This window comes from Streptomyces stoeckheimensis (assembly GCF_045822005.1).
GTDB classification, from domain to species: Bacteria; Actinomycetota; Actinomycetes; order Streptomycetales; family Streptomycetaceae; genus Streptomyces; species Streptomyces stoeckheimensis.
On the sequence record NZ_CP169550.1, the window covers coordinates 2092722 to 2208064 of the forward strand.

Here is a 115343-nt window from a genome sequence, read left to right on the forward strand (position 1 = left end):
CTCGCCGTGGGCGCCCGGGTGCTGATCAAGCACACCACCCGCACGGTGAAGGCGATCGTCAAGGAGATCCCCTCGCGGCTGACCCTGGACGACCTGTCCCAGCACCCGAACCCCGGGCAGCTGGTGGCCAACGACATCGGCCGCGTCGTCGTCCGTACCGCCGAGCCGCTCGCGCTCGACTCGTACGCCGACTCGCGCCGCACCGGGTCCTTCCTGCTGATCGACCCCGCGGACGGCACGACCCTGGCGGCCGGAATGGTCGGCGAATCCTTCGCCTCCACCGCCGAGACCACCGTGCAGGCGGACGAAGAAGGCTGGGACTTCTGATCATGCTTGCCGATATCTACTCCACCTTCGCGAAAGAGGGCGGCCGCGTTGGCAGCGGCTCCCTCGGCAGCGGCCAGGGAGGTGTGGGGCGATGTGCGTAATGACGTACGCGCACCGCATGCGCGCCCACACCCCCCGCGAGCCGTACCTGCCCTTGCTCAGCAAACGAAGACGTGCGTCGTGACACGACGCTACGAGAGGAAGTCCTCCCGTGCCTGCCATCGGTACCTCTGCTAAGACCCTGCACCGCGGCCTCGCCGCCGCTGCCGCCCTGCCGCTCCTGATCGGCGCCCTCGCCTCGTGCGGCTACGGTTCCGAGGCCGTGAAGGACGACGCTCCGAAGGCGAACGTCGCCGCCGACGGCTCCGCGAAGAAACTCTCGGCCTCCGAGGTCCGCATCGGCTACTTCCCGAACCTGACCCACGCCACCGCGCTGGTCGGCCTTCAGGAAGGCCTGATCGCCAAAGAACTCGGCGCCACCACCATCAAGCCGCAGTCCTTCAACGCCGGCCCCTCCGAGATCGAAGCCCTCAACGGCGGCTCTCTCGACATCGGCTTCATCGGCCCCTCGCCGTCGATCAACGCCTACGTGAAGTCCAAGGGCTCCAACCTGCGGATCATCTCCGGCTCCGCCTCCGGCGGCGTGAAGCTGGTCGTGAACCCGGCGAAGATCAAGACCCTCGACGACCTCAAGGGCAAGAACATCGCGACCCCGCAGAAGGGCAACACCCAGGACGTCGCGTTCCTCAACTGGATCGCCGAAAAGGGCTGGAAGGTCGACCCGGAGTCCGGCAAGGGTGACGTCTCCGTCGTCCGCACCGACAACAAGGTCACCCCGGACGCCTTCAAGTCGGGCTCGATCGACGGCGCCTGGGTCCCCGAGCCCACCGCCTCCAAGCTCGTTTCCGACGGCGGCGCCGTCCTCCTCGACGAGACCGCCCTGTGGCCCGACAAGAAGTTCGTCATCACGAACGTCATCGTCTCGCAGAAGTTCCTCAAGGAGCACGCGGACGTCGTCGAGGCCGTGCTCAAGGGCACCGTCAAGACCAACGAGTGGATCAACGCCAACCCCGACAAGGCCAAGGCCTCCGCCAACGCCAAGCTCGCAGCCGAAGGCGGCAAGCCCCTCGACGCCAAGGTCATCGACCCGGCGTGGCCCAGCATCCTCATCACCGACGACCCGCTCGCCGCAACGCTGAAGAAGCAGGCCGACCAGGCGGTCAAGGCCAAGCTCATCGAGCAGCCCGACCTCAACGGCATCTACGACCTGACGCTCCTGAACAAGGTCCTCAAGGCCGCGGGCAAGCCCGAAGTCTCCGACGCCGGCCTCGGCGCCACCAAGTAACCCCGTAGACCAGCAACCCCAGGAGGTGACGACCATGGCCACCATGCTTGCCAAGGCTGCCGAGGGCTCCGTAGCGGAGCTGACGCACGCTGCCCGCATCGAGCACGTCTCGAAGTCCTTCTCCGGCCCGGCCGGATCGCAGCTCGTCCTGGACGACATCAGCCTCGATGTCGCTCCCGGAGAGTTCGTCACCATCCTGGGCGCCTCGGGGTGTGGAAAGTCCACCCTGCTCAACCTGGTCGCCGGACTGGACAAGCCGTCCGCCGGGTCGATCGAGACCCCCGGCGGCCGTCCGGCCCTGATGTTCCAGGAGCACGCCCTCTTCCCGTGGCTCACCGCGGGCAAGAACATCGAACTCGCCCTGCGCCTGCGCGGGGTGGCCAAGGCCGACCGCAAGCCGGAGGCCGAGCGGCTGCTGGAGCTGGTCCGGCTCGGCGGCTCGTACGGCAAGCGGGTCCACGAGCTGTCCGGCGGCATGCGCCAGCGCGTGGCCCTGGCCCGGGCGCTCGCCCAGGACAGCCAGCTGCTGCTGATGGACGAGCCGTTCGCGGCGCTCGACGCCATCACCCGTGACGTGCTGCACGGCGAGCTCACCCGCATCTGGGAAGAGACGAACCTCTCCGTCCTGTTCGTCACGCACAACGTCCGCGAGGCCGTACGGCTCGCGCAGCGTGTGGTCCTGCTGTCCTCGCGCCCCGGCCGGGTCGCGAAGGAGTGGACCGTGGGCATCCCGCAGCCGCGCCGCATCGAGGACGCGGACGTCGCGGAGCTGTCCCTTGAGATCACTGAACACCTGCGTGGGGAGATCCGCCGCCATGGCCAGCACTGACACCACCCCCGAGGCCCCGTCCAAGGCCAAGGCCGAAGACCTCGCCGGACTGGAGGCGGGCCTCGACGCGCTCGACGCCGTCCAGACCCACCGCACCCCGATCCGCGAGGTGCTGGTCAAGAAGGTCCTGCCGCCGGTCATCGCCGTCGGCCTGGTCCTCCTCGTCTGGCAGATCCTCGTCGCGGCGAAGATCACCGACGAGACGAAGCTCCCCGCCCTGTCCTCCGTCTGGGACAGCCTGTCCGACATGTGGATGAAGGGCACCCTGCTCGAGGTCATCTGGACCAGCGTCTCGCGCGGTCTGCTCGGCTTCCTGCTGGCCCTGGCCATCGGCACCCCGCTCGGCCTGCTCGTCGCCCGGGTGAAGTTCGTCCGCGCCGCGATCGGCCCGATCCTGCAGGGCCTGCAGTCGCTGCCCTCGGTCGCCTGGGTGCCCCCGGCGGTGCTCTGGTTCGGACTCAACGACGCGATGATGTACACCGTCATCCTGCTCGGCGCCGTCCCGTCGATCGCCAACGGCCTCGTCTCCGGCATCGACCAGATCCCGCCGCTGTTCCTGCGGGCCGGTCGCACCCTCGGCGCCACCGGACTGCGCGGAGCCTGGCACGTGGTCATGCCGGCCGCGCTGCCCGGCTACCTGGCCGGTCTCAAGCAGGGCTGGGCCTTCTCCTGGCGCTCCCTGATGGCCGCCGAGATCATCGCCAGCTCCCCCGACCTGGGCCTGGGCCTGGGCCAGCTCCTCGAAAACGGCCGCAACAACATCGACCTGCCCGGCGTGTTCCTCGCGATCATCCTGATCCTGGTCGTCGGCATCGCGATCGACCTGCTCATCTTCAGCCCGGTCGAGCGGTGGGTGCTGCGCACCCGCGGCCTGCTGGTCAAGAGCTGATCACGTGTCCGCGCACGTCACGCACTCCACGCAGGCCCCCGCCCTGCTGATCATCGCCCACGGCAGCCGCGACCCGCGGCACGCGGCGACCGTGCACGCCCTCACCCGGCGGGTACGGGCGCTGCGGCCGGGGCTGCGCGTGGAAACCGCCTTCCTGGACTTCGACACCCCGACCGTCGACCAGGCGGTGGCCTCGCTCTACCTGTCGGGCGTACGCGACGTCGTGGCGCTCCCGCTCCTCCTGACGCGGGCGTTCCACGCGAAGTCCGACATCCCGGCGGTGCTCGCCGGAGCCACGTCCCACCTGCCGGACCTCTCGGTCCGGATCGCCGATGTGCTCGGACCGTCGCCGCTGCTGCTGGCGACCCTGGAGCGCCGGCTGTGGGAAGCCGGCCTCACCCCGGCGGACCGTGCCACCACCGGTGTGGTGCTCGCGTCCGCCGGCTCCTCCGACCCGGAGGCGATCGCAGTGATCGCTGAAATCGCGCGGGAGTGGCGGCACACCGGTTGGTGCGCCGTGCGGCCTGCGTTCGCCTCCGCTGTTCTCCCCCGGACCGAGGACGCCGTACGGGCGCTGCGCGCGGAGGGCGTCCGCCGGATCGCGGTGGCCCCCTACGTCATCGCCCCCGGCCGGCTCCCCGACCGCATCACGGCGGGCGCCGAAGCCGCGGGGGCCGACGTGATCGCGGCCGTCCTGGGCCCCTCCCCGGAACTGGCCCGACTGCTGCTGCGCCGCTACGACGCGGCCGCCCCGACCCAGGCCCGCATCCCGGCCCTGGCGGCCTGACCCGCCTGCGGCGGGTGCCGGGCACATTTCAGCCTCGCCGGCGTTTGAGGCGCGGGGTCTGGGGCGGAGCCCCAGGGAACGGGCGAAGGGCGGGTAGGGGACTTCCCCCGCAGGGCCCGCCCACCCACCCACACCCGGCGTGTGCCTACGCCCGCGCCGCGGCCTCGTCGGCCAGGGCCGTCAGGTCCTCGATGGACATCGCGCCCGGCGGCAGCCCCTCCCGGGCAAAGATGTTCGCCGCGACGCGCAGCGTGTCGTTGACCGGCGTGGCCACCCCGTGCAGCCGCCCCAGCAGCACGATCTCCCCGTTGAGATAGTCCGCCTCCACGGACCCCGTCCCCCGCGCCAGGCTCTGCCAGGACGACCCGCCCCGCACCACTCCGGCCGGCGCCTCCACCTTGCCGTCGCGGGCCTCCGCCTGCTCGGCGTCCGAGGCGCAGGCGATGCCCGCGGCGGCGAAGGCCGCCTTCGCCTCACGCACGGCCCGCAGCAGCAGCGCCGCCTTCGCGGGCTCCGGCTCGGGGCCGGTCGTCGCCTGGACCGCGTTGCCCAGGTTGCCCAGCAGCTTCGCGTACTTCCACCGCATCACGTCCTCGACGACCGGCGCCCCGAACCCCGCCTTCTCCAGGTCCGCCGCGATCCGCCGGGCCGTGCCGTCGGCGCCCCCGGCGGCCTTGCCGAGGTGCAGGATCCCGGTCAGCGGAGCGCACAGAGCGGAGACCACGCCCGGCTCCAGGAAGGTCGCCGGCAGCCACACGCAGACCCCGTACACGCGCGCGAAGCGCCGTAGGGCGAGGCGTTCGCTCTCCACGCCGTTCTGCGCGCACAGCACCGGCAGCCGCTGGGCCGCCGTACCGCCGCCGGCGACCTCCGCGTCACCCCACGCGTCGAGCGCGGCCAGCGCGTCCTGCGTCTTCACGGTCAGCAACAGCACGTCTCCGGGGCGCAGTTCACCCAGCTCTGCCGGTCCCGTGACGACGGGCAGCCGGTGCACCCGCTCCCCGTCCGCCGTGGTGAGCCGCAGCCCGTTCGTCCGCAGGGCATCCGCGTGGGGGCCGCGCGCGACGAGGACGACCTCGCTGCCGGACTCCGCCAGCCGTCCGCCGATGGTCGCGCCGATCGCTCCGGCGCCGATGATGATGTAACGCATGCCCTCGAGCCTGGCACATCCGCGGGCCTGAGCTACGGTCGGGCCATGTCTGTTGACGTGGATGAGACGTTCGCCCTCGGCGGGGACCTGCCCGTACGCCGCCTCGGGCTCGGCACCGGCGGCCTGGTCGGCGCCGGCTACTGGGGCCCGCGCGCGGAACGCCCCGCATCGGTCGCACTGCTGCGCACCGCCGTCGCCCGCGGAGTCACCCTGATCGACACCGCCGACAACTACGGCCCCCACCTGGCCGAGGAACTGGTCGCCGAAGCCCTCCACCCGTACGGGGAGGACCTGGTGGTCTCCACCAAGGGCGGGGTGGTGCGCACGGGCCCCGACGAGTGGCACGCGGCGGGCCGCCCGGAGGAGCTCCGGGCCATGTGCGAGGCGAGCCTGCGCAGGCTCCGCCTGGACCGGATCGACCTGTACCAGCTGCACCGCTTCGACCCGGCCGTCCCGCCGGCGGAGCAGCTGGGCACGCTGGCCGAGCTCCGGGCGGAGGGCAAGATCCGCCACATCGGGCTGAACACGGTGACGGCGGACCAGCTCCGGGAGGCCCTGTCCGTGGTTCCGGTGGCCTCGGTCCAGAACCCGTACAACCTCCTGGACCGCTCCTCGGCGGAGCTCCTCGCCCTGTGCGAGGAACGCGGCATCGCCTTCCTCCCGTACTACCCGCTGGGCAGCGGAGCCCTGACCCGGGAGAGCGCCGCCGCACTGACGGCGGTCGCCGCCGAACACGGCGCGTCCACCGGCCAGATCGCCTTGGCCTGGCTCCTCCGGCACTCTCCGGTCCTCTGCCCCACCCCGGGCACGGGTTCCCCGGACCACCTGGCGGAGAACCTGGACGCGGCAACGGTCCAGCTGACCCCGCAGGAGGTCTCCCTGCTGAACGGGCTGGCGGAGTAGGGCCTGTTGCGCAGGGTGCGACGGGCCGGACGAGGTGTCTCCGTCGTGAGGTGGTGGCAAAGGTCAGTACGCGGGCTCGACGGCCGTGTGGTCAGTCCTGCGTGAGTTCGACCAGTTTCACGACCGTGTTCCAGTTGCGGGTGGTCACGTCGAGGCCCTTGACCACGGCCGGCTTCGCGAGGGCCTCGGCGAGTGTGGAGCGGCCCAGGCCGTTCGGGGCGTAGAGGTAGATGACGCGGTCGCCCACGCGGTACTCCTCCGGGAGGTGCGCGGGGACGTCGATCGAGGCGAAGCGGGACTCGGCGGGCTGCTCGGAGCAGAAGGTGGCGTGGAGCTGTTTGCCTTCGAGGTCGGCGGCCGGGAAGGGACAGGCGTCGGCCACGGCGCGCAGGTAGGCACCGTCGACGACCAGGCAGGGGACGCGGAAGCCGAAGTGGGCTTCGATGGCGGCCTCCAGCTCGCGGGCGAGGGCATCCGGGGCCTTCCCGCTCGCGGTGGCGAAGACGGCGTTGCCGCTCTGGAGGTACGTCTGCACGTTCTCGTGGCCCAGCCCGCCCAGAACCTGGCGCAGCTCGGCCATCGGGACCTTCTTGTTCCCGCCGACGTTGATGCCCCGGAGCAGTGCCGCGTAGGTGGTCCTGGCGGCCTTGGTCGTCTTGGTCGTCTTGGTCATGTCTGCACGATAGGCCTCACCCCTGACAGTGCATGCGACATCGGCGGGGGCGGTGGGAAGGGCCCCGCCAGAGGTCAGACGGCTGCGCGGCGCAGGTGCAGATGGCCGTCGAGCGGGTAGGAGGGCGGCGCCGACGGCAGGATCCTGCCCAGCGTGTAGCCACTCTTCTCGGCGACCCGGCAGGATGCCGCGTTGTCCACCTGATGGAGGAGTTCGAGGCATTCCAGACCATCGGCCCGGAAGGAACGGAAGGCCCAGGCGGTGAGGGTTTCCAGGGCCCGTGGGGCCACGCCCCGCCCACGGGCCCGCGCTGCCGTCCAGTAGCCGACCTCGGCGGACGCCTTGCCCGGACCCGGTCCGACTCCCTTCAGCACCACGTGGCCCACCAGCCGCGCCGGCGCCGCATCGAGAGCCTCGGGGGCCTCCTCCAGGACGGCGAAACCGAACCGGGTGCCCGATGCCCAGTCCCGCTCTCGCTCCCGCACCCACCGCAGCCCTTCGTCCTCGCTCTCCACGGGTGGGCTCGCCCAGCGCCGCAGTTCGGGGTCCCGGTACGCCTCGACCAGTGCGGCAACGTCTTGTGCCCGCCAGGGGCGGAGGGTGAGAGCGGGAGCGGTCGGCGTCGCGGCTGCGCGGAGGGTGACGGGGGCGTTCATGACCGGATCGTACGCAGCGGCGGCTCGGGCCCGGAGGGGTGCGGGCCGGTTCGTGCGCGGAGGGCGTGGACGGACCAGTCGAGGACCGGCTGGAGGGTCTCCGGGCGGGGCCAGTCGTTGATCACCGCGAGCAGGGAGGAGTACCGCTCTCTGCGGGGGTCGTTGATGCGTTCCAGCCGGGCCAGGAGCTGTTCCGGGGATGCGGCGGGGTCCCGGCCGTCGAGGAGATGCGCGGAGCGGGTCATCAGGGCCGAAACGATCGGATCGGCCTGGGGTGAGGCCGGGTCGATGCCGGCCGCCACGGCCGGGGCGACCTGGTCGCGGACGATCGCGGCCAGGTCGTCGCGCGAGCGGGGTGGAGCGTCCGGGAGGCGCCCGGCGGCCTGGTCCTCGACCAGCTGTCGCAGATGGGCGCGGAATTCCGGGTCCTCGGCCAGTGCGGCCAGTTCCACCCATGCGTGGATCTGTTCCGCGGTGGGGTCGTCCGGCAGGTGCGGAGTCATGGAGTGCCTGACCCCCGCGAACGCGGAGTCGGCTCCCACGCCGCCGAAGGCGGTGTCGAGGAAGTCCCCGACCAGCCGTTGGCGTTCCGCTTCGGAAAGCTTCGCGAGCTTGTGCATCAGGTGCGTCTCCTCCGGGTCGGCTCCACGGGTCGCCACAGCGGTCAGCACCGCGCGCCGCAGCCGCAGGATCCGTATCTGCACGTCCAGCGCCTCCGCCTGGGCCGCGGCGACTTCCGGCAGCGTGCGTTCCCGGTCCATGACCTTCCGGATGTCGGCGAGGTCCAGTCCCAGGTCGCGCAGGGTCCGGACGAGGTCCATGCGTGCGACGGCGCCGTCGTCGTAGAGGCGGTAGCCGGCCGGGCTCCGACGGGTGGGCGGTACGAGCCCGCAGTCGGAGTAGAACCGGACGGTCTTGACCGTGGTACCGGTTCGCCGGGCCAGCTCGCCGATCGAGTAGAGCGTGTGGCCGTTCATGTCCCCCACCTTCGGGTCTCCCCCCGCTGGAGACTCAAGCCCCGGCGAAGCCCCGTCACCGCTGGTCGGGCAGTTCGGCCTCGATCAGGTCCGCCGCCTGTCGGGTGCCGCCCTCCGTCGCCATCTCCCGGCGGATCCGGTCCGCGCGGGCGGCCACCTCCGGGTCGGCGACCAGGGCGAGGACGGCCTCGCGCAGGGTCGCGGCGTCGGCCTCGGCCATCGGGACGTGCCGGGCGACACCCAGGCCGGCCAGCATGTCGGCGTTGCCGAACTGGTCGACGGCTTGCGGGACCGCGACCATCGGGGTGCCGGTGGCCAGGCCCTCCTGGCAGCCGCCCGTGCCCGCGTGGGTGATGAAGGCGTCGGCCCGGCGCAGGATGTCCAGTTGGGGAACCCAGCGGTGGACTTCGACGTTGGCGGGGATCTCGCCGATCTCGGCCTCGTCGGTGAACTTGCCGATCTGGAGCACCACGTGCCAGTCGGGCAGGTCCCCGAAGGCCTCCACGCAGGCCCGGTAGAAGGCCGGCTGCTTGGTGAAGGTGGACCCGAAGGAGACCAGGAGGACCTTCTTCCCCTCGGCGCCCGCGGGGCGCGTCCAGGTGCCCTGGGTGGCGCTGCGGTCGCCCTGGCAGGCGCCGACGAAGGTGTACACGGCCTCGTCGACCCGGTCGGCGTGGGGCTGGAGGGCGCGCGGCATGAGGACGACGCTGCGGCGGGGGCGGCCGACGAACCGGTCGCTGTCCTCGTCGATGCCGTTCTCGTCGAGCCAGGCCCGGAACCGGGCGTAGTACGCCTTCCCGCGCTCGGAGGCGCGCAGTTCGGCGAACATCGGCTCGGCCACCTCCTCCTCGTAGCCGGTCCAGGCGACCAGGGTCGGGGAGAGGGAGACCGCGGGGACGCCCCAGCGGTGGGCGAGGACGCTCGCGGGGTAGGCGGTGATGTCGTGGAGGACGAGGTCCGGCTCGTCGCCTTCGAAGGCGGCCGCGAGCTGCGGGAGGGCCTGGACGGCGTCGGCGAGGAAGGGCTCGATGTTGTCGATGAGCTCGGTGCCCCACGCGTCGGGGTCCTCGTCGGTGGGGAGGGTGGAGTTCCAGATCACCGGGGTGGCACCGGTCTCGGCGATCTTGTCGGCGTACGCGGCGGGGATGGCGTAGCTGACGCGGTGGCCTCGGGCGACCAGTTCGCGGATCACTTCGATGCTCGGGTTCACGTGGCCGGCGGCGGCGATGGAGAACATGGCGATGTGGGCGGGCTTCGCGGTCGTGGTCATGAGGAGAAGATAACGAGACGAGACGTCTCGTGCAACCTCTGGGTGACATTCGGAAAGCCGGGCCGGATGCGAAACTTGTCCGGTCATGAGCACCCGGGTACGCCCGGTGCGCCATCCCGGGCACCCGGGAAACGGACGGACTGCGGAGACGACTGCATGGACGAGGCACGCGCCCGGGAAGCCCTGACGGCGGCGGGCCTGGCACGGGCGGGTTCGCCCGCTCCCCGGCTGCTGGCCCTCGGCGAGAACGCCGTCTTCGCGCTCGACGGCAGCGGCCTGGTCGCCAAGGTCGGCCGGGAGGCGGCGCTGCTGCCGCGCGCCGAGCTGGAGCTCAAGGTGGCGGGCTGGCTCGCGGAGTCCGGGGTCCCCGCGGTCCGCGCGGCCGAACCGGAGCCCCGGCTGGTGGACGGGCACCCGGTGACCCTGTGGCACCGGCTCCCCGACGCGGTCCGCCCGGCCGGCCCGGAGGACCTCGCGGCACTGCTGCGGCAGATCCACGCCCTGCCGGCGCCCCCCTTCGCTCTGCCCCCGCGCGACCTGCTGGGCGGGGTGGAGCGCTGGCTCCGGCTGGCGGGCGGGGCGATCGACCCGGCGGACGCGGCGTACCTGCGGGCCCGCCGCGACGGGTACGCCGCCCAGGTCGCCGCCCTCACCCCGCACCTCGCGCCGGGCCCGATCCACGGCGACGCACTGCCCCGCAACGTCCACGTGGGCCCGGCCGGGCCGGTCCTCGTCGACCTGGAGACGGTCTCCGCCGACCTGCGCGAACACGACCTGGTGGTGATGGCCCTCTCCCGCGACCGCTACGGCCTGCCCGGCGCGGCGTACGAGGAGTTCACGGCGGCGTACGGCTGGGACGTGCGCGACTGGGAGGGCTGCGCGGTCCTGCGCGGCGCCCGCGAAACGGCCAGCTGCGCCTGGGTCTCCCAGCACGCCCCGGCCAACCCCAAGGCCCTGGCGGAGTTCCGCCGCCGGGTGGCTTCCCTGCGCGAGGGCGACCAGGAAATCCGCTGGCACCCCTTCTAGGTCCTGTCGTCAAACTCCCGTCTGCCGCGCGACGCCTGGCACGCGCTCTCGCCGCACCGGACGGAAGCCAAGTACGTCCAGTACGCGGGCTTCCGCCCGGCCCGCCCGCCCGCGCGCGCGGCGCTGTGGGCCGGTTACTGGTACATGGACGTCCAGGTCGACCAGCGGGCCGCGCAGCTCGTCGCCGGGCTCTGGTCGCTCGCCGCCACCTCACCCCGCTCACTGGTCCACGTACCGCTGCGGCGTACCGACCCCGACATCGGGGAGGCGGGACTGGACCTGGTCCGCGTGAGCGTCAGGCCGCCGCGCCGGAGTCCGTACGGGCCTCCCATGCGCGGCCGATGCCGCGCAGCATCGCCGGGTACACCCCGAGGTGCCGGAAGGGCTTGATGCCCACCATGTAGACGGCGCCGAGGAGCCCGTTCGGCTTGACCAGAATGGCCATCCGGCCGTGGTGGCCGCCCGATCCGTCCTCGTCCGGGACCCAGCCGATGTGCAGGATGCCGTGCACGGTCCGGTTGGCGGTCTCCAGGACCCATTCGTCGCGCGTCTGGTAGACGGTGCTGAACGAGGACGCGCCTGATGCCGGCCCCCGGGCGCTGCCCCGGAGGTCCTCGGGCAGCCGGTCCCGCAGGCTCGGCACCCGGCCGCCGAGGCCGTCGGCGGGCTTGTCCCAGCCGAGCAGCGCCCCCAGCTTCCAGCGGACCGCGAAGAGCGCGCGCACCACCGGGGAAGCGCCCTGCTGCCCCCAGCCCTTCTCGAACTGCTCCACGAGCAGTGCGAGGTCGTCCGGTCCGCCCGGCGTCGGAAGGTCCCACACGTCCTCGACCCGGAAGTCGCCGGCGATCGCGTGGATCCGCCAGGGACGGTCGGTGTGCGCGGTTCTGGGGAGTCTCATGAGCCAAGCCCCTATCTATACGATGCCGTATAGAAGAAGGCTACACCGATCTATACGGCACCGTATAGATCGAGTCCGGGTGATCCGGGTGAGGGGAGACACGGCATGGGCGCGACCCGCACGCCACGCGGCAGTTGGATCGAGGAGGGGCTGCGCGCCCTCGCCACCGGAGGCCCGGACGCCGTCCGGATCGAGTCCCTCGCGCAGACGCTCGGTGTCAGCAAGGGCGGGTTCTACGGGTACTTCGGCAACCGGGACGCGCTGCTCGGCGAGATGCTCGACACCTGGGAACGCGAGGGCGCCGAGGCGGTCATCGAGCAGGTCGAGAGCACCGGCGGGGACCCCAGGACCAAGCTGAGGCGGCTGTTCGCGATCGCCGCGGCCGCCGACGGCCCGGCGAAGGGCGTGACGGCCGAACTCGCGATCCGCGACTGGGCCCGGCGCGACGCATCCGTCGCGGAGCGGCTGCGGCGCGTCGACAACCGCCGCATGGACTACCTGCGTTCGCTGTTCGGCGCGTTCTGCACCGACGAGGACGACGTCGAGGTGCGCTGCACGGTGTTCTACTCCATGCGGATCGGCAACTACTTCCTCGCGGCCGACCACGGCCCCCGCAGCCGGGCCGAGGTCATGGAACTGACCCGGGACTGGCTGCTGCGGTGAGCGACGCCGGGCCTCACACCCGGTACGGCACGACGGGCCAGGCCCGCTCGACTATCGCCTCGGGGTCCGAGGTCCGCCGCAGGTAGCTCTGCAGCGAGGCCGCCTGCTCGGCCGCCGCGCGGATCTGGAGCTCGTGCAGGTCCGCCAGGGCGACCGTCCCTATCGCCGCGTGCACGGCCCCCATCCGCCGCGCGGCGCGGGCCGCCGCCAGCGCGTCCGCGCCCGCGTCGTGCGCCGCTTCCAGGCTCACCCCGTAGTGCTCGCAGAGGGCCTGGAGGGTCCGCCTGCCCTTGCGGTACCGGTCCGCGTGCTTGTCGAGGACCAGGGGGTCGATGACGGGCGGCGCGGTCGTCCCGGGCCAGCGCTCGCCCAGCGGACGGATCCCGTGGCGGCGACACTCGCGGTCCAGCAGGGTCAGGTCGTACCGCGCGTTCATCACCACCAGCGGGGTCCCCGAACTCAGGGCCTCCACCAGCGTCCGGGTGATCTCCTCGATCGCCGGGGCCGCGGCCATCCCGCGCGAGCGGGCGTGGTCCGTGGAGATGCCGTGGATGGCCGAGGCCTGCTCCGGGATGGGCACGCCCGGGTCGACCAGCCACGTCCGCTCCCGCGCCACCTGCCCGTCCGGCCCGACCGTCACGACGGCCGCCGTCACGATCCGGTCGGACTCCGTGTCGGTGCCCGTGGTCTCCAGATCGAAGGCCACCATCGGCCCGCCGTGCCAGTCCCCCATCCAGTCCCCCGCCCGGTCCCCCATCACGTGCCCCCCGTACCCGTACCGCTACGTCAACGGCTTTCAGCCTGACACGGGCCACTGACAACCCCGGAGCCGGGGCCGCCGTCGCTCACGACACCGGCCGGGAGTCCTGCCAGATCGACTCGAATTCTTCCCGGTAGGTCGGGAACAGCCCGTGCTCCTGATCGGGCCGCACCTGCGAGGCCCGCCCGCCGCCGCGCAGGACCAGGACGGGTGCCTCCATGCCGCGGGCCCGGCGCAGGTACGACTGGACCACCGCGATGCCCGAGGACTCGCCCTCCACCAGGTACGCGGTGAAGCGCGGGGTCTCGTCGAAGACGTGGATCTCGAAGCGGGAGGGGTCGCGCAGGCCCGCCCTCACCCGCCGCACGTGCAGGATGTTCATCTCCACCGAGCGGCTCAGCTCGCCCTTGCGCAGGCCGAGCTCCCGCTCGCGCCGCTTGACCGCACTGCTCGCCGGGTTCAGGAACAGCAGCCGCACCCGGCAGCCGGCCTCCGCGAGGCGTACGAGTCTTCGACCCGAGAAGTTCTGAACCAGCAGGTTGAGCCCGATGCCGATGGCGTCGAGCCGCCGCGCACCGCCGAAGAGGTCCTCCGCCGGGAGCTGGCGCTGCAGCCGCACCCGGTCCGGGTGGACGGAGATGACGTCCGCGTACCGGTCGCCGACCAGGTCCTCGACGGCGTCGATGGGCAGCCGGTCCGCCGCTGGCGAGCCCGCGCCGCCGCCCAGTACCTCCAGCAGCCGCGCCGAGGCCCGCTCGGCCTGTTCCAGGACCGCCCGGGACAGGGCCCGGTTGCGCGAGACGACGTTGCGCGTGACCTCCAGCTCGTCCAGCGCCTGCTCGATCTCGCGCCGGTCGTCGAAGTAGGGCTCGAAGCAGGGCCAGTGCTGGACCATCAGTTCGCGCAGCTGCGGCAGGGTGAGGAAGCTCAGCACGTTGTCGTCGGCGGAGTCCAGCAGGTAGCCCTTGCGGCGGCTGACCTCGCGTACGGCGACCGCGCGCTGCACCCACTCCTGGCCGGCGGGACCCGCGGCCGCCACCACCCAGTCGTCCCCGCCGTGCACGGGCTCGTAGACGGGCCGGAGCACCGCTCCGACCACGGAGCGCAGCCGCTGTTCGATCAGGTTCAGCCAGATGTACGCACGGCCGGCGCGCTGGGCCCGGGTCCGGACCTCGCTCCAGGCGTCCGCGCCCCAGTCCAGCTCGGCACCGGCTCCCGCCTGCGCCTTCCCGGTCCCGCCGGCTTCCGGCGGGGCCAGCGACACGGCCCCGGCGGGGATCCCGCCGGCCGCACCGCCCGCGGCGTCCGCCGGGCCGCCCTCGTGACCACCGTCACCAGGGGGCAGCTCCAGACCTCCCGAGCTCACCCGTGCACCGCCTCCTGCGTCTGGACGCCCGTCTCCAGTGATCACGGAAGGGTACTCCGCGCGTGCGGCCCCCTGCAGCCCGATGCGTGCCCCTGCGGCCCGACGCGGGCTCACGGTCCGCACCCGGTCCGTCCGTTGGCCCATTATCCGCTCTGCCGACGATCAGATCTTCCCAAGGTCCGGCGAACCTCTTATCAGCTCTCCGGGTCACCCGGTAGGACCCTCCCAAGTCCCCGCGTGGAAGCCCTCTTTCGGGGAAGATCTGGCAGTGACGTGGTCCACGCCGGATCAGCCCGACACAGAGGGGAAGAGTCGTTTTCTATGCAGGTCTGGCCGGGACAGGCGTATCCGCTCGGTGCCACGTATGACGGCGCCGGCACCAATTTCGCGGTCTATTCGGAGGCCGCCCGACGCATCGAACTGTGCCTGCTGCACGACGACGGTTCGGAGACCGCGATCGAACTGCGCGAGACCGACGCGTTCGTCCGGCACGCCTACCTGCCGGGCATCATGCCCGGTCAGCGCTACGGCTTCCGGGTGCACGGGCCGTACGAGCCCGAGCGCGGCCGGCGCTGCAACGCGGCGAAGCTGCTCCTGGACCCGTACGCGCGGGCCGTCGCGGGGAGCGTCGACTGGGGCGAGGAGGTGTACGGCTACCACTTCGGCCGTCCCGACTCCCGCAACGATCTGGACTCCGCGCCCAAGAGCATGAGTTCGGTCGTGGTCAACCCGTACTTCGACTGGGCCAACGACCGGCCGCCGCGCCACGAGTACCACCACACCGTGCTCTACGAGGCCCACGTCAAGGGCCTGACCATGCGTCACCCCGACCTCCCCGAGGAGTTGCGCGGCACCTACGGCGCCCTCGCACACCCCGCCGTCATCGGGCACCTGACCAAGCTCGGGGTGACGGCACTGGAGTTGATGCCGGTCCATCAGTTCGTCAACGACCACCGCCTCGTCGACGACGGGCTCAGCAACTACTGGGGCTACAACACCATCGGCTTCTTCGCCCCGCACAACGGCTACGCCTCGGGCGACCGCGGCCAGCAGGTGCTGGAGTTCAAGTCGGCCGTGCGGGCCCTGCACGAGGCCGGCATCGAGGTGATCCTCGACGTGGTCTACAACCACACCGCCGAGGGCAACCACCTGGGCCCGACGCTGTCCTTCCGGGGGCTGGACAACGCCTCGTACTACCGCCTCGCGGACGATCCCCGGCACTACATGGACACCACGGGCACCGGGAACTCGCTGCTGATGCGCTCCCCGCACGTGCTCCAGCTGATCATGGACTCACTGCGCTACTGGGTCACCGAGATGCACGTGGACGGCTTCCGCTTCGACCTGGCGGCCACGCTGGCCCGCCAGTTCCACGAGGTGGACCGGCTGTCCTCGTTCTTCGACCTGGTCCAGCAGGATCCGGTGGTCAGCCAGGTCAAGCTGATCGCGGAGCCGTGGGACCTGGGCGAAGGCGGCTACCAGGTGGGCAACTTCCCGCCGCTGTGGACCGAGTGGAACGGCAAGTACCGGGACACCGTACGGGACCTGTGGCGCGGGCAGCCGCGTACGCTCGCGGAGTTCGCGGGCCGGCTGACGGGCTCCTCCGACCTCTACCAGGACGACGGCCGACGGCCGCTGGCCTCGATCAACTTCACCACCTGCCACGACGGTTTCACCCTGAACGACCTGGTCTCGTACAACGAGAAGCACAACGAGGCCAACCGCGAGGGCAATCGGGACGGTGAGACCCACAACCGCTCCTGAACTGCGGGGTGGAGGGGCCGACGGAGGATCCGGAGATCGGGGAGCTGCGCGAGCGCCAGATGCGCAACTTCATCGCCACGCTGATGCTGTCGCAGGGCGTGCCGATGATCAGTCACGGGGACGAGTTCGCCCGCACCCAGGGCGGCAACAACAACGCCTACTGCCAGGACAACGAGCTGGCGTGGGTGAACTGGCCGGAGCCCGGCAAACCGGCTCCCGCCCTGCTGGAGTTCACCCGGCGGATGGTGTGGCTGCGGCGGGAGCATCCGGTGTTCCGGCGGCGCCGCTTCTTCCACGGCCGGCCGGTGGAGGGGACGCACGACGAGCTCTCGGACATCGCCTGGTTCACCCCGCACGGCGAGGAGATGCGGGCCCGCGACTGGCAGGCGCAGCACGCGCGGGCGCTGGCGGTGTTCCTGAACGGGGAGGCCATCTCGGAGCCCGGCACCCGCGGGGAGCGGATCACCGACGACTCGTTCCTGCTGATGTTCAACGCGGGCGCCGAAGCACAGGACTTCACGGTCCCGGCCGGGCACGGGGCGCAGTGGCGCCTGGTCGTGGACACGGCGCGGCCGGAGGTGCTGGCACCCGGTACCGGGCCGCAGTACGCGGCCGGGGACCGGGTGACACTGACAGGACGGTGTCTGGTGGTGCTTCAGCGCCCGGCGTAGGCGCCGCCTCAGTGACCGGCGTAGGCGGCGCCTTCCAGGAGGGCGTCCGGGCGGGCGCCCCCGCCGGCCACCACCGGGGTGTGGGCCCGGGCCGACGGCACCCGGGTGACCAGGGCCAGGACCAGGCACAGGGCCGCCGCCCCGACGGCCACCGCGAAGGCGGCGGGGGGTCCGTACGCCTCGGCGAGCCGCCCGGAGACGGCGAGCGAGGCGGCCTGGCCGGCGACGAGGGAGCTGGCGGCGAAGGCCATCGACTCGGCGAGCCGGCACGGGCTCACCGCCCGCTCGGTGATGGCGAAGGCGGTGATCAGGTGCGGGGCGTAGGCGGCTCCGAGCACGGTGACGACCGCGTACAGCGGCCACAGGGTCTCCGTGAAGAGCAGCGGTACGGAGAGCACGAGTGCGGCGCCGGTGGCCCACCGCCAGCGCAGCCGCAGTCCGAAGCGGGCGGGCAGCGCGCCGAGCGAGAGCCCGACGGCGGCGCTGACGACGCCCATGGCCGCGTACACGATGCCGGCCTGGCCGGGGACGCCCAACTGTGCGGTGAGGGCGGCGATTCCGGCCTGGCAGGCGCCGAACATGGCGCCCTGGAGGGCGAGGGAGCCGCGCACAGCGAAGACCACGCGGGGCGGGCGGACCCGGGTGCGGTCCTTCTTCCGGCGTTCTCCCGCGGGCACTCCGGCCGTGACGGCGGCGGTCGGGTGCAGTGCGTAGAGGGTGCCGAAGACGGCGACGAGGGCGGCCGCGCCGCCGAGGGCCACGGCCGGGTGCAGGGCGAGGGTCGCCAGGCCGACGAGGGCGGGTCCGAAGACGAAGGAGACCTCGTCCAGGGTGCCTTCGAGGGAGTGGATGGCGCCCACGACGCTCTCGTCGGACTTGGCGCGGTGGGCCAGGGCCACGGAGCGGGTACGGGCGAGCGGCCCGATCAGCGGGACGGAGGCCCCTGTGACGAAGCCGATCGCGGCGAGCGGGACGGTGGCGAGGTCGGCGAGCGCCCCGGTCACCAGGGCGGCGGTCGCCACCGCGTTGACCGCGGCGGCGGCCAGGACGACGGAACGCTGCCCGTGACGGTCGGCGAGCCGGCCCAGGACCGGTCCGAAGACCACCTGGCCGGCGGAGAGGGTGCCGCCGACTATGCCCGCGGTGGCGAGGGATCCGCTGGTCTCGGCGACCAGCAGGACGCTGCCGAACTGCGACATCGCGACGGGCAGTCGGGCGAGGAAGGAAATGAGCGGGAGTAGGGGCCCGGTCAGGGCGATGACTCTTCGATAGGTGTTGACGGTTCCAAACACTTGAGCAACGTTAACCCGGTGCAGTCACCCGGATGCATTGGGTAATGGCACGGAATCCCGCATCCTGGGTACGTACGTTCTCATGAGCCTGCCCCCGCGCACCGGTCGCCCGAGTCCCGAGTTCAACCGGCCCGAACCCGATGGACCACCGGCCGTCACCCCGGCGTCGACCTACCGCCTCCAGCTGCGCCCCGAGTTCACCTTCGGGCACGCGCGGGCCGTCGTACCGTACCTCGCCTCGCTCGGGGTGTCGCACCTGCACCTGTCCCCCGTACTGGAGGCCGTGCCCGGTTCCTCGCACGGGTACGACGTCACCGACCACACCCGCGTCCGGGTGGAGCTGGGCGGGGAGGACGGACTGCGGGCCCTGGCCGCCGAGGCCCGCGCGCACGGGCTCGCACTGGTGCTCGACATCGTGCCGAACCACATGGCGCTGCCGGCGCCGCTCCGCCTCAACCGGCCCTTGTGGGAGGTGGCCAGGGAGGGTCCCGGCTCGCCGTACGCACGCTGGTTCGACATCGACTGGGAGGCGGGCGGGGGGCAGCTGCTGCTGCCGGTGCTCGCGGAGCCGCTGGATCCGGGCTCCATCGAGATCGGGGAGGTCGGGGCCGGCACCGGCCGCCGGGAGGGCCGGGCCGTACTGCGCGTCGGGGGGCTGGAGTTCCCGCTCCGCGAGGGCACCGCCGGGCTGGAGCCGGCGGAGCTGCTCGCCGCCCAGTGGTACCGGCCCGCGCACTGGCGGGAGGCCCGCACGGGGCTCAACTACCGGCGCTTCTTCACCATTTCGGAGCTGATCGGCGTGCGCGTCGAGGACCCGGAGGTCTTCGCCATCACGCACGCCAAGGTGCTGGAGCTGGTCCGCGACGGGGTCGCCGAGGGGCTGCGGATCGACCACGTGGACGGCCTGGCCGACCCCGAGGGATACCTGCGGCGACTGCGGGACGCCGTCGGCGGGCGCTGCTGGGTGGTGGTCGAGAAGATCCTGGCCCGCGAGGAACGGCTGGCTCCCGGCTGGCCGGTGGCCGGGACCACCGGGTACGACGCGCTGTACCGGGTGGACGGGGTGCTGACCGACCCGGCCGGGGCCGCGCGGCTCGACACCCGGTTCCGCGAGGCGACCGGGCAGCCCCGGTGGGAGCGGACCGCCGCGGCGGGCGCCCGGGAGGTCCTGACCGGGGACCTGGCCGCCGAGCTGGCCGCGCTGGAACGGCTGGCCGGCAAGGAACTGGCCTCGGCCGTACGCGAGTTGCTCATCGCCTACCCCGTCTACCGGCCCTACCCCTGCGATCCGGACCTCGCGCCCGAGGCCTTGGAGCGGGCCGCAGCCGAGGCAGGCGCGGCCCCGGTGGCGGGCGTACGCGAACTCCTGCTGCGGGACCCGGCCTTCGCGGCCCGCTTCGCCCAGACCTCGGCCGCGCTGCGCGCCAAGTCCCTCGAGGACAGGGCCTTCTACCGGCACGCCCCGCTGCTGTCGGCCACGGAGGTGGGTGGGGATCCCGGGGCTCCGGCGGTCACGGTGGCGGAGTTCCACGCGTACTGCGCCGAGCAGGCGAGGCTGTGGCCCCGCTCCGGGACCGTGCTGACCACGCACGACACGAAGCGCAGCGCGGACGTCCGGGCGCGGATCTCGGTGCTCTCGCAGGACCCGGAGTCCGTACCGGCGCCGACCGGGGCGGATCCCCAACTCGCCTGGGTGGCCTGGCAGACGGCGTTCGGACTCGGGAGCGACGGCTCCGCACCGGTGCGCCGCGACCGGCTCGCCGAGGCCCTGCTGAAGGCCGTCCGCGAAGCCGCGCTGCACACCACCTGGACCGAGCAGGACCCCGCGTACGAGGCCACGGTCCCGGGGTACCTCCCGGCGGCCGCACCGGAGCCCTCCGGCCCCCTGGCGGCGGCCGCCCGCGCCAACCTGCTCGGCGCGGCGCTGCTGCACCTGGCCATGCCCGGGGTCCCGGAGGTCTACCAGGGCGCGGAGACGGAGTACCGGGCCCTGGTCGACCCGGACAACCGGCGGCCCGCCGCCTTCCCCCGGGAGGCCCTGGCCCGCCTGGACGCGGGCGCCGCGCCGTCCGGCACGGCCGAGGAGAAGCTCGCCCTCACCGCCGCCCTGCTGCGGCTGCGGCGCAGCCGCCCCGGGCTCTTCACGGGCTACGCCCCGCTGCTCGCCCGAGGCCCGGCGGCGGAGCACTGCGTGGCCTTCGCCCGCTCGGCCGGGCTGGTGGCGGTGGCCACCCGGCTGTCGCACCGGCTGGCCGGGTCCGGCGGCTGGCGCGACACGGCCCTGCCCCTGCCGCCGGGGCGCTGGCGGCCCCTGCCCCTCCTCGGGGCCGGGGCCGCGGCCGAAGCCTCGTACGCGGGCGAACTGCCGCTCACGGAACTCCTCGGCGACGCCTCCCCGGTCGCCGTCCTGCTCCGGGAGGCCCCGGCCCGGGCGTGACTCCCCGAGTCGGACCGGCACCGCCCGGACTGCCACCCGGCGGGTGGCGGCCGGCCGGGCCGCTGTGCGGGGCCGTCCCCTACCCGCCCTTCCACCGTTCCCCGGGCTCCGCCCGGACCCGCGCCTCAAACGCCGGCGAGGCTGGATGTCGCGGGACGGGCTGGAGAATCCAGCCCGTCCGGCGTTTGAGGACGGGGGTCTGGGGCGGAGCCCCAGGAAACGGAGAAAGGGCGGGGCGGGGAGCAGCCCCGCGCAGCGGCACGGCAGGCGGCAGCCCGCCGGCACCGCGCGCGGGCCAGGCGAACACGGCTAGGGCAGGCTCCCGGCGGGAATGGGATCACCTGTGACCCTCATCCGTGACATGTGCTACCCCACCCCCCACGAACTGGCCCTGGCCGCCCGCGCCCTGGCCGATGAGCACCCCGCTCTGGTCCGGCTCCGCCAGATCGGCGCGTCCCGGGCCGGGGAACCCCTGTGGCTGCTCTCCGTCGGGGCCGACTCCCCCCACACCGTGCTCGTCGTCGCCGGCGCCCACGCCAACGAGCCCGTCGGCGGGGCCACCGCGCTCGCGCTCGCCCGGCACCTGATCCGCGTACCCGCCGCCGGAACCACCTGGCACTTCCTGCTCTGCGCCGATCCCGACGGCGCGGCCCTGCACCGCACGCCGCGCCCGTACTCCCTGCTCGACTACCACCGGAACTTCTTCCGGCCGCCCGGACCCGAACAACCGGAGTGGGCGCCGTCTTTACTGCCCCCGGACCGCCTGCCGCCCGAGACCCTCGCCCTGACCCGGCTCATCGACGAGCTCCGGCCCGCCCTCCAGGTCTCCTTGCACGGCACCGATCTCGGCGGCTCCTGGGTGCAGCTGACCCGGGACATACCCGGGCTCGCCGAACCCTTCGGCAAATCGGCCGCCGAGCTGCACATTCCCGTCGAGACCAGCGCGTCCGACGCCTCGGGCTGGCCCTCGCCGGGGGCGGGGATCTTCGTGATGCCCGAGCCCGGGACCACGGACGACGGGCCGTTCCACCCCGAGGACACCCGGCTCAGCACCTGGTACCACGCCCACCGCCACGCCGGCACCACCGCGATCGTCGAAGTCCCCATGTGGGCCTCGGACCTCGTGGACGACCCGGCCCCGCACCCCGACCCCCGAGCCGCCCTGCGCGTCCTGGCCGGCCGGCTCACCGCCGACGCCGCGCGGGTGGCGGCCCTGCGGGAGGGCGCGGGCGGCGGTACGGATCCGGGCGCCGCGGCCCTGCTGCGCGCGGTGGACTGGACGCTCGCGCTGATCCCCCGGATCACCGCCGAGTGGACGGGAGCCGGAGCTCCCGCCGAGGCGACCGCCGCGTACATCGGGAGCATCGACGCCTTCGGCCGACGGCTCTCGCTGCGCGCCGCGGCGATGCTGCTCCGGGTGCTGCGCGCCCAGGGCCAGCCGTCGGCCCCGGCCCTGGACCGGCTCGTCACGGGGTGGTGCGAGGAGTTCGCGGACCGCTTCCAGGCGCGCTGGGTCCCGGTGGCCACCCAGGTGGAGCACCAGTCCCGGGTCGTCCTGGCCGCCTACGACCGGCTCGTGGCGGCGGGCCGGTAGGCGAGGGGGAGACCCGGCCGCGGCCTACTCCACGGGCAGGGCGTACCGGACCTTCGGCTTGCCGGTGGCTCCGAGCCGGTCGTAGAAGCGGATCGCGCCCTCGTTCCAGTCGGGCGTCTGCCACTCGACGTGGCCGAGGCCCAGCGTGCGGGCCAGCGCGGCCACCCCGTCCATCAGGGCGGCCCCGAGGCCGTGCCCCCGGGCCTCCTCGGCCAGGTAGAGGCAGTCCATGTGGAGGTAGTGGCGGGCCTCCCAGAAGGAGAACTCGGCCGAGCAGGCGGCGTACCCGGCGACCTCGCCCCGCGGGGTCTCGGCCAGCAGCACCCACAGCCGGGCCCCGTCGGCGAACAGCTGCGCGCCGAGCCGGTCGGCGAGACCGGCCGGGCGGGGCGCGGACCTCTCGTACACCATGTGCTCGCGCATGAGCTCGACCAGCCGGGGCAGGTCCTCGGGGCGCGCGGGCCGTACGACGGGGGCGGCAGACGTGTGTTCCATGGGTGCCATCCTCCGCACGGACGCCGCCCGCCCCGCAACCGGGTCCCGGGACCCGCGACCCGGGGACTCAGCCGCCCGTGAGCCTGAAGGTCATCCGTCCGAAGCCGATCTGGTCCCCGTCCCGCACCACCGCCGAGCCCGTCACCCGGCGCCCGTTCACCGTGGTCCCGTTCGTCGATCCGAGGTCCCGCACCACCCAGACCCCGTCCCGGACGCTCAGTTCCGCGTGGGCCCGCGAGACCGTCTCGTGGCTCAGGCGCAGTCCGTTGCCCGGGTCGCGGCCGATGCGCAGCGGTCCGGCGCTCGGGTGCGGGAGGAGCAGCGCGGGCAGCTTCTCCGCGGCCCAGGCCCGCCGCACTCCCACGGACACGGCCGAGACCCGCCCCACCCAGCCGAACAGCCGACGGGTCCACGGGCTCTCCCCGGCCTCCCGGCCCTCCAGGTCCGCGGTGAGCACGGCGAGGTCCTCGGAACGGCGGGCGACGAGGGCGAGTTCCATGCGGCGCAGGAAGGTGTCGTGCGACAGCTTGCCGACGGCGGCGCCCTCCCTGAGCTGGCCCAGGGCGCGGTCGCGCTCGGCATCGGAAAGCCGCGGGGCGGGGAAGGCGGGGAACTCGAAACTCGACGTCACCAGGTGATTGTCGGCCTGTCGGGGGCAGAGTGTCCAGAACTCCCGCGACGAGCCGGGGATGATGGCCCGGACACGCAGGTTGGGGTACCGCCGCCAGACGAGGGGACCGTCCGTGCAGTTCGAGGTGTGGGCACCGCTGACAGACCGGGTCGCACTGCGGCTCGACGGGGCCGCGTACGCGATGGCACCCGATCCGGAGCGCGCCGGCTGGTGGGTCGTGGAGGCTCCGGCCGCCGACGGTTCCCGGTACGGGTTCCAGCTGGGCGGCGCCCCGGAGGCTCCCGCGCCTCCCGGGCCCGGGGACGATCCGGGTGACCGGGTCCACCCCGAGGACGATCCGCGCGACCCGGTCCACCCCGGGCACCTCGGGCAGCACGCGGACCTCCCGGAGCTCGCGGCCGCCGGCCGGTCGGCCGTCCCCGTACACCCCGTACGGCCGGATCCGCGCGGGCGGCGCCTGCCGGACGGCCCGGACGGGCTCTCGGCCGTGGTCGACTTCGCCTCCCTCGCTCCGGCCGAGCCGGCCCCCTCTCCCCGGGTGCCGCTCCAGGACGCCGTCCTGTACGAGCTGCACATCGGCACCTTCACCCCCGAGGGCACCTTCGACTCGGCGGCGGCCCGCCTCGGTCACCTCACCGCCCTCGGCATCACCCACGTCGAGCTGATGCCGGTCTGCCCGTTCCCCGGGCGGCACGGCTGGGGGTACGACGGCGTCGCGCCCTGGGCGGTGCACGAGCCGTACGGGGGCCCGGCCGGGCTGGTCCGGTTCGTGGAGGCCGCGCACGCCGCCGGGCTCGGCGTGGTGCTCGACGTGGTCCACAACCACCTGGGCCCCTCCGGCAACCACCTCCCCGTCTTCGGCCCGTACTTCACCGAGAGCCACCACACCCCCTGGGGCGCGGCGGTGAACCTGGACGCGCCCGGCTCCGACGAGGTGCGCGCGTACTTCCTGGGCAGCGCGCTGGCCTGGCTGCGCGACTACCGGATCGACGGGCTGCGGCTGGACGCGGTGCACGCGCTCGCCGACGGGCGGGCGCTGACCTTCCTGGAGGAGCTGTCCGCGGCGGTGGACGGGCTGGCCGCCGAGACCGGTCGGCCGCTGTTCCTGATCGCGGAATCCGACCGCTGCGATCCGCGCACCACGAATCCGCGCGCCGCCGGGGGCCTGGGCCTGCACGCGCAGTGGAACGACGATTTCCACCACGCCCTGCACTGCACGCTGACCGGTGAGTCCCAGGCCTACTACGCGGACTTCGCCGAGGCCCCGCTCGGGGCCCTCGCCAAGACCATGACCCGGGCCTTCTTCCACGACGGAACCTGGTCCTCCTTCCGGGGCCGCCACCACGGCCGCGCGGTGGACCGCGGCCGCACCCCGGCGCACCGCTTCCTCGGCTACGCCCAGACCCACGACCAGATCGGCAACCGCGCGCTGGGCGACCGGCTCGCGGCCTCCCTGTCCCCCGGGCTGCTGGCGTGCGCGGCGACGGTGGTGCTGACCGGGCCGTTCGTGCCGATGCTGTTCATGGGCGAGGAGTGGGGCGCCGGCACGCCCTGGCAGTACTTCACCGACCATCCCGACGAGGAGCTCGCCGAGGCCGTACGGGCGGGCCGACGGAAGGAGTTCGCGGAGCACGGCTGGAAGGCGGAGGAGATCCCCGACCCCCAGGATCCGGCGACCCGGGACCGCTCCCGCCTGGACTGGGCCGAGCCGGGCCGGGAGTCCCACGCCCGCCTGCTGGACTGGCACCGCTCCCTGATCAGGCTCCGCCGCACCCACTCCGACCTGCGCGATCCCGATCTGGCGGCGCTGCGGATCGCCCATGACGAGGAGCGCCGCTGGCTGACGTTCCGCCGGGGCGACGTCCGCGTGGTCGTGAACCTCTCCGGGGAGCCGGTCACCGTCGCGCTCGGCCGCAACGGGGTCCGGGTGCTGGCCGCCTGGCTGCCCGTCGAGCACCCCGACGCCGACGGGCGGGTCCACGTACCGGCCGAGTCGGCGGTGGTGCTGGGCCCGTAAACCCGGTGGCAGAGGTGCGGGGGCGTCTGGTGGGATCCGCTCCATGACGATCGAATCACCTGGCGACGACGCGACCTCGGCGAAGTACGACAGCATCGGGGCGGGCTACCGGCGGGCCCGCCGGCCCGATCCCCGGCTGGCCGCGGCGATCGGCCGCGCCCTCGGCGACGCCCGTACCGTGGTCAACGTCGGTGCGGGCGCCGGGTCGTACGAGCCCGACGACCGCGAGGTGACGGCGGTGGATCCCTCTCAGGTCATGCTCGACCAGCATCCGGGCACCCGGAAGATCAAGGGGGTTGCGGAGGAACTCCCCTTCGAGGACGGAGAGTTCGATGCGGCGATGGCCGTACTGACCGTCCACCACTGGCCGGACCCCGCCCGCGGGCTCGCGGAGCTGCGCCGGGTCTCGCGCCGCCAGGCCGTCTTCACCTGGGACCCGGACCACCGGCCGGAGCTGTGGCTCGTCGAGGAATACCTGCCGGAAGTACGGGAGTTCGACCTCACCCGATTCACCCCGCTGTCCGAGGTGACCGAAGCGCTGGACGCGCACACCGTGCTGCCCTTCCCCATCCCGCACGATTTCACCGACGGCTTCCGGGCCGCCTACTGGCGCCGGCCCGAGGCCTACCTCGATCCCGTCGTACGGGCCTCCATGTCCACCTTGGCGACCCTGCCGCCCTCACTCCTGGAGCCGGCGGTCGCCCGGCTCCGCGAAGACCTCCGCTCGGGGGCGTGGCAGCGCCGCCACGCCGACCTGCTGGAGCGGGAGAGCGTCGACTACGGCTACCGCCTGGTCCTCGCCGGGGACTGAGCCCCGGCGAGGCGGCGGCGGCCGCTGCGGCTACTCCACGAGGGCGAGCTCCCGCGAGGCGTTGTTGAAGCTGCGGCAGCCGTTCTCGGTGACCGTGATGATGTCCTCGATCCGGACCCCGAACCGCCCGGGGAGGTAGATCCCCGGCTCCACGGAGAAGCACATGCCGGGGACGAGGGGCTGCTCCTCCCCCTCCACCATGTACGGCGGCTCGTGCGTGGTGACTCCGATGCCGTGGCCCGTGCGGTGGATGAACTGCTCGCCGTAACCGAACTCGGTGATCACCGCGCGGGCCGCCCGGTCCACGTCCTGGCAGGCGGCCCCCGGCCGGGCCGCCGCCACGCCCGCCAACTGGGCCTCGCGGACGATGTCGTGGACGCGCTGCTCCTCCTCCGTGGGCTCTCCGACGTGGACGGTGCGGGAGATGTCGGAGCCGTAACCGTGCTTGAGGCCGCCGAAGTCGAGGACCACCATGTCCCCGTGCCGGATGACCCGGTCGCCTGCTTCGTGGTGCGGGTTGGCGCCGTTCGGGCCGGAGCCGACGACGGTGAAGTCCACCTGGGAATGGCCGTGCACGCGCAGCAGCGCGTCCAGGTCCGCGGCGACGTCGCTCTCCCGGCGCCCCGCGAAGGGGACGTGGAGGATCTGCTCGTACGCGGCGTCCGCCGCCTCGCCGGCCGCCGCGAGCCGGGCCAGCTCGCGCTCGTCCTTGACCGCGCGCAGCATCGGCAGCGCGTCGCTCAGAGAGGCGTACGAGGTGGCCGGCAACTCCCGCTGCAGACCCAGCAGGTGCAGCGCCCAGGCGTTGTCGCTGACCCCGAAGCGGCCGGTCACGTCCAGCAGCGGCGAGGTCACGGCGTAGGGGTTCTTCCCGTCGGCCCAGTCCCGCAGGGTCAGCGCTCCCGCCCCGGGGGACTTCGCCGCGTCGGGGGCTTCCAGGGCGGGGACGACGAGGACGGGGTCCTGCCCGGCGGCGAGGACGAGCAGGGTCATCCGCTCGGTGTCGACGGGCCGGTACCCGGTGAGGTGGGCCAGGTCGGGCCCGGGGGCGACCAGCAGGCCGGCCAGCCCCGCATCGGCGGCGGCCTGCGCGGCGGCGGCCATCCGGGCGGCGTAGTCGGCGGCCGTGAAGGGATCGAAGTCATGGTCCATGCCGCGATCCTCCCGCGCCCCGCCCCCGCCCGGCAGGGGGCCGCGCCGATCAGCCGGGGGCTACCCCCGACACGCCCCGCTGCGCGGGGCGGCCCCGCAGGGCAGCGCGCACGGCTGCGCGTCACGCCGGGGTCAGTGCCCGCAGCGCCCACTCCAGCGGCCCTCGCCGCAGCTCCGTACCGCGCAGGAAGTGGGCCCACGCCAGGCAGCCGGCCATCGCGACCGCCGAGAACCCGGCCAGCGCCTCCCACCCGCTCCAGCCCCGCAGGAACACCGCCAGCGCGAGCGCGTGCACCACGTACACCGTCAGGGCCATCGCCCCGACGGCGGCGAGCGGCCGGAGCACCCCCGCCGCCCGGCGGGCGCGCGCGGCCAGCGCGAGGAGGCCTATGAGGGCCGCCCCGACCCCGGAGTTGCCGAGGGTCTCCAGCGGGGTCTGGCTGTAGGGGCCGGCCACCAGCAGCCAGTCCCAGGAGGTGCTGGGGACGGCACCGAACTGCTCCCCCAGCACGGCCGCGACCGGATCGGGCTCCGCCGCCGCCCATGGGTGTTCCCGCGCGACCGCCTCCAGCAGCGGCCCGCGCCGGCCGCCGGGCCCCAGCGCGAGCCAGGAGGCGCCGTAGCCGGCCACGGCGACCGCCGCCCCGAAGCCGGTCAGCAGCCGCAGCGACCGCTCGCCGCGCAGGTCGGCGAGGCGGCCCAGGGCCATGCCGGCCAGGATGTACGGGAAGTAGGTGAGCAGCGGGTACGCACCCGAGAGCAGCAGCTCCCGCAGCATCCCCCCGGCCCCCGCCCAGCTCGTCAGGTCGGCGGGGACGGGTGTGGCGCCGCGCCCTCCGGTGCGCAGCCCGAGGGGCGGGCCCAGGAGGTACGAGAGGACCGGGCCCAGCACCACCGAGGCGCCCGCGACGGCCGCCAGGGTGCGGGTGCGCAGCCGGGTGAAGGGTTCGGCGGCCAGGAAGTAGACGGCGTAGAAGGCCAGGATGACGAGGATGCCGGGCGAGAGCGCGGCCAGGCACAGGCCGAGCGCGCCGAGGAGCGCGCAGCGGGTCAGGGTGGCCCGCAGGGGCGGCGGGCCGGCAGCGCGGGAACGGGCGAGCGCGAGGGAGAACCCGGCGATGAGTGTGAAGACGGCGGGCGCCCGGCCGTCGGCGGCGACGAGCAGCCAGCCGGTGCCCTCGGGCGCGGGCGGCGGGCCGACGTGTACGGCGAACATGCCGAGGACGGCGATGCCGCGGGCGGCGTCCAGGCCGGTCAGTCGGTTTGTTCCCATACGGGTAGGGATGGCGATCCGGGGCGCGGGGTTGCCTGCGGGACCGGCCGGCCGGGCCGCCGGAAAAGGCGTCGCGGGACCACCCCGCTGATCAGCTATGCTGTGCTTGCACATCGAACGGGTGGTCCGCCGCCCTTCGTGGTGGGTGTAGCTCAGTTGGTAGAGCACCTGGTTGTGGTCCAGGTGGCCGCGGGTTCAAGTCCCGTCACTCACCCTGTTGATCCCGTGGGGGTTACGAGTTTTCCTCGTAACCCCCACGGGTTTTTTCGTTCCTCCGAGGGGAGCGGCACGTCGCGGCCGGCCGGGCCCGCTTGCCGGAGTCCTGGCAGGATCACACGCATGAAAGGCGACATCGGGGGCCTCCCGGCGCTGCTCCTCGCCGCCCTCGTGGCGGCCGCGGTGTTCGGGGCCGCGGTGTGGCTGTGGCCCCGGCTCGCGGGGTCCGGGATCCGGCCGGTGCTGGGGCGGGTGGGGCTCCAGCTCGCGATCACCCTGACGACCGGGTCGGCGCTGCTGCTCGCGGTGAACTCCTCGTACGGCTTCTACGGCTCCTGGCGCGACCTGCTCTCCCTGCGCCGGGAGGACCCGGTGCCGGCGGGCGCGGACGCCTCGGCGCGGGCGGCGCTGCTGGTGCGGGGAACCCACTCCTGGCGGCACGCCGGCACCGACGACCCCGCGGTGATCGGCCGGATCGAGGCGGTGACCGTGCGCGGGGCCCGCAGCGGGCTGTCGGGGCAGGGGTACGTGTACCTGCCGCCGCAGTACGCGCACGCGTCCGCCGGGCGGCGGGCGGAGTTCCCGGTGGTGCTGGCGCTGACCGGGTTCCCGAGCACGCCGGGGGTGCTGGTCGACCGGCTGCGGTATCCGCAGCTCGCGCTGGAGGCGGTGCGGGCGGGGCGGATGCGGCCGGCGGTACTGGTCCTGATGACCCCGACCGTGGCGCCGCCCCGGGACACGCAGTGCGTGGACGTGCCGGGCGGCCCGCAGGCGGAGACCTTCTTCGCGCGGGACCTGAGGGCGGTGGTGTCCTCGCACTACGGCCTCACGCCCGACGCCCGGGGGTGGGGCGCGATGGGCAATTCGGTGGGCGGCTACTGCGCCCTGAAGCTGGCCCTGCGCACACCGGACGCCTACCGGGCGGCGGCCGCGCTGTCGGCCCCGTACGCGGCGGCGCGGGACGCGGACACCGGTGACCTCTTCGGCGGCGACCCGGGCCGCCGGCGGCAGGACGACCTGCTGTGGCGGCTGCGGAACCTGCCCCAGCCGCCGGTGTCCCTGCTGGTGGCGAGCAGCCGCAAGGGCGAGCACCAGTACCCGGCGACACTGGAATTCATCGACGCGGTACGGTCACCCGCACGGGTCTCCTCGATCGTGCTCGCGAGCGGCGGCCACAACTACGAGACCTGGGCGCGCGAGGTGCCGCCGGCCCTGGAGTGGCTGGTGGGACGGCTAAGCCCACCCTAAAGGCACACAAGGGATTCCGATCGGGCCCCGCCGAGGCCCCGGCCTGCGGACATGTAGCCTGAGACGGATTCCGATGAACGGGTTCAGGAATCGGGTGCCGGATGAGATCGTCCGGGTGGGGGAGACAGGCCCCGCCTGCCGGGTCATCGTCGGGGCACGGAGCCCCGGCACGTTCTGATGGGAAGTACACGAAAGCATGACGAGAATCTTCCTCGCGGGCGACTCCAGCGTGACGAGCCGGCAGGCCAGCATGGCCCCGATGGTGGGATGGGGCCAGACCCTGCAGCTGTTCGTGCAGGGCGCCGAGGTGATCAACTGCGCGCGCGCAGGAGCGAGCACCCGCAGTTTCCTGGAGCGCGGGCGGCTCGCCTGGATCCTGGAGAACGGCGTTCCCGGCGACCTCATGCTCATCTCCTTCGGCCTCATCGACATGAAGCCCGGTGACGGCCGCTTCACCGAGCCGTTCAAGGAGTACCAGGGCTTCCTGCGCCAGTACGTCAACGCGGCGCGGGACCGGGGCATGCACCCGGTCCTCATCACCAGCCACGAGCGCCGCGTCTTCGACAAGTACGGCAACATGCGCCGCCCCCTGGGGCAGTACCCGGCCGCCATGCGCGAGGTCGCGACGCAGCTCTCGGTGCCGCTCATCGACCTGAACGAGTGGAGCGTCGCCTGGTGGCGGCACGCCGGCCCCGACGGGACCAAGGCGCTGTTCCTCTACCTGGAGCCGGGCGAGCACCCCAACTACCCCAAGGGCGTGGCGGACAACACCCACCTGCGCGCCCACGGCGGCGTGGAGTGCTCCCGGTTCATCGCGGCGGAGATGCAGAACCGTGCGCTGCTGCCGCCCTCGCACTTCCGCAACCTCCAGGCCCAGTTCGATCCGGAGCAGGCCGTCGAGTTCCTCCCCGACGACGTCTTCGACCAGCAGACCAAGGAGCGGGTCGCGGAAGTGCGCCGCTGACCTGCCGGCCCTACCCGCGCAGGAAGGCCTCGACCTCGGTGGCCAGTGCCACCGGGGTCTCGTGCGGCGGGTAGTGGCCGGTGCCGGGCAGCGGCTGGATGCGGCAGTTCGGGTACCAGACCTGCCAGGTGGTCCGCATGAAGTCGGCGGTGAGCGCGAGGTCGTACTCGCCGACGAGGACCAGCACCGGGACGGTGCTGCCCTTCACGGCGGTGGACAGGTCGAGCGGCTGCCAGCTCGCGAGGTACCCGGCGAAGGCCTCCGGCCGGGACACGGCGAGCGAGTGCTCGACCATCCGCTCCAGCCAGTACGGGCTCGCGCGGCGGCCGGTGACGATGTCGAGGATGGCGCGGCGGTTCTCCGCGCTGCCGGCGGCCCCGTAGAAGAGGTCGTGGGTGGCGTCGTCCATCTCGTAGGGGGCGGCGGGGACCGGGTTGATCCCGATCAGCTTCTCGACGCGCTCGGGGGCGCGCACGAGGACCTGCTGCATGGCCTTGCCGCCCATGGAGTGGCCGAGGAGGGAGAAGGTGTCCCAGCCGAGCTCGTCGGCGAGCGCGAGGACGTCGTCGGCGATCTCCGGGAGCGCGTAGCGGCCGGGGACGTCCCGGCGGTCACCGTAGCCGCGGTAGTCGAGGAAGGCGTACGAGAACTCCCGCGGGTCCAGGTAGTCCAGTACGGAGCCCCAGTTGGCGGACGTGCCGAACCAGTCGTGCAGCACGATGACGCGGACGGGGCCGGTGCCGATCCTGCGGTGGGCGATGGCCATGCGTTCTCCCTCGGTGACGGGGCGGAAAGAATTGCCGCCGTACGTTCTGCCCACCGCGCCTACCATCACACCGTGACGACCCCACCTTCCGTCCCCGTCGAACGCATCCGGGTCCGCGACGGGAAGAGCGCGGACGGCCACCCGTACCACCCGGCTCGGTACGAGATCACCGACCCGGCCGAGGTCGCGGAGGTCCTTGCCGCGTGGCCCGCCGAACGGGAGCCCGAGCCGGGCCCCGCAGGGCACGGCGATCCTCCCTCCGGGGTCGAGTTCGTGTGCATGTGCTGGGACCACGACCGCGACCCGTTCGACGCCACGGACGACCCCGCGATCCGGCACGTACCGCCCGCCCGGCCGGGGCCGCTCGCCCGGCTGCTCGACCCCTGGGCCCCGGACGGCATCCCGGCCCGGCACCGGGCCCGGTGGGTGGCCGCCGCGCCCGCGGCGCTGCGCGGCTTCGCCGAGGCCATCGCCCGCGGCGAGGATCCGCCGCGCCCGGCGCGGATCGCGCTGGCGGCCGCCTTCTCCTGGCAGGGGGCCGTACGCGAGGACCCCACCGACGCGGCCTCGCTCCTGGCGGAGCTGGCCCCTGCGCGCCTGCTCGAGGGAGCCTCCACCGAGGACCTGGCCTGGGCCGTCCGGGAGACCGACCGCGGCGGGCTCGACGCGGCCGTGCGGTTCTTCGCGAGCGAGGAGTTCACCACCCGGCACCCCAAGCGGCGCCGGGTCCCGGACACCGCCCGGGACCTGCTGCTCCGGCACGCACGCAGCCACCGTCCCCGCGACCTCCCGGTGCTGGAACGGCGGCTGCTGCGCGTGCCGGAGGACCGCGTCAGACGGTCTTGATCGCCGGGTCCGAGACTCCGGGGGCGCCCGTTTCCACGTGGCCGGCGAAGCGGCGCAGGAAGGTGGCGTCCGCGTCGGAGACGACCGTGACGTCGTACCAGCGGGCCGTGCCGGACAGGGACACGGTGTGCGCGACGGTGCCGCCCGCCGCGACGCGCACGACCTGGGCCGTGCCGCCGTAGGCGTTGGTGACGGTCAGGTTGACGGCCGCCGTGCCCCCGTTGGTCAGGGACAGCACCAGGTTGCCGGTGGCCTTGTCGTCGCGGGCCGTGGCCTCGGGGCCGGCCTTCTTCGCCGGGCCCTTCCAGGTGCGCAGGAAGCCGTTGGGGCCCCAGACCGTGAGGTTGACCTGGTTGCCGGTGGAGCTGCTCGTGCTCCAGGTGTCCGACAGGGTCTTGCCCGCCTCGACCGTGTAGGGCCACGGGCCGTCCGTACGGTTGCCCGAGGTGCTGTGGAAGTGGGCGCCGAGGGTGGGACCCGAGGAGAAGGTCAGCGTGAACTTGCCCGTGGAGACCGTGGCCTTGCCGTCCACGTACGGGGCGTAGCCCAGTGCGCGCGTCGGCTTGGCGCCCGCTTCCTGCTTGGGCAGGGTGCCGGTCGCCGGCGGGGTCGGGTTGTAGGACGAGTGGCGGTTCTTGTCCGGCGGTACGTACGCGGCCGTGGACGGCAGCGCGGCGGGCGCGGCGTCCGCCCGGGTGAAGTCGAACGCCGAGGTCAGGTCGCCGCAGACCGCGCGGCGCCACGGGGAGATGTTGGGCTCCTGCACGCCGAAGCGCTTCTCCATGAAGCGGATCACCGAGGTGTGGTCGAAGGTCTCGGAGCAGACGTAGCCGCCCTTGCTCCACGGGGAGACCACGATCATCGGGACGCGGGGGCCGAGCCCGTACGGGCCGGCGGCGTAGCCGGAGACTCCCCCGGTGTACAGGTCGCCGGTGACGCTCGCCGTGGACAGGCCCCAGGCGGAGGAAGCGGGCGGGTACGGCGGGACGACGTGGTCGAAGAATCCGTCGTTCTCGTCGTAGGTGATGAAGAGGGCCGTCTTCGCCCACACGTCGGGGTTCGCGGTCAGCGAGTCCAGGACCTGCGAGATGTACCAGGCGCCGAAGTTCGTCGGCCAGTTGGCGTGCTCGCTGAACGCCTCGGGGGCGGCGATCCAGGAGACCTGCGGGAGGGTGCCGCCCACGACGTCCGCGCGCAGCTTGTCGAAGTAGGTGCCGCCCGCCTTGACGTCGGTGCCCGTACGGGCCTTCTCGTACAGGGCGCTGCCGGGCTGGGCGTTGCGGTAGCTGTTGAAGTACAGCAGCGAGTTGTCGCCGTAGTTGCCGCGGAACGCGTCGTTGATCCAGCCCCAGGATCCGGCGGCGTTCAGGCCGTCGCCGATGTCCTGGTAGACCTTCCAGGAGACTCCGGCCGTCTCCAGGCGCTCGGGGTAGGTCTTCCAGCCGTAGCCGGCTTCCTGGTTGCCGAGGACCGGGCCGCCGCCCACGCCGTCGTTGCCCGTGTAACCCGTCCACATGTAGTAGCGGTTGGGGTCCGTGGCGCCGATGAAGGAGCAGTGGTAGGCGTCGCACACCGTGAAGGCGTCGGCGAGCGCGTAGTGGAACGGGATGTCGTTCCGGGTCATGTACGCCATGGTCGTGGCCGTCTTGGCCGGGACCCACTTGTCGTACTTGCCGTTGTTGTAGGCCTGGTGGCCGCCCGCCCAGTCGTGGTTCAGCCCCGTCAGGAACTGCATGCCCAGGTCGTTGATCTGGGGGTTGAAGGGCAGGATGTCCTTCGTTCCGTTGGACTGGTGGAAGACGGACTTGCCGTTGTCCTGGAGGACCGGCCTCGGGTCTCCGAAGCCCCGGACCCCCTTCATCGCACCGAAGTAGTGGTCGAAGGAACGATTTTCCTGCATGAGGACGACGATGTGCTCGATGTCCTGGATCGTGCCGGTACTGCCTTGGGCCGAGATGGCGGCGGCCCTCGCGATGCTCTCGTTCAGCATCGTGACGGCGGCGGCGCCACCGGCGATCTGCAGGAACCTGCGCCGATTCAATTCAGTCATGGAGAACGACCTCTGCGGGTGAGACGGGTGCGGGGGGTGTCGAGGGGCGCCCCAAGAACAGCGGCCCCGGGGTACCGGTCGGCGTTGCTTGAATGACAGTGGGCCGTACACCTGGAGAACGGAATACCTCGTCAGGCGGTTCGTGCCCCACGCGCCACATCTCTTCGCGATCCCTTCGCGATCTCTTCGCAGCCGTCGGCCCCGGGCCGCGGACCGGTGGCCCGGGTACTCACCCGGCCGGCGGGCGGGATGAGCATCCGTACTCAGGACCGGGACCCGATGGCGCGTCATCGTGAGGGCATGCCGAATCAGCCATCCGTACCGCGCCAGCGGCTCCGCGCCGGGATCACCGCCGTCGCCGGTGTGCTGCCCGGGGACGTCCTCACCTCCGACCGGCTCCAGCGCGAGATCGCCGGCCGGGCCGGACTCACCCTGCCGCCCCGGCTGTTGACCCAGGCCACCGGGATCCGTGCCCGCCGGATCGCGGGTGACGGGGTGTACGCCTCCACGCTCGCGGTGGATGCGGCCCGCCGGGTACTGGACACCGCCGGGCTCGGGCCCGCCGACATCGACCTGCTGCTCTTCGCCTCCGCCTCCCGCGACGTCGCCGAACCCGCCACCGCGCACATCGTGCAGGCCGAACTCGGCACGAAGGCACACGCCTTGGACGTCACCAACGCGTGCAACAGCTTCGTCAACGGCATCGACCTCGCCCGCGCCATGATCCTCGCCGGCCGGGCCCGGCGGGCCCTGGTGGTCACCGGGGAGACCCCGAGCCGGGCCGTGCGGACGGCGCCCGCCGACTTCGCCGAGTTCCGCGCCGGTTTCGCCGGCTACACCTTCGGCGACGCGGGGGCCGCCGTGATCGTGGAGCCGGTGGAGCGCGGCGGGATCCTCGACGTGGACACCGAGACCCACTCCGAGCACTGGGAGGTCGGGGGCATCCCGGGCGGCGGCTCGCGCCACCCGCGCGGGGACGCGTACACGTACTTCCGCGGTGACGGGCACGAACTGCGCGGGGTCTTCGAGAAGGTGGGCACCGCCGTCATCGACCGGACCCTGCACCGCACGGGCATGGGCTGGGACGACTTCTCGAAGGTGCTGGTGCACCAGGTGACGGTGCCCTATCTGGAGCGGTTCGCCGAGCTGACCGGGGTGCCGGCCGGGAAGCTCGTGGTGACCGTGCCCGAGCTCGGCAACATCGCGAGCGCGACGATCGGGGTGCAACTGGACCGAATATTCGACCAACTGGCTTCAGGAGAACGGGTGTTGTTCGTCGGACTCGGCGGCGGGATCAGCATCATGACGATGGTCTGGGAGAAGTCGTGAGCGCGGGTGGACGACTGTGGGTGGTGGTACCCGCACACGAGGAGGAGGCCCGGATCGCCGGGACCCTCGCCGCGCTCGCCCGTCAACGGGACCGGGATTTCACCCTGTTGGTCGTGGACAACGCCTCTGCCGACCGGACGGGGGCCGTGGCGCGGGAGTTCGCGGCGGGCGCCCCCTTCGCCGTGGAGGTCATCGAGGAACCGGAGAAGGGCGTCGGCTCCGCCGTGGACACCGGCTTCCGGTACGCGATCGGGCGCGGCGCGACCCTGCTCGCCCGCACCGACGCCGACTGCCTGCCCCACCCGGGCTGGACGGGCGCGGCGCGGGCGGCCCTGATCCGCGACCCCGGGCTGGTGTGCGGGCGGATCGTGGCCCGGCGCGACGAGCACGGCCCGCTGGGGCGGGCCGGGTTCGGGGTCCTCGTACGGCTCGCCGGACTCTTCGGCCGGCTGCGGCCCGAGCACGCGCGGAGCCGCGGCTACCGCGCCCCGTACCGGATGCACGCCGGGAACAACATGGCCATCACCGCCGAGCTGTACCTGGCCGTCGGCGGGATGCCCCGGCGCCCCTCCCCCACCGACCGGCTCTTCCTCAACGCGGTGCGCCGCCACACCGACCGGATCACGCGCTGCCGGGCGATGGTCGTGGAGAACTCCACGCGACGGCTGCGGGCGTACGGGATCGCCGGCACGGCCCGCTGGTACCTCGGCCGCGGCAGCGGCCCGAACGGAACGGACGACCCCCGCTGATGCTGGACCGCCTCGATCACGCGCTGCGCACCCGCCCCGAGCGGCCCGCCGTCCTGACCGCCACCCGTGCGGGAGCCACCCGGACCGCCGCCACGCGCGGGGAACTCATCGAGCTGGCCGACGCGTTCGCCGCCGCGCTGTACGCGCGCGGACTGCGCGCCGGGGACACCGTCGGGGTCGCCGTACGCCCCGGGCCGCGTGCGCTCGCCGTCCTGCTCGCGCTGTGGCGGCTCGGTCTGCGCGGGGCCGTCCTCGACCCCGGGGCCGGGCCCGACGTGCTGCGCGCCCGGCTGGCTTCGGCGCGGCCCGCGCTGGTGCTGGCCGACGCAGCCGCGCAGGCGGTGGCCGGGTGGGCCCGGCCGCTGGCCCGGCGGGCGGCCGGGCTGGAACTGCCGGAGCTGGCCGGGCTGGGCGCGCCGGTGGCCACGGTCGGGCGGCGGCTGCCGGGGTGCGCGCCCGCTCTGGACCGGCATGCGGCGCGCAGCGGGGTGCCGCCGCGGTGCACCGGCGACGGGGACGCCGACGCGGTCATCGTGTTCACCTCCGGGACCACCGCGCGGCCCCGGGCGGTGGTGCACACGCGGGCGAGTCTGGCCGCCGGGATGGAGACGGTGTCGGCGCTGTTCTCCGGCGGTCCGGGGGATGCGGGGGCCGCGGGGGCTTCGGGGGCCGTCACCACCGGTCCCGTGCTCGGCGACACCTTCTTCGTGCTCGTCCCCTCCCTCGTGCGCGGCGCCCCGGTGGCCCTCCCGGCCCGTTCGCCCCGGATCCTGGCCCGCCAGCTGGCCCGGCTGGCGCCGCGGGACACCTACCTCACGCCGCCGCAGCTCCGGGACGCACTGCGGGAGGGGGCCCGCTTCCGGGGCCGGGTGTGGACCGGCTCGGCTCCGGCGAGCGCGGAACTGCTGTGCCGGGTAAGGGAGTCGGGGGCCGATGAGGCCTGGGGGGTGTACGCGCTCACCGAGCTGTTCCCGGCCGCCGCGGTGGAGTCCCGGGAGAAGGCCGCGTACGAGGGCCCCGGCGACCTGGTCGGCGCCCCGCTGCCCGGTGTGCGCGCCGCCTCCGACGCGGACGGGCAGCTGCTGCTGACCGGCCCCGGGGCCCGGCACCGCTACCTCGGCGAGGACCCCGACCCGTGGGTGCGCACGGGCGACCGGGCGCGCCTGGACGGCGCGGGCCGGATCGTGCTGGAGGGCAGGGCCAAGGACATGGTGCTGCGCCGGGCCGAGAACATCTACCCGGGCCTGTACGAACCGGCCCTGCACGTGCCGGGGGTGGAGCTGGCGCTGCTCGTCGGAGTCCCGGCGGACGCGGCCGACGGCCACGGCGACGGCGGCGGTGACGGTGACTGCTGCGACTACGGTGACGAGCGGCTCGTGGCCGTGGTCCAGCCCTGCCACGGGGCCTCCGAGCCCGCGCTGCGGTCCGCGCTGGCGGGCCCGCTGCGCCGCATGGGAACGGCCGCACCCGACGCCCTGCTGTTCGCGCGGATCCCGCTGTCGGGCCGCTCCCGCAAACCCGACCGCGCGGCAACGGCGGCCCTGGCGGCCCACCGGCTGAGCTCCGGCGACGGCTCCGGCTCCGCACGGAACGGCGCTTCGGCCAAGGCCTCCCGCGCGCGGCGGGGCGCCCCGTGACGGCTGCACCCGCGTGGCGGGCGCGCGCCCGCGCCGTCGGGCAGCGGGTCACTGCGGCCGCCCGGCTCCGCCCCGGGACCGGGCCGCACGTCCCCCTGCCCGCCACCTCCCCCTGGCGGGCCCGCACCTCGGCCCTCCGGGAGCGGGTCATGGCCTCCCACCGCCGCTACACCCGGGCGAACGGCGACGCGCTCGCGGGTTCGCTCACGTACGCCCTGCTCGTCGGAACGGCCCCGGCGGTGCTGCTGGCCGGTTCGCTCGCCGGCCGGGCCGGAGCGGGTGCGGACGGGGTCCGGCGGACCGTGGACGGGCTGGCCGCGGCCCTGCTGCCCGCCGCGGCGCCGGCGGCCGGGCGGCTGCCCACCGTGGCCCCGCACTGGCGTCCGCTGCTCGTCCTCGCCCTCGGCTGGTCGGTGGTGCGCACGACCCGGGCGCTGCGCACGGGCATCCGGGCCGTGTGCGGGCAGAACGCGGGCAGCGGGAACCCCGTGCGCGACGCGGCCCGGGACCTCGCGGGCGCGGCCGTGCTGTGCCTCGCGGGCGGCGCCGTCGCCGTCGTGGTGGCGGCGGGCGGTCCGGCCCTGACCGTCCCCGCGCTGTGGGCGCTGTTCTCGGCCGTCCTGTGGCTCGCCCCGCACCGGGCGCCGGGCAGGCCCCGGCCGGCGGCCATCGCGGGTCCGGCGCTGGCCGCCGCGCTGGCCTGCCGGCTGCTCGCCCTCGCCGCCGACCCCTATCTCGCCGCGACCGCCGAACTGCACGGCGACCTCTACCACCGGGCCGGGCCGCTGATCGGACTTCTCGTCTGGGGCAGCCTGTGCGCCCGGGCGCTGCTCCGCGCGGCCTCCTGGGCCGCCACCGCCAACACGCCCGAAGGAGCGAGGAGTTGACGAACCTGTGGGTGATCGTGCCCGCGTACAACGAGGCGGCGGCCATCGGGACGACCCTGGCCGCGCTCGCCGCCCAGCACGACACCGGATTCGCGCTCGTGGTCGTGGACAACGCCTCCACCGACCGGACGGCCGATGCCGTACGGGACTTCGCGCGCGCGGCGCCCTTTCGCGTCGAGCTGGCCCGGGAGGAGCTGCCCGGCGCCGGGACCGCCGCCGACACGGGCTTCCGGTACGCCATCGCCGCCGGCGCCACCCACCTGCTGCGCACCGACGCCGACTGCCTGCCCGAACCGGACTGGACGGCCGTCGCGAAGGCGGAGTTCGGGCGGGGCGCCGAGATGCTGTGCGGCCGCAGCGTGCCGCGCCGTGACGAGGGGCCCGGCCTCCTGGAAGCCCGGCTGCTGCCGGCGCTGATCCGGCTCACCTCCCTCTACGGGCGCTACCGCCCGTCCCACCGGCACCCGCGCTACCGCGCCCCGTACGTCCTGTGCCACGGCCACAACCTCGGCATCACCGCCGGCCTCTACCTGCGCTGCGGCGGCGCCCTGCGGGGGCCGCTGCACGAACGCTCCGAGGACGTGGACCTGCTGAACCGGGCCCGGGAGCACAGCGACCGGATCGTCCGCGCGGAGCAGCTGGTGGTGCAGAACAGCTTGCGCAGGCTGCGGAGTTGGGGCCCGCGCCGCACCCTGCTCTGGTACTGGGACCGGCGCTACCGGCCCGCCGACACCGCGGAGGCACACGTCCGATGACCACCGACCCGACGATCCGCACCCAGACCCGCACGAAGGCGGTCACGAACCCCGCCACGAAGGCCGCCACGAAGGCCGGTACGAAGGCACGCCGCCGGGACCGCCGGGTCTACCTGCGCTCCCACCCGCTCCTGTTCGCGCTGCTCGCCGCCACCCGCGGGCGGCCCGTGCGCCGGCTCGGGGGCGGCACCCTGCTCGTCCACGGCACGGCGGCCTACCGGGAGGCGCTGACCCGGCTGCCGCTGGACCGCACCGCGCCCGGCACCACCGGCGGTGCGGCCCGGGCCGCCCGGGTGGAGGGCGTGCTCTTCGACCAGGAGGGCTCCGGACACCGGGCCGGCCGGCGGGAGCTCGCCGAGCTGCTCGGTGCGTCCGGAACCCGGGAACTGCGTGCGGTGTGGCACCCGTTGCTCCTGCGGCGGCTCGCGCCGCTGCCGCTCGGGGGCACGGTGGACCTGGTCCCTCTGGCCCGGGAACTGGCCGGCTCGGTGGTGTACGCGCTCCTGCGCCCCGGCTCCGGGGCCGACGCCTGCGCCTCCCCGCTCGCCCTCGCCGAGGCCGCCGCCGAGGCCGCGGCCGCCTCCGTGCGCAGCCACCTCCCCGGCCCGCCCCGCCCCGGCGCCGGGGCGGCGGCGATCAGCACCGCCGAGCGGCTCCGCGCGCTCCTGGGGCCGGGGGCGGACGCCCGGGCCGCGATGCTGGCGGTGGCGGCCGTCAACACCACCGTCGCGGCGCTGCCCCGGGCCGTGGCCTGGTGCGCCGACGCGGGCCTGTGGGACCAGGCGGCGGACCCGGCGCTGCGGCCCGCGCTGGCCGATGAACTCCTGCGCGTCACGGCGGCCTCCCCCCTCCTCCCCCGGGTGGCCGCGGCCGAAGGCTCCGTAGGAGGCTGCCCGGTCCGGACCGGCGACCGGCTGCTCCTGGTGGCCCGGCACGCGGCCGGGGCCCACCTGCGGGACCCCGACGGGCGCCGCCCCGCCGAGCCGGGCGTCGCCCGCCTGGTCTTCGGCGCCGGGCCGCACGCCTGCCCGGGAGCCCGCCTGGCCCGGGAGCAACTGGTCGGCGTCCTGGCGGCGCTGGCTCCGCACCGGCCGGTCGTGACCCGGGCCCGGGTGGACCGCCGTGCCGCTCTGCCCGGGTGGCGTTCGCTGGTCGTACGGGCGGCGGCATGACGTCCCGCAGCGCGGCCGGGGTCCGGATCGCCGTCACGGGCGCGAGCGGCTTCTGCGGCGGGCACGTCGCCCGCGCCGCGGCGGCGGCCGGGGCACGGGTGGTGTGCCTGGGCCGCAGGCCCGGCCCGCTCGGGGAACACCGCTTCTGGGACGCGTCCCTCGGGGAGCCCGACCTCTCGGGCACGGACCTCGTCGTGCACTGCGCGGCGGCGGTCGGCGATCCGGCTCCGGGCTCCCCCGCCGAGACCGTCATGCACGCGGTCAACGTGACGGGCACCGAACGGCTGCTGCGCGCGGCGGGCGGCCGCCCGGTGGTCTGGGTCAGCAGCGCCAGCGTCTACGACCCCCGCCGCGACCGCACGCTCGTCCGCGAGGACCACCCGCGCACGGGACAGCTGAACGCCTACGGCCGCACGAAGGCCGAAGGCGAGGCCCTGGCGCTGGCCGCGGGCTCCGTGGTGCTGCGCCCGCGCGCCGTGTACGGCCCGGGCGACACCCAGCTCCTGCCCCGGCTGCTCTCCCGGGTCCGCGCCGGGACGCTGTTCCTGCCGGGCCCGGACGTCCCGCTCAGCCTGACGGCGGTGGAGAACCTGGCCGAGGCCTGTCTGGCGGCTCCCGGCTGGCCGCAGGGCGCGTACAACATCGCCGACGCCCTCCCCTACCGGCGCGACGCCGCGGTCCGCGAGGTCCTGCGCGCCCACGGGGTCCGCGCCCGCGTGCGCCACCTCCCGGCGGCCCTGGCCCGGGGCGCGGCGCGCATCTCGGAATCCCTGTCCTGCGCCGAACCGGCCCTCAGCCGCTACGCGGTGGACCAGCTCGCCCACCCGGTGGTCCTGGACCTGACCCGGGCCCGCGCCCAGGGCTGGACCCCGTCCCGGACCCTGTCGGACCACCTCGGCGACCTGCGGGGGTGAGGCACTAGGGGGTGTCCGCGTCAGGCGGTCGCCCGGGCTCCCGCGTTGGCGATGAGCTGGTCCAGGAGGGAGAGCAGGCAGGCGCGGACGTCCTGGCGGGAGCGGGCGTCGAGCATGAGCACGGGGGTGTTCGGATCGCGCAGGTGCAGGGCCGTCGCGATCTCCTCCGCGGTGTAGGGCTGCTCGCCGTGGAAGCAGTTCGCGCCGACCACGAACGGCAGTCCGCGGCTCTCGAAGAAGTCGACGGCCGGGAAGCTGCGGTCGAGGCGTCGCGTGTCGACCAGCACGATCGCCCCGAGTGCCCCGGCCAGCAGGTCGTCCCACATGAACCAGAAACGCTCCTGGCCCGGTGTGCCGAAGAGGTAGAGGACGACGCCGGCGTCGGTGAGGGTGATGCGGCCGAAGTCCATCGCGACGGTGGTGGCCGTCTTGGACTCGATGCCGTCGAGGTCGTCGACGCCGATACCGGCGGCCGTCAGCCGCTCCTCCGTGCGCAGCGGCTCGATCTCGGAGATCGTCTCCACCAGGGTGGTCTTGCCGACTCCGAACCCGCCGGCGATGAGGATCTTGACCGGGGCCGCTTCCTGTGGGGCAGGGGCCTGAGGGGCGGGCACGTCGTCATCGGGGAGGCTATATCCGGGCAAGGTTGTCCCTGATTCTCATGAGCAGGTCGACGTCGGTGGTCTCGGCGCCCCCCAGGGGCGGCCGGTGGTGGATCAGCCCGCGGTCGGCGAGTTCGCCGAGGAGCAGCGTCATCGGGGTGAGGCGGATGTGCATCCGCGCCGCTATCTCGGCGACCGCCCGGCCACCCGGCGCCGCGCACATGGCAAGGATCTCCTGCCATTCGGTGGGCAGACCGGCGCGGGCGTCCTCGGCCACCGCCGCCGCGATGGTGGTGTCCATGGTGAGGACGGTGTGCGGAACGGCTGTCCGTCCGTCGGTCAGGGCGTACAGCCGCGTCCGGCGGCGCCTCGCGGGCTGGGGCTCGTCCTGCGGCATTACGCGGTCGGCACCTGGGCGCGCTCGGGGGTGCCCAGCCACTCGCCGAGCGCCTGGGCGGTCCGTACGGCCTCGCCGCCCAGCTCCCCGAGCCGCGCCTTGCGGGAGGTCACCACGATGAGCGTGCTGCCCTCACCGCACCCGACGATGCAGAGGTACCGGTCGTCCATCTCGACCAACTGGCGGATGACGCGGCCGCCGTCGACCTCCCGGGATATCGCCTTCATCGTGGCCGCGATGCCGGAGGCGGCGGCCGCCATGCGCTCGGCCTGGGGCTGGTCCAGCAGGTAGGCGCTGAGCTTGATGCCGTCGTTGGACAGGAGCACCGCTCCCTGGATGCCGGCGATCCTGCTCAGGTTGTTGTCCAGGACGCTGTAGATCACGTCGTTGGATGTCGCAGTGTTGGATGCCGCGGTGTTGGATGCCGCGGTGTTCGGTGAAGTAGTCATGGCTGATCCCGTCGGAGCTCTTCTTCCACTGTCTGGGTCCCGTGTTCGTAGTCCGCCCAGGCGTCGGCCACCTCTTCGGGGGTCTCCGTGTCCGGCCGGGCGGCCGGTTCCGGTGCGCTGGGGGCGCGTAGCTGCTCGGCGATGTGGGTCTGGGGGACGCGCTCGGGGAGGGCAGGCCGGACCGGGGGTCCGGAGGCGGGCGCGGGCACCGTCGTACGGCGGCTCGGCAGCCCGGCGGCCGTGCGCGGGACCGGCTCGGGCGTCGGCGCCCCGGGAAGGCGCGGCGCCGGGGCGGCCGCGGAGGCCGCCGGGGACGCCTGCGCGAGTACGAGCTCGGGCTCGGGCTCGGGTACGGGCCGGTGCGGGGCCTCCGCCTCGGTCGCCGCCAGCAGTTCCCCGGGGAGGATCACCACGGCGGCGGTCCCTCCGTACACCGAACGGCGCAGGGTGACCGTCGCCCCGAGCTGGTCGGCGAGGTGACCGACCACGAAGAGCCCGAGCCGGTGCGCGTTCTGCGCCAGGACCGAGTACGGCGGGGCCTGGTGGAGGCGCCCGTTCATCTCCTCGTACCGCTCGGGGGTCACCCGCGGCCCACGGTCCTCGATCTCGACCGACAGCCCGCCCGCGACCGTTTCGGCGCGGATGACCACCTTCGACCGCGGCGGGGAGAACCGGGTGGCGTTGTCCAGCAGCTCCGCGAGCAGGTGGCTGATCTGGCTGATCACGCGCGGTTCCACGCTGATCTCGTCCAGGGCGTGCCGCTCGATGCGCCGGAACTCCTCGACCTCCGCGGCGGCTTCGCGCAGCAGGTCGGCGACGCGCATGGGCTCGGTGTGCGGGTCGGGGACCTCGCCGCCCGAAAGGATCAGGAGGTTCTCGATCTGCCGCCGCATGCCCACCGTCAGCTGGTCGGCCCGCATCAACTGGGCGAGCAGCGCTTCGTCGTGGCCGAAGGTGTCCTGGAGGTCCTCCGTGAGGCTCAGCTGGCGGCTGACCAGGTTTCCGGTGCGCGAGGCGATGCCCGAGGCGAACAGGCCGAACCCGTGGCGCTCTGCCGCGAGCTGCCGGTGCCCGTCGACGGACACGGCGACGGCCCGGGCGAACGCATCGTTGATGCGCCCGACTTCGTCCCGGTCGCCGCGCACCGCCGGCAGTGCGTCGACGTCGACGGACTGCCCGCGCTGGAGCCGGGCGACGACGTCGGGGAGGGTTTCCTCGGCGACGGTCACCGTGCGTTCGTGCAGGTCGTGCAGGCGGCGGAGCACCGATCGCGTGGTGAACACGACCACGGCCACGACGACCAGCAGCCCGCCACCGCTTCCCCCGATCAACCAGGCGACCTCGGTGTCCAGCTCCGCGGCCTTGGCCTCGCCGCGTGCGAGCATCTTCCGCGCCCGGTCGACGTTGAACGTGGCCAGCTGTACCGAGAAGTTCTCGTGCGCGGACCGCCAGCCCGCGACCTCGGCGGGCAGCTTGATGCCGGACGCGACGTCCGTGTGCTTCGAGAGGATCGCCTTCTCGATGCGGATCTTCGTCTGCCAGTCCGGGGAGGCGACGATCCTCTCGTAGAACCGCCGGTCCTCCGGGGGCAGATACGGCGCGACCCATGTGTCGTACAGGTACCGGTGGGCTCCCAGGGCGCCGACGAACTGGTCGAAGCCGGCGGAGTTCAGTTCCCTGGACGGCCCGGCCAGGGCCAGGAGCGTGTCCTCGCGCGCCACCATCTCGGTGGCGGAGAGCATGGACACCACGGTCCGGCTCTCCTTGGTGAGTTCGGCGTCGTCCGCGTGGCTGAAGTCCAGCTGGTACGCCTGGATGACCGCGTCGATCACCCCCGTGTAGTACGTCAGCGTGCCGTCGGCGCCGCCGCTGCGGGCATCCGCGCGCTGGCGGTACACGGCCAGGCTGTCGAGGCGCCGGTTCACATCCTCGAAGAACGCGTCCGATCCGGCCGCCAGGCGGCGGAACTCGGCCGCGGCCCGGTCCGTGGCCTCGCGCCGCATGCTCAGCGCCTCTTCGGTCCCGGCGGCCCCCGCCCACAGCGAGGCGGTCAGCGTCCGCTCGGCCTGCATGTCGATCATGAGCGTGTACAGCGGTGCGCCGACCTTCTCGGCGGCGGCGACGTCGGCCCGCAGGCGCTCCGACTGTGCCAGCAGCCGCTGGGCGGTCACCGCCACCTGGGTGCCCATCGCCAGGGTGGGGAGCACCGCCAGCCAGATGAGCAGGGTGCGCAGGCGCAGGGTCCGCCGCCGACGCGTCGTCGACTGCCCTCGTACGCCTTCGGGTTCTATGAGAGACATCGGTCCTCGGGGGCAGGGGGCTGCGGCAGGAGATAAGGGTGCCGATCATAACCAGCCACACCGAGGAATCGGATAGGTGTCTTCCGCTGTCAAAGCGTGCTATTTGCGGCGGATCCTCGCAGGCGAGACCTGATCGGAACCCAGCCGCGACACCCTCGACACCACGGAAGGGTGCGCCGGCTTCCGGACCTGCCCGGTCCGGAAGCCGGTCCTGTCAGCCCTCGGCGGGGGTGAGCCGCAGGGAGATGGAGTTGATGCAGTAGCGCTGGTCCGTGGGGGTCGGGTAGCCCTCGCCCTCGAAGACGTGGCCCAGGTGGGAGCCGCACTTCGCGCACAGGACCTCGGTGCGGACCATGCCGTGCGTGACGTCCGCCTTCAGTTCGACCGCGTCGGAGTCCTTCGGGTCGTAGAAGGACGGCCAGCCGCAGTGCGACTCGAACTTCTCCGTGGAGCGGAACAGTTCGGAGCCGCAGCCGCGACAGCTGTAGACGCCCTCCGTCTTGGTGTCCGTGTACTCACCGCGGAAGGCGGGCTCGGTCCCGGCGAGGCGCAGTACCTGGTACTCGGACGGGGTCAGCTCCGCCTGCCACTGCTCGTCCGTCTTCTCTACCTCGTACGACATGACTGATCTCCCGTTTTCCCGCTCTTCCCAGAGCCGTCAGTTCGACAGACGGGCCAGGATGGCCGGCCCCAGGTCCGTGACGTCGCCCGCACCCATGGTGAGAACGAGATCGCCGGGCTTGGCCATTCCCGCGATGACGTCGGCGACGGCTTCCTTGGAGTGCTCGGGGGTGACGTCGGCCCCGGCGGCGCGGGCGGCGTCGATGATGATCTCGCTGGTGATCCCGGGGACCGGGTCCTCGCGGGCCGGGTAGATGTCGAGGACGACCGAGGCGTCGGCGAGGGCGAGGGCCTGGCCCATCTCCTTGCCGAGTTCCTGGGTGCGGGAGAAGAGGTGCGGCTGGAAGACGACCAGGATGCGGGAGTCCCCGGCGGCTCCGCGGATGGCCTCCAGGTCGGCGGTCATCTCCGTCGGGTGGTGCGCGTAGGAGTCGATGACCTGGACCCCGGCGGCCTCGCCCTTGAGCTGGAGGCGGCGCTTGACCCCGGTGTACTTGCCGAGGGCGGAGGCCAGGTTGTGCGCCGGGATGCCGAGCGCGACGCCGGCGGCGAGGGCCGCGACGGCGTTGTGCGCGTAGTGGCGGCCGGGCACCGACACGGTGAAGGTGAGCATCCGGCCGTCGATGACGACCGTGACCTCGCTGGTCAGCCCGCGCGGGGTGATCTTGGTGATCCGGACGTCGGCGGTGGGCTCCTCGCCGTACGTGACGATCGTCAGGTCGGGGTTGCCGGAGACCCGTCCGGCGATCTCGGCCGCGCCCGCCTGGCCGTGGGCGATGACCAGGGTGCCGCCGGCCGGGATCTTGCCGACGAAGGTCTCGAAGGACTCGTAGATCTCGTCCATCGACGCGTAGTTCGCGTGGTGGTCGAGTTCGGCGTTGAGGATGATCGCGACCTGGGGCGTGTACTTGTGGAAGCTGCGGTCGCTCTCGTCCGCCTCGGCCACGAAGATGTCGCCCTCGCCGTGGTGGGCGTTGGAGCCGGGGGCGTCCAGGTCGCCGCCGATGGCGTACGAGGGGTCCAGGCCCAGCGCCGAGAGGGAGACGGCCAGCATCGAGGTGGTGGTGGTCTTGCCGTGGGTGCCGGCGACGGCGATCGGCCGCAGGCCGTCCATCAGCCCGGCCAGGGCGTCGGAGCGGTGCACGACGGGGATGCCGAGCTCGGCGGCGCGGGCCAGCTCCGGGTTGTCGGCGCGGATGGCGCTGGAGACGACCACGCAGGTGGCGTCGTCGGCGAGGTGACCGGCGGCGTGCCCGATGTGGACCGTGGCGCCGTGGGCGCGCAGCGCCTGGGCGGTCTCGGAGTCACGGGCGTCGCTGCCGGCCACCTTGGCGCCGCGCTGGGCCAGGATCTTCGCGATGCCGGACATGCCGGCGCCGCCGATGCCGATGAAGTGGGGCCGTTCCATGGCGGTCGGCAGGCCGGGCTTCATTCAGGTAGCTCCAGGATCGAGTGCGTACGTACGGCAGCCGGTGCGCGGGTACGGGGGCGTACGGATGCGCGGTCCGGCCGCCTCCACCCTATTCCTTGTGGGCGAAGAGCTTGAGCACCGGAACGCCGACCTTGTGGCGCGCCCGCGAGGCCCAGTCCCGGTGGAAGAACTCCTCGACGTAGTGCGGGGCGGTCAGCACGATCACCTCGTCGGCGTTGGTCTCGTCCACCACCGCCTTCAGCTTGTCGAGCGGATGCTCGTCGACGATCTGCCCGACGGCCTTGGCGCCCTTGGCCCTCAGCGACGCGAGGGAATGCTCGATCGCCAGTTCGGCCGGGCCGCGGGCTGCCTCGCCCTCCGGTTCGTCGCCCTCGCGAATGGCCTCGGGAAGCTCACCGAGCGCTACGTCGTCGATGGCGCGCAGCAGCCGGTCCCGGTCGCCGCGGGGCTGCATGAGGACGATGAAGGAGACCGGCTCGTCTCCGTGGAGGGTCGTGACGAAGTCCACGTCGACGGGGGTCAGCGGCTGCTCGATCATCAATACGCTCGTGAACACGGACGCCCTCTCCTTCGTGGGCCGAGGCCGGCCGGCCGGCCCCTGCGGAAACCATCCTGCCCCGCTGTCGCACGGGGCCTGTGCGGTTATACCTGCCCACTACTGTGCCCAGCGGAAGCTAAGCGGAACGACAAATTCCGCCCCTCTTCAGATCCGACGGTAACGCGTGAAGAGAAACCCGGCCTCTTCCAGCAGGCAGGCCGGTGCGAGCCGGTGCGGAACCGTGACGGAGGGGCCGCCGGAGATCCGCTGGGCGTCACCCGCCGTGAGCACCGGCGAGATCGTCAGGCACAGCTCGTCCAGCGCGTCCGCGGCCACGAACTGCCCCAGCAGCCGGGGTCCACCCTCGGTGAGCTGGCGGCGCAGCCCCCGGTCCGCGAGTTCCCGTACGGCCCGGGCCGGATCCACGCCCGTCCCGTCGCCGGCCACCACCACCTGCGCCCCGGCCTTGGCGGCCTCGGCGACCCGGTCGGCGGGGGCGGCGGCGCCCGTGAGCACCAGGGTGGGCACCAGCGGGGAGGCGAACAGCGGAGCTGCGAAGTCCAGGTCCAGGCTCGCGGAGACCACGGCGATGACCGCGGCGGGCCCTTGCCCCGCGGCGGCGCGGCGGGCCGCGAAGGCCTCCCGGGCCCGCGCGGGGCGGTAGCCCTCCTGGCGAACCGTTTCCGCGCCGACGACCACCACATCGGCCAGGGCCCGCAGGGTGCCGAAGATCCGCATGTCGGTCTCGCCGGAGATGGGCTGCGAACGCCCGTCGTGCTGGGCCGCGCCGTCCAGCGTGGAGACCATGTTGGCCCGCAGCCAGTGGCCGTCCGGGCCGAGCCCGGGGTACTCGTACGCCTCGGCGAGTTCGTCCAGCGACCACTCTCGGTCGGTCTGGTCCGCTGATGTCTGATCGGTCACAGGGAACAGGCGTCGCATCGGTGCAGTGTGCCACGCCCCGTAGAGTTAAGAGCTGTGTCAACATCACTCTCGCCCTCAGCGTCAGCCTCCGGGCGGCCCCCGATAGCCGACGCGGGACCGCAGTCCCTGTGCGCCCGCGAGCCGCGGGTGCCCGCCGAACGGCTGGTGGCCGAGATGGTGCCGCCACCGCGCTTCGACTCGGTGCGCTTCGACACCTACATCCCGGACCCGGCCCAGCCGAGCCAGCCCGAGGCCGTCGCCGTCCTCTCGGGCTTCGCCGCGGGCCTCGGCGGGGCGCACGCGAGCGGCTCCGGCAAGCGGCGCTGGTTCGCGAAGAAGCCGGCCGCCCCCACCGCTCCGCGCGGGGTCTACCTCGACGGCGGCTACGGCGTCGGCAAGACCCACCTGCTCGCCTCCCTCTGGCACGCCACCCCGGCCGAGCCCGCGCTCAAGGCCTTCGGCACCTTCGTGGAGCTGACCAACCTGGTGGGCGCGCTCGGCTTCCAGCAGACCGTGCAGACCCTCGGCGGGCACCGCCTGCTGTGCATCGACGAGTTCGAGCTCGACGACCCGGGCGACACCGTCCTCGTCTCCTCCCTGCTCAGCCGCCTGGTCGAGCAGGGCGTGGCGCTGGCCGCCACCTCCAACACCCTGCCCGGCAAGCTCGGCGAGGGCCGCTTCGCCGCCGCCGACTTCCTGCGGGAGATCCAGGGGCTCTCCGCGCACTTCCGCCCGCTGCGCATCGACGGCCAGGACTACCGCCACCGCGGCCTGCCCGAGGCTCCCGCACCGTTCTCCGACGAGCAGGTGACCAAGGCCGCGTACGCCACCGACGGCGCGAGCCTCGACGATTTCCCGGGGCTGCTGGAGCACCTGGCGCGGGTCCACCCCAGCCGGTACGGGGCCCTGACCGACGGCATAACGGCCGTCTGCCTCACGGATGTCGGCCCGGTCCCGGACCAGTCGACGGCCCTGCGGCTGGTGGTCCTGGCCGACCGGCTGTACGACCGGGAGGTTCCGGTGCTGGCGGCGGGCGTCGCCTTCGACCGGCTGTTCAGTGACGAGATGCTGAACGGCGGCTACCGCAAGAAGTACTTCCGAGCCATCTCGCGGCTCACCGCGCTGGCACGCGACGCGAAGCCCCTGGTGTCCCAGTAGGTTTGGGGACGTCGGCCCGTTCCACGGGCCGGCCGTTTCCACTTCTGCGAAGGGATCCACCATGGCTGGCGCCACCCGCAATGCACACGCCGTCTGGGAAGGCGACCTGTTCGAAGGCAAGGGCGTCGTCACGCTCGACTCGTCCGGCCTCGGCAGCTACCCCGTCTCCTGGCCCGCACGGACCGACGCGGAGGCGAACGGGCGGACCAGCCCGGAGGAGCTCATCGCCGCCGCGCACTCGAGCTGCTTCAACATGGCCTTCTCGAACGGTCTCGCGAAGGCCGACCACCCGCCGACCAAGCTGACCACCTCGGCCGCCGTCACCTTCGTCCCGGGCAAGGGCATCACCGGGATCCACCTCACCGTCGAGGGCGAGGTGCCGGGCATGGACAACGACGCGTTCGTCGCCGCGGCCGAGGACGCCAAGCAGAACTGCCCGGTCAGCCAGGCCCTGACGGGTACGACCATCACCCTCAGCGCGAAGCTGGCCTGACACCCGCCCGTCCGGCGCGGCCAGGACCGGCCGCGCCGGGCACCGGCGGCAGGGGACGGCGCGGCGGAGCCGGCTCCGATGGGCACCCGTGGTACCACGGCTCGGTCCTCTCTGTCCTGATCCACCGCCGGGAGTTCCCCATGCCGCCCAAGCCGCCGATGTCCCTCAGCCGGCGCAGCCTGATCGCCGCCGGTTCCGTCTCCTTCGCCGGAGCGCTCGGCGCCCTCTTCGCCGGAGCCGGCCCGGGGGCGGGAGCGGGGTCGCGGGCGGGGGCGGAAGCGCGCAAGGGCGCTGCCGCGAGCACGAGCGCGCGTACGCGTACGCGTACGGCCGCCCCGGTCTCCCGCCAGGGCTACGGCCCGCTCGTGGCCGACCCCGCCGGGCTGCTCGATCTGCCCGCCGGCTTCGCGTACCGCGTCCTCTCCCGCGCCGGCGACCCGCTGCCGTCGGGCGAGGGCACCGTCCCGGGCAACTTCGACGGCATGGCCGCCTTCGACGCCGGGCAGGGCCGCGTCCGGCTGGTGCGCAACCACGAGAACCGCACCACCGCCGCCCTGCGGGTCCCTCCCGTCGAGGGGCTCACCTACGATCCCCACGCCCGGGGCGGCTGCACCCTCCTCGACCTGGACCCGGCGGGCCGGGTCACCGCCGAGCGCGTCGCCCTCGCCGGCACCGCCGTCAACTGCGCGGGCGGCCGTACTCCCTGGAACACCTGGCTGTCCTGCGAGGAGACCGAGGACCGGGCGGGCACCGCCGGCTACACCCGCGACCACGGCTACGTCTTCGAGGTCGACCCCGCCGACCCCCGCCGCTCCGGCGCCGTCCCGCTCACCGCGATGGGCCGCTTCGCCCACGAGGCCGTCGCCGTGGACCCGTACAGCGGTGTGGTCTACGAGACGGAGGACGCCTTCGTCGAACCCTTCGGGCTCTTCTACCGGTTCCTGCCCGCCCGCCCCCTCGGCGGCCTCGGCTCCCTGCGCGCGGGCGGCGAGCTGGAGGCCCTGCGGGTCCCCGGGCTGGCGAACCTCGCGGTGGTGGACGAGCCCGGGTCCGAGTTCCCGGTGGAGTGGGTCCCCGTGCCGGACCCGTCCGCGGCCGGGACCCCGATCCGGCTCCAGGACTTCGGCCCCGGCGGGATCACCCACGCCCAGAAGCTGGAGGGCTGCTACTGGGGCGACGGCGGCGTCCACTTCGTCTCCAGCTACTCCCGCACCCTCGAGGGCTCCCCCGCCGACCACCACGGCCAGGTGTGGTTCTACGACCCGCTGCGCGCGCGGCTCCGGCTGGACGTGGTCTTCGGCCCGGCCGCCGACATCCAGCTGCCCGGCGACTCCCCGGACAACATCTGCCTGGCCCCCGACGGCGGCCTGATGGTGTGCGAGGACGGCGGCGGCGCCCAGTACGTCTTCGGCGTGACCCCGGGCGGCGAGGTCTACCCGATGGCCCGCAACGCGGCCGACATCGGGAAGCCGGGAGCACCGGAGTGGGGCGAGTTCGCCGGGGTCACCTTCTCTCCGGACGCACGGACGATGTACGTGAACGCCTACACGCCCGGGACCACCTTCGCGGTGACGGGCCCGTGGCAGTGACCCGTACTGCCTTCCGGCCCGTCCGTACCGCCTTCCGACCCGCCCGGCCTGGCCTTTCGTCACGTCGCGGTCCACTGCGTTGTGGTGGAGGATCGTAGGGAGTCGACGGAGCGAGGTAGGTAGCGGTGGCCAAGAAGGACAGCAAGTCCGCCAAGGGCGCCAAGGGCGAGAAGGTGAAGGCCGGGGCGGCGGCCAAGGCGGAGAAGGCCTCGAAGGCCGACAAGGCGGAGAAGGCAGAGAAGGCAGAGAAGGCCGACAAGTCAGAGGCCAAGGCAAGGGCCAAGGCCGGGGCGGCGGCCGAGGCCGCCAAGGGCGCCGGCTCCGAGAAGCCCGCCAAGGCGGAGAAGAAGGCCGATCCCGACACCGGCGGCGCCACCGCCGCCGGCGGGAAGCCGAAGTCCAAGCCCCTCTCCCTCCGGGAGCTGCTCCGCATCTCGGCGGAGAACTCCAAGGGCTCCAAGGGCGGCGCCCGCAAGTCCGGCGGGCACGGCCACGGACACGCCTACGCGTACGGGTACGACGCCCCCCTGAGCCCCCTGCTCCGCGTCCCCTCCGGCGAGCGCGTCGACCTCGGAGCCTTCCACACCGGAGCGACCCCGGCCGGTCCCACCGACAAGGCGGCCGGCGTGGCGGCCACCGCGCTGATGGGTGAGCGGCTCGGCTCCCTCCAGGAGCGGCTCTACGCCGCCAGCACCGCCGGCGACCGCCGCCGCGTCCTGCTCGTGCTCCAGGGCATGGACACCAGCGGCAAGGGCGGCACCGTCAAGCACGTGATCGGCCTGTTCAACCCCTCCGGCTGCCGGATCAAGGCCTTCAAGGCGCCCACTCCGGAGGAGCAGAACCACCCCTTCCTGTGGCGCATCATGAAGGCGCTCCCCCAACCGGGCGAGATCGGCATCTTCGACCGTTCGCACTACGAGGACGTCCTCATCGCCCGCGTCCGCGACCTGGTGCCGCGCAGTCAGCTGGGCCGCCGCTACGCGCAGATCAACCGGTTCGAGAAGTCCCTCGCCGACGACGGCGTCACCGTGGTGAAGGTCTTCCTCCACATCGGCTACGAGGAGCAGCGCAAGCGGCTCCTGGAGCGGCTCGACAACCCGGACAAGCACTGGAAGTTCAACGCGGGCGACATCGAGGAGCGCTCCGCGTGGCCCGCGTACCAGCAGGCGTACGAGCTGGCCCTGGAGCGCTGCTCCACGGACGTCGCGCCCTGGTACGTGGTCCCCTCCGACCGCAAGTGGTACCGCAACTGGGCCATCAGCAAACTGCTGCTGGAGCATCTGGAGGGCATCGCGCCGCAGTACCCGAAGGGTGACTTCGACGTGGAGGAGTGCCGCACCCGTCTGCTTGCCACATAGTCATATATTTTGCGCATGTGACCATCTCAGTGCGCAGGACGGCTGCCCTCGCGGCCGTAGCAGCTCTCAGTGCCGCCCTCGCCGCGTGCGGGGGCGGCACCGGTACGCCGGACGCCGGCGGCCGGGCCCGGATGGGAGCCTCCGCGGCCCCCTCCGCTCCGGCCTCCGCCTCCCCTTCCGCCGCGGGGTCCGCCACCCCGCCGCCGGGCCCCGGGAGCAGCCCGCCGGCGACGCCGCAGGCCGGGGCTCCGGGCAAGGCCCCGACCATGGCTCCCGGTCCGGGCGGTCTGACCCCCGTCTTCGACCGGGCGAAGCAGCACACCGACAAGACGGTGGCGCTGACCTTCGACGCCGACATGACCTCCGACCAGGGGCCGCGCGCGGCGGGCGGCGAGCGCTTCGACAACCCCCAGCTGATCTCCACGCTGCGCACCCTCAAGGTGCCCTCGACGGTGTTCATGACGGGCCGCTGGGCCGAGGAGTACCCGGACCAGGCGAAGTCCATCGGCACGGACCCGAACTTCGAGATCGCGAACCACTCGTACAGCCACCACGCCTTCAAGTCGCCCTGCTACGGGCTCCCCACCCTCGACGAGGCCGCCGCCCGCGCCGACGTGGACCGGGCCTTCGAGGCCTTCCGCAAGGCGGGCGCGGTCAACACCGTCCCGTACTTCCGCTTCCCGGGCGGCTGCTACGACGACCAGGCGCTGCGGGCCATCTCCACGGCCAAGGTCACGGCCGTCCAGTGGGACGTGGTCAGCGGGGACGCGTTCGCGAAGGATCCCGACGCGGTGGCCGAACAGGTCCTGTCCGGAGTGAAGCCCGGCTCGGTCGTGGTCATGCACTGCACGCGCAGCGCCGCCCCGGTCACCGAGGAGGCCATCCGGAAGATCGTCCCGGAGCTGCGCAAGCGCGGCTACCGCTTCGTCAAGGTCTCCGACCTCATCGGAAAGTAGCCGGGCCCCGGCGGAGTCAGCCGGAACCAGGCGGAATCAGCCGGAGCAGGCCGTGCGCTGCGCGTCCTGCCACTCGCACACCGGGCACAGCACCACGCCCGGTGTCGCGACCCCGTATTCGGTGGGCTTCCCGCACTCCACGCAGTCGGCGTAGGGCGGCCCGGCCACCCGCCCGGCGGGGGCCGCGGGGGCGGGACAGTACGAAAGGTCGCTGGAGTCGGGTGCGTGCTGCTCCGTCTGGTCCATGCGTACGAGCCTACTGCGCGGCCCGCGCGGTCAGTGGGCGGCGGCCGTCTCGGTGGCCTCGCTCGGGCGGACGATGACGAAGCCCTCTCCGCTGAGCTTCAGCTGGACGGCCTCGCCTGAGCCGCCGCGGAGCATCGAGCCGACGGACTGGGACCGGTGCAGCGCCGCCTCCAGACGGGCGCTCCAGCCGACCACCGCGTCGGTGTCCACGGAGACGGGGGCCTGCGGGGTGACCGGGATGACGATCGGGTTCCCGTCGCAGCCGACGGCGAGCTTTCCGGTGCCGGTGAAGAGGCTGTTAAAGAGGCCGCCGCCGGCCATGCCGGCGCCCTTCAGCATCTTGATCTCGTAGCCGAGGGTCGGGTCGAAGCACAGGACGTTGCGGCCGTTGACGGTGAGCGCGTCGCCGGGCTCGAACTCGATGACGAAGCAGTGGCCCGCCCGGTGGGCGAACCAGGCCTCGCCCTGCCCGCGTACGGACATCAGCGGGAGCCCCTCACCCGTGACGGCGCGCCTGAGCATGCGGCCGACGCCCTCCCCCTTGCGCTCGAACTGCAGGTTCCCCCGGAAGGCCACCATCGAGCCCTGGCGGGCGAGCACCTCGCCGTTGACGGTGTACTTCACGGACTTGGCGTTCTGCAGGGTCATCCCGGGTGCGGCGGACGCCTCGGCCAGGTTCTCGGACGCGAACAGGTCACTCTTCATGCCGTCGATCCTCACCCGTCCCGGGCCCCTCGGGCATCAGCCCGGAGGCGGAGACTGGCATCCTTGGCCGGATGAGCACCGAGGACACGCGCCACGACACCCAGGTACCCGCAGTCGGGTCCGACAGCCCCTTCCGGCAGGAGCGGATCGCCCGCGACGACGCACCGCAGTACGTCCTCCCGCTGGTGGTGCGGATCGAGAAGGCGGAGCCGCCGGCCCGGACCGACGCCCTGGAGACGGCCGCCCGCGCCGTGCTCGTCCTGCTCACCGACGAGCGGTCGGCCGGCGAGGGAGAGTGGGCCGCGGCCGTCCGGGACTGGCAGGACGCGCGGATCCGCAAGGTGGTGCGCCGGGCTCGCGGGGCGGAGTGGCGCAAGGCGGGGACCCTGCCGGGCCTCACGGTGCACGGCGCGGACTCGGAGGTACGGGTCTTCCCGCCGGTCCCGCTCGACGGCTGGCCCAAGGAGCTGGCCAAGCTCCAGGTGTCGGGCACCGATCTGGACGACCCGGAGCCCGTGGCACCGGCGGAGGCCGGACTGCCGGTCCTCTGGCTCAACCCCGGCCTGGACATGTCCGCCGGCAAGGCCATGGCCCAGGCCGGACACGCGGCGCAGCTGGCGTGGTGGGAGCTGACGGGCCCGGAGCGCGTCGCGTGGCGGGAGTCCGGCTTCCGGCTGGCCGTACGGACGGCCGCGCGCGAGCGGTGGGCGGAGCTGTCCGGGAGCGGGCTGCCGGTGGTGCGGGACGCGGGGTTCACCGAGATCGCGCCCGGCTCCTGCACGGTCGTCGCGGACCATCCGGCGCTGCGGGCGCGGCTGTAGGGGGCGTCTTCCGGATCGGGCCGGGCCGGGAACCTCAAATGTTGCTCTGAACGTCCCCCTGGGCGGGTTGGCCCGGCTCCGTCGGGGCCATGACATCGGCACACGGACCGATGAGAGGGGGCGAGGGGACATGAAGCCCATGGCACACCTGGGGGTGGGCATCGGCTGGCGGCCGGAGATCGCGGGGGCGGTGGAAGGCCTGCCGGGCCTGGACTGGGTCGAGGTGGTGGCGGAGAACATCTGCCCCGGCCACCTGCCGGAGTCCCTGCTGAGGCTGCTCGAACGCGGGGTCCGCGTGGTGCCGCACGGCGTCTCGCTCGGCATCGGCGGCGCCGACCGCCCGGACCCGGCGAAGCTGGCCGCGCTCGGGGAGCGGGCGGTGGCGCTGGGGGCTCCGCTGGTCACCGAGCACATCGCCTTCGTACGGACCTCCTCGGTGGCGCCGGGACCGGTGCTCGAAGCCGGGCACCTGCTGCCCGTGGCGCGGACCCGGGACGCGCTGGACGTGCTCTGCGAGAACGTACGGATCGCGCAGGACGCGCTGCCGGTGCCGCTCGCGCTGGAGAACATCGCGGCGCTGGTGTCGTGGCCCGGGGAGGAGCTCACCGAGGCGCAGTTCCTGACCGAGCTGGTGGAGCGGACCGGGGTGCGGCTGCTGATCGACGTGGCCAACCTGCACACCAACCGGGTCAACCGGGGGGAGGACCCGGTCTCCGTGCTGGACGGGATCCCGCTGGAGGCGCTGGCGTACGTGCACGTGGCCGGGGGCGTTGAGCGGGGTGGGGTGTGGCACGACACGCACGCGCATCCCGTGCCGCCCGAGGTGCTGGACGTTCTTGCGGAGCTCCGCTCCCGGGTGGACCCGCCCGGGGTGCTGCTGGAGCGGGACGACGACTTTCCTGGCGAAGCCGAGCTCGCGGGCGAGCTGGCCGCGATCCGGGGCGTGCTGGGCGGCCCTGCGGGGGCTGTCCCCTACCCGCCCTTCCACCGTTCCCCGGGCGCTGCCCGGACCCGCGCCTCAAACGCCGGCGGGGCTGGATTGGGGTCGGCCCCGGTCCCGGCCCCGGCCCCGGACTCCGGCGAGGCTGGATCGGACGTCGTGCGGACGCGGGTCGGGATCGGGCAGGCCGCTCTGTTGTCGGCGCTGGTGGCCGGGACTCCCGTGCCCGAGGGGTTCGACCGGCAGCGGGTGCGCGTGCAGGCGCGGGCGCTCGCGGCCAAGCGGGCCGGGGTCGTGTCCAAGCTGGCGCCCGAGCTGCCCGGGATCCTGGGCGGGGAGGACGCGTACCGGGAGGCCTTCCTCGGCTATGCCCGGCACCGGCCCATGACCGCCGGATACCGGCGCGACGCACTGGACTTCGCCGAGCACCTGCTGGTCAGGGACCTGCCCGCCGATCCCGCCGCCCGGCGCCGGCTCACGCTCTGGTGGCGGGACCGGGCCGGGGCCCGGCCGCCGGGCCGGGCCGTGCGCTGGGCCCGCGCCCTCGTGGGGAGGGCCGCGTGAACCTCTTCGACCTGCTCGCCGTGGCCGTCTGGATCGGCGTCATCACCTCCAGCGTCCTGCTCCTGCGCGGCCTGCGGCAGTCGCGGCCGCCCACGCTCGGCCCCGCCCCGCGCCTGCACGACCTGTCCGAGGCCGCCTTCATGGCCGGCGGGCCCGGCGCGGTGGTGGACGCCGCGCTCGTCTCGCTGCTCTGCGACGGCCGGATGCTGGTAGGCGGGCCCGGCATCGTCCAGGTACGGCCTGGGGTTCGGGGCGGCGATCCCGCCCAGCGGGCCGTGCTCCAGGCCTGCCAGGGCGCCCCGTCCGGGTGGCTCTACCAGATCCGCTACGCCGCCATGCGGGACCCGGCCGTGCAGGAGACCGGCGACGCCCTGGCCGCCCGCGGGCTGATCGCCACGCCCGGCGGCCGCCACCGCTGGCTGCGCCACGGGGTGATCCAGGCCGTGGTGTGCGGGGTGGTGCTGATCCTCTCGCTGCCGCTGTCCTTCGTCGCCTTCGTGCTCCAGGAGGGGGCCGGGTCGTTCCGGGTGCCGTTCATCGCCGAGGTGCTGCCCGTTCTGCTCGGCGGCATCGTCGTGGGCACCGTGGGCGCCTCCCGCGCCCGGCAGCGGATCACCCCGGCGGGGGCCGCGGCGCTGCGCGCCGTCCGCGCCCACTACGGGGCCGACCAGAGCCCGTACGTCCAGACCTCGCTGTTCGGGCTGCGCGGCCTGCGGGACCCCTACCTGCGCGAGCAGTTGGTGCCGGCGGCCCGCGGGACCCGGCTGGCGGCGGCCCAGGCCCGTACGCGTGCCGGCGGCTCGGGGTCCTCCTGGGAGTCCGGGGCCGAGGTGATCCCGGTCGTCTGGTGCGCGGGTTCCGACGGCGGCGGGTCCGGCGGCGGATCCGGCGGGTCGGGCTGCGGCTCCTCGGGCTCGGTCTGCGGCTCTTCCGGGAGCGGGTGCGGGGGCGGCGGATCCAGTGGGTCGAGCTGTTCCGGCAGCTCCGGCGGCTCGAGTTGTTCCAGTGGCTCCAGCGGCTCGAGTTGTAGCAGTTCGTCCAGTTCCAGTTGTAGCAGCAGTTCCTGATCATCCATCACGGACCCGTCACGAGCTGCTCACACCTCGGCAGAAGCCTGTACCTGCAGGTTCCACATTGTGTAGAACTCGGGCATGTTCTGGGTCCTGTTCCTCCTCCTTGCCTGGGCAGGGCTGCTGTTCGCGTGCACCCGCCTCCTGCAGGCCGCCGCCGAACCGGCGGTCCCCGCGCCCGGCGCCGCCGCGCGCCACCACCACGACGAGCTGAGCCTGTACGAGGCCGCCTACCTCGCGGGCGGCCCGGAGCGGGTGGCCGAGCTGACGCTGCTGTCCATGCAGCGCCAGCGGCGGCTGCTGCTCGCGTACACGGGTTGGGCGACGGTGGTCGACCCGGTGGGGCGCGATCCGCACGAGTGCTCGGTGCTCGGCGCGTTCGGGCCGGACGGACAGGAGCCGGTGACCTCCGTACGGGCGGTCGCGGCGCGGGATCCTGCCGTACGGGCCCTCGCGGACCGGCTCGGGGAGGCCGGTCTCGCGCTGCGCGAAGGGGGCCGGCAGGAGATCGACGCGGGGATCCGGGCGGTCCGGCAGGCCACCGTGCTGATCCTCGCCATGGCGGCGGCCGCGCTGTGCGTACCCGATCCGGGGACCACGACCACGATGATCCTGTGCTGGTTCGCCCTGCCGCTGATCCTGGCGCTGGGCTGCCTGGCCATAGCCCGTGTCGAGGGGCACGCGCAGTCCGGGTGGGCCTCCCCCGCCGGCCGGCGGCTCCTCGTCGAGCTGGGGCGGGAGCGGGGCGTCCGGGGCTCGCTCACGGCGGTGGCCCTGCGGGGGCTGCGCGCGGTCACGGATCCCGAGCTGCGGGCGGCGCTCGCCTACGGCAGGCGGGGGCGGATTCCGGGGCAACGGGGGCATTGAGCGCGACACCGGCCGATGGTCCTGTACAGGAGGCCGCCCGCCGGATCTCATCGGACGGTCCGATGAAATGAGAGGTCCGCCATGCGCATGCCCCGGGTGCCCGCCACGGTCGCGCTGGCCGGCCTCGCGCTGGCCGCTTCCCTGCCGATGACCTCCGCCGCCGGGACCGCTCCCCCGGGCCCGCCCCGGGCGACGGCGGTCACTGCGGCCACCGAGGCCGCCAGGGCCGCCGGGGCCGGACTCGCGGCCCGTCAGGCAGCCCGCGACGGACTGGAGTTCGGGCCGTGCCCCGTCGCCGAGGGACTCGGGCCGGACGCGCGGTGCGGCACGCTCCGGGTCCCGGTCGACTACGCCCGGCCCTTCGGGGAGCAGACCGAGATCCTCGTCAGCCGGGTCGCCGCCTCCGGCGCGGGCGGGGTCCGGCGGCAGGGGGCGCTCGTGTACAACCCCGGCGGACCGGGCGGCAACGGCCTGTTCTTCCCGCTCGTCGCCGGCCTGCCCGAGTGGCGCCGCATCGGGGCCGCCTACGACCTCGTCGGCTACGCCCCGCGCAGCGTGGGCCGCTCGGGGCACCCGCTGTCCTGCCAGGACCCGGCGCAGTACGCCCAGGCCCCGGCCGAGGCCGCCGGGGCGCGGCCGGACGCCGCCGCCAAGGAGGCGCGGATCGCCGCCGCGCGGGCCTACGCCCGCGGCTGCGCGGAGCGGGCCGGGGCCTCCCTCGGCTCGTACACGACCCTGAACAACGTCCGCGACCTGCACGTGCTGCGCGCCGCGCTCGGCGAGAGCGGGCTGACCTTCATGGGGGCCTCGTACGGCACGTACCTCGGCTCGGTCTACGCCACCCTCTACCCCGGCCACGTCCGCCGGATGGTCTTCGATTCGGCCGTCGACCCCGATCCGCACAAGGTCTGGTACCGCAACAACCTCGCCCAGGCCCCCGGCTTCGAGCGCCGCTGGGCCGACTTCCGCGCCTGGACGGCCCGGCACCACGCCGCGTACGGGCTCGGCTCCACCCCCGAAGCGGTGCAGGCGAGTTACGACCGGGTGCGGGCCGCGCTCGCCCGCGAACCGGCGGGCGGGGTGGTCGGCACCGGGCAGCTGCACTCCGCGTACTTGCGGGCCGCGTACTACGACGAGGTGTGGCCGGGCCGCGCGGCTGCCCTGGCGGCGTTCCTGCGCGGTGATCCGCGCCCGCTGGTCTCGCTCGCCGCTCCGGACCCGGCAGCGGCCGTCGAGGGCGAGAACGCGACGGCCGTCTACACGGCGACCCTCTGCAACGACGCCCCGTGGCCCGCCGACTGGGAGACCTGGGACCGCGACAACACCGAACTGGCCCGCACGGCCCCCTTCGAGACCTGGGCCAACGCCTTCCTGAACCTGCCCTGCGCCTTCTGGCCGGTCCGCGAACGGCAACGGCCGGTGGACGTGGGACCACGGCCGGACGCGCCGCTCCCGGGCACGCTGATCGTCGCGGCCGAGCGGGACGGCGCCACCCCGTACGGGGGCGCGCTGGAGCTCCAGCGGCGTCTCGGGCCGCGGGCGGGGCTGGTGACGGAGCAGGGGGCCGGCACCCACGGAGTGGTCGGCGGACGCAATGACTGCGTGGACGCTCACGTGGAGCGGTACTTGCTGACGGGTGACACCCCGGGGAGGCGTGTCACGTGTGCGCCGCATCCGGAGCCCGCACCGGTGTCGCTGGACGACCGGGCAGCGATCGCCCGGGGGCACCCCAGGGCGTTGCTGCCGCCAGTCGTCTGAACTTCCGGGCGGGATCTCCGGCTGCGTCGATTCGGGGGCAGGGCCTCCCGATCCCCGGAGGACGCCGGTCAGCGGTCCTCCGGTCCTTCCCCCCAGGGGAGGTCTCTAGGCGAGTCCGGCCACCAGATCGGCGACGGACTTGCGGCGCCCGGTGTAGAAGGGCACCTCTTCGCGGACGTGCATGCGGGCCTCGGAGGCGCGCAGGTGGCGCATGAGGTCGACGATGCGGTACAGCTCGTCGGCCTCGAAGGCCAGCAGCCATTCGTAGTCGCCGAGCGAGAAGGAGGCGACGGTGTTGGCGCGCACGTCGGGGTAGCCGCGGGCCATCATGCCGTGGTCCTTGAGCATGCGGCGGCGGTCCTCGTCGGGCAGCAGGTACCAGTCGTAGCTGCGCACGAAGGGGTAGACGCTGACGTAGTCGCGCGGCGTCTCGTCGGCCAGGAAGGCCGGGATGTGGGACTTGTTGAACTCGGCCGGGCGGTGCAGGGCCATGTTCGACCAGACCGGCTCCAGCGCGCGGCCCAGCTTGGTGCGGCGGAACAGGTTGTAGGCGGTCTGCAGCTCGTCGGAGGTCTCCGCGTGCCACCAGATCATGATGTCCGCGTCGGCGCGCAGGCCGGAGACGTCATAGGTGCCGCGGACGGTGATGTCCTTGGCGGCCAGCTGGTCGAACAGCTCCTGGACCTCGTCGGCGAAGCCGGCGCGGTTCTCGGGGAGCACGTCCTTCAGCTTGAAGACGGACCACAGGGTGTAGCGGATGACCTCGTTGAGGTCCTTCGCCTTCTTCCCCGCGTTGGGAATCTTCTCTGGTGCAGTCATGTGTCTATTGTCCCGTGTGCTGATCAGTGGTCGGTGCCAGGGGTGCCCCAGCGGCCCCCAACGTGGCGATCACCACGTCGGCGGCCTTGCCGGCGCTCGCGATGCAGGCCGGGATGCCGACCCCGTCGTACAGCGCTCCGCACACCGCGAGGCCCGGCAGGGCCGCGACGGCGGAGCGGATCCGGGCCACCCGGCCGAGGTGGCCGACGGGGTACTGGGGCAGGCCGCCGTCCCAGCGGGTGACGGTGGTGGCCACCGGGCGGACAGTGGGCGCGAGGCCCACGGCCAGGCCGAGGTCGGCGAGGGAGACCTCGACCAGTTCTTCGTCGGAGCGCTTCAGGTCGCCCTCGTCGCCGTGGCGGCCGACGGAGGTGCGCAGCAGGAAGAGGTCGGGATCGGTCCCGGCCCAGGCCCACTTGTTGCTGGAGAAGGTCGAGGCCTTGATCGTCCGGCCGTCCACGGGCGGTACGAGGAATCCGCTCGCGCCGCCGTCGGCGATCCCGGCCGGCAGGTCGGAGCGGCGCAGGGCCATCGTGACCAGGGCCATGGAGGCGTACTCGACCGCGCGCAGCTCGGAGGCCGCGGAGGGCGCGATCCGGTCGAGCAGACGGGCGGCGGGTCCGGCCTGGACGGCCAGGACCACCGCGTCGGCCTCGATGGTCTCGGCGCCGCCCGCACCGTCGGCGGAGCCCGCGACCACGCGCCAGCCGGTGGCGGTACGGGTCAGCTCGCGCGCGGGGCTGTCGAGGAGGATCCGGGCTCCGGCCGCCCGGCAGGCCTCGGCGACGGCGAGCGGGAGCCTGCCGATGCCGCCGTCGATGCCGGAGAAGACGGGACCGGTCTGACCCGCCCGGGCCGCCCGGGCCTGCAGTTCCCGTACGCCCTCGCCCAGGGAGGCGTGGGTGCAGGCGACGTCGAAGAGCTGCGGGACGGCGGCCCGCATCGAGATGCGGTAGGCGTTGCCGGCGTAGACCCCGCCGAGCAGCGGTTCCACGAGCCGGTCGACGACCTCGTGGCCCAGGCGGGCGGCGACGTACTCGCCGAGGGCCACGTCCTCGCCGATCTCCTCCGGCTCCAGCGCGTCCTCGGCTCCGGCCCGGGCCAGCCCCTCGGCCGAGAGCACCCCGGAGGCTGCGAGCGGGGCCAGGTCTCCGGGGACGCCCATGACGTGACCGCCCGGCAGGGGGCGCAGCACGCCGCGGGTCCAGAGGCGGGCGGTGGCGGTGGCGGGCGGCTGCAGGGCCTCGCCGAGGCCCACGGCGCGGGCCAGTTCGAGCGCTTCGGGGCGGCGGGCGAGTACGGATTCGGCGCCGAGGTCCACGCGCAGGCCGGCGAGTTCGCCGGAGCGCAGCTTGCCGCCGAGGCGCGGGCCGGCCTCCAGGAGGGTGACGCGAAGGCCGTCGGCGAGCAGCCGGTGGGCCGCCGCGAGGCCCGCGATGCCGCCGCCGATGACGACGACGTGACCGGCGGGGGCCGGCCGGTCCGTACGGGTGTCCGCTTCGTGCATGGACACATCGTCTCAGACCGCTCATCGGGCGATCGCCGAGGCCTGACCGTGACCGCTTCGGCATCAGCTCGGAACCGTGCGTACGAAACCCGGGGGGAGGCCGGGTACGTCAGAACGTCAGAACCTCGAAGCCCGGACACCAACGCATCCGACGACTACCAGGGGGACCCAACGATGCACACCCAGCACAGACGTTACGGGCGGTACGGACGGCGTTCGGCGACGGCCCTCGCCGCGCTCTCCCTGACCGGGGCCCTCGTCCTCACCGGCTGCGGCGCCGACGGCGCCACCTCGGACAAGGCGGCGGTCGCGGCGGATGCGAAGGCGCCGGAGGCGGCCGTCGGGCAGGGCGGGGCGGCGGCTCCGGCCCCGGCCGCGTCGGGGGCACCGGCCCCGGGCGCCGACAAGATCCAGCCGCAGGCTCCCGCCGTCCGCACGCAGATCATCCGGACGGCGACGCTGGGCGTGGAGACGGCCGACGTCCAGAAGGCGACGGCCGGGGCCAGGGCGGCGGCGGAGAACGCGGGCGGGTACGTGGGCAACGAGGGCACCACGCGCGCGCCCGACGGGGCGATGACCTCGACGGTGACCCTGCGGGTGCCGGGCGAGCGCTTCGACGCGGTCCTGGCCGCGATGGAGGGCGCAGGGAAGCTGCTCAACCGCAAGGTCGAGGCGCAGGACGTGACGCAGAAGGTCGCGGACGTCGACAGCCGGGTCAAGTCCCAGCAGGCGAGCGTGGCGCGGGTGCGGGAGATGATGGAGAAGGCCTCGGGGCTGTCCGAGGTGGTCACCCTGGAGTCGGAACTCAGCAAGCGCCAGGCCGATCTGGAGTCGCTGCTCGCCCAGCAGACGGCGCTGAAGGACCAGACCTCGCTCGGCACGATCACGCTGACGTTCTCGGAGCCGGGCAAGCCGCCTGCCAAGGAGGCCGAGAAGCCGGATCCGGGCTTCCTCGACGCCCTGGCGGGCGGCTGGAAGGCCTTCGCCTCGGTGCTGCTCTACATCCTGATGGCGCTCGCCGCGGCTTCGCCGTTCCTGCTCAGCGGCGGGTTCCTGCTGCTCGCCTTCCGGCAGTACCGCAAGTGGCGGCCGGCGAAGGAGAAGCCCGGCGCGGCGCGGCGGCTGCCCGCGCAGGGCGGGCCGAAGTGGCCGGCGCACACGGCCGCCGCACCGGCGGAACCGGCGGAACCGGCCGATTCGAACGCGACGCCGCCACAGGTCCGGGACTGACCACCCGTACGCCCGTACCGTGGCCCCCGCAGACTTCGGCGGCGGGGAAGGACGGTACGGGCGCATGGCGAACGGCAGGGAGCGGCTGGTGGTGGTGGGCGGTGACGCGGCGGGAATGTCCGCCGCGTCACAGGCCCGGCGGCTCAAGGGGCCGCTGGGCGAGTCGGGCGGCCTGCTGACCGACCTCTCCATGCGGGTCCGCGGCCACGAGAACATCTGGTCGGGCGGCGACTGCGTGGAGGTCCTGGACCTGGTGGCGGGCCGGATGCGGCACATCCCGCTGGGCACGCACGCGAACAAGCACGGCCAGGTCATCGGCTCGGGCGTCGGCGGCGGCTACGCGACCTTCCCGGGCGTGGTCGGCACGGCCGTGAGCAAGGTCTGCGACCTGGAGATCGCCCGTACGGGCCTGCGCGAGCGGGACGCCCTGTCCGTCGGCCTCCGCTTCGTCACGGCGACGATCAGCTCGACGAACACGGCGGGCTACTACCCGGAGGCGGCGGAGATGACGGTGAAAATGCTGGCGGAACGCCGCACGGGCCGCCTCCTGGGCGTCCAGATCGTCGGCGGCGCGGGTTCCGCGAAGCGGGTGGACGTCGCCGCGGTGGCCCTGACGGCCGGCATGACGGTGGAGCAGGTGGTGTCCCTGGACCTGGGCTACGCGCCCCCGTTCTCCCCCGTCTGGGACCCGGTGCTGGTGGCCGCCCGCAAGGCGGTCTCCGCGGTGCGGTCGGCGGGGGTCTAGGGGGTGTGGAGTTCGGAACGGATCAGCTCCAGCAGACGGCCGGTCCAATTCCGGCCGCCGCCGCGGGAGCCCTGGTCGCACCAGAAGGGGGAGTCGGAGCCGGTGTAGAGGATCGCCCCCTCCCCGGTGGCGGTCAGGAGCTCCGCGAGCCGCGGATGCTGGTCGAACTTGGCCCGCAGCAGCCCGGCCATGACGGCGAGCCGTCGGGCCGCCCAGTCCGCGCGCCCCGCGGCCCCTCCGCCCAGCTCCTGCGCCTCGCGGGCGGTCGCGGCGGCGCGGATCCGGTCGTGGTCGGCCCGGTCTGCGGCGTAGAGGGCCCAGTAGCCGTGCACCACGGTGGGGTAGGTCTCCCCTTCGTAGGTGAAGGGGGCGTCGTAGTCGTTGCGCAGCGCGAACACGCCGAGTTCGGCGGGCCGTCCCCGGGGATACACGGTCTCGCTGAGGACGACCGGTGGCTGTGGGGCCCCGACCGGCGCATCCGCGTACCGGACAACCCGCTCCCGTTCGGCCCGCTCCACGCTCGTGTCCACGTCGGCGAAGTAGTCAAGGGCACCTTGGTGCAGTTCCGGCGTGGCCACCGGCCCGTCCCCGTCCACCGGCTCGCCGAGGTCGGTCACCAGGATCCGCAGCGGCCGGTCCTGCAGGTCCATGTCCCCCAGGACGAAGACCCGCCGGTGGGCCGGTACGGCCAGGTAGGCCTCCCGGAGCAGGGACCGGTTGGGCTCCGTGGTGTCCCGCTGGTAGCCGCGGACGGCCTCCCAGAGCCGTTCGTCGGTGGTGGGCCGGCCCGCCAGCCGGGAGATCTCGTCGGCGACTTCCGCGAGGAAGCTCGCGTCGGTCCGCGGCTCGGGGTAGCGGGCGAGCCACTTCGAAGGGTGAACGGTCCGCTCACTGCCGTCCGGCCGTGTGAGCGCGACCTTCCCCGAAGCCAGCAGTCGCGCGAGCCCGGCGAGATCGGTCGCCTCGTAGCCCCCGCGGCTGATCCTGCCGTCGGCGTAGACGAACAGGTCCTCGGGGAAGTGGTCGTCTCCGAAGTCGTGCTTCCACCACACGAGGCACCAGGCCCCGTTGATGGTCTCTCCGTCGGATATGCGAAACGTCGGCCCGTGCCATGTCATGCACGGCACGGTACCGACGTCGGCGCAGTCTCGGGTCTAGACCGCCGTCTGCGTGTGGACGTAGTCCACCAGGCGGGTCAGGGCGTCCGGGTTCGTCGTCGGGAGGACGCCGTGGCCCAGGTTGAAGATGTGGCCCTCCAGGTCCGCCGCGGCGTCCAGGACCTCGCGGGTCTTGGTCTCCACCGCCTCGGGGGTGGAGAAGAGGACCGCCGGGTCCAGGTTGCCCTGGAGCGCCTTGCCGGGGCCGACGCGCTTGACGGCTTCGTTCAGGGAGACCCGGTAGTCGACGCCCATGACGTCCGCGCCGGCCTCGCCCATGAGGCCGAGCAGCTCGCCCGTGCCCACGCCGAAGTGGATGCGCGGGACCCCGTACGAGGCCACGGACTCCAGGACCTTCGCGGAGGCGGGCATCACCGAGCGGCGGTAGTCCGCCGGGGCGAGCGCGCCGACCCAGGAGTCGAAGAGCTGGATCGCGGAGGCGCCGGCCTCGATCTGCACCTTCAGGAAGGAGGAGGTGATCTCGGCGAGGCGGTCCAGCAGGTCGGCCCAGAGCTCCGGGTCCCCGTACATGAGGGCCTTGGTGTGCTCGTGGTTCTTGGAGGGGCCGCCCTCGACCAGGTAGCTCGCGAGGGTGAAAGGCGCACCGGCGAAGCCGATCAACGGCGTGGAGCCGAGTTCACCCGTGAGCATGCCGATCGCCTCGGTGACGTACGAGACGTCCTCCGGGGTGAGGTCGCGCAGCTGTGCGAGGTCCTCGCGGCGGCGGATCGGCTGGGCGACGACCGGGCCGATGCCCGGCTTGATGTCCAGGTCGATGCCGATGGCCTTCAGCGGGACCACGATGTCGGAGAAGAAGATGGCCGCGTCCACGTTGTGGCGCCGGACCGGCTGCAGGGTGATCTCGGTGACCAGGTCGGGCCGCATGCAGGATTCCAGCATCTGCGTGCCCTCGCGCACCTTGCGGTACTCGGGGAGCGAGCGCCCCGCCTGTCGCATGAACCACACGGGGGTGTGCGGTACCGGCTCGCGCCGGCACGCCTTCAGGAAGGCGGAATCGTACGTCTGGCTCGGCGTGCCCGTGGGGCGGGTGTTGGCGCTCACGACTCAAATCTTCGCACGTATGAAGAAGTGCCCGGCCCGGCGCGGGTGTCCCTGCGCCGTACGGGCGCTCGTTCCGCCTAGTCTTCCCCGCATGGCTGCGGCTCAGGGACGATTTTCAGATGGCGCTGACGGTACGGACAGCGCGAAGGACAGCTCCGTCCCACTCCCGTTCCGGCGGGCGGTCGACGGCTTGAAGAAGGCGAGGCTGCGGCAGGGGATCGAGATCGATCCCACCAAACCGCCACAGAGACTGGCACCCCACGCGTACGCGCTGGAGGCGGCGGTCGTGGACGGTGACGAGGACCTGGCCGACGGCCGGCTCATCCTCTTGCACGACCCGGCCGGGCACGACGCCTGGCAGGGCGCCTTCCGGCTGGTGACGCTCGTACGGGCGGAACTGGAGCCGGAGATGGCCGTGGACCCGCTCCTCCCCGAGGTGTGCTGGTCCTGGCTGACGGGGGCGCTGGACGCGCGCGGGCTGACGTACGGGGAGGCGAGCGGGACCGTCACCATGGCCGCCTCGCACTACTTCGGCGGGCTCGGAGAGCGGCGCCCGGCGACACAGATCGAGATCAGGGCCTCCTGGACGCCGCGCGAGGGAGTGGGCGGGGTGCCGGACACCGCCGCACACCTGTCGGCCTGGTGCGAACTGCTGTGCCAGATCGCGGGGCTGCCGCCGGTCGGACCGACCGAGACGGTGACCGGCGTGGTCTCGCTGCCCCAGCGGCGCGGTCCGCATCACCCTCAGGGGTAACAGTCCGAGGCCAGGGCCCCTCCCGGCGCGCCGACCCGCACCCGATGCCGGGTCGGATTGCCGGGCCGGATGTCGTTACAGGGCGCCCGTTGCGGGCTTCTGATCACCCTATGATCGATCGTGCGTCCGAATTGCCCGAATTGTTACTCACCAAATCGTGATCATTCCCTAAAGCCGGGCGGGTGACGTGCCGAAGGAGTCATAGACCATCCGCACGGTTCGCACCGGCTTCCTTCCCCGAGCCGGCCGTCCCGCCACTCCCCCCCAGGAGGCCTAGGTGTCCGTTCTTCTCGAGCAGCCCGCAAGCCTGGTCGCCTACCGCCCGAACAAGCCGACGGCCATGGTCGTCGTGGCCGACCCGCGCGTGCGTTCCACCGTGACCCGCCATTTGTGGGCCCTCGGAGTACGCGACGTGATCGAGGCGTCGTCCATCGCGGAGGCCCGTCCACGCATCGGCAGCCCGCGCGACATCTGCGTGGCCGACGTACACCTGCCCGACGGTTCCGGTCTCACCCTGCTCTCCGAGACCCGCGCCGCCGGTTGGCCGAACGGCCTGGCCCTGTCCGCCGCCGACGACATCGGCGCCGTGCGCAACGCCCTCGCGGGCGGAGTGAAGGGCTACGTCGTCACCGGCACCCGGACCAACATCGGGCTCCCGTCCCGGCCCGGCGCCGCCCCCATCGGCGCCGCCGCGGCCCGTATGCACCGCCGCCCCCCGGGTGCCCCGAGCCACCCGGGCGGCTACCGAGAGCTCTCCGGCCGCGAGGTCGAGGTCCTGCGCCTCGTCGCGGAGGGCCAGTCCAACAAGGCCATCGGTGTTTCGATGGGCCTGTCCGCCCTGACCGTCAAGTCCCACCTCGCACGGATCGCCCGCAAGCTGGGCACCGGCGACCGGGCCGGGATGGTCGCCGTCGCCCTGCGGACCGGGATCATCCACTGACCCGGCCGATATCCCCCGAAGGCCCCCGGGAGAACTCCCGGAGAACCCGGGGAAACGTCCGTCCTCCCCCCTCGCGCCCGTCGCCGGAACGTTCCGGCGACGGGCGCGTCGTATCCACGGATACCCTTGACCGGTGACCGACGCCCAAGAAACCGCAGCAGGCCTGCGCACCACCACCGGGGGCGGCCCCCCGGACGACGAGGTTTCGTCCGACGGGCTGCCGATTCCCTTGCTAGAACCCCGTGAGGGCATCCCCCCGGTGGTCGCCGACGCGGCCGCGCTCGCCGAGGTGGTCGCGGCCTTCGCCGCGGGCACCGGACCCGTCGCCGTGGACGCCGAGCGCGCCTCCGGCTACCGCTACGGCCAGCGCGCCTACCTCGTACAGCTGCGCCGCGAGGGTGCGGGCTCCGCACTGATCGACCCGGTGGGCTGCCCCGACCTCTCCTCCCTCGGCGAGGCCCTGTCCGGCACCGAGTGGATCCTGCACGCCGCCACCCAGGACCTGCCCTGCCTGCGCGAAATAGGCATGGCGCCCACCTCCCTCTTCGACACCGAGCTGGCCGGCCGACTGGCAGGCTTCCCGCGGGTCGGACTCGGCGCGATGGTCGAGGGGGTCCTCGGCTACGTGCTGGAGAAGGGCCACTCCGCCGTCGACTGGTCGACCCGCCCGCTCCCCGAGCCGTGGCTGCGCTACGCCGCGCTCGACGTGGAGCTGCTCGTGGACCTGAGGGACGCGCTGGAGAAGGAGCTGGACCGGCAGGGCAAGCTGGAATGGGCCCGCCAGGAGTTCGACGCCATCTGCGCCGCACCGCCCGCGCCGCCGCGCAAGGACCCGTGGCGCCGTACGTCCGGCATGCACAAGGTGCGCCGGCGCCGGCAGATGGCCGTGGTCCGGGAGCTGTGGGAGTCCCGGGACCGGATCGCGCAGCGACGTGACGTGTCACCGGGCAAGGTCCTGGGTGACGCCGCGATCGTCGAGGCCGCGCTCTCCATGCCGCTGAACGTGCAGGCCCTCTCCGCCCTGCCCGGCTACGGGCAGCGCATGGGCCGGCGCCAGCTGGACCAGTGGATGGCCGCCGTGGACCGGGCGAAGGCCCTGCCCGAGGCCGAGCTGCCGCTGCCGGGGGCGACCCCGGCGGGTCCGCCGCCGCCGCGCTCCTGGGCGGACAAGGACCCGGAGGCCGCGGCGCGGCTGGCTGCGGCCCGTACGGCCGTGTCGGCACTGGCGGAGGGGCTGAACCTGCCGCAGGAGAACCTGATCACTCCCGACACGGTCCGCCGACTGTGCTGGGAGCCGCCGCTGCGGCTGGAGGCCGACGCGGTGGCCGAGGCCCTGGCGGGCTACGGAGCCCGCCCGTGGCAGATCGAACAGGTGACGGACGCCCTGGTCACGGCCCTGGCCGCGACCGCGCCCGTGGCAGCACCGGCGCCCGCGCCGGAGGACTGACCCACCCGCGCCCGCAGTTCGTGGCGGAGCCCCCCGGCCGAAGGGCCGGGGGGCTCCGCCATGTTCCGGTTCCGCTACAGCCGGGCCCGGCTTCTTTTGAACACGCTCAAAGACCACTAGTTTTTGAACGTGATCAAACATGGGTGGGGATACGACACGTGGCTGGCCGATTTCGAGAACGAACGGGAGCGCCGGGCCGAGCGCGGCGATCCGGACTGGGACCGGGCCGCCGCACTCCCTCCGGAGCTGGTCCGGAGCCTGCAGCGGTTCCAGGTCGGGGAGGACGGGGACGGCTCCGCGCTGATCGGCAAGGCCGACCGCGCGGGTGACCCGGTGTACGCGCGGGCCGTACGGCTCTTCGTGGCGGAGGAGCAGAACCACGCCCGGATGCTGGCGCTGCTCCTGGAGGCCGGAGGCGCGGGAATCCTGGCCGGGCACTGGAGCGACACCGTGTTCGTCCGGCTGCGCAGGCTGCTCGGGCTGCGGGTGGAACTCCTGGTGCTGATGGTGGCGGAGGTGGTGGCCCTGCGCTACTACCGGGCCGTGCGGGACGGAGGCGCCGACCCGCTGGCCTCCGAGGTCGCCCGGCTGATCCTCGCCGACGAGGAGCGCCACGTCCCCTTCCACTGCCTGCGCCTGCGCGACGCGCTGGCGCCCCTGCCCGCCCCCGCCCGCCGGGCGGCGGTCACGGCCTGGCGGGCCACGCTCGCCGCCGCGGCCGCGGTGGTCGCCGTCGACCACGGCCCGGCCCTGCGCACCCTGGGCGTCCGCCGCCGCAGCTTCATGGCGGACACCGTCCGCGCCTCGGCCCCCATGGCCGCCGCCATCGCGGCCGCCGGCCACCCTGACACCACGGACCCCGCAGGCCCCGTACGCGCCCCGAGGGGGCGCCTGCGGGCGCCGGCGGGCCGGTCCGGCCGCACCTTCGCAGCGCGTGCGCGCCGGGGCGGCGGAGTGTGACCTTCGCCGCTCCTTCCGAGGGGGCTGTCCATGCCAGTTACCGGCAAGTAGCATGGAGAGGTGAGCGGGCGCTCAGCAATGAGCTCGCCCCCGCGCAGCAGTGCACACCCGCACCTGGAGGAGAGCCAACGTGCCTCGTACCGTCAGGGACGTCGTCTTCGTCGACGGCGTCCGCACCCCGTTCGGCAAGGCGGGCCCGAAGGGCATCTACAACGAGACCCGCGCCGACGACCTCGTCGTCAAGGCCATCCGGGAGCTGCTGCGCCGCAACCCGGACCTGGACCCCGCCAAGATCGACGAGGTCGCCATCGCCGCGACCACGCAGATCGGCGACCAGGGCCTGACGCTGGGCCGCACGGCCGGCATTCTCGCGGGCCTCCCGCAGTCCGTCCCGGGTTACTCCATCGACCGCATGTGCGCCGGCGCGATGACCGCCGTGACCGCCGTCGCGGGCGGTGTGGCCTTCGGTGCGTACGACGTCGCCCTCGCCGGCGGTGTCGAGCACATGGGCCGCCACCCCATGGGCGAGGGCGTGGACCCGAACCCGCGCTTCGTCTCCGAGAAGCTGGTCGACGAGTCCGCCCTGTTCATGGGCATGACCGCCGAGAACCTGCACGACCGGTACCCGACGATCACCAAGCTCCGCGTCGACGAGTACGCCGTGCGCTCGCAGGAGAAGGCCGCCAAGGCGTACGCCGACGGCAAGATCCAGCCGGACCTGGTCCCGATCTCGGTGCGCAACAACAACGAGGCGGCCGGTGAGACGGGCTGGGGCCTGGTCACCGCCGACGAGCCGATGCGTCCGGGGACCACCCTGGAGAACCTGGCGAACCTCAAGACCCCCTTCCGTACCCACGGCAAGGTCACCGCGGGCAACGCCGCCGGTCTCAACGACGGTGCCACCGCCGCGATCATCGCGTCCGAGGACTTCGCCCGGGAGAACAACCTCCCGGTCAAGATGCGCCTGGTCTCGTACTCCTTCGTGGGTGTCGAGCCGGAGGTCATGGGCTACGGCCCGATCCCGGCCACCGACAAGGCCCTCGCGCAGGCCGGTCTGACGATCGACGACATAGGCCTCTTCGAGGTCAACGAGGCGTTCGCGGTCCAGGTCCTCGCGTTCCTGGAGCACTACGGCATCGCCGACGACGACGCCCGCGTCAACCAGTACGGCGGGGCCATCGCCTTCGGTCACCCGCTCGCCTCCTCCGGCGTCCGCCTGATGACCCAGCTGGCCCGCCAGTTCGAGGAGCAGCCGGAGGTCCGCTACGGCCTGACCACCATGTGCGTCGGCTTCGGCATGGGCGCCACGGTCGTCTGGGAGAACCCGAACTTCACCGCCGAGGGAGACAGCAAGTGAGCACCACCACCACTGAGCTCCTGAAGGGCGCGGCCGAGCTGTTCCCGGACGAGGTCGTCACGCGCGCGCTCGTGCGCCACCTGGACCTGCCCTTCGGCGCCGGGCGCTTCGCGCTGATCACGCTGGACAACGGCCTGGACCACACCAAGCCGACCACCTTCGGCCCGCAGTCCCTCGCCAACCTGAACGCGGCGATCGACCAGGTCGAGCAGGAGGCCCTCGCGGGCTCCATCGTCGGTGCGGGCCTGACCGGCAAGCCGTTCATCTTCGCGGTCGGCGCCGACCTCAAGGGCGTCGAGCTGCTGAAGAAGCACGACGAGGCGCTCGCCATCGGCAAGGGCGGCCACGACGTCTTCAAGCGCCTCGCGGCGCTGGCGGTCCCCACCTTCGCCTACTACAACGGCGCGGCGATGGGCGGCGGTGTCGAGGTCGGTCTGCACTGCACCTACCGCACCGTCTCCAAGGCCATCCCGGCCTTCTCGCTGCCCGAGGTCTTCCTCGGCCTGGTTCCGGGCTGGGGCGGCTGCGCCCTCCTCCCGAACCTGATCGGCGCGGACCGCGCGGTCTCGGTCATCATCGAGAACTCGCTGAACCAGAACCGCCAGCTCAAGGGCAAGCAGGTCTTCGAGCTGGGCATCGCGGACGCGCTGTTCGAGGGCGCGGACTTCCTGGAGCAGTCGCTCCTGTGGACCGCGAACGTGCTGAACGGCACCACCGAGGTCGTCCGCGACGAGATCGACCGCGGCGAGGCCTGGGACGCGGCGGTCGCCCGCGGCCGCTTCATCGCCGACTCCAAGGTGCACGGCGCGGCCCCGGCCGCCTACCGCGCGCTGGAGATCATCGAGGCGGCCAAGGACGGCGACCTGCAGAAGGGCTTCGACGCCGAGGACACCGCGCTCGCGGACCTCATCATGGGCGGTGAACTGCGCTCCGGCATCTACGCCTTCAACCTGGTCCAGAAGCGCGCCAAGCGCCCGGCCGGCGCCCCGGACAAGAACCTGGCCCGCCCGGTCACCAAGGTCGGCGTCGTCGGCGCGGGCCTGATGGCCTCGCAGCTGGCGCTGCTGTTCCTGCGCCGCCTGGAGGTGCCGGTGGTCCTCACCGACATCGACCAGGAGCGCGTGGACAAGGGTGTGGGCTACGTCCACGCCGAGATCCAGAAGCTGCTCGGCAAGGGCCGCATCAACCAGGACAAGGCCAACCGCCTGACCGCCCTGGTGACGGGCGTCCTGGACAAGGCCGAGGGCTTCGCGGACGCGGACTTCATCATCGAGGCCGTGTTCGAGGAGATGTCCGTCAAGCAGAAGGTGTTCGCGGAGGTCGAGGCGGTCGCCCCGGCGCACGCGATCCTCGCCACCAACACCTCCTCGCTGTCGGTGTCCGAGATGGCCTCCAAGCTCCAGCACCCGGAGCGCGTGGTCGGCTTCCACTTCTTCAACCCGGTCGCGATCCTCCCGCTGCTGGAGATCGTCCGCGGCGAGCAGACCGACGACGCCTCGCTGGCCACGGCCTTCGGTGTCGCGCGGAAGCTGAAGAAGACCGCGGTCCTCACCAAGGACGCCCCGGCGTTCGTGGTGAACCGCATCCTGACCCGCTTCATGGGCGAGATCCAGAACGTCATCGACGAGGGCACCCCGGTCGTCACGGCGGAGAAGGCCATCGAGCCGCTCGGCCTGCCGATGTCCCCGCTGGTGCTCCTGGAGCTCGTCGGCCCGGCGATCGGTCTGCACGTCTCCGAGACCCTGAACCGCGCCTTCCCGGAGCGCTTCACGGTGTCCCCGAACCTGGCGGCCGTGGTCAAGGCCGGCAAGCGCGGCTTCTACGTCTACAACGCGGAGAACGGCTTCAAGCCGGAGCTCGACCCCGAGGTCGCCGCGCTCCTGGTCCAGGGCGACACCGTCCTGACCGAGGAGCAGGTCCGCGACCGCGTCCTGGACGCGGTGGCGCAGGAGATCGGCCTGATGCTTGAGGAGGGTGTCGTGGCCGAGGCCCAGGACATCGACCTCTGCCTCATCACGGGCGCGGGCTGGCCCTTCCACCTGGGCGGGGTCACCCCGTACCTGGACCGCGAAGGCGTCTCCGAGCGGGTGAACGGCAAGAAGTTCCTGGCGCCGGGCGTGGCGAGCGTTCCCGCGTAACGAGCGGCAGCCGGTACGACGAAGAGCGGGCCGTACGGGAGGAGATCCCGTACGGCCCGCTCTTTCACGTCCGCCTGCTCACTGCTCGGACTGCTCGATCTGCACTCACCGCTCGGACCCGGTTACCGGCTCACTGCTCGAAGATGCCGATCCCGTTGGCCACGGGCCGCTCCGAGGGCTCCGCACCCTCGGCCCCGCGCGGGGTGTTGCGCAGCTCGTCGCGCACGATCATCGTGGTCGAGCCGCCGCCGTCGAACATCAGGGCGTCCCGCGCCCCGAGCGAGGCCATGAGCTTGGCCGTCTGCATGACCGTGGCGCCCGCGTCCACCCCCGGTGCCCGGCCGTCGATGGTCACCAGGAGGAGGCTTCCGTTCTTGGTGACGCCGACGGCGGTGCGCGGGGCCGTCTTCGTGGGCGACGTCGGCTCGCCGATGTCGGGGACCCCGTCGCGCAGCAGCCGGTAGCGGCCGCCCACCGCCGTCTCGACGGGACCGGGGACCACCGCTCCGGTCGCGTCGTTCATGACGAAGGAGGTGGTGAGCGCGGCACCCGGCTGGGCGTTCGTGCGCAGCCATTCGGTGCCGGTTCCGATCCCGTAGAGGGTGCTGCCGTTCTTGGGAACGGCCCCTCCGGCGGGTTTGCGGACGCTCGTCACCCGGCCGTCGGCGTCGAGCAGGACCTCCATGCTGCCCGGCGGGCCGGGGGGCGTGCGCTCTCCCCACTCCGGGGTGAAGGCCACGAGCTCGTCGGTGTCCGTGCAGAGACCGCCGTACGGTTCCTGCATCGGCTCCTCCGTGACGGCCAGGAGGTCACCGCCGACGCCCCCGCAGCCGAGGACGCGGCCGGGCACCCGGTTGATCCCGTCCAGTTCCTGGGGCACGCCGTCGTCCGAGACCACCACCCCGTCGGTGGAGACCTCGTCGACCCGGGCGCTGAGCTTGCCGCGGTTGTAGCCCAGGAGCAGGGTGGGCCGGCCCTTGATCGCCTCGCTGAGGACCTTGCCGCCCTCGGTGTAGAGGCCGAGGGGGTCTCCGTCGTAGCCGGCGTAGCTCTTGCCGGTGCTGATGTCGAAGAAGGAGGCGTTGACGGCGGCCAGCGCCCCGAAGGACTCGGCCATCTTGCGCACCGTCTCGGCGTGCGCCACGGCGGGGCCGTGCATGCCCGCCACCCTGACCTTGGCGTCGGGACGGATGGTCAGGACCCGCACGTGCGAGCTTTCCTGGCCGTCGAGCTTGCGCACGGACTCCTTGTACGTGACCCCTTCGGGCAGCTTGAGGTCCTCGGGCTGCGAGCCCGAGGGAACCGGCTCGTCCGGGGGCCGGGGGTCCGCCGTGCATCCCGCGAGGGTGACGGCCAGGGCCACGGCAAGCGCGGCGGCGAACCGCGTGCGCCTAGCCACGGACGGCGCCCAGCGCGCCGGGAGACGCACCGAGGTCGCCGACGCGGACGACCACGTGGCCCTCGGCCACGTGTCCGCCCTGATCCTCGTAGGTGCACACGAAGCGGTCGTAGCCGTGGAACGAGTGGGGGGCCTGGTAAGTGACCGTGCCGTCGGGGGAACAGCCGAGCATGCCGTACCGGGCGAGGGTCACTCCGGTCACCCGCAGTCCCTCGGCGCCCGCGGGCAGCGACACCACTTCGCCGGGGCGCAGGTCCAGGCGTCGCGCCGGGATGCTGTGGCGGCGCACGTAGTAGCCCTTGTCCTCGATGCCCGAGGAGGCGGAGAGCTTGTCGCCCTGGAAGGGCATGACGCCGACGACCGCGCGCGGCACCACGACCGCGCCGTCCGAGCCCTCGTCCAGGACGCGTACCGTGAAGGTCGCGGTGGCCGGCTCGTCGCCCGACGCGAAGAGCGCGTAGCGGCCATTGGGCAGCTTGCGCAGGCCGCCCTGGAGGTCCTCGACGACCACTCCGTCCTCGAGGCTCTCGCCGAGGACGTAGCCGTACGTGCGGAACGCTCCGCCCGACGGGGTCACCGTCATGGCGATCTGGAACTGCGCGCCCGGCACCAGGGGGTAGGCCGGGTCCGCCGTGGAGAGCACGTCGAGCACCCCGGTGTACGGCCCTTGGGTGGCCCAGGCCCGGACCAGGGGGAACCAGTTCCCGCTCACTTCATGCCTCCCGCGACACGTGTCTTGGTCATCTGATCGAAGACGGCGTCGTCGAGGAACTCCACCACCTGGTCCGCGTCGAAACCCGTCTCCAGGTTCCGGAAGAACTGCGCGGGCAGCATGCCCTGCACCAGCAATTGGCTCGCGATGAACCGGGAACACTCCAGCGCCCCGTGGCTGCGCAGGTGCGAGTCGTCGGCCGCCCCTCGCGGGTAGTTGGGGTGCTCTCCCGGCGCGAGGTGCACGAAGAGGCTCTTCGTGCCGTCCGGGCCGAGCTGGCGCCACCAGCCGGTGCTCCACTCGTTGAGGTCGATCAGCGGCACGGTGAGCTCGACCGCCACCTCGCGCATCGCGGCCGGGTGCATCACCAGGGGCCGGCGCATGTTGCCGAAGCGGTCGAAGACCCGGCGTTCGTGGCTGGTCACGAGCACCGGGTGGGCGCCGCGGTCCCGCGCCTCGTTCACGTAGCGCCGCAGATTGGTCTGGAACGCGCCGAACGGCTCGGCGTGCGGGCCGGGCCGCTCCTCCGTGTCGCTGAGGCCGAAGGAGACGACCAGGAGGTCTTCCGGCTTGATGTTCTCCAGGATCCAGCCGAGGTGTCCGCGTTCCATGAAGCTCTTGGTGCCGGCGCCGTCGCGGGCGCAGTTGACCACCTCGACGCCCTGCAGGAACAGGGGGAGCGTCTGCCCCCACCCGGCCATCGGTGCCATGCTGCGCTGGCGACTGCAGACGGTGGATCCGCCCGCCAGGTATATCGACGTCATCGTGCGACCTTCACGTCTCTCAGAACTCCCCGAATCCGCGTTCCCCGAAGTGCAGCCGGGCCCGCTCGTCACCGACGAAGTTGGAGTCCATCGTGTCGATGACCTTGAAGGCGCGCTCACAGTTCGAGGTGTCGCGCAGGATGAAGAAGTCATCCACGCGCTGCTTGTACCGGGGTTCCAGCTGGAAGTTCCGCTCGAGGACGCCGATGATCTCCTGCACGGCGTGGTCGACGGTCCGGCAGGCCGGGCCGAAGCCGTCCCTGTCGATGTCGAAGTACCCGCGCTTGTAGTGCTTGCTGTAGAAGGACTCGTCGTCGAAGTTCGTGTAGACGACCGGCTTGCCCATGTACGCCACGTCGAAGAACACCGAGGAATAGTCGGTGACCATCATCGAGCACTCGCGCATGGCCAGCTGCACGTCGCGGCCCGTCGAGGACACGATGATCGAGGGGTGCTCGATCTTGAAGTGCTGGAGGTAGGGCCGGATCTCGTAGTGCGGCATGAACTCCAGCTCGACCCCGTGGTACTGGAGCGCGGCGAGCAGTCGCTCGTTGCGCAGCAGGGACGAGAAGAAGCGGTAGTACTCGGACGCCGCGAACGGGATCTCGGGCTTGGCCGCCTTGTTGTACGAGGGCGCCACGATGTCGCGGCGCCACGTGGGCATGACCAGGACCCGCCGGAGCCCGGGCACCGGCTCCAGCGCGTCGAACCGGGGCATGCCCGTGGCCGCGACGCGCTCGTAGCCGTAGCCGCAGTGCTCGGCGGTGTAGGACCGCTCGCTGCGGCCCGTGCTGAGGACCATGTCGACGTTGGTGGTCTGGCCGTGGATCGAGGCGACGACGTCGTTGTAGCCCACGCCGTGCCCGAGGAACACGCGCTTGTAGCGCAGCAGGTCGCCGTAGCCGCGCAGGAAGGAGCGCTTGTTGAGGCCCGGGAAGCCGAGGTAGGCCTCCAGGTCGTAGGAGTTGATCAGGCGCTCGGCGTGCAGCAGGTACGCGCGGTGCTTCCACGAGAGCCTGTCGATGACCTGCCCGTACTGGGCGACCTTGTCCCAGTCGTGCGCGTCCCGGTTGATCGAGTAGAAGATCTTGCGCTTGGGCTGGTTCAGCCGGATCCACTTGAAGAGGTGGTAGCTGTTGTCCTGGGCGGTGTCCTCGCGTTCACCGATGATCCAGATGCCCCGGCCGTGCAGGTAGGGGTACGTCAGCCAGTACATGAAGCGGGTGCGCCAGCCGGGACGGCCCGGGAGGGAGTTGCGCAGCTCCTCGCGGAAGCGGTGCATCTTGTCCTTGCGCCGGGCCGAGAAGCCCTTCACCCAGCGTGCGGTGACCTGCTCCTCCTCGTCGATGGACAGGACGAAGCGCTGCTTGCCCGAGGTGTGCACCCCCTTGAAGCGGTGCAGGTTCATGCGGGCGGCGAGCTTGATGTCGTGGTGGCGGTCCTCGTCGAGGACCCGGATCACCATGGTCAGCTCGGTGTTGGCCAGGGCGTTGAGCGCGGACGGGCGCGCCGTGGCGCGCCAGCCGGCGAACCAGTCCTGGTTCTTGCGGGTACGCCAGCGGTCGCGGCGGTAGACCTGCTCGACGGGGAGCGCCACCTCGCGGCGTCCGTCGGAGAACACCAGCTGGATGCGGTTGGTGTACTGGGTGTCGATGTCGACGCCGGAGATCACGAGGAGGCCCTCGAGCTGGATCTCGTCGTTCTTCCAGAGGAAGGTCTCCATGACGGCGTTGGACCGCGGCACGCGCAGCAGCTTCGTCTCCACCGGGTCGCTCGCGAGGCGCCGGTAGATGCCTTCGTCGTCGAGGTAGAGCCGGGGCAGGAACTCCGGCGCGCTCAGCGGGTCGGCGAAGAGTTCGAGGTTGCCCGTCACGATCGCGTGGTGCTGGACCTTGGACTGCGGGTGCGTGGCGTACTGCAGGATGATCTCGTCGGGGATCTTGCCGTAGACCGACGCGAGCAGGGGAAGGACCCCGTTGAGCTCCGTCTTGCTCATGATGCGGTGCATGTTGCGCACGTAGGGCTGGAGCGAGCGGACGACGAAGCGGTGGGCCAGGCGGACGACCCGGGGCGGTGCGCCCTGGACCGACGTCAGGACGTACTCGGCCAGCCGGACCCGGTCCACCGCCTTGGCGGGGTCGTTCCAGGGCCGGTCGAAGAGCGAGTTCTGCTTCTCTTCCTCGCGCTCGAAGAAGCGGGCACCGGGTGCGACGGTCACCGTCTTCGTGAACAGCAGGGCCGGGACGGTGAACCAGTCGTCCTCGAGGCCGTGGCCCGGGCCGCACCGGAAGCCGTGCTCGCGCACGAAGGAAGTCTTGAAGAGCTTGCCGCCGAGCCGGGTCGAGAAGACGAGGTAGGGGGCGTCGGAGAGCTTGCGGATGGCGCCCTTGGCGGTGAAGTAGCGCTCCCACGGCTCGTCCTTGCCGAGCCACGGGCCCGGGAAGTTGTCCGCCACGCCGACGACGGCGTCGGCTCCCTTGGCCTTGCGGGCCGCCGTGAGCAGCCGGCCCACGGAGTCCTCGCCGAGGATGTCCCGGGCCCGCGCGAACATCACGTAGGGGGCGGCGACGTACTGCAGGCCGTTCTCGAAGGCGATGCGCGCGCCGAGGCTGTGCTGGGTGACGACCATCGCGTTCGGGTAGTAGGCGGCGAAGGCCGCCAGCTGCTGGGCGGTGGTGTCGTTCGAGCCATCGTCGACGAACACCACCTGGGTGGCACCGAAGCTGCCCTGGGCCACGAGGGAGGAGAGGAACTCGCGCAGGTGGTACTCGTCGTTGTGGCACAGGACCACGAGCCCCGCGGAGTACTGCTCGGGGGGCTGGACGGGGCCGGTCGGCTGGGCGCCCTGCCACCACAGCCAGGGGGTTCCCCGGTCGGAGGTCTTGGCCTGCAGTTCCTCGGTCTCGGGGCGCAGGCCGAGGTTCCCGCTGATGGTCTCGTAGACCTCGTGGACGCCGTTGGCGGAGGCGTAGCGCAGGCTGGTGGCGTCGAGTCCGCTGACGTTGAGGGCGGTGGAGGCCCGCTCACCGTCGTGCCGGAGCTGGACGAAGAAGTTCCAGTGCCCCGCGCGGTCGGCCTTGTCCAGGGTGGAGGTGAGGTCGACGGTGGCGTGGTAGCGGATCCAGTCCGCGTCGATCTCCACGCTGGAGACGGGGAAGTGGTAGTCGGTCTTGGAGCTGCGGCGCCGCAGCACCGCGATGAGCTCGACCTTGTCGTCGGGGCGGACCCGGCCGAACTGGTTGCGTATCGCGCCCGCTATGTGCAGTTCGCCGTCGACCAGCTCGACGGAGCTCGCCTGGTTGTAGAGCCGGGATTCGGCGAGCTTCTGGCCGGTCAGATCGAGCTCGGTGACCTCGAGGAAGCGCTCGGCGTCGGGGTGGCGGAGCAGCGACCCGGACCAGAACACCCGCCCGTCGCGCTCCACGACGTCGGAGCTGATGACGCTGCGGCGCCGCATGTAGTCGGAGGCCGACACGGCGATGTCGACGCGGCCGTGCATCAGGCCGAAGGCGCGTACCCGCTCCATGGGCCCGCACAGCTCGTAGGTGGTGGGCTCCAGGGTGCGCAGGTACGGTGCCACGGCCGCGAGGAACCCGTTGCGGTAGTTGCGGTCGCCGCTGCGGAGCTCGGGGGTGTACAGGCGCAGGTCGTGCGAGAGGAACTTGGCGGCCTTGCGGGCCAGCAGGTCGGGCCGGCCGACGCTGTGCAGGAAGCTGTCGGTGTACTGGTGCACCCGGATGCGGTCGCCGATGCTGCGCAGCTCGTGACGGCGGTTGGTGATCGAGGGCTGGTCGGACTCCCGCTCGAACATCCACCGGTAGACGGGGGTGGCGAGGATGGTGAACGAGCGCGCGTGGAAGTTCGCGACCGTGGAGAAGTACGTGTCCTCGAAGAAGACGCCCTCGGGGAAGCGGATGCCGAAGTTGTTGAGGTAGTCCCGCCGGTACAGCTTGCCGGCGGCGATCGGGTCCTCGAAGAGCTCCGGCATGGCCCCCAGGCCCCCGACCGTCTGGTCTGCGGGGTACAGCTGCGGCTGCCAGACGGTGATCTCGTCGGTGGCGAGGTTGATGCGCACGACGCGGCCGGCGGTGACCTCGGACCCGGTGACGACGGCGGAGGAGAGCAGGGTCTCCACGGCCTTGAGCGGCAGCTCGTCGTCCGCGTCGAGGAACATCACGAACTGGCCGGAGGCCGCTTCGATGCCGTTGTTGCGGGGGGCGCCGCAGCCGCCGCTGTTGTGCGGCCGCTCGATGACGCGGACCCGGGGGTCCTGGGCGGCGAACTGGCGGGCGACGCCCCGGGTGCCGTCGGTGGAGCAGTCGTCGACGACGAGCACCTCGATGCCCCGGTGCGTCTGGGCCACGGCCGACTGGAGTGCGCGGGCGAGGGTGGAGCTCGCGTTGTAGGCCGGGATGACGATCGTGACGCCGTACGGAGAGATGTCGACCGGGAAACTCATCTGGGGTGGCGCTCTCGTTCGGCGTAGTCAGGTCGCTGCGAGTTCTGCGAGGGGATCTGGGCCAGCTGCATCGTGTCGGTCACGCTGCCCGTGAACTGATCCGTGTAGGCCCGCGGGAACGGCTCGAATCCGGGGTCCTCGTAGGGCTCGGGCGCGGGGAACATCTGGGCGGGATCGATCGCGTTCAGGTCGTCCTCGCCACGGCGCCGGTGGCGTCCTGCGTGCAGGTGCGGGGCGATGGAGCCGGCCCTGGACGGGATGTTGCCCGGGTCGAGGCGTTCCATGGTGCGCGTGAAGTCGCGGGTGGAGAGCCAGAACTTGAACATGATCACGAGCTCGAAGCCGCCCATCAGCACGGCGGACACGGCCGTGGTCCACAGGATGTGGCCGATGACGGGTCCGACGATGAAGATGAACATCTGGAACTCGATGCCGCTGATGAGGTGCGGCCGGATGCGGCTCTGCACCAGGGCGTGGCGGAACCGCGCGTACCAGGGGAAGCTCTCGCGGAACTGCTGGTGGAGGTCGATGACCTCGGCCTGCTCGACCTGCGCGGTCTCCCGCTTGAGCTCGTCGGCCTGACCGAGGGGGTTCTCCCGCAGGAGGTCCTCGATGAAGACGACCTTCCGCTCCTCCTCCTCGATGCCCTCCTCGGCCTGGCGGGCGAGGGTGACGGCCTCGATCTTGTTACGCATGGACATGCGCATCTTGTAGATCTGGAGGGCGTCGACGTAGCGGAGCATGTCGAGGAAGATCACGACGAGGGCCGCGAGGAGGTAGACCTCTTCGTCGTGCTGCAGGAACTGCCCGCCCATCAGGGCCAGCGCGCAGAAGAGCACACGGATGCGGTCGAAGACGTAGTCGAGCCAGCCGCCGAAGATGGTGCCGTTGCCCTTGAGGCGGGCGAGCTTTCCGTCGATGCAGTCGAGGATGAAGCTGATGTGGTACAGCCCCGCGCCGATGCAGAGGGAGAGCCAGTCACCCTGGAGGAAGAACCAGGCCGAGCCGAGGCCGACGTAGAGCGCGGCCCACGTCACGCGGTTGGGCGTCACGAAGTTCCAGCGCGCGAACACGCAGACGAGGCGGGTCGCGATCGGATCGACCAGAAGGACCGTCCACCAGGCGTCCCGTTTCTTGCACGTGAGCTTCTGGACGGCCTTCAGTGACAGCTTGGACATAACCCCTCAGTCGTCAACGGCGCGAACCTGGTCAACAGAGCGCCTGCGCCCACCCCACGAGACACGAAGGCGAGCAGCCCCCGTGACGCCGAACGTTCACCTATGGTCCAGGTAAATGGGCGCTGAATGACCATAACAAGTCACGCGTGGCACCATCCAGCACGCAAGGCGGCCATTGCTGTGCTTAAACCTGCATATCCAGGACTTAAACGATCCTTAGTGGACAGTCCACGGAGTGAACTCCAAGCCTTGAGATCCCAGTTGCTGGCGCGCCACGCGGAGCGTTCCGTCCATTCCCACTGTGGCGATCACCACACGGCCCCGGCTGTCGAAGGCCGCGGCCGGCGGAACCACCGAGGGCTCCCCGGATTCCTCCCACCAGACCCCGGTGTCCGGTCGCCCGTCCGGGTAAGCACCGATCGCCGCCACTCCCCCGGTGCCCTCGCGCACGAGCACCGTGCAGCCCCAGCCCTGGATGTCGGCTCCCGACACCCCGGCGACCGGCCCGATCCCCTCCGGCCCGCCCAGCCCTATCGGCACCTGCGCGCCCGGCCACCAGACGCAGACCTCGTTGCTCCCCGCGTAGCGGAAGCGCACGACTCCGCCCTCCGGGGCCACCGAGAGGCTGCCCGGGTACGGGCTCACCGGAATCCGCCGGTTCTCCACCCAGGCCGCCTTCACGTCCTGCTGGAAGAAGTGCCCCGCGGACGCGGTGTCGCGCGCCCTCGCCACCACGTGCACCCCGCCCTGCGCGGCCGGGAAGGCGACCAGTTCGTCGGCCACCCGCAGCCCGCCCAGCGCTTCCCAGCCGGCCATGCGGCCCTTCGGGGTCTGCCGCCGCACGCTGATGCTGTGTCCGAAGTTGCGCACGAACACGTGCAGGACGCCGTTCGCGTCGAAGGTGGCCACGGGGAATCCGGTTTCCCGGGCCATCTGCCAGCTCGCCGCGTTGGGATTGCCGACCGTGGTCCAGGGGCCGATGGGCCGGCCCGTCTGGTACTGGGCGGCGTACACCACCTCGACGTCGGAGCCGCTGTCCTTGCGCTTGGTCCGGCTCAGGCCGATCAGGTACGCGTAGCCCTCGGGGCCCCGCAGCACGGTCAGCGCAGGCATCAGCTCCGGGCCCTGGAGCAGCTCCGGCCCGCTCCAGCCCTCGGCCTCGGTGCGCCCCTCGGTCCAGCGGACCACGCCGGCAGCCGTCGGCAGGTAGGCGGACAGCCGCCCGTCCTTGCCCGTGAGCAGCCACTGGGTCGGCCGGGGGTAGCGGGAGCAGGCCGCGGCCGGCAGCGCCGGGTCCGCGCCGGCGCGGCGGCAGTCCACGAACACGGGGGTGCCGACGGCGAGCTGATAGCGGCGTGCGGCCCTGAGCGTGCTGCGCGCCACCTGTCCGCGCGCGGCCGGCTCGCTGACGATCGGGAGCTTGCGCTCGCGGTCGAAGTCGCTGTGCGCGGGGTCCGGGTCGAGGGTGCGTACGCGTACGGGTTCGATCTCGTGGAGGACGTCGAGGATCTGGCCGGTGAGATTGCCGTCCGCCGCGTACAGGAGGAACGGTTCCCCGGGGAACCTGCACCCGCGCCGCTTCGCCTGTGCCACGGCCGCTTCCATCGCGCGCTGCTCGGCGGGTGCGCCGCCGTCGAGCCAGACCAGTTCGATCACCGAACCGGCCGGTTCCGAGTTGATCAGGGGCACGGCGTCGGCGGGGCCGGCGACGACGATGGCCACCGCGGATGCCCGGCCGGCCGGCGAAGGGGAACCCTGCTGAAGCTGCTCGCGCGAGGCGTCACCGCGTCGCGCACGACGTCCGGTATTTCGGGCCATGGCTCCCACTCCCCCTCCCCCGCGCTGTGGGGACTCCGCTATTTTCCGCATCACGGCCGACCAGGAGGACGATAAGCGCACTCCCATTCGACTCGGAAATCTGCTTATAGTGCAGCGGCATCCGGCCACCCTTGCCCGCTGCCCTCCGACCCAGGGCCCCGAGGATTCGAGCAGTATGACCCAAGACACCACCGTACGCAGTCGTCGGCGAACCACGGGGCGCGGGGTGCGTCCGCGCAGACGGCGCGTCCTGAGGATCGTCCTGCTCGTACTGGTTCTGCTGTTGCTCGGCGCGGCCGGGACCGGCTGGTGGGCATACAACCACCTCAACGGGAACATCGACAGTGTCGACCTGGACCAGGCGATCGGTGTCGACAACCGGCCGGCGAAGGTCCCGGACAGCGGGCAGAACATCCTGGTGCTCGGCTCCGACTCGCGCGCCGGCGCCAACGGCGAGCTCGACCACGGCGACGTCAGCGGCTCCCGCTCGGACACCAACATGCTGGTGCACATACCCGAGGGCCGCAAGAAGGCCACCGCGATCAGCATCCCCCGCGACACCCTCGTGACCCGCCCGGAGTGCAAGGACAAGAACGGCAAGTCGATCGCCGGCGCGAACCGCGTCATGATCAACAGCGTCATCGGCACCGGTGGCCCGGCCTGTGTCGTCAAGACCATCGAGCAGATGTCCGGCATCCGCGTGGACCACCTGGTGAAGGTGGAGTTCGCCGGCTTCAAGGAGCTGGTGGACGCGCTCGGCGGCGTGGACGTCACCCTCGACAAGCCCATCAAGGGCGGCCTGAACCTCGACGCGGGCACGCACCGCCTGAACGGCACGGACTCGCTCAAGTTCGTTCGCACCCGCCACGGTTACGGGGACGGCAGCGACCTCGGTCGCATCGACCTGCAGCAGAAGTTCATGATCGCGATGCTGTCCGAGATCAAGAAGCAGGACATCCTCACCAGCCCGGCCAAGCTCTACAAGCTCGCCGACGCCGGCACCAAGGCGCTGACCACGGACGCCGAACTCGACTCCCTCAAGGGCCTGTCGGACTTCGCCCAGAGCATGAACGGCGTGGATCCGGAGACCATGGAGACGATCATGCTTCCGGTCGCCTACGACAAGATCGACAAGAACCGCGTGGTCGCCGTGGAGCCGCAGGCCGGCCAGCTGTGGGAGGCCCTGCGCAAGGACCAGCCGATCCCGGCCTCGGCGAAGAAGTCCCCCGCCACCGGCGGCTGACCGCCCCCGCTTCCGGCTCGCAGCCCCGGCCCCCCATGGGAGCCGGGGCTCGTCGGCGTCACGAGCCGTCGCCGCGCAGCACCACACGCCAGTCACCGCTCGCGTGCCACTGGCCCGGCGGGTACTCGAACCGCACCTCGCCGAGGAGGACGAACCCGGCCGCACGGCACACCGCGTTGGACGCCGTGTGCTCGACGGACGGGAAGGCGTGCAGGTGGCGGCGGGTGCCGTGGACGCCCGCGTGGGCGACGAGCGCCCGGGCCGCGCGGGCCGCGAGCCCCCGGCCCTGGAACTCGGGGAGGATGCCCCAGCCGGTTTCATAGACCTCCTCGTCCTGCCAGACCCGCTCCCAGAAGCCGATGCTGCCCACGGTGTCCCCGTCGGCCACGACCCGGAACATCCGCCCGGCCCCCGGCTCCCGGGCGCTCAGCGCCAGGTAGCGCCGGTGCCGGTCCCGGAGCTTGGCCTCGGTCTCCGGCCCGCCCAGGTGTTCCGTCATGGCCAGCTCGTTCTTGCGCAGCAGCAGCCAGAAGTCGTCTTCCGCCCAGGGTTCCAGTCCCACGGTGATCTCCATGCCCTCACCGTACGCAGGAGGCTCAGCGCCCTTCCCGCGCGGGGTTGGGCGTCATCCCCTCGCCACGGCCCAGCCGGCTGTGCTGCTTCCCGTAGAGGAAGTAGACGACGAAGCCGAGCACCATCCAGATCCCGAAGCGCAGCCAGGTCTCGGCCGGCAGGTTCAGCATCAGCCAGACCGATGCGGCGATCGACACGATGGGCACGAACGGCACCCACGGGGTGCGGAAGGACCGGTGCAGGTCGGGCCGGGTGCGGCGCAGGACCATCACGCCGAGCGCGACGACGACGAAGGCGAAGAGGGTGCCGATGTTCACCAGGGTCGCCAGCTCGTTGATGCTGGTGAACCCGGCGACGATGGCGATGACCACGCCGAGCAGGATCGTCGGCCGGTAGGGCGTACGGAACTTCGGGTGGGTCCGCGAGAAGAAGCGCGGCAGCAGGCCGTCGCGGCTCATCGCGAAGAACACCCGGGTCTGGCCGAGGAGCAGGATCATGCACACGGTGGTCAGGCCCACGGCGGCGCCGAAGCTGATGATGCCGCCGAAGACCGGATGGCCGGCGGATTTGAAGGCGTCGGCCAGCGGGGCGCTGACGGAGAGCTCCTTGTAGTTCTGCATGCCGGTCACCACGATCGACACCGCCACGTAGAGCACGGTGCAGATGATCAGCGAGCCGAGGATGCCGCGCGGCATGTCCCGCTGCGGAAGCTTGGTCTCCTCGGCGGCGGTGGCCACCACGTCGAAGCCGATGAAGGCGAAGAAGACCACGGAGGCGGCGGTGAAGATGCCCATGACGCCGAAGTTGGTGGGCTCGTAGCCGAAGAGCAGCTGGACGAGCGGGGCATCCAGTCCGGAGCCGCCCGTCTGCGGTTCGGCCGGCGGGATGAACGGCGTGTAGTTGGACTTCGTGATGAAGAACAGGCCCGCGATGATCACGATGAGCACGACCGTGACCTTGATCGCGACGACCACCGCGGTGATCCGCGCGGACAGCTTCACCCCGACGACCAGGATCACGGTCAGGACCAGGACCAGGACGAAGGCGAGCAGGTCGAAGTGACCGCCCGGAACGTCGGGTCCTTGGAGCGAGGCGGGCAGGTGCAGTCCGGCGTTGTCCATGAGCGAGCGGACGTACCCCGACCAGCCGACGGCGACGACCGCGGTGCCGAGCGCGAACTCCAGCACGAGGTCCCAGCCGATGATCCAGGCGGGCAGCTCGCCGATCGAGGCGTACGAGAAGGTGTACGCGGATCCGGCCACCGGGACGGTCGAGGCGAACTCCGCGTAGCACAGGGCGGCCAGCGCACACACGATGCCGGCGGCGACGAACGCGAGGGCCGTGGAGGGGCCGGCGGTCTCCTTGGCGACCTTGCCCGTGAGGACGAAGATGCCGGTGCCGATGATCACGCCGACGCCGAAGACGGTCAGGTCCCAGGAGGAGAGCGACTTCTTGAGCGCGTGTTCCGGCTCTTCCGTGTCGAGGATCGATTGTTCGACTGATTTGGTACGGAAGGGACCGTTCAGGTTCCTACTCACCGACGCACCTCCGCAGGAGAGACCGCATCGAAACGAAACGGGCCGGAAGGCCCACCCTCCAAGGGTGAACCTCCCGGCCCGTGACGTGCAACCGCAGATGATCAGTCGACGGCGGCGGCCGGCTCGCTGTCGTAGCGTCCGTCCAGCTTGGCCACCAGGCCGGTGACCTGCCGCGCGATGTCCGGAGCGGTCAGACCGATCTCGGCCATGACCTCCTTGCGCGTGGCGTGGTCCAGGAAGCGCTGCGGAATCCCGAAGTCACGCAGCGGTACGTCGACGCCCGCGTCCCGCAGTGCCTGCGCGACGGCCGAGCCCACGCCACCGGCGCGGCTGTTGTCCTCGACGGTGACGACCACGCGGTGGCGGTCGGCGAGCGGGGCCAGGGCCTCGTCCACCGGCTTGACCCAACGGGGGTCGACCACGGTCGTGGAGATGCCCTGCTTGTCGAGCAGGTCGGCGATCTCCAGGCACATCGGGGCGAGTGCGCCGACCGAGACGAGCAGTACGTCCGGCCGGGTGACCTCGTCGGCCGGACGGCGCAGCACGTCCATGCCGCCGATCCTGCCGACGGCCGGGACCGCCGGGCCGACGACGCCCTTGGAGAAGCGCACGACCGTCGGCGCGTCCTTCACCAGGACGGCCTCGTTCAGCTGGGCGCGCAGCTGCTCGGCGTCGCGCGGGGCGGCCAGGCGCAGGCCCGGGACCACCTGGAGGATGGACATGTCCCACATGCCGTTGTGGGAGGCGCCGTCGGTACCGGTGACACCGGCGCGGTCCAGGACGAAGGTGACCCCGCACTTGTGCAGGGCCACGTCCATGAGGACCTGGTCGAAGGCGCGGTTGAGGAAGGTCGCGTACACCGCGAAGACCGGGTGGGCGCCGCCGGAGGCCAGGCCCGCCGCCGAGGTGGCGCCGTGCTGCTCGGCGATGCCGACGTCGAAGATCCGGTCCGGGTAGGCGTCGGCGAACTTCTTCAGGCCGACGGGCTGGAGCATGGCCGCCGTGATGGCGACGATGTCCTTGCGCTCCCTGCCGAGCTTGACCATCTCGTCGGCGAAGACGGAGGTCCAGCTGGCGGCGTCGGTGGAGACGGGCAGGCCGGTGTCCGGGTGGATCACGCCGACCGCGTGGAAGCGGTCCGCCTCGTCCTGGACGGCCGGCTCGTAGCCGCGGCCCTTCTGGGTGAGGCAGTGCACGATGACCGGGCCGCTGAAGCGCTTGGCGCGCTGGAGGGCCGATTCCAGGGCCTCGATGTCGTGGCCGTCGATGGGCCCGATGTACTTCAGGCCCAGGTCCTCGAACATGCCCTGCGGGGCGATGAAGTCCTTGAGGCCCTTCTTGGCGCCGTGCAGGGTCTCGTAGAGGGGCTTCCCGACGACCGGGGTGCGCTCCAGGAGGTCCTTGCCGCGGGCCAGGAAGCGCTCGTAGCCGTCCGTGGTGCGCAGGGTGGCCAGGTGGTTCGCGAGGCCGCCGATGGTGGGGCCGTACGAGCGCTCGTTGTCGTTGACGACGATCACCAGCGGGCGGTCCTTGGCGGCCGCGATGTTGTTCAGCGCCTCCCAGGCCATGCCGCCGGTGAGGGCTCCGTCGCCGATGACCGCCGCGACGTGGTGGTCCTCCTTGCCGAGCACCTCGTTGGCCTTCGCGAAACCGTCGGCCCAGCCCAGCACGGTGGACGCGTGCGAGTTCTCGATCACGTCGTGCTCGGACTCGGCGCGCGAGGGGTAGCCCGACAGGCCGCCCTTCGTGCGCAGGCCCGCGAAGTTCTGGCGGCCGGTGAGGAGCTTGTGCACGTAGGCCTGGTGGCCGGTGTCGAAGAGGACCTTGTCCTTCGGCGAGTCGAAGACCCTGTGCAGAGCGATCGTCAGCTCGACGACACCGAGGTTGGGGCCGAGGTGCCCGCCGGTCTTGGAGACGGCGTCGACGAGGAAGGTCCTGATCTCTGCGGCGAGCTGCTCCAGCTCCTCCTGGCTGAGCCGGTCCAGATCGCGCGGTCCCTTGATGCGGGTCAGCAGCACCCGTGCCTCCTTGCAGTCGCTTGCTGGTCTGCCGAGTCTAATCTTCGCCGCTTGGGCGTCGGTAAAGCGCGGTCCCGGTCAGGTCACACCTTTGTCATACCTGTACACATCAGTACGGAGTCACACCCCCCAAAAGGGGGAATACCCGTACATTCGCACGTACACGCCTACGCACGGGTGCCCGGCACCACAGGAAGTGGCACCGGGCACTGTGACGGTTCTTACCGCCGCGTCACGCTCCGCGCACGCCGGTCAGGCGCGCCCGGCCGTCTTCTGCGTCTTGCGGGTGACCGAGTCGATCACCACGGTGGCGAGGAGGACCGCGCCGGTGATCATGTACTGGATCGGCGTCGCGATTCCCTCCAGGGCCAGACCGTACTGGATGGAGGTGATGACCATGACGCCGAGGAGGGCGTTCCAGGTCCGGCCGCGGCCGCCGAAGAGGCTGGTGCCGCCGATGACGGCCGCCGCGATCACGTTCATCAGCAGGTCGCCGGCGCCGGCGCTCTGGTTCGCCGCCGCAATCTTGGAGGCCCAGAAGAGGCCGCCGATCGCCGCGAAGGTGCCGGCGATCGCGAAGACCGTGATCCGGACCCGGTTGACGTTGATGCCGGCGCGCCGGGAGGCCTCGACGCTGCCGCCGAGGGCGAAGACCTGGCGGCCGAAGGTGGTGCGCCGCAGGACGAAGTCCGTGGCGACCAGGGCCAGCACGAAGAGCACGATCGCCAGCGGCAGGCCCTTGTACTGGTTGAACACCATGGCCGGACCGAAGGTGAACACCGCGAGGAGGCCGGTGCGCAGCAGGATCTCGCCGAGCGGGCGGGAGGGCACCCCGGCGGCCTCGCGGCGCCGTGCGTCGAAGAAGGTGGCGAGGAAGTACCCCACCACGGCGACGGCGGCGAGCCCGTAGCCGACGGCCACGTCCGAGAAGAAGTACGTGGTCAGCTGCCCGACCACACCCTCGGAGTCGAGGTTGATCGTGCCGTTGCTGCCCAGGATCTGCAGCATGGCGCCGGACCAGAAGAGCAGGCCCGAAAGGGTGACGGCGAAGGCCGGGGCGCCGATCTTGGCGAAGAAGAAGCCGTGGAGGGAGCCGATCAGGGCACCTCCGGCGATCGCCGCGAGGATGGCCAGCCATTCGTTGACGCCGTTGGTGACCGAGAGGACGGCCACGATCGCGCCCGAGACGCCGCTGACCGAGCCGACCGAGAGGTCGATCTCGCCGAGCAGCAGGACGAAGATGATGCCGACCGCCATCATGCCGGTGGCCGTCATCGTGATCGCGATGTTGGTGAGGTTCTCGGCGCCGAGGAAGTTGGAGTTCAGCCCCTGGAAGATGCTCCAGATGATGATCAGGCCGAGGACGACGGGCACGGAGCCCAGATCGCCGGCCTTCAGCTTGCGGCCGAACTCGTTCACGTACCCGGCGAAGCCCTGCTCGCGTACGAGCAGGCGGGGGTCCACGGCCGGAATGGCGTCGTGGGCGGCCGCCGGATTGACGGGGTCTATGTGCTGGGTGCTCACTTGCGGGCCTCCCCGGTGCGGGCCGCCCGGCGGGTCACGGCGTTGTCCGTGGCCCCGGTGATGGCGGAGATGATCTCTTCCTGCGACGTGTCCTTCACGGAGAAGACGCCGTTGTTGCGGCCCAGCCGCAGGACGGCCACCTTGTCGGCCACGGCCTTCACGTCGGCCATGTTGTGGCTGATGAGGATGACGGCGTGACCGCGCTCGCGCAGCCGCTCGACCAGGTCGAGCACCTGTGCGGTCTGCTCGACGCCGAGGGCGGCGGTGGGCTCGTCGAGGATCACGAGCTGGGGCTCGCCCAGCATGGAGCGGGCGATCGCCACGGTCTGGCGCTGACCGCCGGAGAGCGAGGCGATGGGGATGCGGACACTGGGGATCCGGATCGACAGGGTGGTCAGGAGCTCGCGCGCGCGCCGCTCCATCTCCACCTCGTCGAGGATGCCGCGGCGCTTGAGCTCGCGTCCCAGGAAGAGGTTGCCGACGACGTCGATGTTGTCGCACAGCGCGAGGTCCTGGTAGACCGTCGCGATGCCCAGGTTCTGAGCGTCGTGGGGCTTGGTGATCGAGACCGGACGGCCCTCCCACTCGATGACTCCGTCATCGATGGGGTGCACGCCGGCGATCGTCTTGACCAGCGTGGACTTACCGGCGCCGTTGTCGCCGACGAGGGCGACCACCTCGCCGGAGTGGATCTCGAGTTCTACGTCGGTGAGGGCCTGAACGGCACCGAACCGCTTCGAGACCCCTCGCAACGCCAGTACGGGCGCAGCGGACACATGAACCATCTCCTTGCCGCCTGACCGGCGGGGATGTCGTACAAAAAGAGCAGGACCACGGGGGAAAGCGAGAGAAACGTTTCTGTTCTGTCCGGCGCCCCGCCGGTGGCGGGATGGAGGCGGGAGCGCCGGACAGGCACGGGGGGCCGGCTCGGGTGACCGAGCGGCGGGGGCCTTACTTCAGGCCGGCGGCGGCGCAGGCGGCCGCGTACTTGTCGGTGCAGATCTCGTCGACCGTGTAGACGTTGTCGCGGATGACGGTGTCCTTCACGTTCGCCTTGGTCAGCGAGACGACCGGGATCAGCAGGGACGGAACGCCCTTGGTGGTGGGGCTGTCGACCTTGGCGGTGGCGGTGGTCGCGATCGGCTCGCCCTTGGCGAGGGCGACGGCCATCTTCGCGGCGGCCTCGGCCTCGGGGGCGTACGGCTTGTAGACGCTCATGAACTGCTCGCCCGCGACGATCCGCTGCACACCGGCGAGTTCGGCGTCCTGGCCCGTGACGGGGGGCAGGGGGGACACGCCGGCCGCCTTGAGGGCGGTGATGATGCCGCCGGCCATGCCGTCGTTGGCGGAGTAGACGCCGATGACCTTGTCCTTGCCGAGCGCCGAGAGGGCGGCCGCCATGTTGGTGTTGGCGTTCTCCGGCTTCCACTCGACGGTGTCGTACTCCTTGCCGACGTTCACGTTGCCGTCGAGGACGGAGTGCGCGCCCTTCTTGAACAGCGCGGCGTTCGGGTCGGTGACGGAGCCGTTCATCATGACGATCTGGCCGTCCTTGGCCTTGGCGCCCAGGGCCTCCAGGAGCGCCTTGCCCTGGACCTTGCCGACCTCTTCGTTGTCGAAGGAGGTGTAGGCGTCGATCGGGCCCTCGGCGAGGCGGTCGTAGGCCACGACCGGGATGCCGGCCTCCTTGGCCTTCTTGACCGAGCCGGCGATGGCCTTGGAGTCCACCGCGTCGATGATCAGGACGTTCACCTTGTTGGTGATCATCGTGTCGACCTGCGAGTTCTGCGTGGTCGCGTCCTGCTTGGCGTTGGCGTAGACGATCTCGCCCTTGCCCGCGGTCAGGTCCTTGACCGCCTTCTCGATGAGCGGCTTGTCGAACTTCTCGTAACGCGCGGTCTGGTTCTCCGGCAGGAGCAGCCCGACCTTGATCGCGCCGCCCTTGACCGCGCCGGTGGCGTTGTCCTTCTTGTCCCCGGACTCCTTCGCGCTGCCACAAGCGGCGAGCGAAACGGCCATGGTTCCGGCGGCAACGGCGACGGCAACTCTGCGCATACGCGTGTTCATTACTTGAACCTCCCTGACGAGGCCGCAGCACTGCGGCCGAGGTGGATGTGAGTCAACCCCGGCCGCGAGTTTGTCGTCAAGGAGTGAATGCTTAACGAGATGACAACGACGCCATTCGTTATCTAGCTGAAGACAAGACGGCGGGAGCTCGCACTCCACTTCCATTTTCCGCCAAAAGCGTCGAATCGCCCATCTCACTCAGTACGAGGGCCAGCGCACCCAGTACTTCGGCGCGCCCGCCCAGCGACCCCGTGAGCACCGACAACTGTCGGGCGGCACTGGGAATCGCGTACCTCCCCACGGATTCACGGATGGGGGCCAGCACCAGTTCACCCGCGTCCGCGAGCGAGCCGCCCAGGACCACCCGGCTCGGGTTCAGGAGGTTGCACAGACTGGCCACGCCGCTGCCGATGTGACGGCCCACGTCCGTGATGACCCGACGGCAGCCGGGGTCCCCGTCGCGGGCCAGCTCCACCACCCGCTCCATCGTCAACTCCGGTCCGTGGCTGCCCTGCAGGAGCGGCAGCACGTACCGGGCGGCGGCGAAGGTCTCCAGGCAGCCGCGGTTGCCGCAGCGGCAGACCGGACCCGATTCGTCCAGCGTGATGTGCCCGATCTCGCCCGCGGTGCCGCCGGGTCCGCGGTAGATCTGGCCGTTGATGACCAGCCCCGCGCCGACGCCGCTGGCGACCTTGATGTAGGCCAGGTCCTTCACTCCCCGGCCGCTCCCCCAAACGAGTTCACCGAGGGCTCCGAGGTTCGCGTCGTTGTCCACGTAGACCGGTACTCCCAGGCGCTGCGAGAGCTCGCGCCGCGGGTTGATCCCGGCCCAGCCCGGCAGGATCGCGGTGGACCCGAGGGTCCCGGACTCCACGTCGATGGGGCCCGGCACGCCGAGCCCGACTCCGATGATCTTGTCGCGGCCGATCCCGATGCCCTCGACGAGCCGTCCCACCAGGGATTCCGCCCGGTCGAAGCCGTCGACCCAGGAGGCGTCCACGTCCAGCGGCTCGGACTCCTCGGCCAGCACCTGGTGCGCCAGGTTCCCCACCGCCACCCGCAGGTGGGTGTGGCCGAAGTCGACGCCGATCACGATGCCGGCGTCCCCGCTGAGCGAGACGCTGCGCGCCCGCCTGCCACCGGCGGAGGTGTCCGTGACCTCGACGGTCCCGGCCTCCTTGAGCTCCCGCACGATATTGGAGACCGTGGCCGCCGACAGTCCGGTGCTCCGGGCGATCTCCGCCTGGGTCAGCGAACCGGCGAGCCGTACCGCCCGTACGACGCGCTCCAGATTGGCGCGATGCAGTGAGGACTGCGATCCGGGAGTCTGCACGACTCATTCACTCCTGCCCATAAGCAACGGCAAGCCGTCGCCCCCCGGCCGGGGCCGTCAGCGGCTGCGTGCTCCGACTGACCCGAGACCCCGGCGTCTCTCCAACTTGTGAACCTTAAGTCGAGCCTTTGCGCCTCGCGACGTCAAGAGGCCGCCGCAGCACGAATCGGCCACTACCGGTCATAAGTATGAGAGAAACCTCCATCCTGATCGTGCTACGGTCGCCGTGGCGCTTGTCTCCGTGGCCTTCGACCGGCTTTCACGACCCGACAGGGCGCCCTTCGCAATGACGGTGCTACGCAAGGAGGTGTTCGGGATGAGTCCCGATCGAAGTCCTTGCAGCGCTCTCTTCGGCTGAGCTCTCTGAGCGGCCGGTCTCTCTTCGAGTGTGCACGCCCGCGGCCCCGCGCCGCCTCCGTGCGTTTCTGCATTCACCTTCGTAACCCCTTCCGCACGCCCTGACGCTTCCGTCCGGCGCGCGTCATCCATGCCCACCGGCGTACCTCGTGGCCGTACGTGCCACCGTGCGCCGACCCATGATCACTCCACGTGACCGCGCGGCTCCGCGCTGCCCGGACACCGTGGAGGGAGGTATTCGTCATGACCATGCTCACCCCCCGTACCCCCACGAAGCTCGCACCCCCGGGCCGGGCCCGCCGCGAGCGCAAGGCGGCCGAGCTGGAGGCCCGTACCCGGGTCGTCGGCGAGCGGCTCGCCGGGATCAGCGCCCGCTCGGGCGTCCAGGTCCTGCAGGAGGTGGACGCTTCCCGCAACGGCCTCACCCACGCCGAGGCCGCACTGCGCCTGGAGCGCCACGGCTCCAACGTCATCGCCCAGGAGCGTGCACCGCGCTGGTACGTCCAGCTGGCGAAGGCGTACGCGAACCCCTTCATCGCCGTCCTGGTCTTCCTGGCCGCCGTCATGTACTGGCAGGACCCCGGCGACCCGGGCGTCGTCATCCTCTCGGTGATGGTCGGGATCAGCGGCCTGCTGCGCTTCTGGCAGGAGTACCGCTCGGGCCGGGCGGCCGACGCGCTCAAGCAGCTCGTCACCACCACCTGCGCGGTGCAGCGCCGGGCCGGCAGCGGCTCCGGACCCACCACCTTCGAGATCCCGATGGACCAGGTGGTCCCGGGCGACATGGTCAAGCTGGGCGCCGGCGACCTGATCCCGGCCGACCTGCGGCTCATCACCGCCAAGGACCTGATGGTCGGCCAGGCCGCCCTGTCCGGGGAGTCCCTGCCGGTCGCCAAGGCCGACACCCGCACGGACGACCTCGGCCAGAGCGGGACCACCGACCCCGTCGAGGCCGACAACCTCTGCCTGATGGGCACGTCGGTGACCTCCGGCACCGCCACCGGACTGGTCGTCGCCACGGGATCCGACACCTACTTCGGCTCGATGGCCGGCTCCCTGGTCGGCGAGCGCCCGGAGACCAACTTCGACACCGGGGTGCGCAAGGTCAGCTTCCTGCTGATCCGCTTCATGCTGGTGATGGTCCCCGTCGTCTTCATGATCAACGGCTTCACCAAGGGCGACTGGGAGGCCGCCTTCCTCCTCGGCATCGCCGTGGCGGTCGGTCTGACCCCCGAGATGCTGCCGATGGTCGTCTCCGCCAACCTGGCGCGCGGCGCGGTGGCCATGTCCAAGCGCAAGGTGGTCGTCAAGCGGCTCAACGCCATCCAGAACCTGGGCGCGATGGACGTGCTCTGCACCGACAAGACCGGCACTCTCACCGAGGACCGGATCGTCCTGGACCGCTACCTCGACGTGCACGGCGACGAGGACAACGAGGTCCTGGAGTACGGCTACCTCAACGCGCACTTCCAGACGGGCCTGAAGAACCTGATGGACCAGGCGGTCATCGACCGCGTGGGCGAGGCCGAGGAGGTTGTCGTCGATGCTCGCTTCTCGATGGTCGACGAGATCCCCTTCGACTTCGCCCGGCGCCGGATGTCCGTGGTCCTGAACCGCAACAGCATCGTGGGCGGCTCCGGCCGGCCCGAACACGTCATGATCACCAAGGGTGCCGTCGAGGAAGTCCTCGCCCTGTGCACCCACATGACGGACCGCGGGCAGAAGGTGGAGCTGACCGAACAGCTCCGGTGGCACGTCACCCGCATCGCCGAGGACAACAACCGGCAGGGCCTGCGCGTCCTGGCCGTCGCCACCCGCACGATGGACACGCCGCGCGACACCTACACGGTGGCCGACGAGGACCGGCTGACCCTGGTCGGCTTCCTCGCCTTCCTCGACCCGCCGAAGGCCGACGCCGCCCGGGCCCTGCAGGGCCTGGCCGACAAGGGCATCGCGGTCAAGGTGGTCACCGGCGACAACGAGCTCGTCGCCGCCCGGGTCTGCGCCGACGTCGGCCTCACGGTCGGCCACGTGGTGGGCGGCACCGAGATCGACGCCCTCGACGACGCGGAACTGCGCGCGCTGGCCGCCCGTACGACGGTCTTCGCCAAGGTCAACCCGGTCCAGAAGGCCCGGATCGTACGGGCCCTGCAGGCCGACGGCCACACGGTCGGCTTCCTCGGCGACGGCATCAACGACGCGGCCGCGCTGCGCGACGCGGACGTCGGCATCTCGGTGGACACCGCGGTGGACATCGCCAAGGAGTCCGCCGACATCATCCTGCTGGAGAAGGACCTGACCGTCCTGGAGCAGGGCGTGATCCAGGGCCGGACCACCTTCGGCAACACGATCAAGTACATCAAGATGACGGCCAGTTCCAACTTCGGCAACGTCTTCTCGGTACTGGTGGCGAGCGCCTTCATCCCGTTCCAGCCGATGCTGGCGATCATGCTGCTGGTGCAGAACCTGGTCTACGACATCGCCCAGCTGGCCACCCCGTGGGACCGCATGGACGAGGAGTACCTGCGCAAGCCGCGCAACTGGGACGCCAAGGGCATCGGCCGCTTCATGCTCTGCATCGGCCCGATCAGCTCGATCTTCGACATCGCGATGTTCGTCATCATGTGGAACGTGTTCGCCGCCAACACCGAGGCGCACGCGGCGCTCTTCCAGTCCGGCTGGTTCATCGAGGGCCTGCTCTCGCAGACCCTGGTCGTCCACATGATCCGTACCCGCAAGATCCCCTTCATCCAGTCGCGGGCGTCCTGGCCGGTGATGGTGATGACCGTCCTCGCGGTGCTGACCGGGCTCTTCCTGCCCTTCTCGCCGCTGGCCGCCTCGCTGGGCTTCGTACCCCTGCCGGCGAGCTACTTCCCGTGGCTGATCGGCGTCCTGCTGGCGTACTGCACGCTCACGCAGCTGCTGAAGACCGTGTACATCCGCAAGTTCGGCACCTGGCTCTAAAGGCCCGCACGAAGGGAAGAAGGGAGAAGGCCGATGATGCTCACCGAATGGGAGATGGCCGGGCACCTGGTCACTGCGCTCGGATTCGGGGCGGCCATCGGCCTGGAACGGCAGTGGCGGGCCCGGATGGCGGGCCTGCGGACCAACGCCCTGGTGGCGGGCGGGGCCGCGCTCTTCGTCCTGCTCTCGCAGTACGGGTTCATGAGCGAGGTCTCGGAGGTCCAGTACGACGGCTCGCGGGTCGCCGCCCAGATCGTCTCGGGGATCGGCTTCCTGGGCGCCGGCGTGATCATGCGCGACGGGCTGAGCGTCCGGGGCCTGAACACGGCCGCCACCCTGTGGTGTTCGGCGGCCGTGGGCTGCCTCGCGGGCACCGGCATGTTCGTCCTGGCGGCCTGCGGCACGGTGGGCGTGGTGGGGGCGAACCTCCTGCTGCGCCCGCTGGGCCGGCGGATGGACCGCGAGCCGGGGGGCGGGGCCGAGGTGGCCACCGACTTCCACTTCGAGGCCGTGTGCCTGGAGGCGGAGGAGGCCCACATCCGCCACCGGCTGGTCGACGCGCTGGGCCGGCCGGGCTACCAGCTGCGCTCGATCCGCAGCCAGGACGGCCCGGAGGCCGGCCTGGTGACGGTGTCCGCACTGCTGACCGCCGAGGGCGAGGGGGGCCGGATGCTCGAGGAAGCCGTCAGCAACCTCTCTCTCGACCCCTCCGTCTCGGCGGTCAGCTGGTCGGTGCTTCCCGACCCCTCCGCCACCGCTACTTGAGCGTGGCGGACGTCAGACCGGCCTGGATCTGCCGCTGGAAGGACAGGTAGACCACCAGCATCGGGATCATCGCGATGGTCACACCGGCGAACAGCACCGGCAGGTCCGTCTCGTAGCCCATCTGGTACTGCAGCTGGATCAGGCCCTGGGTGAGCATGTAGCGCTCGGGGTCCGATCCGGTCTGCGGCTGCATCAGCACGGAGGGCAGGATGTACTGGTTCCACTGGCCCAGGACATTGAATATCCCGACGCTGATCAGGCCGGGCTTGGCCATCGGCAGCATCACCTGGAAGAAGATCCGGGTGTGGGAGGCCCCGTCGATCACCGCCGCCTCGTGCACGGCCGTCGGCAGCGTCCGGAAGAACGAGTGCATGAAGAAGACGGTGAACGGCATCGAGTACGCCACGTACACCAGGATCAGGCCCTGGTACGAGTTGAGCATGTCCAGCCGCTTCACCATGAAGAACAGCGGGACGAGCGCCAGGAAGACCGGGAACATGGCCCCGCTGACGAAGAAGTAGTAGATCGGCCGGTTGCCCCAGAAGGGGTAGCGGGCCAGGACGTACGCCGCCATCGAGCCGAGCAGCATCGTCAGCGGGACCGAGAACACCATCACGATCAGCGTGTTGGCGAAATAGTCACCGATGCCCTTGTCCCAGGCCCGCCCGAAGGCGTCGAAGTGCCAGTTGCTCGGCCAGCTCAGGGCCGAACTGCCGATCTGCACGTCGGTCTTGAAGGAGCCGAGCACCAGCCAGATCAGCGGCAGGACGATCAGTATCCCCCACACGGCGAGGAAGCCGTGCGAGAAGACGTTGAGCACCATGCCGTCGGAACCGCTCTTGCTCTTTCCGCGGGGCTGCCCGGTGGCGGCGGAGCGCTTCTCGGCCGCCGCCTCGCCCGGTGCTTTGATCACAGTGGTCATCGTGGTCTCCCGCTAGAACTCGACGTGCTCGCGGCGAGTGGCCCGCAGCGTGATGGCGGAGAGGATCAGGGTCAGGGCGAGCATGACGACCCCCATGGCGCAGGCGTAGCCGGCCTGGCCGAAGTAGAGGAAGTTGCGCATCAGCACCGTCGCCATGACCTCGCTGTGGTGGTCCGGTCCGCCGCCGAACTGGCCCGAGGTCATGGTCGACACGAGGACGAACATGTCCATCGCGGCGATGCCCAGATAGACCGCGGAGGTCTGCACAGAATCCCACAGCAGGGGCAGCGTGACCTTGAAGAAGGTCTGGGCGCGCCCCGCGCCGTCGAGCAGTGCGGCTTCGTAGATGTCCTTGGGGACCGACTGCATGGCCGCCGAGAACAGGACGAGGTAGAAACCGACCCCGTGCCAGACGACGACGAGCAGCAGGCACCAGAGGACGAAGTTGGGCTCGTTGAGCCATTCGATGGGGTGCGCCGGGTCGACCAGGCCCAGTTTGGTGAGGAAACCGTTCAGCAGGCCCCCCTCGTCACTGCGGTACACGGCTCCGAAGAGCACCGCGAGGATGGCGAGGGAGAGCACCTGCGGGAAGAAGTAGATCACCTTGTAGAGGGCGGAGCCCGCCACACCCTGGACCCCGCCGGCTCCGCTGCGCCCGCCGGCGTTCAGCATGAAGGCGAAGAACAGGGCGATGAGGATGGTGATCGCCGGGACGAACACCAAGAGCAACAGGTTGTGCAGCAGCGCGCCGCCGAAGACCTCGTCCTTCATCAAGGCCGAGTAGTTGTCCAGCCCGACGAAGTCGAAAGTCGGTGACTGACCCGTCCAGTTGGTGAAGGAATAGCCGAACGTCTGAATGTACGGCCAGATGACAAAGGTCAGGTACAGCGCAAGGGGCAGGATGAGGAAGCCGGCGATGAAGCCGCCCCGCCCCTTGCTGTTCGCTACGTGGCTCATGGTGTCCGTCCCTGGTGTTTCCGGATGCCCGGTGGACGCGGTGTCAGCTGCGCTTGTTGTTCTTGGCGTTCGGGTCCTCGGTCGCCTTGTTTACCGCAGCCTGGGCCCGCTTGATCCATTCCTTGGGCTGGATGCGCTTGGCCATCAGCTCATTGGACGCGTTCTCGAGCTCGGTGCCCATCGCGCTGTACCAGTCGGAGTAGCGGTAGTTGAACGTGTTGTCACCGGCCGACTTGAGGGCGGCGACGGCCGACTGCGTGCCCGAGCGGAGCTTGACCGACGGGTCCACGCCGTCCTTGAGGACGGTGAGGGAGTTGGCCTGCTGGGCGAAGAGGGTCGACCACTCGCGGGACAGCATCGAGCGGAGGAACTCCAGGCCGCCGGCCTTGTTGGCGGCCTTCTCCGGGACGATGAAGGGCTCGCCGGCGCCGGCGCGGATGGCCTCGAACGGCAGCTTGGAGTCGGGCAGCACCGGCATCGGCAGGAACTGCATGTCGAAGTCTTCCGGGGTCTGCTTGAGCTGCTCGTTCTCCAGCCAGGAGCCGGAGGTGATGAAGGCGGCCTTGTACTGGTTCCACTGGGTCTGGGACTCGGTGTGCGTCAGGCCGTTGGTGCCCGGCATGAGCAGGTCCTTCTCGACCAGCTCGTAGACCGCCTCGACGGCCTCGAGCGCGACCGGGTTGTCCGCGAAGGCGTTCGGCTCGAGGTTGTCGATCGCCTTCATGGCATCCAGGCCGCCCTTCTTGGCGATCAGGTCCATGATGGCGACGTTGATGTAGTACGGGTACTTGCCCTGGTGCGCCAGACCGCCGATGCCGGCCGCCTTGGCCTTCTGACAGATGTCCATGAACTCGGCCCAGGTCTTCGGAGCGGTCCAGCCCTTCTCCTTGAAGAGCTTGCCCGAGTACCACAGACCCCACACGGTGTAGACGTACTGCAGGGCGACGAACTTGCCGCCGATCATGCCGCCTTCGATGGTCCCGGGCATCAGCGTGTCCCGGACCTTCTTGCTCGGGTCGTCGAGCGACGGGGCGTCGAGCACCACGGTGAGGTCCGCGAGCTGGTTGCCCTTGGCGAGCACGTCCAGCTTGATCTGCTGCGCGCCGGAGTCGTCGACGACGTCCGGCGGGTTGCCGCCGTTGAAGCGCGGCTGCAGCTTCGAGGTGATCTCCTGCGTGGCGAGGTGCGAGGAAGTGGTGCCCCACTTCTTGTCGAACGCCGCCTCCCAGGCCTTGGCGTAGTCGTCGCCGTAGCCGCCCTTGAAGACGACCACGTCGAGCTTGCCGCCCTTGGCGACGCCGAACGGGTTCTCCTTGGTGACGGCCACCTTGGACTCGTTGCCCTTGGTCGTCTCGTCCGAGCCGGAGGCGCAGGCGGACAGGAAGCTCATCGTCGGTACCGCGATGAGGCCGAGTGCCGCGGAGCGCTTGATCAGGTCCCGGCGGCCGAAGCCCTCACCGTTGCTGTGCTCGCCGTGGGCGGAGGTGGATCCCATGCTCAAGTCCTCGCCTTCGTCAGGAGTGTGAAGGAGGAAGGAAAGTGCGACTGCTGCCGCCCAGCGGACATCACCGCAGGTCCCCGCCGTCCCCCCGTCCGGTGCCGCTCGTTTCGCGGTGACCCGGACGGGCACAGGTATAGTCCACTTCCGCTCCTGTGAGCAAGATCATGTACCGGTATGGGCCCCGGCTTTTCCGAGTTGAGACCTCACCGTCACCTGAGCTGGACCGTCGGAGCCGCCCGCAGAAACGGAAGGGCCGTACCTCCTTAACGGAAGTACGGCCCTTTGGTGCCGATTTGCGCTTAGCCGCGAATGAGGTTGCGGAGCACGTACTGCATGATGCCGCCGTTGCGGTAGTAGTCCGCCTCACCCGGGGTGTCGATGCGGACGACCGCGTCGAACTCCACGCCGGTGTCGGTGCTGACCTTCACCGTGCGGGGGGTGGTGCCGTTGTTCAGCTCCTCCACACCGGTGAAGGAGAAGGTCTCCTCGCCGGTGAGGCCCAGGGAGGCCGCCGTGGCGCCCTCGGGGAACTGCAGGGGCAGGACGCCCATGCCGATCAGGTTGGAGCGGTGGATGCGCTCGTAGGACTCCGCGATGACGGCCTTGACGCCGAGCAGGGCGGTGCCCTTGGCGGCCCAGTCGCGCGAGGAGCCCGAGCCGTACTCCTTGCCCGCCAGGATGACCAGCGGGATGCCGGCGGCCTGGTAGTTCTGCGAGGCGTCGTAGATGAAGGCGACCGGGGCGCCCTCGACGGTGAAGTCGCGGGTGAAGCCGCCCTCGGTGCCCGCCGCGATCTGGTTGCGGAGGCGAATGTTGGCGAACGTACCGCGGATCATGACCTCGTGGTTGCCGCGACGGGAACCGTACGAGTTGAAGTCGCGGCGCTCGACGCCGTGCTCCGTGAGGTACTTGCCGGCCGGGGTGTCGGCCTTGATGGCACCGGCCGGGGAGATGTGGTCGGTGGTGACCGAGTCGCCCAGCTTCGCCAGCACGCGGGCGCCGGCGATGTCGGAGACCGGGGTGGTCTCCATCGTCATGCCCTCGAAGTAGGGGGGCTTGCGCACGTAGGTGGACTGCGGGTCCCACTCGAAGGTGTTGCCCGTCGGGATCGACAGCGCCTGCCACTGCGCGTCGCCCGCGAAGACGTCCTGGTAGGACTTGTTGAACATGTCTTCGCCGATCGCGTTCGCGACGACGTCGTTGACCTCGGCCTCGGTGGGCCAGATGTCCGCGAGGAAGACCGGCTTGCCCTCGGAGTCCGTGGCGATGGCGTCCTTGGTGATGTCCACCTTCATGGAGCCCGCGATGGCGTACGCGACGACCAGCGGCGGGGAGGCCAGGTAGTTCATCTTGACGTCGGGGTTGATGCGGCCCTCGAAGTTGCGGTTGCCCGAGAGGACCGAGGTGACCGCGAGGTCGGCGTCGTTGATCGCCTTGGAGATCTCCTCCTCCAGCGGACCCGAGTTGCCGATGCAGGTGGTGCAGCCGTACCCGACGAGGTTGAAGCCCATCTTGTCGAGGTACGGGGTCAGGCCGGCCTTGTCGAAGTAGTCGGTGACGACCTTCGAGCCCGGGGCCAGGGTGGTCTTGACCCACGGCTTGCGGGTCAGGCCCTTCTCGACGGCCTTCTTCGCCACGAGCGCCGCGGCGACCATGACGTAGGGGTTCGAGGTGTTGGTGCACGAGGTGATCGCGGCGACGGTGACGGCGCCGTGGTCGATCTCGAAGGAGGTGCCGTCGGCCAGGGTCACCGGGGTGGGCTTGGTGGGCACACCGTTGGAGGTGGCCGGGGAGTCGGACGCCGGGAAGGACTCCTTGCCGGACTCCTCGTCGTCGGAGACGTAGTTGCGCACGTCCACGGCGAACTGCTGCGAGGCGTTCGCGAGGACGATGCGGTCCTGCGGACGCTTGGGACCGGCGATGGAGGGGACGACCGTGGAGAGGTCGAGCTCCAGCTTCTCGGAGAAGTCCGGCTCGGCGGCCGGGTCCAGCCACAGGCCCTGCTCCTTGGCGTACGCCTCGACCAGCGCGACCTGCTGGGCGTCGCGGCCCGTCAGGCGCAGGTACTTCAGGGTCTCGCCGTCGATCGGGAAGACGGCGGCGGTGGAACCGAACTCCGGCGACATGTTGCCGATGGTGGCGCGGTTCGCGAGGGAGGTGGCGGCGACGCCCTCACCGTAGAACTCGACGAACTTGCCGACGACGCCGTGCTTGCGGAGCATCTCGGTGATGGTCAGCACGAGGTCGGTGGCGGTGGTGCCGGCCGGCAGCTCGCCGGTCAGCTTGAAGCCCACCACGCGCGGGATCAGCATGGAGACCGGCTGGCCCAGCATCGCGGCCTCGGCCTCGATGCCGCCGACGCCCCAGCCCAGTACGCCCAGGCCGTTGACCATCGTGGTGTGCGAGTCGGTGCCGACGAGGGTGTCGGGGTACGCCTGGCCGTTACGGACCATGACGGTGCGGGCCAGGTGCTCGATGTTGACCTGGTGGACGATGCCGGTGCCCGGGGGGACGACCTTGAAGTCGTCGAAGGCGGTCTGGCCCCAGCGCAGGAACTGGTAGCGCTCCTTGTTGCGGCCGTACTCCAGCTCGACGTTCTGGGCGAACGCGTCGGCCGTGCCGAACTTGTCGGCGATGACCGAGTGGTCGATGACCATCTCGGCGGGCGAGAGCGGGTTGATCTTCGCCGGGTCGCCGCCGAGGGCCTTCACGGCCTCGCGCATGGTGGCGAGGTCCACGACGCAGGGGACGCCGGTGAAGTCCTGCATGATCACGCGGGCCGGCGTGAACTGGATCTCCTCGCTGGGCTGGGCCTGCGAGTCCCAGTTTCCGAGCGACCGGATGTGGTCGGCGGTGATGTTCGCGCCGTCCTCGGTACGGAGCAGGTTCTCCAGCAGGACCTTCAGGCTGTAGGGAAGGCGGGCGGAGCCCTCGACCTTGTCCAGCTTGAAGATCTCGTACGACTCGTCGCCCACCTGCAGCGTGCTGCGGGCGTCGAAGCTGTTCGCCGACACGACAGTCTCCTTCATGCATGAATTCGCGCGTATTGCCGCAATCCTGCCGCGAGGCACTCTGGCCTTTCCGCTAAGGTGAGGCTAAGTTAGGTAACCCTTACCAGCGGGGCGGCTGCGGCACGTCCGGGGCAGATATCTCGATGTCGAGATAACTCTAGTACATGCCGGGGGGCCGGGACGAGGCACGCACCCTCAGCCCCGCCGGTACGGTCAGCCGCCCAGTGGATTCCGCATGTCCGGATTCGACGAGCTTGACCAGGGACGAAACCGCCGATTCGGCGATCCGCTCCGGATCGAAGGTGACGGTGGTCACGGAAGGTTCGTTCTCGGCGTAGGCCGGGTCCTCGCTGGCACAGACCAGCAGCAGGCCCTGAGCGCCGTTCCCCGGGCCGGCGCCGGGGATGCCGATGCCATGGCGCGCGGCGGCGGCCAGCACCTGCCGGCCCCCCGGGTCGTATACGCAGTACACGGCGTCGGGGCGGTCCGGCCCCGTGAATGCGGAGTCGAAGGCGTGCCCGGCGTCGTCATTGGGATCGAAGGGGATCACGAGCGGAGCCCGGCGCCGCTCGGCGCACCAGTGTTCATAGGCTGACGTGACGGCCCCGGTGTAGAACTCCCGGCCGTAGCCCGCGTGCAGCGCGATCCGCCGGGCGCCGGAGGCCGCCAGGTGGTCCAGCACCTCGCGGGTGGTGGCGGTGTGGTCGTTGTCCACCCACACGTCGCCCGGCCGCGGATCGCCCGGCGGCCCGTCGAAGACCACCGGCAGCCCCCGCGCCCGCAGGGCGCGCAGCACCGGGTCGTCGGCCGGGCTGTCGATCAGCAGCATCCCGTCCACCGCCAGGGTGTGCCACAGCGGCTCGGCGCCGCGGTCGGCGGGCAGCGTGGTCAGGGCGTAGCCGTGGGCGTGCGCCGCCGAGGTGGCGGCGATGAGCAGCCGGGCGTAGTAGGCGATCCGCGCGAAGTCCCAGGCGAAGCCGGCGTACGTGGTCACGGCGATGCCCAGGCTGCGGTTGTGCGGGCCGCGCCGGGCTCCGTAGCCGAGGGCCCCGGCGACCTCGCGCACCCGGCGGCGGGTGGACTCTCCGACGCGGCCGGTGCCGTTGAGCGCGTGAGAGACGGTCGCGGTGGAGACCTCGGCGGCGCGGGCTATGTCGGCGAGGGTCGGGCCGGGCACCGGCGCGGGCGCGGGCATCGGCACCGGGCCGGAGGCGTGAAGGGGGGCGGGCACGGCGCCATCGTACGGATTTCGTCGCCGGAGGCGGCTTCTGGTTAAGCCCTTAATCAAACAGCGTCCTGGCCACGCCAACGTTTGGGAGTGTGCATGACGTCTTCTCCTTCCCCCCGGTCCCCGCTGTCCGCCCGGTCCGCGGCGTCCGCGGCTTCCTCGCCGTCGCCGTCCGCAGCTTCCTTGCCGTCCGCGCTGTCGCGCCGGGGGCTCCTCGCGGCCGCCGGAGCCGCGGGCGCGGCGGGTCTGCTGGGCGCGGGGCCCGCCTCGGCCGCCTCGGCCCCGTCCGCCCCGTCCGCCGGCGGGCGGAACTCGGCCGCGCTGGTGATCCGCAACGCCTCGGTGTTCACCGGGGTCACCGGCGCCGGCCACCGGGGGCCCGTACGGGCCGTCGCGGTCGGCCGGGACGGGAAGATCCTGGCCACCGGGACCGACGCCGCGCTGCGCCGGTACGTGGGCCGGGACACCGAGGTGGTCGACGCCCGCGGCACCACCGTGATGAGCGGGATCCACGACGGCCACGTCCACCCGCTCGGGGCCGGCGAACGTTCGCTGTCCCCCTCGCTGGAGAGCGCGGAGACCACCCCCGCCGAGCTCCTGGAGATCCTCACCGGGTTCCTCGCCGACACCGGCGGCGCGGGCGCCGAGCCCGACGGCTGGCTGGTGGTGGAGGACTGGAACCCGGTCGGGCTGCTCCCCGCGGGCACCGCTCCGCACCACTCGATGCTGGACGCGCTGCCGACCCGGCGGCCGGTCGTCCTGATCGGCGGCGACGGGCACAACCTGTGGGCCAACCAGCGGGCCCTGGACATCGCCGGGATCACGGCGGCCACGCCCGACCCGGTCGGCGGCAAGGTGGTCAAGGGCGCGGACGGGAAGCCGACGGGCGTCCTCAAGGACGACGCCCAGGGGCTGGTGCGGCGCCTGATACCCGAGCACACCCGCGCCGAACTCGTCGCGGCGTGCGCCGAGGTGCTGGGGCTGGCCGCCGCGTCCGGGGTCACCACGATGATGGACGCCCTGGTGGGGCGGCACGAACTGGAGCTGTACCAGGCGCTCTCCGCGGCGGGCCGGCTGCCGCAGCGGATCGTCCCCGCGATCCGGCTGGACGCGGACCAGGCCAAGGACCCGGCGGGCTCGCTGGCGTACGCGCGGGGCCTGCGGCGGGAGTTCGGGGGCGTGCGGGGGCTCCGGTTCGGGATGATCAAGGTGTTCCTGGACGGGGTCATCGAGTACCCGGCACAGACCGCCGCCCTGCTGGAGCCGTACCTCGACGGGAACGGCAAGCCGACCGCGAACCGGGGCGAGCTCTACACCTCGGCGGCGGACTACGGCCGGCTCAGCGCCGCCTTCAACCGCGCGGGCTGGCAGATGCACGCCCACGGACTCGGGGACCGGGCGGTACGGACCGCTCTGGACGGATACGCGTACGCCCGGCGGGTCACGGGGCAGCGGGACGCCCGCAACGCGGTGGCGCACCTGCAGCTCGTGGACCCCGCGGACCTGCGGCGCTTCGCCCAGCTCGGGGTCGCGGCGTGCATGCAGCTGCAGTGGGCCGCGCGGGACACCTGGACGGTGGAGGCGCTGCTCCCCTACATCGGGCCCGAGCGGCACCGGTGGCTGTACCCGGCGCGCAGCCTGGAGCAGGCGGGCGCGCGGCTGACGGGCGGTTCGGACTGGCCGGTGGACGCCCTCCAGGTGTGGAACCAGCTCCGGACGGCGATCGACCGGCAGGGCGCGGAAGGGGCGGGCGAGCTGTACCGGGAGAAGGAGGCGCTGAGCCGGGACACCACCCTGCGGATGCACACCTCGGGGACGGCGTGGCAGCTCCGCCAGGAGCAGCTGACCGGCACCGTGGAGCCGGGCAAGGCGGCGGACCTGGTGCTCCTGGACCGGGACGTGACGCGCTGTCCGGTGGCCGACATCAGCGGGACGGGCGTACGGATGACCCTGGTCGGCGGCCGCGTGGTGCACGAGGCGGATTCCGCGGCGGGCCGGGCGGCTTCGGCCCGGCTGGCCCGCGCCGCGGCGGCGGGCGCGCGCCCGGCCTCGTACGCCTCGGTCCACGGTGGCGACGGCAAGGGCCGGCACCACGCCTGCGGGCACTGAGGGGAGCCGGGTTCCGGGTCGGGGCCACGCGTGGCCCCGACCCGGCCGCTCAGCCCGCAAGGCCGTGGCGCGCGGCCCAGGCCGTGACGGCGGCGGCGATCTCCTCGGGCCGGTCCTCCGGGCAGAGGTGGGCGGCCGCTCCGCAGTACTCGCTCTCCAGCGCGGAGACGTTCTCCTCGCTCCACGCGACCAGCTCGGGGCCGACCATCAGGGCGGGCGAGCCGTCGAAGTGGAGCAGGAGCTTGGGCACCTGCGGGCTGGCGGCCAGCCAGGCGTCGTAGGCCTCGACCCGGGCGACCACGTCCGCCGGTTCGCCGCCGATCGGCAGGGAGCGGGCGAACCGGAGCAGGGGGACCCGGCTCTCGGGGGTCGGGTAGGGGGCCGCGTAGACGGAGTGGTCGGCCTCGCTCATGGGGTTCAGCACCGTCTTGCCGATGCTGTCCTCGATGAAGAGGTTCCGCTCCAGGATCATTTCCTCCCCGACCCCCGGGGTGCGGATCGCCTCGAACCGGGCGCGGGCGGCGGGCGGGTACTCCTCCCAGGTCATCGGGCGCAGGATCGTTTCCATGAAGGCGAGCCCGCGAACCTGCTCCGGGTGCCGGGCGGCCCGGTCGAAGGCGAGCGCCCCGCCCCAGTCCTGGCCGACGAGGACGACCTCGTCGAGTCCGAGGGCGTCGAACCAGGCGTCGAGGTAGCGGGCGTGGTCGGCGAAGCGGTACTCGCCGCCGGGCTTGCCGGAGCGGCCCATCCCGATGAGGTCGGGGGCGAGGACGCGGACCCGGCCCCCGATCCGGGGCAGTACGCCCCGCCACAGGTGGGAGGAGGTCGGGTTGCCGTGCAGGAAGACGAAGGGGACGCCGTCGGGGGCGCCGAGCTCCTCGTAGTACATCGTCGAGTCGAGTACGTCGATGACGGGCATGGGGGAACCATCCGTTTCATTTCGTTTCAGTTCGTTGGTGCCACTAACGTTTGTGACACCAACGAACTTAAATCGTTAGTGCCCCGAACGCAAGGGGTACGATCCCGCCATGACCACGGAAGAGGACCAGGGCGCCTCCGCCCTCCCGGCGCGGCTGCGCGAACTACCCAGCCGACTGCTCTCACAGGCCTCGGCGCACGCCACGCGGCTCGTCACCGAGGGGCTGAGCGGGGCGGACGCGCGCAAATGGCACTACGCGACCCTGGTCGCCCTGGACGAGTTCGGACCCGCGAGCCAGGCGGCCTTGAGCGGCCGCACCGACATCCACCGCAGCGACCTGGTCGCCGTCATCAACGAACTCGCCGCACGCGAGCTGGTCGAGCGGACCCCCGACCCCGCCGACCGGCGGCGCAACGTCATCACCCTGACGACCGCCGGCCGGCGCCGGCTGCGCAAGCTGGAGCAACTGCTCGCCGCGGCCCAGGAGGAGCTTCTGTCCCCTTTGTCCGCAGCGGAACGCGAGCAGCTCGTCGACCTCCTCGGCCGGCTCGTCGCGCACCACGCACACGGCGGACCCACCATGGGAGCTGACGACCGGTAAGTCCCTTTTCATGCCCGTTGACACCCGTCTGCCACGCCCAGCGCGGGCAACATCTCATATCTGAGATACGGTGCATCCATGGCAGACGACTACCTCGTACGCATCGGCAAGCTCATCCGTGACGCCCGGCAGCACCGGGGCTGGACACAGAGTCAGCTCGCGGACGCCCTCGGCACCAGCCAGAGCGCCGTGAACCGGATCGAGCGCGGCAACCAGAACATCAGCCTTGAGATGATCGCGCGCATCGGGGAAGCCCTCGACAGCGAAATCGTCTCCCTGGGCTACGCCGGTCCGATGCACCTGCGCGTGGTCGGCGGCCGCCGTCTGTCCGGCGCGATCGACGTCAAGACGAGCAAGAACGCGTGCGTGGCCCTGCTGTGCGCCTCGCTGCTCAACAAGGGCCGTACGGTCCTTCGCCGGGTCGCCCGCATCGAGGAGGTCTACCGCCTCCTCGAAGTCCTGAACTCCATCGGCGTCCGCACCCGCTGGATCAACGACGGCATCGACCTGGAACTCGTACCGCCGGCCCGCCTCGACATGGACGCCATGGACGCGGACGCGGCCCGCCGCACCCGCAGCATCATCATGTTCCTGGGTCCCCTGCTCCACCGGATGGACCACTTCAAGCTGCCCTACGCGGGCGGCTGCGACCTCGGCACCCGCACCATCGAGCCGCACATGATCGCCCTGCGCCGCTTCGGCCTGGACATCACCGCGACCGAGGGCATCTACCACGCCCAGGTCGAGTCCGGCATCTCCCCGGACCGCCCGATCGTGCTGACCGAGCGCGGGGACACCGTCACCGAGAACGCGCTGCTGGCCGCCGCGCGGCACGACGGCACCACCGTCATCCGCAACGCCTCCTCCAACTACATGGTCCAGGACCTGTGCTTCTTCCTGGAGGCGCTCGGCGTCCGGGTCGACGGCGTCGGCACGACGACCCTCACCGTCCACGGCGTCCCGAACATCGACGTGGACGTGGACTACTCCCCCTCCGAGGACCCGGTCGAGGCGATGAGCCTGCTGGCCGCGGCGGTCGTCACGGAATCCGAACTCACCATCCGCCGGGTCCCGATCGAGTTCATGGAGATCGAGCTCGCGGTCCTGGAGGAGATGGGCCTCGACCACGACCGCTCCCCCGAGTACACGGCCGACAACGGCCGCACCCGCCTGGTGGACCTCACCGTCCGCCCGTCGAAGCTCGAAGCGCCGATCGACAAGATCCACCCGATGCCCTTCCCCGGGCTGAACATCGACAACGTCCCCTTCTTCGCCGCCATCGCGGCCGTGGCCCAGGGCCAGACCCTGATCCACGACTGGGTGTACGACAACCGCGCCATCTACCTCACGGACCTCAACCGCCTCGGCGGCCGCCTCCAACTCCTGGACCCCCACCGCGTCCTGGTCGAGGGCCCCACCCGCTGGCGCGCGGCAGAAATGATGTGCCCCCCGGCCCTGCGCCCCGCGGTGGTCGTCCTCCTGGCGATGATGGCGGCCGAGGGCACCTCGGTCCTGCGCAACGTCTACGTCATCAACCGCGGCTACGAGGAACTGGCGGAACGCCTCAACTCGGTGGGCGCCCAGATCGAAATCTTCCGCGACATCTAGGAATTGCGACGCAGGTCCAGCTGACCAAGCGCCACCTCGGACGAGGCCCCGACACCCCTTCACACAGGGTGACGGGGCCTCGATCTTTTCCGCCCCATTCATCCGCAGAGTGCCGGGCCGGCTGCCCATCGACGTGGCTCACATCGATACAACTCCGCCAAAAGGGCTACGTGCTGCGGTGGTACGCGATACCTTCCGATGCCCCTGCTCCGGACGAATCGCACCGTTGTGGGCGCTTCACCGTCTCAGATCCCGTACTCACCCTTATATGCAGTCAGCATTCCATGCAGTCCCTGCGCGCTCATGACATGGATTGCCAGAAGGGCAGCTTGTGACCTACCCGCTTCCGCACCCGTACCCGCCCGCGCCCACCCCGGACCGGCGGCGCTGGTGGCAACACCCGGCGCTGATCATCCCGCTCCTGGTCATCGTGCCGCCCGTGGGAATCACGCTCGTCTGGCTGAGCCGCTGGAAGATCACCCCGAAGATCATCAGCTCCATCGTGGCCGGCGCCTGGATGATCGCCCCGTTCGTCACCGACCCGCCGGACAAAACGGAGACCGACGCGAAGCCGAAGGCCCCCGTTGCGGCTCCCGCCACCCCTTCGGCCTCGCCCAGCCCCAGCCCCAGCCCTTCCGGTCCGCCGAACTTCGTCGGCCAGAACCTCAAGAGCGCCCAGGCTGCCGCCCTGGCGGCCGGGTTCAACTCCATCTCGCATGACGCCGGGCCTGACGAATCCGGGCAGTGGGCGGACGGCAACTGGAAGGTGTGCTTCCAGACCCTGGCGGAGCAGTCTCCGGGCAAGCCCACCATCGACTTCGCCGTGACCCGGAACGAGTGGCCGTGCCCCACGAAGGACGGCGACCCGATCCCGTATCCGAAGATGCCCAAGGTGGTCGGCCAGGACTACGCCAAGGCCCAGGAGACGTTGAAGCCGCTGGCGCTCCAGAAGATCGAACCGCAGAGCGCCTACACCGACGTCACCCTCCCCGGGAACCCGGACACGTGGACGGTCTGCTTCCAGGACCCCGAAGAGGGCAAGGCCCTCCAGTACCCCACCACCACGACGGCGCAACTGTCCTTGACCACTCCGGGCACGTCGTGCCCTGCCGACAAGAACACCAAGCTGCACCCGGATCCGACCCCGCCGCCGGCCACCGACGACGTTGACGACTCCGGCAGCGGCGTTTCCTCGACGGGTGGTTCCTCCTCGGGCGGCAGCGGCGCGCGCACCATCACGCCCGGCGCCTTCTGCTCGAACCCCGGATCCACGGGCGTCAGCAAGAAGGGCGTCGTCTACACATGCAGCCAGGGGCACTGGCGCCGATAGGCCGCCGCTCCCCGACACCACGTCGAAGGAACGAACGCCATGAAGAAGGCCGTACTGGCCACGGCCGCAGCACTGCTCGCCGTGGGCACGCTCGGCGCCTGCTCCTCCGTTGAGAAGGGGTACGAGGAGGGCCGCAAGGCAGGCAGCGGCGACAAGGCCCCCGCGAGCTCCGCCGCCCCGGCGCCTTCCGCCAAGGAGGTCAACCCCTGGTGCGAGACCGGCCACGGGTACACCGACAAGATCGAGCGCGCCGCCCATGAAGTCGCCTGCCGACGAGTAGCTCGCGCCACCTAGTGCTGTGACCGAGAAGGTTTGCCGGGTTGCTCGTTGTGCTGGTCGGATGTGACGACTTCGA

General features: G+C 72.0%; 94 protein-coding genes, 1 tRNA gene and 3 pseudogenes (1 of these 98 only partly in view). 50 read left to right on the forward strand and 48 right to left on the reverse strand.

The window, feature by feature from the left end; translation table 11 throughout:
* The 5 genes from ACE1OC_RS09730 to ACE1OC_RS09750 form a co-directional block, all read left to right on the forward strand.
* A protein-coding gene (locus tag ACE1OC_RS09730; protein WP_407836678.1) for a sulfate adenylyltransferase subunit 1 crosses the window boundary here: on the forward strand, positions 1-327 show its 3' end. Its footprint begins 1014 nt before the window's first position; 327 of the gene's 1341 nt are visible here — the last part of the coding sequence; the start codon falls outside the window, past its left edge; its stop codon occupies positions 325-327.
* A 211-nt stretch (positions 328-538) separates the two neighbouring features.
* Positions 539-1672, forward strand: a complete 1134-nt coding sequence (locus ACE1OC_RS09735; RefSeq protein WP_407836679.1) for an aliphatic sulfonate ABC transporter substrate-binding protein — start codon at positions 539-541, stop codon at positions 1670-1672.
* 34 nt (positions 1673-1706) lie between these two features.
* Positions 1707-2501 carry an ABC transporter ATP-binding protein gene (locus ACE1OC_RS09740; protein ID WP_274550100.1) on the forward strand — a complete coding sequence of 265 codons (795 nt, stop codon included), beginning with the start codon at positions 1707-1709 and terminating at the stop codon, positions 2499-2501.
* The gene (locus ACE1OC_RS09745) at positions 2488-3390 is read left to right on the forward strand and encodes an ABC transporter permease (RefSeq protein ID WP_407836680.1); all 903 of its coding nucleotides are present in this window, start codon (positions 2488-2490) and stop codon (positions 3388-3390) included. The genes ACE1OC_RS09740 and ACE1OC_RS09745 overlap by 14 nt, the downstream gene beginning before the upstream one ends.
* A gap of 4 nt (positions 3391-3394) precedes the next feature.
* The gene (locus ACE1OC_RS09750) at positions 3395-4177 is read left to right on the forward strand and encodes a sirohydrochlorin chelatase (protein ID WP_407836681.1); all 783 of its coding nucleotides are present in this window, start codon (positions 3395-3397) and stop codon (positions 4175-4177) included.
* A 145-nt stretch (positions 4178-4322) separates the two neighbouring features.
* Here ACE1OC_RS09750 and ACE1OC_RS09755 read toward each other — a convergent pair whose 3' ends face one another.
* On the reverse strand, positions 4323-5327 hold the full coding sequence (locus tag ACE1OC_RS09755; protein ID WP_407836682.1) for a ketopantoate reductase family protein: 1005 nt from the start codon (positions 5325-5327) through the stop codon (positions 4323-4325).
* Positions 5328-5372: 45 nt separating this feature from the next.
* Here ACE1OC_RS09755 and ACE1OC_RS09760 point away from each other — a divergent pair, with 45 nt between their 5' ends.
* Positions 5373-6230 carry an aldo/keto reductase gene (locus ACE1OC_RS09760; RefSeq protein WP_407836683.1) on the forward strand — a complete coding sequence of 286 codons (858 nt, stop codon included), beginning with the start codon at positions 5373-5375 and terminating at the stop codon, positions 6228-6230.
* Between the two features lie 91 nt (positions 6231-6321).
* Here the strand turns inward: ACE1OC_RS09760 and ACE1OC_RS09765 are convergent, their stop codons facing one another.
* The 4 genes and pseudogenes from ACE1OC_RS09765 to mgt form a co-directional block, all read right to left on the reverse strand.
* Positions 6322-6903, reverse strand: a complete 582-nt coding sequence (locus ACE1OC_RS09765) for a DUF1697 domain-containing protein (RefSeq protein ID WP_407836684.1) — start codon at positions 6901-6903, stop codon at positions 6322-6324.
* 74 nt (positions 6904-6977) lie between these two features.
* Positions 6978-7559, reverse strand: coding sequence for a GNAT family N-acetyltransferase (locus ACE1OC_RS09770; protein WP_407836685.1), 582 nt, complete (start codon positions 7557-7559; stop codon positions 6978-6980).
* Positions 7556-8536 carry a MerR family transcriptional regulator gene (locus ACE1OC_RS09775; RefSeq protein ID WP_407836686.1) on the reverse strand — a complete coding sequence of 327 codons (981 nt, stop codon included), beginning with the start codon at positions 8534-8536 and terminating at the stop codon, positions 7556-7558. The genes ACE1OC_RS09770 and ACE1OC_RS09775 overlap by 4 nt, the downstream gene beginning before the upstream one ends.
* A 55-nt stretch (positions 8537-8591) precedes the next feature.
* Positions 8592-9874, reverse strand: a pseudogene (gene mgt / locus ACE1OC_RS09780) (macrolide-inactivating glycosyltransferase).
* Between the two features lie 88 nt (positions 9875-9962).
* Between mgt and ACE1OC_RS09785 the strand changes: the two are divergent.
* Positions 9963-10832, forward strand: coding sequence for a phosphotransferase enzyme family protein (locus ACE1OC_RS09785; RefSeq protein ID WP_407836687.1), 870 nt, complete (start codon positions 9963-9965; stop codon positions 10830-10832).
* 295 nt (positions 10833-11127) lie between these two features.
* Here the strand turns inward: ACE1OC_RS09785 and ACE1OC_RS09790 are convergent, their stop codons facing one another.
* Positions 11128-11730, reverse strand: a complete 603-nt coding sequence (locus ACE1OC_RS09790) for a DUF2867 domain-containing protein (RefSeq protein ID WP_407836688.1) — start codon at positions 11728-11730, stop codon at positions 11128-11130.
* Positions 11731-11835: 105 nt separating this feature from the next.
* Between ACE1OC_RS09790 and ACE1OC_RS09795 the strand changes: the two genes are divergently transcribed.
* Positions 11836-12393, forward strand: a complete 558-nt coding sequence (locus tag ACE1OC_RS09795; protein WP_407836689.1) for a TetR/AcrR family transcriptional regulator — start codon at positions 11836-11838, stop codon at positions 12391-12393.
* Positions 12394-12406: 13 nt separating this feature from the next.
* Here the strand turns inward: ACE1OC_RS09795 and ACE1OC_RS09800 are convergent, their stop codons facing one another.
* Together ACE1OC_RS09800 and ACE1OC_RS09805 are read right to left on the reverse strand one after the other, a co-directional pair.
* Positions 12407-13150 (reverse strand): exonuclease domain-containing protein, encoded by a 744-nt coding sequence (locus tag ACE1OC_RS09800; RefSeq protein ID WP_250741992.1) that lies wholly within the window; start codon positions 13148-13150, stop codon positions 12407-12409.
* Positions 13151-13238: 88 nt separating this feature from the next.
* Entirely contained in the window at positions 13239-14519 is a 1281-nt protein-coding gene (locus tag ACE1OC_RS09805; RefSeq protein WP_266954415.1) for an SAV2148 family HEPN domain-containing protein, read from the reverse strand.
* 321 nt (positions 14520-14840) lie between these two features.
* On the opposite strand from ACE1OC_RS09805, the pseudogene glgX reads away from it, so the two are divergent.
* Positions 14841-16954, forward strand: a pseudogene (gene glgX / locus ACE1OC_RS09810) (glycogen debranching protein GlgX).
* Between the two features lie 8 nt (positions 16955-16962).
* Here glgX and ACE1OC_RS09815 read toward each other — a convergent pair.
* Positions 16963-18246: an MFS transporter gene (locus ACE1OC_RS09815; RefSeq protein ID WP_407836690.1), complete on the reverse strand. Its 1284-nt coding sequence runs from the start codon at positions 18244-18246 to the stop codon at positions 16963-16965.
* 82 nt (positions 18247-18328) lie between these two features.
* Here ACE1OC_RS09815 and treY point away from each other — a divergent pair, with 82 nt between their 5' ends.
* Together treY and ACE1OC_RS09825 are read left to right on the forward strand one after the other, a co-directional pair.
* Positions 18329-20683, forward strand: a complete 2355-nt coding sequence (gene treY / locus ACE1OC_RS09820) for a malto-oligosyltrehalose synthase (protein ID WP_407836691.1) — start codon at positions 18329-18331, stop codon at positions 20681-20683.
* 343 nt (positions 20684-21026) lie between these two features.
* Complete coding sequence (locus ACE1OC_RS09825) at positions 21027-22277, forward strand: M14 family zinc carboxypeptidase (protein WP_407836692.1); 1251 nt, start codon at positions 21027-21029, stop codon at positions 22275-22277.
* A 24-nt stretch (positions 22278-22301) separates the two neighbouring features.
* Here ACE1OC_RS09825 and ACE1OC_RS09830 read toward each other — a convergent pair whose 3' ends face one another.
* Both ACE1OC_RS09830 and ACE1OC_RS09835 read right to left on the reverse strand, forming a co-directional pair.
* Entirely contained in the window at positions 22302-22772 is a 471-nt protein-coding gene (locus ACE1OC_RS09830) for a GNAT family N-acetyltransferase (protein ID WP_407836693.1), read from the reverse strand.
* A gap of 67 nt (positions 22773-22839) precedes the next feature.
* The gene (locus tag ACE1OC_RS09835) at positions 22840-23403 is read right to left on the reverse strand and encodes an FHA domain-containing protein (protein WP_407836694.1); all 564 of its coding nucleotides are present in this window, start codon (positions 23401-23403) and stop codon (positions 22840-22842) included.
* Between the two features lie 112 nt (positions 23404-23515).
* On the opposite strand from ACE1OC_RS09835, the gene treZ reads away from it, so the two are divergent.
* Together treZ and ACE1OC_RS09845 are read left to right on the forward strand one after the other, a co-directional pair.
* A complete protein-coding gene (gene treZ, locus ACE1OC_RS09840; protein ID WP_407836695.1) occupies positions 23516-25420 on the forward strand; it encodes a malto-oligosyltrehalose trehalohydrolase in 1905 nt (634 codons plus the stop codon).
* A gap of 43 nt (positions 25421-25463) precedes the next feature.
* Positions 25464-26231, forward strand: coding sequence for a class I SAM-dependent methyltransferase (locus ACE1OC_RS09845; RefSeq protein ID WP_407836696.1), 768 nt, complete (start codon positions 25464-25466; stop codon positions 26229-26231).
* Between the two features lie 30 nt (positions 26232-26261).
* Here the strand turns inward: ACE1OC_RS09845 and ACE1OC_RS09850 are convergent, their stop codons facing one another.
* Positions 26262-27383, reverse strand: a complete 1122-nt coding sequence (locus tag ACE1OC_RS09850; protein ID WP_407836697.1) for a M24 family metallopeptidase — start codon at positions 27381-27383, stop codon at positions 26262-26264.
* A 121-nt stretch (positions 27384-27504) separates the two neighbouring features.
* A complete protein-coding gene (locus tag ACE1OC_RS09855) occupies positions 27505-28656 on the reverse strand; it encodes a heparan-alpha-glucosaminide N-acetyltransferase domain-containing protein (protein WP_407836698.1) in 1152 nt (383 codons plus the stop codon).
* Positions 28657-28797: 141 nt separating this feature from the next.
* Between ACE1OC_RS09855 and ACE1OC_RS09860 the strand changes: the two genes are divergently transcribed.
* From ACE1OC_RS09860 to ACE1OC_RS09870, 3 genes are all read left to right on the forward strand, one after another.
* Positions 28798-28870: transfer RNA gene (locus ACE1OC_RS09860), tRNA-His, on the forward strand.
* A gap of 125 nt (positions 28871-28995) precedes the next feature.
* Complete coding sequence (locus ACE1OC_RS09865; protein ID WP_407836699.1) at positions 28996-30120, forward strand: alpha/beta hydrolase; 1125 nt, start codon at positions 28996-28998, stop codon at positions 30118-30120.
* Positions 30121-30316: 196 nt separating this feature from the next.
* The gene (locus ACE1OC_RS09870) at positions 30317-31084 is read left to right on the forward strand and encodes a rhamnogalacturonan acetylesterase (protein ID WP_407836700.1); all 768 of its coding nucleotides are present in this window, start codon (positions 30317-30319) and stop codon (positions 31082-31084) included.
* A 10-nt stretch (positions 31085-31094) separates the two neighbouring features.
* Here ACE1OC_RS09870 and ACE1OC_RS09875 read toward each other — a convergent pair whose 3' ends face one another.
* A complete protein-coding gene (locus ACE1OC_RS09875; protein WP_407836701.1) occupies positions 31095-31850 on the reverse strand; it encodes an alpha/beta fold hydrolase in 756 nt (251 codons plus the stop codon).
* A gap of 72 nt (positions 31851-31922) precedes the next feature.
* On the opposite strand from ACE1OC_RS09875, the gene ACE1OC_RS09880 reads away from it, so the two are divergent.
* Positions 31923-32696, forward strand: a complete 774-nt coding sequence (locus ACE1OC_RS09880; protein WP_407836702.1) for a hypothetical protein — start codon at positions 31923-31925, stop codon at positions 32694-32696.
* On the opposite strand, the gene ACE1OC_RS09885 is transcribed toward ACE1OC_RS09880, so the two are convergent.
* A complete protein-coding gene (locus ACE1OC_RS09885) occupies positions 32683-34746 on the reverse strand; it encodes a phosphocholine-specific phospholipase C (protein ID WP_407836703.1) in 2064 nt (687 codons plus the stop codon). The two genes, ACE1OC_RS09880 and ACE1OC_RS09885, sit on opposite strands and share 14 nt — an antisense overlap.
* Positions 34747-35046: 300 nt before the next feature.
* Here ACE1OC_RS09885 and ACE1OC_RS09890 point away from each other — a divergent pair, with 300 nt between their 5' ends.
* From ACE1OC_RS09890 to ACE1OC_RS09920, 7 genes are read left to right on the forward strand one after another with little or no spacing between them, the layout of a single operon-like run.
* The gene (locus ACE1OC_RS09890) at positions 35047-36075 is read left to right on the forward strand and encodes a 3-oxoacyl-ACP synthase III family protein (protein WP_407836704.1); all 1029 of its coding nucleotides are present in this window, start codon (positions 35047-35049) and stop codon (positions 36073-36075) included.
* Positions 36072-36824, forward strand: coding sequence for a glycosyltransferase family A protein (locus ACE1OC_RS09895; protein ID WP_407836705.1), 753 nt, complete (start codon positions 36072-36074; stop codon positions 36822-36824). The genes ACE1OC_RS09890 and ACE1OC_RS09895 overlap by 4 nt, the downstream gene beginning before the upstream one ends.
* The gene (locus tag ACE1OC_RS09900) at positions 36824-38461 is read left to right on the forward strand and encodes an AMP-binding protein (RefSeq protein ID WP_407836706.1); all 1638 of its coding nucleotides are present in this window, start codon (positions 36824-36826) and stop codon (positions 38459-38461) included. Before ACE1OC_RS09895 ends, ACE1OC_RS09900 begins: the two co-directional genes overlap by 1 nt.
* Complete coding sequence (locus ACE1OC_RS09905; RefSeq protein ID WP_407836707.1) at positions 38458-39348, forward strand: YhjD/YihY/BrkB family envelope integrity protein; 891 nt, start codon at positions 38458-38460, stop codon at positions 39346-39348. Before ACE1OC_RS09900 ends, ACE1OC_RS09905 begins: the two co-directional genes overlap by 4 nt.
* The gene (locus tag ACE1OC_RS09910) at positions 39345-40103 is read left to right on the forward strand and encodes a glycosyltransferase family 2 protein (protein ID WP_407836708.1); all 759 of its coding nucleotides are present in this window, start codon (positions 39345-39347) and stop codon (positions 40101-40103) included. Before ACE1OC_RS09905 ends, ACE1OC_RS09910 begins: the two co-directional genes overlap by 4 nt.
* Positions 40100-41275: a cytochrome P450 gene (locus tag ACE1OC_RS09915; RefSeq protein WP_407836709.1), complete on the forward strand. Its 1176-nt coding sequence runs from the start codon at positions 40100-40102 to the stop codon at positions 41273-41275. The genes ACE1OC_RS09910 and ACE1OC_RS09915 overlap by 4 nt, the downstream gene beginning before the upstream one ends.
* A complete protein-coding gene (locus ACE1OC_RS09920; RefSeq protein ID WP_407836710.1) occupies positions 41272-42189 on the forward strand; it encodes an NAD-dependent epimerase/dehydratase family protein in 918 nt (305 codons plus the stop codon). Before ACE1OC_RS09915 ends, ACE1OC_RS09920 begins: the two co-directional genes overlap by 4 nt.
* 20 nt (positions 42190-42209) lie before the next feature.
* Here ACE1OC_RS09920 and ACE1OC_RS09925 read toward each other — a convergent pair whose 3' ends face one another.
* The 8 genes from ACE1OC_RS09925 to ACE1OC_RS09960 all read right to left on the reverse strand — a co-directional run bounded on the left by ACE1OC_RS09925 (position 42210) and on the right by ACE1OC_RS09960 (position 49467).
* A complete protein-coding gene (locus ACE1OC_RS09925) occupies positions 42210-42803 on the reverse strand; it encodes a GTP-binding protein (protein ID WP_407836711.1) in 594 nt (197 codons plus the stop codon).
* 16 nt (positions 42804-42819) lie between these two features.
* Positions 42820-43188, reverse strand: coding sequence for a DUF742 domain-containing protein (locus ACE1OC_RS09930; RefSeq protein WP_407836712.1), 369 nt, complete (start codon positions 43186-43188; stop codon positions 42820-42822).
* A complete protein-coding gene (locus tag ACE1OC_RS09935) occupies positions 43188-43637 on the reverse strand; it encodes a roadblock/LC7 domain-containing protein (protein WP_407836713.1) in 450 nt (149 codons plus the stop codon). Before ACE1OC_RS09935 ends, ACE1OC_RS09930 begins: the two co-directional genes overlap by 1 nt.
* Complete coding sequence (locus ACE1OC_RS09940; protein ID WP_407836714.1) at positions 43634-45937, reverse strand: nitrate- and nitrite sensing domain-containing protein; 2304 nt, start codon at positions 45935-45937, stop codon at positions 43634-43636. The genes ACE1OC_RS09935 and ACE1OC_RS09940 overlap by 4 nt, the downstream gene beginning before the upstream one ends.
* A gap of 214 nt (positions 45938-46151) precedes the next feature.
* The gene (gene msrB, locus ACE1OC_RS09945; protein WP_250742021.1) at positions 46152-46559 is read right to left on the reverse strand and encodes a peptide-methionine (R)-S-oxide reductase MsrB; all 408 of its coding nucleotides are present in this window, start codon (positions 46557-46559) and stop codon (positions 46152-46154) included.
* Between the two features lie 36 nt (positions 46560-46595).
* Complete coding sequence (murC, locus tag ACE1OC_RS09950; protein ID WP_407836715.1) at positions 46596-47990, reverse strand: UDP-N-acetylmuramate--L-alanine ligase; 1395 nt, start codon at positions 47988-47990, stop codon at positions 46596-46598.
* Positions 47991-48078: 88 nt separating this feature from the next.
* Positions 48079-48546: an indole-3-glycerol phosphate synthase gene (locus ACE1OC_RS09955; protein ID WP_351436113.1), complete on the reverse strand. Its 468-nt coding sequence runs from the start codon at positions 48544-48546 to the stop codon at positions 48079-48081.
* Positions 48547-48693: 147 nt separating this feature from the next.
* A complete protein-coding gene (locus ACE1OC_RS09960) occupies positions 48694-49467 on the reverse strand; it encodes a pyrimidine reductase family protein (RefSeq protein WP_407836716.1) in 774 nt (257 codons plus the stop codon).
* Between the two features lie 36 nt (positions 49468-49503).
* Between ACE1OC_RS09960 and zapE the strand changes: the two genes are divergently transcribed.
* The 5 genes from zapE to ACE1OC_RS09985 all read left to right on the forward strand — a co-directional run bounded on the left by zapE (position 49504) and on the right by ACE1OC_RS09985 (position 55003).
* Complete coding sequence (gene zapE / locus ACE1OC_RS09965) at positions 49504-50607, forward strand: cell division protein ZapE (protein ID WP_407836717.1); 1104 nt, start codon at positions 49504-49506, stop codon at positions 50605-50607.
* Between the two features lie 61 nt (positions 50608-50668).
* A complete protein-coding gene (locus tag ACE1OC_RS09970; RefSeq protein ID WP_407836718.1) occupies positions 50669-51100 on the forward strand; it encodes an OsmC family protein in 432 nt (143 codons plus the stop codon).
* Between the two features lie 140 nt (positions 51101-51240).
* Positions 51241-52689, forward strand: coding sequence for an alkaline phosphatase PhoX (locus tag ACE1OC_RS09975; RefSeq protein WP_407836719.1), 1449 nt, complete (start codon positions 51241-51243; stop codon positions 52687-52689).
* 431 nt (positions 52690-53120) lie between these two features.
* The gene (locus ACE1OC_RS09980; RefSeq protein ID WP_407841523.1) at positions 53121-54047 is read left to right on the forward strand and encodes a PPK2 family polyphosphate kinase; all 927 of its coding nucleotides are present in this window, start codon (positions 53121-53123) and stop codon (positions 54045-54047) included.
* A gap of 17 nt (positions 54048-54064) precedes the next feature.
* Positions 54065-55003, forward strand: coding sequence for a polysaccharide deacetylase family protein (locus ACE1OC_RS09985; RefSeq protein ID WP_407836720.1), 939 nt, complete (start codon positions 54065-54067; stop codon positions 55001-55003).
* 36 nt (positions 55004-55039) lie between these two features.
* On the opposite strand, the gene ACE1OC_RS09990 is transcribed toward ACE1OC_RS09985, so the two are convergent.
* Together ACE1OC_RS09990 and ACE1OC_RS09995 are read right to left on the reverse strand one after the other, a co-directional pair.
* Complete coding sequence (locus ACE1OC_RS09990; RefSeq protein WP_407836721.1) at positions 55040-55249, reverse strand: hypothetical protein; 210 nt, start codon at positions 55247-55249, stop codon at positions 55040-55042.
* 30 nt (positions 55250-55279) lie between these two features.
* Entirely contained in the window at positions 55280-55954 is a 675-nt protein-coding gene (locus tag ACE1OC_RS09995; RefSeq protein ID WP_407836722.1) for an AIM24 family protein, read from the reverse strand.
* A 71-nt stretch (positions 55955-56025) separates the two neighbouring features.
* Here ACE1OC_RS09995 and ACE1OC_RS10000 point away from each other — a divergent pair, with 71 nt between their 5' ends.
* The 5 genes from ACE1OC_RS10000 (at position 56026) to ACE1OC_RS10020 (ending at position 61974) form a co-directional block, all read left to right on the forward strand.
* Positions 56026-56775, forward strand: coding sequence for an aminoacyl-tRNA hydrolase (locus ACE1OC_RS10000; protein WP_407836723.1), 750 nt, complete (start codon positions 56026-56028; stop codon positions 56773-56775).
* A gap of 130 nt (positions 56776-56905) precedes the next feature.
* Positions 56906-58279, forward strand: coding sequence for a DUF692 domain-containing protein (locus ACE1OC_RS10005; protein WP_407836724.1), 1374 nt, complete (start codon positions 56906-56908; stop codon positions 58277-58279).
* Positions 58276-59346 (forward strand): TIGR04222 domain-containing membrane protein, encoded by a 1071-nt coding sequence (locus ACE1OC_RS10010; RefSeq protein ID WP_407836725.1) that lies wholly within the window; start codon positions 58276-58278, stop codon positions 59344-59346. The genes ACE1OC_RS10005 and ACE1OC_RS10010 overlap by 4 nt, the downstream gene beginning before the upstream one ends.
* A gap of 84 nt (positions 59347-59430) precedes the next feature.
* Positions 59431-60216 carry a TIGR04222 domain-containing membrane protein gene (locus ACE1OC_RS10015; protein WP_407836726.1) on the forward strand — a complete coding sequence of 262 codons (786 nt, stop codon included), beginning with the start codon at positions 59431-59433 and terminating at the stop codon, positions 60214-60216.
* Between the two features lie 81 nt (positions 60217-60297).
* Positions 60298-61974, forward strand: coding sequence for an alpha/beta hydrolase (locus ACE1OC_RS10020; RefSeq protein WP_407836727.1), 1677 nt, complete (start codon positions 60298-60300; stop codon positions 61972-61974).
* A gap of 105 nt (positions 61975-62079) precedes the next feature.
* Here ACE1OC_RS10020 and hemQ read toward each other — a convergent pair whose 3' ends face one another.
* Positions 62080-62793, reverse strand: coding sequence for a hydrogen peroxide-dependent heme synthase (gene hemQ, locus ACE1OC_RS10025; protein ID WP_243331434.1), 714 nt, complete (start codon positions 62791-62793; stop codon positions 62080-62082).
* 4 nt (positions 62794-62797) lie between these two features.
* Positions 62798-64300, reverse strand: a complete 1503-nt coding sequence (hemG, locus tag ACE1OC_RS10030) for a protoporphyrinogen oxidase (RefSeq protein WP_407836728.1) — start codon at positions 64298-64300, stop codon at positions 62798-62800.
* A 174-nt stretch (positions 64301-64474) separates the two neighbouring features.
* Here hemG and ACE1OC_RS10035 point away from each other — a divergent pair, with 174 nt between their 5' ends.
* Complete coding sequence (locus ACE1OC_RS10035; protein ID WP_407836729.1) at positions 64475-65530, forward strand: DUF4349 domain-containing protein; 1056 nt, start codon at positions 64475-64477, stop codon at positions 65528-65530.
* 145 nt (positions 65531-65675) lie between these two features.
* Positions 65676-66275, forward strand: a pseudogene (locus ACE1OC_RS10040) (flavoprotein oxidoreductase); the annotation flags it as partial.
* Here ACE1OC_RS10040 and ACE1OC_RS10045 read toward each other — a convergent pair.
* Complete coding sequence (locus tag ACE1OC_RS10045) at positions 66272-67393, reverse strand: DUF7639 domain-containing protein (protein ID WP_407836730.1); 1122 nt, start codon at positions 67391-67393, stop codon at positions 66272-66274. The pseudogene ACE1OC_RS10040 and the gene ACE1OC_RS10045 overlap by 4 nt on opposite strands.
* Before the next feature lie 36 nt (positions 67394-67429).
* Positions 67430-68494 (reverse strand): uroporphyrinogen decarboxylase, encoded by a 1065-nt coding sequence (gene hemE / locus ACE1OC_RS10050; protein WP_407836731.1) that lies wholly within the window; start codon positions 68492-68494, stop codon positions 67430-67432.
* A gap of 91 nt (positions 68495-68585) precedes the next feature.
* On the opposite strand from hemE, the gene ACE1OC_RS10055 reads away from it, so the two are divergent.
* The 6 genes from ACE1OC_RS10055 (at position 68586) to ACE1OC_RS10080 (ending at position 76090) form a co-directional block, all read left to right on the forward strand.
* Complete coding sequence (locus ACE1OC_RS10055; protein WP_407836732.1) at positions 68586-69248, forward strand: DUF3000 domain-containing protein; 663 nt, start codon at positions 68586-68588, stop codon at positions 69246-69248.
* A 277-nt stretch (positions 69249-69525) separates the two neighbouring features.
* A complete protein-coding gene (locus ACE1OC_RS10060) occupies positions 69526-70188 on the forward strand; it encodes a response regulator transcription factor (protein ID WP_214956508.1) in 663 nt (220 codons plus the stop codon).
* A gap of 133 nt (positions 70189-70321) precedes the next feature.
* A complete protein-coding gene (locus ACE1OC_RS10065) occupies positions 70322-71635 on the forward strand; it encodes an HRDC domain-containing protein (RefSeq protein ID WP_407836733.1) in 1314 nt (437 codons plus the stop codon).
* Between the two features lie 123 nt (positions 71636-71758).
* Positions 71759-72595, forward strand: coding sequence for a ferritin-like domain-containing protein (locus ACE1OC_RS10070; protein ID WP_407836734.1), 837 nt, complete (start codon positions 71759-71761; stop codon positions 72593-72595).
* A gap of 130 nt (positions 72596-72725) precedes the next feature.
* Positions 72726-73952 (forward strand): thiolase family protein, encoded by a 1227-nt coding sequence (locus ACE1OC_RS10075; protein WP_250742043.1) that lies wholly within the window; start codon positions 72726-72728, stop codon positions 73950-73952.
* A complete protein-coding gene (locus ACE1OC_RS10080; RefSeq protein WP_375950661.1) occupies positions 73949-76090 on the forward strand; it encodes a 3-hydroxyacyl-CoA dehydrogenase NAD-binding domain-containing protein in 2142 nt (713 codons plus the stop codon). Before ACE1OC_RS10075 ends, ACE1OC_RS10080 begins: the two co-directional genes overlap by 4 nt.
* Positions 76091-76220: 130 nt before the next feature.
* Here ACE1OC_RS10080 and ACE1OC_RS10085 read toward each other — a convergent pair whose 3' ends face one another.
* From ACE1OC_RS10085 to ACE1OC_RS10110, 6 genes are all read right to left on the reverse strand, one after another.
* Positions 76221-77489, reverse strand: a complete 1269-nt coding sequence (locus ACE1OC_RS10085) for a phosphodiester glycosidase family protein (protein WP_407836735.1) — start codon at positions 77487-77489, stop codon at positions 76221-76223.
* Positions 77482-78201: a hypothetical protein gene (locus ACE1OC_RS10090; RefSeq protein ID WP_407836736.1), complete on the reverse strand. Its 720-nt coding sequence runs from the start codon at positions 78199-78201 to the stop codon at positions 77482-77484. The genes ACE1OC_RS10085 and ACE1OC_RS10090 overlap by 8 nt, the downstream gene beginning before the upstream one ends.
* A complete protein-coding gene (locus ACE1OC_RS10095; protein ID WP_407836737.1) occupies positions 78198-78965 on the reverse strand; it encodes a rhamnogalacturonan acetylesterase in 768 nt (255 codons plus the stop codon). The genes ACE1OC_RS10090 and ACE1OC_RS10095 overlap by 4 nt, the downstream gene beginning before the upstream one ends.
* A gap of 19 nt (positions 78966-78984) precedes the next feature.
* Entirely contained in the window at positions 78985-83424 is a 4440-nt protein-coding gene (locus ACE1OC_RS10100; protein WP_407836738.1) for a bifunctional glycosyltransferase/CDP-glycerol:glycerophosphate glycerophosphotransferase, read from the reverse strand.
* Complete coding sequence (locus ACE1OC_RS10105; protein WP_407836739.1) at positions 83421-84602, reverse strand: CDP-alcohol phosphatidyltransferase family protein; 1182 nt, start codon at positions 84600-84602, stop codon at positions 83421-83423. Before ACE1OC_RS10105 ends, ACE1OC_RS10100 begins: the two co-directional genes overlap by 4 nt.
* Before the next feature lie 216 nt (positions 84603-84818).
* Positions 84819-86420 carry a hypothetical protein gene (locus ACE1OC_RS10110; protein ID WP_407836740.1) on the reverse strand — a complete coding sequence of 534 codons (1602 nt, stop codon included), beginning with the start codon at positions 86418-86420 and terminating at the stop codon, positions 84819-84821.
* Between the two features lie 175 nt (positions 86421-86595).
* Here ACE1OC_RS10110 and ACE1OC_RS10115 point away from each other — a divergent pair, with 175 nt between their 5' ends.
* Positions 86596-87663: an LCP family protein gene (locus ACE1OC_RS10115; RefSeq protein ID WP_407836741.1), complete on the forward strand. Its 1068-nt coding sequence runs from the start codon at positions 86596-86598 to the stop codon at positions 87661-87663.
* Between the two features lie 58 nt (positions 87664-87721).
* On the opposite strand, the gene ACE1OC_RS10120 is transcribed toward ACE1OC_RS10115, so the two are convergent.
* The 7 genes from ACE1OC_RS10120 to ACE1OC_RS10150 form a co-directional block, all read right to left on the reverse strand.
* Entirely contained in the window at positions 87722-88237 is a 516-nt protein-coding gene (locus tag ACE1OC_RS10120) for a GNAT family N-acetyltransferase (RefSeq protein WP_407836742.1), read from the reverse strand.
* Between the two features lie 22 nt (positions 88238-88259).
* The gene (locus ACE1OC_RS10125) at positions 88260-89774 is read right to left on the reverse strand and encodes an amino acid permease (RefSeq protein WP_407836743.1); all 1515 of its coding nucleotides are present in this window, start codon (positions 89772-89774) and stop codon (positions 88260-88262) included.
* A 101-nt stretch (positions 89775-89875) separates the two neighbouring features.
* Complete coding sequence (dxs, locus tag ACE1OC_RS10130) at positions 89876-91792, reverse strand: 1-deoxy-D-xylulose-5-phosphate synthase (RefSeq protein WP_407836744.1); 1917 nt, start codon at positions 91790-91792, stop codon at positions 89876-89878.
* A 252-nt stretch (positions 91793-92044) separates the two neighbouring features.
* Positions 92045-93316, reverse strand: a complete 1272-nt coding sequence (locus ACE1OC_RS10135) for a sugar ABC transporter permease (protein WP_407836745.1) — start codon at positions 93314-93316, stop codon at positions 92045-92047.
* Positions 93313-94101 (reverse strand): ATP-binding cassette domain-containing protein, encoded by a 789-nt coding sequence (locus ACE1OC_RS10140; RefSeq protein WP_112447331.1) that lies wholly within the window; start codon positions 94099-94101, stop codon positions 93313-93315. The genes ACE1OC_RS10135 and ACE1OC_RS10140 overlap by 4 nt, the downstream gene beginning before the upstream one ends.
* A 166-nt stretch (positions 94102-94267) precedes the next feature.
* Positions 94268-95383, reverse strand: a complete 1116-nt coding sequence (locus tag ACE1OC_RS10145) for a substrate-binding domain-containing protein (protein WP_407836746.1) — start codon at positions 95381-95383, stop codon at positions 94268-94270.
* Between the two features lie 118 nt (positions 95384-95501).
* The gene (locus ACE1OC_RS10150; protein WP_382973896.1) at positions 95502-96716 is read right to left on the reverse strand and encodes an ROK family transcriptional regulator; all 1215 of its coding nucleotides are present in this window, start codon (positions 96714-96716) and stop codon (positions 95502-95504) included.
* Between the two features lie 600 nt (positions 96717-97316).
* Here ACE1OC_RS10150 and mgtA point away from each other — a divergent pair.
* Positions 97317-100037 carry a magnesium-translocating P-type ATPase gene (mgtA, locus tag ACE1OC_RS10155; protein ID WP_407836747.1) on the forward strand — a complete coding sequence of 907 codons (2721 nt, stop codon included), beginning with the start codon at positions 97317-97319 and terminating at the stop codon, positions 100035-100037.
* Positions 100038-100070: 33 nt separating this feature from the next.
* Positions 100071-100802 (forward strand): MgtC/SapB family protein, encoded by a 732-nt coding sequence (locus ACE1OC_RS10160; protein ID WP_407836748.1) that lies wholly within the window; start codon positions 100071-100073, stop codon positions 100800-100802.
* Here the strand turns inward: ACE1OC_RS10160 and ACE1OC_RS10165 are convergent.
* The 5 genes from ACE1OC_RS10165 to ACE1OC_RS10185 all read right to left on the reverse strand — a co-directional run bounded on the left by ACE1OC_RS10165 (position 100795) and on the right by ACE1OC_RS10185 (position 108424).
* On the reverse strand, positions 100795-101724 hold the full coding sequence (locus ACE1OC_RS10165) for a carbohydrate ABC transporter permease (RefSeq protein ID WP_375950674.1): 930 nt from the start codon (positions 101722-101724) through the stop codon (positions 100795-100797). The genes ACE1OC_RS10160 and ACE1OC_RS10165 overlap by 8 nt on opposite strands.
* Positions 101725-101736: 12 nt before the next feature.
* The gene (locus ACE1OC_RS10170) at positions 101737-102681 is read right to left on the reverse strand and encodes a carbohydrate ABC transporter permease (RefSeq protein WP_407836749.1); all 945 of its coding nucleotides are present in this window, start codon (positions 102679-102681) and stop codon (positions 101737-101739) included.
* A 43-nt stretch (positions 102682-102724) separates the two neighbouring features.
* The gene (gene ngcE / locus ACE1OC_RS10175) at positions 102725-104176 is read right to left on the reverse strand and encodes an N-acetylglucosamine/diacetylchitobiose ABC transporter substrate-binding protein (protein WP_250742062.1); all 1452 of its coding nucleotides are present in this window, start codon (positions 104174-104176) and stop codon (positions 102725-102727) included.
* A 305-nt stretch (positions 104177-104481) separates the two neighbouring features.
* Positions 104482-107196 (reverse strand): aconitate hydratase AcnA, encoded by a 2715-nt coding sequence (gene acnA / locus ACE1OC_RS10180; RefSeq protein ID WP_407836750.1) that lies wholly within the window; start codon positions 107194-107196, stop codon positions 104482-104484.
* Positions 107197-107350: 154 nt separating this feature from the next.
* The gene (locus ACE1OC_RS10185; protein ID WP_407836751.1) at positions 107351-108424 is read right to left on the reverse strand and encodes a LacI family DNA-binding transcriptional regulator; all 1074 of its coding nucleotides are present in this window, start codon (positions 108422-108424) and stop codon (positions 107351-107353) included.
* A gap of 93 nt (positions 108425-108517) precedes the next feature.
* On the opposite strand from ACE1OC_RS10185, the gene ACE1OC_RS10190 reads away from it, so the two are divergent.
* Positions 108518-110530 carry an amidohydrolase gene (locus ACE1OC_RS10190; RefSeq protein ID WP_407836752.1) on the forward strand — a complete coding sequence of 671 codons (2013 nt, stop codon included), beginning with the start codon at positions 108518-108520 and terminating at the stop codon, positions 110528-110530.
* Between the two features lie 49 nt (positions 110531-110579).
* On the opposite strand, the gene ACE1OC_RS10195 is transcribed toward ACE1OC_RS10190, so the two are convergent.
* Positions 110580-111449, reverse strand: a complete 870-nt coding sequence (locus ACE1OC_RS10195; RefSeq protein WP_407836753.1) for a haloalkane dehalogenase — start codon at positions 111447-111449, stop codon at positions 110580-110582.
* Between the two features lie 109 nt (positions 111450-111558).
* Between ACE1OC_RS10195 and ACE1OC_RS10200 the strand changes: the two genes are divergently transcribed.
* The 4 genes from ACE1OC_RS10200 to ACE1OC_RS10215 all read left to right on the forward strand — a co-directional run bounded on the left by ACE1OC_RS10200 (position 111559) and on the right by ACE1OC_RS10215 (position 115282).
* Complete coding sequence (locus ACE1OC_RS10200; protein ID WP_407836754.1) at positions 111559-112050, forward strand: MarR family winged helix-turn-helix transcriptional regulator; 492 nt, start codon at positions 111559-111561, stop codon at positions 112048-112050.
* Between the two features lie 78 nt (positions 112051-112128).
* Positions 112129-113658 (forward strand): helix-turn-helix domain-containing protein, encoded by a 1530-nt coding sequence (locus ACE1OC_RS10205; RefSeq protein ID WP_250742068.1) that lies wholly within the window; start codon positions 112129-112131, stop codon positions 113656-113658.
* A 331-nt stretch (positions 113659-113989) separates the two neighbouring features.
* Positions 113990-114988: a PASTA domain-containing protein gene (locus ACE1OC_RS10210; RefSeq protein ID WP_407836755.1), complete on the forward strand. Its 999-nt coding sequence runs from the start codon at positions 113990-113992 to the stop codon at positions 114986-114988.
* Positions 114989-115027: 39 nt separating this feature from the next.
* Entirely contained in the window at positions 115028-115282 is a 255-nt protein-coding gene (locus tag ACE1OC_RS10215) for a hypothetical protein (protein WP_407836756.1), read from the forward strand.
* Positions 115283-115343 lie beyond the last annotated feature (61 nt).

What these genes read in the sequence shown, in the direction of transcription:
- ACE1OC_RS10190 (WP_407836752.1), top strand. Translation starts at nt 108,518, where the DNA reads ATGACGTCTTCTCCTTCCCCCCGGTCCCCGCTGTCCGCCCGGTCCGCG.
- ACE1OC_RS09760 (WP_407836683.1), top strand. Translation starts at nt 5,373, where the DNA reads ATGTCTGTTGACGTGGATGAGACGTTCGCCCTCGGCGGGGACCTGCCC.
- ACE1OC_RS10035 (WP_407836729.1), top strand. Translation starts at nt 64,475, where the DNA reads ATGCACACCCAGCACAGACGTTACGGGCGGTACGGACGGCGTTCGGCG.
- ACE1OC_RS10165 (WP_375950674.1), bottom strand. Translation starts at nt 101,724, where the DNA reads ATGACCACTGTGATCAAAGCACCGGGCGAGGCGGCGGCCGAGAAGCGC.
- ACE1OC_RS09930 (WP_407836712.1), bottom strand. Translation starts at nt 43,188, where the DNA reads ATGCCGCAGGACGAGCCCCAGCCCGCGAGGCGCCGCCGGACGCGGCTG.
- ACE1OC_RS09765 (WP_407836684.1), bottom strand. Translation starts at nt 6,903, where the DNA reads ATGACCAAGACGACCAAGACGACCAAGGCCGCCAGGACCACCTACGCG.
- murC (WP_407836715.1), bottom strand. Translation starts at nt 47,990, where the DNA reads ATGAAGCCCGGCCTGCCGACCGCCATGGAACGGCCCCACTTCATCGGC.
- ACE1OC_RS09790 (WP_407836688.1), bottom strand. Translation starts at nt 11,730, where the DNA reads ATGAGACTCCCCAGAACCGCGCACACCGACCGTCCCTGGCGGATCCAC.
- ACE1OC_RS10105 (WP_407836739.1), bottom strand. Translation starts at nt 84,602, where the DNA reads ATGTCCAAGCTGTCACTGAAGGCCGTCCAGAAGCTCACGTGCAAGAAA.
- hemG (WP_407836728.1), bottom strand. Translation starts at nt 64,300, where the DNA reads ATGCACGAAGCGGACACCCGTACGGACCGGCCGGCCCCCGCCGGTCAC.
- ACE1OC_RS09830 (WP_407836693.1), bottom strand. Translation starts at nt 22,772, where the DNA reads ATGGAACACACGTCTGCCGCCCCCGTCGTACGGCCCGCGCGCCCCGAG.
- ACE1OC_RS09990 (WP_407836721.1), bottom strand. Translation starts at nt 55,249, where the DNA reads ATGGACCAGACGGAGCAGCACGCACCCGACTCCAGCGACCTTTCGTAC.
- ACE1OC_RS09920 (WP_407836710.1), top strand. Translation starts at nt 41,272, where the DNA reads ATGACGTCCCGCAGCGCGGCCGGGGTCCGGATCGCCGTCACGGGCGCG.
- ACE1OC_RS10095 (WP_407836737.1), bottom strand. Translation starts at nt 78,965, where the DNA reads ATGACGTCGATATACCTGGCGGGCGGATCCACCGTCTGCAGTCGCCAG.
- treY (WP_407836691.1), top strand. Translation starts at nt 18,329, where the DNA reads ATGAGCCTGCCCCCGCGCACCGGTCGCCCGAGTCCCGAGTTCAACCGG.
- ACE1OC_RS10110 (WP_407836740.1), bottom strand. Translation starts at nt 86,420, where the DNA reads ATGGCCCGAAATACCGGACGTCGTGCGCGACGCGGTGACGCCTCGCGC.
- ACE1OC_RS10100 (WP_407836738.1), bottom strand. Translation starts at nt 83,424, where the DNA reads ATGAGTTTCCCGGTCGACATCTCTCCGTACGGCGTCACGATCGTCATC.
- ACE1OC_RS10115 (WP_407836741.1), top strand. Translation starts at nt 86,596, where the DNA reads ATGACCCAAGACACCACCGTACGCAGTCGTCGGCGAACCACGGGGCGC.
- ACE1OC_RS10145 (WP_407836746.1), bottom strand. Translation starts at nt 95,383, where the DNA reads ATGAACACGCGTATGCGCAGAGTTGCCGTCGCCGTTGCCGCCGGAACC.
- ACE1OC_RS09970 (WP_407836718.1), top strand. Translation starts at nt 50,669, where the DNA reads ATGGCTGGCGCCACCCGCAATGCACACGCCGTCTGGGAAGGCGACCTG.
- ACE1OC_RS09755 (WP_407836682.1), bottom strand. Translation starts at nt 5,327, where the DNA reads ATGCGTTACATCATCATCGGCGCCGGAGCGATCGGCGCGACCATCGGC.
- ACE1OC_RS09890 (WP_407836704.1), top strand. Translation starts at nt 35,047, where the DNA reads ATGCCGAATCAGCCATCCGTACCGCGCCAGCGGCTCCGCGCCGGGATC.
- ACE1OC_RS09935 (WP_407836713.1), bottom strand. Translation starts at nt 43,637, where the DNA reads ATGACTACTTCACCGAACACCGCGGCATCCAACACCGCGGCATCCAAC.
- ACE1OC_RS09940 (WP_407836714.1), bottom strand. Translation starts at nt 45,937, where the DNA reads ATGTCTCTCATAGAACCCGAAGGCGTACGAGGGCAGTCGACGACGCGT.
- ACE1OC_RS09855 (WP_407836698.1), bottom strand. Translation starts at nt 28,656, where the DNA reads ATGGGAACAAACCGACTGACCGGCCTGGACGCCGCCCGCGGCATCGCC.
- mgtA (WP_407836747.1), top strand. Translation starts at nt 97,317, where the DNA reads ATGACCATGCTCACCCCCCGTACCCCCACGAAGCTCGCACCCCCGGGC.
- ACE1OC_RS09845 (WP_407836696.1), top strand. Translation starts at nt 25,464, where the DNA reads ATGACGATCGAATCACCTGGCGACGACGCGACCTCGGCGAAGTACGAC.
- ACE1OC_RS09870 (WP_407836700.1), top strand. Translation starts at nt 30,317, where the DNA reads ATGACGAGAATCTTCCTCGCGGGCGACTCCAGCGTGACGAGCCGGCAG.
- hemQ (WP_243331434.1), bottom strand. Translation starts at nt 62,793, where the DNA reads ATGACTGCACCAGAGAAGATTCCCAACGCGGGGAAGAAGGCGAAGGAC.
- ACE1OC_RS09900 (WP_407836706.1), top strand. Translation starts at nt 36,824, where the DNA reads ATGCTGGACCGCCTCGATCACGCGCTGCGCACCCGCCCCGAGCGGCCC.
- ACE1OC_RS10120 (WP_407836742.1), bottom strand. Translation starts at nt 88,237, where the DNA reads ATGGAGATCACCGTGGGACTGGAACCCTGGGCGGAAGACGACTTCTGG.
- ngcE (WP_250742062.1), bottom strand. Translation starts at nt 104,176, where the DNA reads ATGGGATCCACCTCCGCCCACGGCGAGCACAGCAACGGTGAGGGCTTC.
- ACE1OC_RS09865 (WP_407836699.1), top strand. Translation starts at nt 28,996, where the DNA reads ATGAAAGGCGACATCGGGGGCCTCCCGGCGCTGCTCCTCGCCGCCCTC.
- ACE1OC_RS10170 (WP_407836749.1), bottom strand. Translation starts at nt 102,681, where the DNA reads ATGAGCCACGTAGCGAACAGCAAGGGGCGGGGCGGCTTCATCGCCGGC.
- ACE1OC_RS09740 (WP_274550100.1), top strand. Translation starts at nt 1,707, where the DNA reads ATGGCCACCATGCTTGCCAAGGCTGCCGAGGGCTCCGTAGCGGAGCTG.
- ACE1OC_RS09915 (WP_407836709.1), top strand. Translation starts at nt 40,100, where the DNA reads ATGACCACCGACCCGACGATCCGCACCCAGACCCGCACGAAGGCGGTC.
- ACE1OC_RS09800 (WP_250741992.1), bottom strand. Translation starts at nt 13,150, where the DNA reads ATGGGGGACCGGGCGGGGGACTGGATGGGGGACTGGCACGGCGGGCCG.
- ACE1OC_RS09785 (WP_407836687.1), top strand. Translation starts at nt 9,963, where the DNA reads ATGGACGAGGCACGCGCCCGGGAAGCCCTGACGGCGGCGGGCCTGGCA.
- ACE1OC_RS09995 (WP_407836722.1), bottom strand. Translation starts at nt 55,954, where the DNA reads ATGAAGAGTGACCTGTTCGCGTCCGAGAACCTGGCCGAGGCGTCCGCC.
- ACE1OC_RS09850 (WP_407836697.1), bottom strand. Translation starts at nt 27,383, where the DNA reads ATGGACCATGACTTCGATCCCTTCACGGCCGCCGACTACGCCGCCCGG.
- ACE1OC_RS10005 (WP_407836724.1), top strand. Translation starts at nt 56,906, where the DNA reads ATGAAGCCCATGGCACACCTGGGGGTGGGCATCGGCTGGCGGCCGGAG.
- ACE1OC_RS10045 (WP_407836730.1), bottom strand. Translation starts at nt 67,393, where the DNA reads ATGACATGGCACGGGCCGACGTTTCGCATATCCGACGGAGAGACCATC.
- ACE1OC_RS09770 (WP_407836685.1), bottom strand. Translation starts at nt 7,559, where the DNA reads ATGAACGCCCCCGTCACCCTCCGCGCAGCCGCGACGCCGACCGCTCCC.
- msrB (WP_250742021.1), bottom strand. Translation starts at nt 46,559, where the DNA reads ATGTCGTACGAGGTAGAGAAGACGGACGAGCAGTGGCAGGCGGAGCTG.
- ACE1OC_RS10160 (WP_407836748.1), top strand. Translation starts at nt 100,071, where the DNA reads ATGATGCTCACCGAATGGGAGATGGCCGGGCACCTGGTCACTGCGCTC.
- ACE1OC_RS10200 (WP_407836754.1), top strand. Translation starts at nt 111,559, where the DNA reads ATGACCACGGAAGAGGACCAGGGCGCCTCCGCCCTCCCGGCGCGGCTG.
- ACE1OC_RS10195 (WP_407836753.1), bottom strand. Translation starts at nt 111,449, where the DNA reads ATGCCCGTCATCGACGTACTCGACTCGACGATGTACTACGAGGAGCTC.
- ACE1OC_RS10015 (WP_407836726.1), top strand. Translation starts at nt 59,431, where the DNA reads ATGTTCTGGGTCCTGTTCCTCCTCCTTGCCTGGGCAGGGCTGCTGTTC.
- ACE1OC_RS09875 (WP_407836701.1), bottom strand. Translation starts at nt 31,850, where the DNA reads ATGGCCATCGCCCACCGCAGGATCGGCACCGGCCCCGTCCGCGTCATC.
- ACE1OC_RS10205 (WP_250742068.1), top strand. Translation starts at nt 112,129, where the DNA reads ATGGCAGACGACTACCTCGTACGCATCGGCAAGCTCATCCGTGACGCC.
- ACE1OC_RS10055 (WP_407836732.1), top strand. Translation starts at nt 68,586, where the DNA reads ATGGCTGCGGCTCAGGGACGATTTTCAGATGGCGCTGACGGTACGGAC.
- ACE1OC_RS10140 (WP_112447331.1), bottom strand. Translation starts at nt 94,101, where the DNA reads ATGGTTCATGTGTCCGCTGCGCCCGTACTGGCGTTGCGAGGGGTCTCG.
- ACE1OC_RS10020 (WP_407836727.1), top strand. Translation starts at nt 60,298, where the DNA reads ATGCGCATGCCCCGGGTGCCCGCCACGGTCGCGCTGGCCGGCCTCGCG.
- ACE1OC_RS10000 (WP_407836723.1), top strand. Translation starts at nt 56,026, where the DNA reads ATGAGCACCGAGGACACGCGCCACGACACCCAGGTACCCGCAGTCGGG.
- ACE1OC_RS09975 (WP_407836719.1), top strand. Translation starts at nt 51,241, where the DNA reads ATGCCGCCCAAGCCGCCGATGTCCCTCAGCCGGCGCAGCCTGATCGCC.
- ACE1OC_RS09745 (WP_407836680.1), top strand. Translation starts at nt 2,488, where the DNA reads ATGGCCAGCACTGACACCACCCCCGAGGCCCCGTCCAAGGCCAAGGCC.
- ACE1OC_RS09885 (WP_407836703.1), bottom strand. Translation starts at nt 34,746, where the DNA reads ATGACTGAATTGAATCGGCGCAGGTTCCTGCAGATCGCCGGTGGCGCC.
- ACE1OC_RS09960 (WP_407836716.1), bottom strand. Translation starts at nt 49,467, where the DNA reads ATGCGACGCCTGTTCCCTGTGACCGATCAGACATCAGCGGACCAGACC.
- ACE1OC_RS10215 (WP_407836756.1), top strand. Translation starts at nt 115,028, where the DNA reads ATGAAGAAGGCCGTACTGGCCACGGCCGCAGCACTGCTCGCCGTGGGC.
- ACE1OC_RS09795 (WP_407836689.1), top strand. Translation starts at nt 11,836, where the DNA reads ATGGGCGCGACCCGCACGCCACGCGGCAGTTGGATCGAGGAGGGGCTG.
- ACE1OC_RS09775 (WP_407836686.1), bottom strand. Translation starts at nt 8,536, where the DNA reads ATGAACGGCCACACGCTCTACTCGATCGGCGAGCTGGCCCGGCGAACC.